Annotated in this window: 104 protein-coding genes and 1 pseudogene (1 of these 105 running past the window's edge); 46 read left to right on the top strand and 59 right to left on the bottom strand. The window is 45.0% G+C overall.

The features are described from left to right. On the bottom strand, positions 1-7,359 hold part of the coding region annotated (locus tag QUB52_RS04775) for a two-partner secretion domain-containing protein (protein ID WP_332974687.1) (this coding region is incomplete at its 3' end). Its footprint begins 674 nt before the window's first position; 7,359 of 8,033 annotated nt are visible. A 1,015-nt stretch (positions 7,360-8,374) separates the two neighbouring features. Between QUB52_RS04775 and QUB52_RS04770 the strand changes: the two genes are divergently transcribed. The 3 genes from QUB52_RS04770 (at position 8,375) to atpC (ending at position 11,361) form a co-directional block, all read left to right on the top strand. Further along, the gene (locus tag QUB52_RS04770) at positions 8,375-9,175 is read left to right on the top strand and encodes a PEP-CTERM sorting domain-containing protein (RefSeq protein ID WP_265239018.1); all 801 of its coding nucleotides are present in this window, start codon (positions 8,375-8,377) and stop codon (positions 9,173-9,175) included. A 126-nt stretch (positions 9,176-9,301) separates the two neighbouring features. Further along, complete coding sequence (atpD, locus tag QUB52_RS04765; protein ID WP_106149425.1) at positions 9,302-10,759, top strand: F0F1 ATP synthase subunit beta; 1,458 nt, start codon at positions 9,302-9,304, stop codon at positions 10,757-10,759. Between the two features lie 194 nt (positions 10,760-10,953). Further along, positions 10,954-11,361: an ATP synthase F1 subunit epsilon gene (atpC, locus tag QUB52_RS04760; protein WP_265239017.1), complete on the top strand. Its 408-nt coding sequence runs from the start codon at positions 10,954-10,956 to the stop codon at positions 11,359-11,361. A 210-nt stretch (positions 11,362-11,571) separates the two neighbouring features. Here atpC and QUB52_RS04755 read toward each other — a convergent pair whose 3' ends face one another. Continuing rightward, positions 11,572-11,871 (bottom strand): DUF7734 family protein, encoded by a 300-nt coding sequence (locus QUB52_RS04755; protein WP_265239016.1) that lies wholly within the window; start codon positions 11,869-11,871, stop codon positions 11,572-11,574. Between the two features lie 291 nt (positions 11,872-12,162). On the opposite strand from QUB52_RS04755, the gene QUB52_RS04750 reads away from it, so the two are divergent. The 3 genes from QUB52_RS04750 to QUB52_RS04740 all read left to right on the top strand — a co-directional run bounded on the left by QUB52_RS04750 (position 12,163) and on the right by QUB52_RS04740 (position 20,447). Continuing rightward, positions 12,163-13,116 (top strand): aliphatic sulfonate ABC transporter substrate-binding protein, encoded by a 954-nt coding sequence (locus QUB52_RS04750; protein WP_442923214.1) that lies wholly within the window; start codon positions 12,163-12,165, stop codon positions 13,114-13,116. Between the two features lie 304 nt (positions 13,117-13,420). Then, positions 13,421-16,696: a response regulator gene (locus QUB52_RS04745; protein ID WP_332974689.1), complete on the top strand. Its 3,276-nt coding sequence runs from the start codon at positions 13,421-13,423 to the stop codon at positions 16,694-16,696. Positions 16,697-17,048: 352 nt separating this feature from the next. Next, on the top strand, positions 17,049-20,447 hold the full coding sequence (locus tag QUB52_RS04740; protein WP_332974691.1) for an ATP-binding protein: 3,399 nt from the start codon (positions 17,049-17,051) through the stop codon (positions 20,445-20,447). 241 nt (positions 20,448-20,688) lie between these two features. On the opposite strand, the gene QUB52_RS04735 is transcribed toward QUB52_RS04740, so the two are convergent. Together QUB52_RS04735 and QUB52_RS04730 are read right to left on the bottom strand one after the other, a co-directional pair. Then, positions 20,689-20,961, bottom strand: coding sequence for a peptidoglycan-binding domain-containing protein (locus QUB52_RS04735; protein ID WP_332974693.1), 273 nt, complete (start codon positions 20,959-20,961; stop codon positions 20,689-20,691). 70 nt (positions 20,962-21,031) lie between these two features. Further along, the gene (locus QUB52_RS04730; protein WP_265238115.1) at positions 21,032-21,310 is read right to left on the bottom strand and encodes a peptidoglycan-binding domain-containing protein; all 279 of its coding nucleotides are present in this window, start codon (positions 21,308-21,310) and stop codon (positions 21,032-21,034) included. A 374-nt stretch (positions 21,311-21,684) separates the two neighbouring features. Between QUB52_RS04730 and QUB52_RS04725 the strand changes: the two genes are divergently transcribed. Next, a complete protein-coding gene (locus QUB52_RS04725) occupies positions 21,685-21,936 on the top strand; it encodes an adenylate/guanylate cyclase domain-containing protein (RefSeq protein WP_332974694.1) in 252 nt (83 codons plus the stop codon). A gap of 40 nt (positions 21,937-21,976) precedes the next feature. On the opposite strand, the gene QUB52_RS04720 is transcribed toward QUB52_RS04725, so the two are convergent. The 3 genes from QUB52_RS04720 to QUB52_RS04710 form a co-directional block, all read right to left on the bottom strand. After that, a complete protein-coding gene (locus QUB52_RS04720; RefSeq protein ID WP_332974697.1) occupies positions 21,977-23,434 on the bottom strand; it encodes a hypothetical protein in 1,458 nt (485 codons plus the stop codon). Between the two features lie 130 nt (positions 23,435-23,564). Further along, positions 23,565-24,185, bottom strand: coding sequence for a DUF3177 family protein (locus QUB52_RS04715; protein WP_265238112.1), 621 nt, complete (start codon positions 24,183-24,185; stop codon positions 23,565-23,567). A 318-nt stretch (positions 24,186-24,503) separates the two neighbouring features. After that, positions 24,504-24,740: a Calvin cycle protein CP12 gene (locus QUB52_RS04710; RefSeq protein ID WP_106148740.1), complete on the bottom strand. Its 237-nt coding sequence runs from the start codon at positions 24,738-24,740 to the stop codon at positions 24,504-24,506. A 480-nt stretch (positions 24,741-25,220) separates the two neighbouring features. Between QUB52_RS04710 and QUB52_RS04705 the strand changes: the two genes are divergently transcribed. After that, complete coding sequence (locus tag QUB52_RS04705) at positions 25,221-26,456, top strand: FIST signal transduction protein (RefSeq protein ID WP_321161636.1); 1,236 nt, start codon at positions 25,221-25,223, stop codon at positions 26,454-26,456. A 259-nt stretch (positions 26,457-26,715) separates the two neighbouring features. Here the strand turns inward: QUB52_RS04705 and QUB52_RS04700 are convergent, their stop codons facing one another. After that, positions 26,716-28,743 carry an iron uptake porin gene (locus QUB52_RS04700; protein WP_265238109.1) on the bottom strand — a complete coding sequence of 676 codons (2,028 nt, stop codon included), beginning with the start codon at positions 28,741-28,743 and terminating at the stop codon, positions 26,716-26,718. A 458-nt stretch (positions 28,744-29,201) separates the two neighbouring features. Here QUB52_RS04700 and QUB52_RS04695 point away from each other — a divergent pair, with 458 nt between their 5' ends. Both QUB52_RS04695 and QUB52_RS04690 read left to right on the top strand, forming a co-directional pair. Continuing rightward, positions 29,202-29,447: a hypothetical protein gene (locus QUB52_RS04695; RefSeq protein ID WP_332969941.1), complete on the top strand. Its 246-nt coding sequence runs from the start codon at positions 29,202-29,204 to the stop codon at positions 29,445-29,447. A 409-nt stretch (positions 29,448-29,856) separates the two neighbouring features. Further along, positions 29,857-30,804 (top strand): hypothetical protein, encoded by a 948-nt coding sequence (locus QUB52_RS04690; protein WP_332974696.1) that lies wholly within the window; start codon positions 29,857-29,859, stop codon positions 30,802-30,804. 174 nt (positions 30,805-30,978) lie between these two features. Here the strand turns inward: QUB52_RS04690 and QUB52_RS04685 are convergent, their stop codons facing one another. The 6 genes from QUB52_RS04685 to QUB52_RS04660 form a co-directional block, all read right to left on the bottom strand. Continuing rightward, positions 30,979-32,472, bottom strand: a complete 1,494-nt coding sequence (locus QUB52_RS04685; protein ID WP_332975678.1) for an IS5 family transposase — start codon at positions 32,470-32,472, stop codon at positions 30,979-30,981. Between the two features lie 186 nt (positions 32,473-32,658). Further along, complete coding sequence (locus QUB52_RS04680) at positions 32,659-32,931, bottom strand: DUF3143 domain-containing protein (RefSeq protein ID WP_265237450.1); 273 nt, start codon at positions 32,929-32,931, stop codon at positions 32,659-32,661. A 202-nt stretch (positions 32,932-33,133) separates the two neighbouring features. After that, entirely contained in the window at positions 33,134-34,270 is a 1,137-nt protein-coding gene (locus tag QUB52_RS04675; RefSeq protein ID WP_332976121.1) for an RNA-guided endonuclease InsQ/TnpB family protein, read from the bottom strand. A 183-nt stretch (positions 34,271-34,453) separates the two neighbouring features. Continuing rightward, complete coding sequence (locus QUB52_RS04670) at positions 34,454-34,933, bottom strand: J domain-containing protein (protein ID WP_332975380.1); 480 nt, start codon at positions 34,931-34,933, stop codon at positions 34,454-34,456. A gap of 80 nt (positions 34,934-35,013) precedes the next feature. Beyond that, the gene (locus QUB52_RS04665; RefSeq protein WP_332975381.1) at positions 35,014-36,597 is read right to left on the bottom strand and encodes a chloride channel protein; all 1,584 of its coding nucleotides are present in this window, start codon (positions 36,595-36,597) and stop codon (positions 35,014-35,016) included. A gap of 466 nt (positions 36,598-37,063) precedes the next feature. Continuing rightward, on the bottom strand, positions 37,064-38,578 hold the full coding sequence (locus tag QUB52_RS04660; RefSeq protein WP_332975382.1) for a hypothetical protein: 1,515 nt from the start codon (positions 38,576-38,578) through the stop codon (positions 37,064-37,066). On the opposite strand from QUB52_RS04660, the gene QUB52_RS04655 reads away from it, so the two are divergent. Both QUB52_RS04655 and QUB52_RS04650 read left to right on the top strand, forming a co-directional pair. Beyond that, on the top strand, positions 38,577-39,179 hold the full coding sequence (locus tag QUB52_RS04655) for a pentapeptide repeat-containing protein (protein ID WP_332975383.1): 603 nt from the start codon (positions 38,577-38,579) through the stop codon (positions 39,177-39,179). The two genes, QUB52_RS04660 and QUB52_RS04655, sit on opposite strands and share 2 nt — an antisense overlap. Continuing rightward, the gene (locus QUB52_RS04650; RefSeq protein WP_332975384.1) at positions 39,176-39,328 is read left to right on the top strand and encodes a hypothetical protein; all 153 of its coding nucleotides are present in this window, start codon (positions 39,176-39,178) and stop codon (positions 39,326-39,328) included. The genes QUB52_RS04655 and QUB52_RS04650 overlap by 4 nt, the downstream gene beginning before the upstream one ends. 27 nt (positions 39,329-39,355) lie before the next feature. Here the strand turns inward: QUB52_RS04650 and QUB52_RS04645 are convergent, their stop codons facing one another. The 4 genes from QUB52_RS04645 to QUB52_RS04630 all read right to left on the bottom strand — a co-directional run bounded on the left by QUB52_RS04645 (position 39,356) and on the right by QUB52_RS04630 (position 42,668). Continuing rightward, positions 39,356-39,823: a hypothetical protein gene (locus QUB52_RS04645; RefSeq protein ID WP_332975385.1), complete on the bottom strand. Its 468-nt coding sequence runs from the start codon at positions 39,821-39,823 to the stop codon at positions 39,356-39,358. A 219-nt stretch (positions 39,824-40,042) separates the two neighbouring features. Beyond that, positions 40,043-40,885 (bottom strand): peptidoglycan recognition protein family protein, encoded by an 843-nt coding sequence (locus QUB52_RS04640; protein WP_332975386.1) that lies wholly within the window; start codon positions 40,883-40,885, stop codon positions 40,043-40,045. Between the two features lie 12 nt (positions 40,886-40,897). After that, positions 40,898-41,776 (bottom strand): peptidoglycan-binding protein, encoded by an 879-nt coding sequence (locus QUB52_RS04635; RefSeq protein ID WP_332975387.1) that lies wholly within the window; start codon positions 41,774-41,776, stop codon positions 40,898-40,900. A 61-nt stretch (positions 41,777-41,837) separates the two neighbouring features. Beyond that, positions 41,838-42,668, bottom strand: coding sequence for a peptidoglycan-binding protein (locus QUB52_RS04630; protein ID WP_332975388.1), 831 nt, complete (start codon positions 42,666-42,668; stop codon positions 41,838-41,840). Positions 42,669-43,033: 365 nt separating this feature from the next. On the opposite strand from QUB52_RS04630, the gene QUB52_RS04625 reads away from it, so the two are divergent. Beyond that, complete coding sequence (locus tag QUB52_RS04625) at positions 43,034-44,326, top strand: NB-ARC domain-containing protein (RefSeq protein WP_332975389.1); 1,293 nt, start codon at positions 43,034-43,036, stop codon at positions 44,324-44,326. A gap of 5 nt (positions 44,327-44,331) precedes the next feature. Here the strand turns inward: QUB52_RS04625 and QUB52_RS04620 are convergent, their stop codons facing one another. After that, positions 44,332-44,850 carry a methyltransferase family protein gene (locus QUB52_RS04620; RefSeq protein ID WP_332975390.1) on the bottom strand — a complete coding sequence of 173 codons (519 nt, stop codon included), beginning with the start codon at positions 44,848-44,850 and terminating at the stop codon, positions 44,332-44,334. On the opposite strand from QUB52_RS04620, the gene QUB52_RS04615 reads away from it, so the two are divergent. Then, on the top strand, positions 44,842-45,006 hold the full coding sequence (locus tag QUB52_RS04615) for a hypothetical protein (RefSeq protein ID WP_332975391.1): 165 nt from the start codon (positions 44,842-44,844) through the stop codon (positions 45,004-45,006). The genes QUB52_RS04620 and QUB52_RS04615 overlap by 9 nt on opposite strands. Positions 45,007-45,090: 84 nt before the next feature. On the opposite strand, the gene QUB52_RS04610 is transcribed toward QUB52_RS04615, so the two are convergent. Continuing rightward, positions 45,091-46,035 carry an aldo/keto reductase gene (locus QUB52_RS04610; protein WP_332975393.1) on the bottom strand — a complete coding sequence of 315 codons (945 nt, stop codon included), beginning with the start codon at positions 46,033-46,035 and terminating at the stop codon, positions 45,091-45,093. Between the two features lie 363 nt (positions 46,036-46,398). Between QUB52_RS04610 and QUB52_RS04605 the strand changes: the two genes are divergently transcribed. Then, positions 46,399-47,832, top strand: a complete 1,434-nt coding sequence (locus QUB52_RS04605) for a BCD family MFS transporter (RefSeq protein WP_332975392.1) — start codon at positions 46,399-46,401, stop codon at positions 47,830-47,832. Between the two features lie 148 nt (positions 47,833-47,980). Beyond that, entirely contained in the window at positions 47,981-48,814 is an 834-nt protein-coding gene (locus QUB52_RS04600) for an inositol monophosphatase family protein (RefSeq protein ID WP_332973855.1), read from the top strand. Positions 48,815-49,031: 217 nt separating this feature from the next. Here QUB52_RS04600 and QUB52_RS04595 read toward each other — a convergent pair whose 3' ends face one another. The 7 genes from QUB52_RS04595 to QUB52_RS04565 all read right to left on the bottom strand — a co-directional run bounded on the left by QUB52_RS04595 (position 49,032) and on the right by QUB52_RS04565 (position 54,125). Then, positions 49,032-49,163, bottom strand: a complete 132-nt coding sequence (locus QUB52_RS04595) for a hypothetical protein (RefSeq protein WP_332973812.1) — start codon at positions 49,161-49,163, stop codon at positions 49,032-49,034. Between the two features lies 1 nt (position 49,164). Further along, on the bottom strand, positions 49,165-49,797 hold the full coding sequence (locus QUB52_RS04590; RefSeq protein WP_332973813.1) for a retron system putative HNH endonuclease: 633 nt from the start codon (positions 49,795-49,797) through the stop codon (positions 49,165-49,167). Further along, positions 49,794-51,047, bottom strand: coding sequence for an AAA family ATPase (locus tag QUB52_RS04585; protein WP_332973815.1), 1,254 nt, complete (start codon positions 51,045-51,047; stop codon positions 49,794-49,796). Before QUB52_RS04585 ends, QUB52_RS04590 begins: the two co-directional genes overlap by 4 nt. 234 nt (positions 51,048-51,281) lie before the next feature. Continuing rightward, positions 51,282-51,860, bottom strand: a complete 579-nt coding sequence (locus QUB52_RS04580; RefSeq protein WP_265234992.1) for an NADPH-dependent FMN reductase — start codon at positions 51,858-51,860, stop codon at positions 51,282-51,284. Between the two features lie 37 nt (positions 51,861-51,897). After that, positions 51,898-52,782, bottom strand: a complete 885-nt coding sequence (locus QUB52_RS04575; RefSeq protein WP_332973818.1) for a ChaN family lipoprotein — start codon at positions 52,780-52,782, stop codon at positions 51,898-51,900. Positions 52,783-53,458: 676 nt separating this feature from the next. Beyond that, positions 53,459-53,755, bottom strand: coding sequence for a cupin domain-containing protein (locus QUB52_RS04570; protein WP_265234990.1), 297 nt, complete (start codon positions 53,753-53,755; stop codon positions 53,459-53,461). Between the two features lie 94 nt (positions 53,756-53,849). Next, a complete protein-coding gene (locus QUB52_RS04565; protein WP_265234989.1) occupies positions 53,850-54,125 on the bottom strand; it encodes a hypothetical protein in 276 nt (91 codons plus the stop codon). 159 nt (positions 54,126-54,284) lie between these two features. Here QUB52_RS04565 and QUB52_RS04560 point away from each other — a divergent pair, with 159 nt between their 5' ends. The 4 genes from QUB52_RS04560 (at position 54,285) to QUB52_RS04545 (ending at position 57,108) form a co-directional block, all read left to right on the top strand. Next, on the top strand, positions 54,285-54,923 hold the full coding sequence (locus QUB52_RS04560; protein WP_332973819.1) for a peroxiredoxin: 639 nt from the start codon (positions 54,285-54,287) through the stop codon (positions 54,921-54,923). 132 nt (positions 54,924-55,055) lie between these two features. Further along, complete coding sequence (locus tag QUB52_RS04555; RefSeq protein ID WP_265234987.1) at positions 55,056-55,637, top strand: Uma2 family endonuclease; 582 nt, start codon at positions 55,056-55,058, stop codon at positions 55,635-55,637. 62 nt (positions 55,638-55,699) lie between these two features. Beyond that, positions 55,700-56,674 carry a cysteine synthase A gene (locus QUB52_RS04550; protein ID WP_265234986.1) on the top strand — a complete coding sequence of 325 codons (975 nt, stop codon included), beginning with the start codon at positions 55,700-55,702 and terminating at the stop codon, positions 56,672-56,674. 134 nt (positions 56,675-56,808) lie between these two features. Then, a complete protein-coding gene (locus QUB52_RS04545) occupies positions 56,809-57,108 on the top strand; it encodes a (2Fe-2S) ferredoxin domain-containing protein (protein ID WP_265234985.1) in 300 nt (99 codons plus the stop codon). A gap of 133 nt (positions 57,109-57,241) precedes the next feature. On the opposite strand, the gene QUB52_RS04540 is transcribed toward QUB52_RS04545, so the two are convergent. Continuing rightward, positions 57,242-57,535, bottom strand: a complete 294-nt coding sequence (locus tag QUB52_RS04540; protein WP_332967415.1) for an HNH endonuclease — start codon at positions 57,533-57,535, stop codon at positions 57,242-57,244. A 190-nt stretch (positions 57,536-57,725) separates the two neighbouring features. Continuing rightward, positions 57,726-58,352, bottom strand: a complete 627-nt coding sequence (locus QUB52_RS04535) for a cytochrome c oxidase subunit 3 (protein ID WP_265234983.1) — start codon at positions 58,350-58,352, stop codon at positions 57,726-57,728. A gap of 6 nt (positions 58,353-58,358) precedes the next feature. Here QUB52_RS04535 and QUB52_RS04530 point away from each other — a divergent pair, with 6 nt between their 5' ends. Then, on the top strand, positions 58,359-58,514 hold the full coding sequence (locus QUB52_RS04530; RefSeq protein WP_265234982.1) for a hypothetical protein: 156 nt from the start codon (positions 58,359-58,361) through the stop codon (positions 58,512-58,514). Positions 58,515-58,545: 31 nt separating this feature from the next. Here the strand turns inward: QUB52_RS04530 and ctaD are convergent, their stop codons facing one another. The 4 genes from ctaD to QUB52_RS04510 form a co-directional block, all read right to left on the bottom strand. After that, positions 58,546-60,357, bottom strand: coding sequence for a cytochrome c oxidase subunit I (gene ctaD, locus QUB52_RS04525; protein WP_265234981.1), 1,812 nt, complete (start codon positions 60,355-60,357; stop codon positions 58,546-58,548). 72 nt (positions 60,358-60,429) lie between these two features. After that, positions 60,430-61,437, bottom strand: a complete 1,008-nt coding sequence (locus QUB52_RS04520; protein WP_265234980.1) for a cytochrome c oxidase subunit II — start codon at positions 61,435-61,437, stop codon at positions 60,430-60,432. 219 nt (positions 61,438-61,656) lie between these two features. Further along, entirely contained in the window at positions 61,657-62,415 is a 759-nt protein-coding gene (locus QUB52_RS04515) for a class I SAM-dependent methyltransferase (protein ID WP_332967412.1), read from the bottom strand. 144 nt (positions 62,416-62,559) lie between these two features. Next, positions 62,560-63,573, bottom strand: coding sequence for a S66 peptidase family protein (locus QUB52_RS04510; RefSeq protein WP_332973821.1), 1,014 nt, complete (start codon positions 63,571-63,573; stop codon positions 62,560-62,562). Positions 63,574-63,645: 72 nt separating this feature from the next. On the opposite strand from QUB52_RS04510, the gene QUB52_RS04505 reads away from it, so the two are divergent. From QUB52_RS04505 to QUB52_RS04495, 3 genes are all read left to right on the top strand, one after another. Continuing rightward, positions 63,646-65,079: a carotenoid oxygenase family protein gene (locus tag QUB52_RS04505; protein WP_332973822.1), complete on the top strand. Its 1,434-nt coding sequence runs from the start codon at positions 63,646-63,648 to the stop codon at positions 65,077-65,079. A 751-nt stretch (positions 65,080-65,830) separates the two neighbouring features. Beyond that, a complete protein-coding gene (locus tag QUB52_RS04500; RefSeq protein ID WP_332973824.1) occupies positions 65,831-66,655 on the top strand; it encodes an SDR family NAD(P)-dependent oxidoreductase in 825 nt (274 codons plus the stop codon). A 225-nt stretch (positions 66,656-66,880) separates the two neighbouring features. Next, positions 66,881-68,635 (top strand): asparagine synthetase B family protein, encoded by a 1,755-nt coding sequence (locus QUB52_RS04495; protein ID WP_332973825.1) that lies wholly within the window; start codon positions 66,881-66,883, stop codon positions 68,633-68,635. Positions 68,636-68,858: 223 nt separating this feature from the next. On the opposite strand, the gene QUB52_RS04490 is transcribed toward QUB52_RS04495, so the two are convergent. The 8 genes from QUB52_RS04490 to QUB52_RS04455 form a co-directional block, all read right to left on the bottom strand. Then, on the bottom strand, positions 68,859-70,151 hold the full coding sequence (locus tag QUB52_RS04490; RefSeq protein ID WP_332973827.1) for a hypothetical protein: 1,293 nt from the start codon (positions 70,149-70,151) through the stop codon (positions 68,859-68,861). A 9-nt stretch (positions 70,152-70,160) separates the two neighbouring features. Further along, complete coding sequence (locus QUB52_RS04485; protein ID WP_332973828.1) at positions 70,161-71,399, bottom strand: diaminopimelate decarboxylase family protein; 1,239 nt, start codon at positions 71,397-71,399, stop codon at positions 70,161-70,163. Between the two features lie 188 nt (positions 71,400-71,587). Next, positions 71,588-73,423 carry an asparagine synthetase B family protein gene (locus QUB52_RS04480; RefSeq protein ID WP_332973829.1) on the bottom strand — a complete coding sequence of 612 codons (1,836 nt, stop codon included), beginning with the start codon at positions 73,421-73,423 and terminating at the stop codon, positions 71,588-71,590. A gap of 33 nt (positions 73,424-73,456) precedes the next feature. Continuing rightward, entirely contained in the window at positions 73,457-74,080 is a 624-nt protein-coding gene (locus QUB52_RS04475; protein ID WP_332973830.1) for a DUF3859 domain-containing protein, read from the bottom strand. A gap of 283 nt (positions 74,081-74,363) precedes the next feature. Next, a complete protein-coding gene (tsaB, locus tag QUB52_RS04470) occupies positions 74,364-75,035 on the bottom strand; it encodes a tRNA (adenosine(37)-N6)-threonylcarbamoyltransferase complex dimerization subunit type 1 TsaB (protein WP_332973831.1) in 672 nt (223 codons plus the stop codon). 2 nt (positions 75,036-75,037) lie between these two features. Further along, entirely contained in the window at positions 75,038-76,747 is a 1,710-nt protein-coding gene (locus QUB52_RS04465) for a serine/threonine-protein kinase (RefSeq protein ID WP_332973832.1), read from the bottom strand. Between the two features lie 14 nt (positions 76,748-76,761). Further along, positions 76,762-76,989, bottom strand: coding sequence for a hypothetical protein (locus tag QUB52_RS04460; RefSeq protein WP_265234967.1), 228 nt, complete (start codon positions 76,987-76,989; stop codon positions 76,762-76,764). Further along, a complete protein-coding gene (locus tag QUB52_RS04455) occupies positions 76,950-77,198 on the bottom strand; it encodes a Ycf34 family protein (protein ID WP_106148769.1) in 249 nt (82 codons plus the stop codon). The genes QUB52_RS04460 and QUB52_RS04455 overlap by 40 nt, the downstream gene beginning before the upstream one ends. Before the next feature lie 108 nt (positions 77,199-77,306). Here QUB52_RS04455 and QUB52_RS04450 point away from each other — a divergent pair, with 108 nt between their 5' ends. After that, complete coding sequence (locus tag QUB52_RS04450) at positions 77,307-78,560, top strand: CCA tRNA nucleotidyltransferase (RefSeq protein ID WP_332973833.1); 1,254 nt, start codon at positions 77,307-77,309, stop codon at positions 78,558-78,560. 191 nt (positions 78,561-78,751) lie between these two features. Here QUB52_RS04450 and QUB52_RS04445 read toward each other — a convergent pair whose 3' ends face one another. The 3 genes from QUB52_RS04445 to QUB52_RS04435 form a co-directional block, all read right to left on the bottom strand. Next, complete coding sequence (locus QUB52_RS04445; RefSeq protein ID WP_332973834.1) at positions 78,752-79,102, bottom strand: DUF952 domain-containing protein; 351 nt, start codon at positions 79,100-79,102, stop codon at positions 78,752-78,754. 159 nt (positions 79,103-79,261) lie between these two features. Then, a complete protein-coding gene (locus QUB52_RS04440) occupies positions 79,262-79,699 on the bottom strand; it encodes a cupin domain-containing protein (RefSeq protein WP_442923196.1) in 438 nt (145 codons plus the stop codon). A 128-nt stretch (positions 79,700-79,827) separates the two neighbouring features. After that, positions 79,828-80,598 carry a cysteine hydrolase family protein gene (locus tag QUB52_RS04435; protein ID WP_332973835.1) on the bottom strand — a complete coding sequence of 257 codons (771 nt, stop codon included), beginning with the start codon at positions 80,596-80,598 and terminating at the stop codon, positions 79,828-79,830. 245 nt (positions 80,599-80,843) lie between these two features. Here QUB52_RS04435 and QUB52_RS04430 point away from each other — a divergent pair, with 245 nt between their 5' ends. From QUB52_RS04430 to QUB52_RS04405, 6 genes are all read left to right on the top strand, one after another. Then, a complete protein-coding gene (locus QUB52_RS04430; protein ID WP_332973837.1) occupies positions 80,844-82,034 on the top strand; it encodes a glycoside hydrolase family 10 protein in 1,191 nt (396 codons plus the stop codon). 101 nt (positions 82,035-82,135) lie between these two features. Continuing rightward, on the top strand, positions 82,136-82,816 hold the full coding sequence (locus tag QUB52_RS04425; protein ID WP_265234960.1) for a TIGR02117 family protein: 681 nt from the start codon (positions 82,136-82,138) through the stop codon (positions 82,814-82,816). A 75-nt stretch (positions 82,817-82,891) separates the two neighbouring features. Next, a complete protein-coding gene (gene hisA, locus QUB52_RS04420; RefSeq protein WP_332973838.1) occupies positions 82,892-83,665 on the top strand; it encodes a 1-(5-phosphoribosyl)-5-[(5-phosphoribosylamino)methylideneamino]imidazole-4-carboxamide isomerase in 774 nt (257 codons plus the stop codon). Between the two features lie 102 nt (positions 83,666-83,767). After that, positions 83,768-85,165 carry a cation:proton antiporter gene (locus tag QUB52_RS04415; protein ID WP_332973839.1) on the top strand — a complete coding sequence of 466 codons (1,398 nt, stop codon included), beginning with the start codon at positions 83,768-83,770 and terminating at the stop codon, positions 85,163-85,165. 145 nt (positions 85,166-85,310) lie between these two features. Then, the gene (locus QUB52_RS04410; protein WP_265234957.1) at positions 85,311-85,592 is read left to right on the top strand and encodes a DUF433 domain-containing protein; all 282 of its coding nucleotides are present in this window, start codon (positions 85,311-85,313) and stop codon (positions 85,590-85,592) included. After that, on the top strand, positions 85,589-85,936 hold the full coding sequence (locus QUB52_RS04405) for a DUF5615 family PIN-like protein (RefSeq protein WP_332973841.1): 348 nt from the start codon (positions 85,589-85,591) through the stop codon (positions 85,934-85,936). Before QUB52_RS04410 ends, QUB52_RS04405 begins: the two co-directional genes overlap by 4 nt. Before the next feature lie 208 nt (positions 85,937-86,144). Here the strand turns inward: QUB52_RS04405 and QUB52_RS04400 are convergent, their stop codons facing one another. The 5 genes from QUB52_RS04400 to QUB52_RS04380 all read right to left on the bottom strand — a co-directional run bounded on the left by QUB52_RS04400 (position 86,145) and on the right by QUB52_RS04380 (position 92,993). Further along, complete coding sequence (locus QUB52_RS04400) at positions 86,145-88,316, bottom strand: glutamine synthetase III family protein (RefSeq protein ID WP_265234953.1); 2,172 nt, start codon at positions 88,314-88,316, stop codon at positions 86,145-86,147. 782 nt (positions 88,317-89,098) lie between these two features. Next, entirely contained in the window at positions 89,099-89,443 is a 345-nt protein-coding gene (locus QUB52_RS04395; protein ID WP_265234952.1) for a type II toxin-antitoxin system RelE/ParE family toxin, read from the bottom strand. Further along, positions 89,443-89,694 (bottom strand): hypothetical protein, encoded by a 252-nt coding sequence (locus QUB52_RS04390; RefSeq protein WP_265234951.1) that lies wholly within the window; start codon positions 89,692-89,694, stop codon positions 89,443-89,445. Before QUB52_RS04390 ends, QUB52_RS04395 begins: the two co-directional genes overlap by 1 nt. Positions 89,695-90,058: 364 nt before the next feature. After that, positions 90,059-90,670, bottom strand: coding sequence for a 2OG-Fe(II) oxygenase (locus QUB52_RS04385; RefSeq protein ID WP_265234950.1), 612 nt, complete (start codon positions 90,668-90,670; stop codon positions 90,059-90,061). A gap of 538 nt (positions 90,671-91,208) precedes the next feature. Next, positions 91,209-92,993 carry a metallophosphoesterase family protein gene (locus QUB52_RS04380; RefSeq protein ID WP_265234949.1) on the bottom strand — a complete coding sequence of 595 codons (1,785 nt, stop codon included), beginning with the start codon at positions 92,991-92,993 and terminating at the stop codon, positions 91,209-91,211. A 299-nt stretch (positions 92,994-93,292) separates the two neighbouring features. Here QUB52_RS04380 and QUB52_RS04375 point away from each other — a divergent pair, with 299 nt between their 5' ends. Continuing rightward, entirely contained in the window at positions 93,293-94,270 is a 978-nt protein-coding gene (locus QUB52_RS04375) for an acetamidase/formamidase family protein (protein ID WP_265234948.1), read from the top strand. A gap of 155 nt (positions 94,271-94,425) precedes the next feature. Then, on the top strand, positions 94,426-94,710 hold the full coding sequence (locus QUB52_RS04370) for a hypothetical protein (RefSeq protein ID WP_265234946.1): 285 nt from the start codon (positions 94,426-94,428) through the stop codon (positions 94,708-94,710). 160 nt (positions 94,711-94,870) lie between these two features. Here QUB52_RS04370 and galT read toward each other — a convergent pair whose 3' ends face one another. Further along, positions 94,871-95,896: a galactose-1-phosphate uridylyltransferase gene (galT, locus tag QUB52_RS04365; RefSeq protein ID WP_265234945.1), complete on the bottom strand. Its 1,026-nt coding sequence runs from the start codon at positions 95,894-95,896 to the stop codon at positions 94,871-94,873. Between the two features lie 210 nt (positions 95,897-96,106). On the opposite strand from galT, the gene QUB52_RS04360 reads away from it, so the two are divergent. The 3 genes from QUB52_RS04360 to QUB52_RS04350 all read left to right on the top strand — a co-directional run bounded on the left by QUB52_RS04360 (position 96,107) and on the right by QUB52_RS04350 (position 98,022). After that, a complete protein-coding gene (locus QUB52_RS04360) occupies positions 96,107-96,889 on the top strand; it encodes a Uma2 family endonuclease (RefSeq protein ID WP_265234943.1) in 783 nt (260 codons plus the stop codon). Between the two features lie 281 nt (positions 96,890-97,170). After that, positions 97,171-97,392: a helix-turn-helix domain-containing protein gene (locus QUB52_RS04355; RefSeq protein WP_265234942.1), complete on the top strand. Its 222-nt coding sequence runs from the start codon at positions 97,171-97,173 to the stop codon at positions 97,390-97,392. After that, positions 97,393-98,022 (top strand): ScaI family restriction endonuclease, encoded by a 630-nt coding sequence (locus QUB52_RS04350; protein ID WP_265234941.1) that lies wholly within the window; start codon positions 97,393-97,395, stop codon positions 98,020-98,022. It begins immediately after the preceding gene. On the opposite strand, the gene QUB52_RS04345 is transcribed toward QUB52_RS04350, so the two are convergent. Both QUB52_RS04345 and QUB52_RS04340 read right to left on the bottom strand, forming a co-directional pair. Then, positions 98,014-98,772, bottom strand: coding sequence for a DNA-methyltransferase (locus QUB52_RS04345; protein ID WP_265234940.1), 759 nt, complete (start codon positions 98,770-98,772; stop codon positions 98,014-98,016). The genes QUB52_RS04350 and QUB52_RS04345 overlap by 9 nt on opposite strands. A gap of 209 nt (positions 98,773-98,981) precedes the next feature. Further along, positions 98,982-99,662 carry a restriction endonuclease subunit R gene (locus QUB52_RS04340; protein WP_265234939.1) on the bottom strand — a complete coding sequence of 227 codons (681 nt, stop codon included), beginning with the start codon at positions 99,660-99,662 and terminating at the stop codon, positions 98,982-98,984. 59 nt (positions 99,663-99,721) lie between these two features. Between QUB52_RS04340 and QUB52_RS04335 the strand changes: the two genes are divergently transcribed. From QUB52_RS04335 to acs, 4 genes are all read left to right on the top strand, one after another. After that, positions 99,722-100,054, top strand: coding sequence for an addiction module protein (locus QUB52_RS04335; RefSeq protein WP_265234938.1), 333 nt, complete (start codon positions 99,722-99,724; stop codon positions 100,052-100,054). Then, positions 100,051-100,347, top strand: coding sequence for a type II toxin-antitoxin system RelE/ParE family toxin (locus tag QUB52_RS04330; RefSeq protein WP_265234937.1), 297 nt, complete (start codon positions 100,051-100,053; stop codon positions 100,345-100,347). The genes QUB52_RS04335 and QUB52_RS04330 overlap by 4 nt, the downstream gene beginning before the upstream one ends. 4 nt (positions 100,348-100,351) lie before the next feature. Further along, on the top strand, positions 100,352-100,477 hold the full coding sequence (locus tag QUB52_RS04325) for a hypothetical protein (RefSeq protein WP_265234936.1): 126 nt from the start codon (positions 100,352-100,354) through the stop codon (positions 100,475-100,477). A 302-nt stretch (positions 100,478-100,779) separates the two neighbouring features. Then, positions 100,780-102,750, top strand: coding sequence for an acetate--CoA ligase (acs, locus tag QUB52_RS04320; protein ID WP_265234935.1), 1,971 nt, complete (start codon positions 100,780-100,782; stop codon positions 102,748-102,750). Positions 102,751-103,290: 540 nt separating this feature from the next. Here the strand turns inward: acs and QUB52_RS04315 are convergent. The 5 genes from QUB52_RS04315 to QUB52_RS04295 form a co-directional block, all read right to left on the bottom strand. Further along, positions 103,291-103,857, bottom strand: a complete 567-nt coding sequence (locus QUB52_RS04315) for a Uma2 family endonuclease (RefSeq protein ID WP_321161589.1) — start codon at positions 103,855-103,857, stop codon at positions 103,291-103,293. An 8-nt stretch (positions 103,858-103,865) separates the two neighbouring features. Then, positions 103,866-104,195 (bottom strand): HesB/IscA family protein, encoded by a 330-nt coding sequence (locus tag QUB52_RS04310; protein ID WP_265234934.1) that lies wholly within the window; start codon positions 104,193-104,195, stop codon positions 103,866-103,868. A 97-nt stretch (positions 104,196-104,292) separates the two neighbouring features. After that, positions 104,293-104,712 (bottom strand): phosphomannose isomerase type II C-terminal cupin domain, encoded by a 420-nt coding sequence (locus tag QUB52_RS04305; protein WP_265234933.1) that lies wholly within the window; start codon positions 104,710-104,712, stop codon positions 104,293-104,295. Positions 104,713-105,095: 383 nt separating this feature from the next. Continuing rightward, positions 105,096-106,091, bottom strand: coding sequence for a Fic family protein (locus QUB52_RS04300; RefSeq protein WP_332973844.1), 996 nt, complete (start codon positions 106,089-106,091; stop codon positions 105,096-105,098). Positions 106,092-106,369: 278 nt separating this feature from the next. Continuing rightward, positions 106,370-106,582 (bottom strand): DUF433 domain-containing protein, encoded by a 213-nt coding sequence (locus tag QUB52_RS04295; protein ID WP_265234931.1) that lies wholly within the window; start codon positions 106,580-106,582, stop codon positions 106,370-106,372. A gap of 202 nt (positions 106,583-106,784) precedes the next feature. Between QUB52_RS04295 and gltB the strand changes: the two genes are divergently transcribed. Further along, complete coding sequence (gene gltB, locus QUB52_RS04290; RefSeq protein ID WP_332973845.1) at positions 106,785-111,371, top strand: glutamate synthase large subunit; 4,587 nt, start codon at positions 106,785-106,787, stop codon at positions 111,369-111,371. Between the two features lie 169 nt (positions 111,372-111,540). Here gltB and QUB52_RS04285 read toward each other — a convergent pair whose 3' ends face one another. Beyond that, positions 111,541-112,788, bottom strand: a complete 1,248-nt coding sequence (locus QUB52_RS04285; RefSeq protein WP_332973846.1) for a hypothetical protein — start codon at positions 112,786-112,788, stop codon at positions 111,541-111,543. Between the two features lie 59 nt (positions 112,789-112,847). Continuing rightward, positions 112,848-112,991 (bottom strand): hypothetical protein, encoded by a 144-nt coding sequence (locus tag QUB52_RS04280; RefSeq protein ID WP_332973847.1) that lies wholly within the window; start codon positions 112,989-112,991, stop codon positions 112,848-112,850. A gap of 85 nt (positions 112,992-113,076) precedes the next feature. On the opposite strand from QUB52_RS04280, the pseudogene QUB52_RS04275 reads away from it, so the two are divergent. The 5 genes and pseudogenes from QUB52_RS04275 to QUB52_RS04255 form a co-directional block, all read left to right on the top strand. After that, positions 113,077-113,235 (top strand): annotated as a pseudogene (locus QUB52_RS04275) (type II toxin-antitoxin system RelN family antitoxin); the annotation flags it as partial. A gap of 233 nt (positions 113,236-113,468) precedes the next feature. Next, complete coding sequence (locus QUB52_RS04270) at positions 113,469-114,107, top strand: Panacea domain-containing protein (protein ID WP_332973849.1); 639 nt, start codon at positions 113,469-113,471, stop codon at positions 114,105-114,107. Then, a complete protein-coding gene (locus QUB52_RS04265) occupies positions 114,100-114,492 on the top strand; it encodes a hypothetical protein (RefSeq protein WP_332973851.1) in 393 nt (130 codons plus the stop codon). Before QUB52_RS04270 ends, QUB52_RS04265 begins: the two co-directional genes overlap by 8 nt. A 126-nt stretch (positions 114,493-114,618) precedes the next feature. Continuing rightward, complete coding sequence (locus QUB52_RS04260; RefSeq protein ID WP_332973852.1) at positions 114,619-114,966, top strand: XisI protein; 348 nt, start codon at positions 114,619-114,621, stop codon at positions 114,964-114,966. Positions 114,967-114,997: 31 nt separating this feature from the next. After that, positions 114,998-115,246, top strand: a complete 249-nt coding sequence (locus QUB52_RS04255) for a DUF4926 domain-containing protein (RefSeq protein WP_332973853.1) — start codon at positions 114,998-115,000, stop codon at positions 115,244-115,246. The last annotated feature ends 97 nt before the right edge of the window (positions 115,247-115,343 follow it).

Raw genomic sequence — 115,343 nt, 5'->3', positions numbered from 1 at the left:
CCCTGTCGATTCAATAAACACATTCCCACCGGTGCCGCCAGTACCGCCTTGGGCATTGATAAATTCTACTTGAATATCGCCGATCGGATCTAAGAACACATTGCCGCCATTTCCCGCTGTACCAAAGGAGGTAAGTCTTCCCGCCGTAATTGAATTTAAAGCTTTAACAGTGATGTTCCCGCCGATATTTCCCGCCGTATTCAAATCTCTAGCATTCACTTGTCCCTGCGGGCTCAAAAGCTCGATCGTCCCTCCATTTCCAGCATTTGAAGCAGTGACATTGCCCAATAAATTGATATTTCCCGCGCTATTTACTTGCAAGCTTTGCGCGTTAATTGTCGAGTTGGCTGTCACGTCGCCAGCATTTTTGATCGCGAAATTTGCTAACTGTCGAGTGGCGCCGACGGCTGCGCTAAATGTGATGTTGCCGCTACCTGAATCCAGATTTAGGCTGCGGGCCGCATCAATACTGTCGATCGCACCTCCAAACGCAATATTTCCGCCACCAGTGCTCAATATCGTGTCTTTCGTCAACCCGATCGCACCGTTAATATTGATATTGCCATTATTAGTAGTAACATTGCCACCCAACTTAGTGCTCGCAGCAGCAATACTAAAACCAGAATTGCTCGCAATATTACCTGTAAATTCCGCTTGCTTTGCGGTAACATTCAAAACAGAAAGTGGTGCTGTTCCGCCGATATTTCCTTGCACCAGCACATTGCCTGTAGCTGCATCTAAGTTTAACAAATGATTGCCGTCGATCGCACCAACTATCTTAATATCTCCGCCGCCGGTACTGAGATTAATATCGTTTCCGAGTTGGATAGTGCCGTTAAGGGCGATCGGATTTTTATTGGTATTGATGCCAGAATTTAAATTAATTGTGGAAGCGTTGAGGGCAATACTGCTGTTGTTATTACCCGTCAGAGTGCCATCAAGTGCGATCGCCCCAGTTCCCCCTTGAATACTTACGGGGTCTAAAAATGTGAGATTATTGGGTATACTAACCTTGGCCGTGCTATCCGATCGCCCGATCGCGATCGAGCTAAACCCATTTTGAATCAAATTAATTTCAGATCCAGTCAAATCTAAAGCGCTAGTATTGTTATCAATTCCGCCAACCGCAATATTTTGTCCTGCTGTTGCTGGTTGCAGCGTTAGCGCCCCCGTACCAGAAACATTACCTGAAAAATCAATTTCACCGGCAGTTAAAGTCAGCGGGTTACTACCTGCGGCTAAAGTCGAACCGAAAGCAATAGTTGCATCTCCCAATGTAAAAGTTACAGGAGTATTTAATGTCACCGGCCCACTAAAACTAATGTTGTCATTAGTTGTGGTAATATTTCCGCTTAGGGCAACGCTTCCCGCGCCATTTTGATTAAATGCACCGTCTAATTTCAGATTATTTAAAATATTGAGATTGCCCGTATTGCTAATTATTAGCGTACCGTTATTCGTGGTAGTCAAAGTTTTTTGCAAATTAATAGTATCAGCCGAAATTCCAATATTGCCAGCTACGTTAACCGCTGAATTCGCATTGATATTTTTTCCGCTAATTTGCAACTTGCTTAAAGCATTAGCATTGCCAACTGCACCATTAAATGTAACATTACCCGTACCTCCATTCACAGTCAATTCGCTACTGCCGTTAACTGTATTATTAAAAGTAATGTCGCCACCTGCGATAATCGGATTATTGGCAACAGTGACAGCATCTCCGTAGGTTTGAGCGCCGGTTGTAGTGACATTGCCATTAAGTTGAGTTGTGCCGCCAGCATCTGTCGTCAAACTTGCGGCATTGACTGTTTGATTAAATGCGGTGGTTACTGTAGAGTTAGCGGTGATATTTCCTAACGCCTTTGAACTCCCAACTGCACCATTGAATGTAATATTGTCACTACTCGCCTTCGCCGTCAAATCGCTGGTACCATCAACAGTATTATTGAAAGTAATGCTGTCACCTGTGAGAATGGGATTATTGGAAACAGTGACAGCATCTCCGTAGGTTTGAGGGCCGGTTGTCTTGACATCGCCATTAAGTGTAGTTGTGCCGCCTGCATCTGTCGTTAAACTCACGGCATTGACTGTTTGATTAAATGCGGTGGTTCCTGTAGAGTTAGCAGTAATATTTCCTAATGTTGCGGTCTTGCCAACTGCACCATTGAATGTAACATTACCGCTCACCGCCTTCGCAGTCAAATCGCTGGTTCCGTCAACAGTATTATTGAATGTAATGCTGTCGCCTGAAAGAATCGGATTATTGGCAATTGTAACTGCATCTCCATAAGTTTGACTGCCAGTTGTAGTGACATTTCCCTTGACTTGAGTTGTGCCGCCAGCATCTGTCGTTAAACTCGTGGCATTGACTGTTTGATTAAATGCGGTAGTTCCTGTAGAGTTAGCAGTAATATTTGCTAATGCTGTGGTATTGCCAACTGCACCGTTGAATGTAACATTACCGCTCAGCGCCTTCGCAGTCAAATCGCTGTTACCGTCCACAGTATTATTGAAATTAACGTCGCTGCCTGCGAGAATGGGATTATTGGCAACAGTGACAGCATCTCCGTAGGTTTGACTGCCGGTGGTAGTGACATTGCCATTAAGTGTAGTTGTGCCGCCAGCATTGGTAGTGAAACTGGTAGCCGTGACAGCATTAAATGTAGCTGTACCAGCACTATTGACGGTGATATTTCCTAATGGTGTAGTATTGCCGATCGCCGATTTAACTGAAAAGTTAACTGTACCTGTTTCTAAAGTGAGATTGCCGCTGCCATCAATGTTATTGTTAAACAGAATATTGCCACTTGCTGAATTGCCATTGCTGACTAAGACATTATTTCCAACTAAGGTATTGCCGTTAATTGTGATATTTTGAGATTGAGTGGTAATATTGCCCTTCAGGTTATTAGTTGTAGCGTTGAGAGTAATCGAAGCATTATCTGTTCCCGAAATCGATTGATTCGGATTGACAAAAATTGTGCCTTGAGTATTGAAAGTCACTGGATCTTTGAAAGATACTGGCAAATTGTCTACAGTGATATTGCCTGTAGTAGTGTTCCCTCCGAACACGATCGCACTAAATCCATCACTCAATGCCGATAAAAACGGTGATCCTAAATCGATCGCCTGCGGATCGTCAGCAAGTCCAGTCTGGAAGCGAATGCCGACATTGGGCGAAAACGGCACAATTGACAAATTACCTTTACCCTGTACGGAATCTGGGCCTCCAGAAAAGCCAATCTCATTGCCACTAATGCTAATATTTCCAGTACCTGGCAATCCCTTAGCATCAATGATATTTATCCCAACTTGATTGGGAGTTGCGATCGCGATATCTCCGGCGGTACCCGAACTAGAACTAGAGTTCCAAACTACTCCGACATCTGCTACAATGTTGCCAGTTTTCCCCGTGAGTGTGATTTTTCCGCCATCGCCAGCAGTCGAACTTGAGTTAAGATTACCAGGAGTAATATTGTTAGCACTGAGTGTAATCGGGCCGCCATTTCCGGTAGTAGAACTTGTATCGATCGCCCCTGGAAGAGGATGAATAATATTACCGTTATTGCTCGTAAGGGCGATCGCACGTCCGGGATTCGTAATATCGCCCGTGGAAATATCGCCAGTTGTGGTGATACTTATAGCGCCTGTGCTGGTAATATTGGCATTTGCATCTACTGCAAGTGCAGCCAAGGGATTAGTGCCACCTACAGGCCCATTAAAATTTACAGTGCCAGTAGTAATGTTTAATTGATTGTTGCCGTTCACAGTGCCGTCAACAGTCCCGCCAAAGGTGATATTTCCACTTTTCGCGGTTCCTGAAGTTGTGATGGTAGTAATGGGTTGAGTGAGGATGGCGTTTGTTGGGAAACTTATATTGCCACCAATTCCAGTTTGAGCAGAGGCATTAATATCACCATTAAGGGTAATATTGCTCGTACCCGGATTAAAAGTAATTGTTCCTGCATTACTGCTACTAGAAGTTGAATTTGTACGGGAATCGATCGCACCTGTAGTAATCCCATCTGGAGCAGTCAAGGAAATTGTTCCTCCATTTCCTGACTGAGAAGAGGAATCCAAAAGTTTGCCAGTGGTGTCAATCGTGCCTGTTCCTCCTGTAACAGAGAGGGCAATATTCCCTCCCGTACCTGCACCTGATGAAGCGGAATTTAGACTAGCACTAATGTTACCACCAGTAGTTGAGAGGGCGATCGCGCCTCCATTTCCTGACTGAGAAGCCGAATTCAGATCGGCAGTAATGTTACCACCAGCAGTTGAGAGGGCGATCGCGCCTCCATTTCCTGACTGAGAATCAGAATTCAGAAAGCCATTAGAGGTGTCAATCGCGCCTGTTCCTCCGGTGACAGAGAGGGTGATATTTCCTCCCGTACCTGCACCAGAGGAACCGGAACCTACAATACCAGTAGTAATGTTACCATCAGCAGTGGAAAGGGCGATCGCACCCCCATCTCCTGATTGGGAAATGGAATAGAGAGTTCCAGCAGTCGTGTCGATCGTGCCTGTTACTCCGGTGACAGAGAGGGTGATATTTCCTCCCAGTTGACCACTGGATTGCATAGAACCAGTAGTAATGTTACCACCAGCAGTGGAAAGTGCGATCGCGCCGGCAGTTCCTAATGGAAATGCAGAGGAATCCACAGATCCAGCAGTCGTGTCGATCGCACCTGTTCCCGCAGTAACAGAAAGGGTGATGTCCCCTGCCGAACCTGCACTCGAACGGGAAAGAATGCCGCCAGTATTAATGTTACCACCAGCCGTTGAAAGGGCGATCGCGCCTCCATTTCCTGACTGAGAAGCAGAATTCAGAAAGCCATTAGAGGTGTCAATCGCGCCTGTTCCTCCGGTAGAGAGGGCGATCTTCCCTCCCGTACCTGCAGTACCTGATGAAGAGGAATTTAGATTACCAGTAGTAATGTTACCACCAGCGGTTGAGAGGGCGATCGTTCCCCCATTTCCTGAATTGTTGGAAAAGGAATTCACAAATCCCTTAGAGGTGTCAATCGCGCCTGTTCCTGCAGTAACAGTGAAGCTGATATTCCCTCCCGTACTACCTGATGAAACACCTGTTGCCAAAGAATTCACTTTGCCAGTGGTAATGCTACCGCCAGTCGTTGAGAGAGCGATCGCTCCCCCACTTGTTCCAGTAGCACCTAGAGTGCCCTGAGATGTGTCAATCTTGCCTGTTCCTCCTGTAGAGAGGGTAATGTTTCCTCCCGTATTGATACCTGCTGAAGTGGAATTCAAATTGCTAGTGGTAATGTCACCCCCAGTCGTTGAAAGGGCGATCGCTCCCCCTTTTCCTGGAGCGGCTGTAGTGGTAAAAGAATCGAGAGGGCCAGCAGAGGTGTTGATGGCACCATTTCCTGCGGTAACTTTAAGGGTGATATTCCCTCCCGCAATCCCTGGGTTGGAGGAAGAAGAATCCATAGAGCCAGTGGTAATGTTACCACCAGCAGTGGAGAGGGCGATCGCTCCCCCACTTGACATGAGAATGCCATTAGAGGTGTCAATCACGCCTGTTCCTCCAGTAGTGAGGGTAATGCTTCCCCCCTTAGTCCCTGCACTTGTGGAATCCATAGAGCCAGTGGTAATGTTACCGGCAGTAGTGGAGAGGGCGATCGCGCCTCCATTTCCTGAAAAGTTAGAGGAATTCAGAGTGCCTGCAGAGGTATTGATATTATTGGTACTGGCGAGGGTAATATTTCCGCCGGTAGTAGTAAGGTTGGCATTGACTGCTATTGCATTACTAGCATTTAATGCGATCGCACCATTTCCATTATTAGTAATAGGTTGATTAACCGTAATATTATTATTCGCTTGCAGCGTCAGAGAATTACTATTATTCCAAGCAACGGGAGCACTTACTGTAATATCGCCTGCACTTGCAGCAACCGACGTAGTAGAAATAGTGACATTGCTTAAACCCAGTTGCGTTTGCAGCGTCCCGTTATTGATTGTAGAAGTAGCCCCAACCGGAGCAAATACACCTACGGCGAATGTACCGCCTGCATCCGCGCCGGTGCTAATCGTAATATCAGTCGGATCTAATAATAATGTGCCAGCAATGCCCAAGGGCGATCGCAAATCCACTAATCCTTGAAAATCCAGCGATTGCTTTCCCGACACCTCCACAAAGCCGCCATTCCCCGAAAATAAGCCACCTCTGGCGGTAATATTGCCATTAAAGCGAGTAGTTTCATCAGCCCAAACAATCACTCGCCCACCATTGCCATTACTAACAGCATCAGCATTAATTGTCGAGTCTGCGCTAACAAAAGTCCGCAAAGCATTCGGCACATTCCCCAAACCCTGATAATCTCCGCCAATCAGTACATTACCGCCACCGTTAACCCCAGAAGCATTGATATTACCTGCAATAACACCTACTTTCTCACCCAATATGTTAACATTACCGCCAGTGTTTCCAGAAACGTTGATGTTGCCGCTGGCGATCGCAGTTCCCGCAGCTACCGGCACAACAACATTCCCCGTCAACACAACTTCTCCATTAGCATTTACCGTCAAACCAGTGGCCTGTGCCGCACCTTTCCCAGTCAGCAACTCCGGCAAAGATAACACAGGCTGCGTCCAATTATTCGGCAGCGAGCTTTGAGTTGTTGTAGGCTGAATATCTAAATTCAATAAATTTCCAACTTGACTAATCCGCACCAAATTTTGACCCGGTACAGCGCCGATCAGAATATTTCCCCCCGGCGCAGTTAGCTGACCGGTATTAACAACCGTACCAGCAAGCAAAGTTAAATTTTGACCTGGTGTCACCGTCAAATTGCCTGCATTAACAATGCTTCCCCCTGGCAAAGTTGTAAACGCAAAACTATTCGGCATCCCGATTAAAGTTGCCCAGTTGTTATTGCCGATCGCACTAAACCACTGATTGTTCCCAAAACCAATCCCTGTAGCCGTAGTAGCATTAAAAGATCCCGGCACGTTGAGGCTGGCATTTAGCCCGAAAATCATGCCGGCAGGATTCATCAAAAATAAATTGGAATTGCCGCCCGTAACTTGAATTAAGCCATTGATTAAAGAAGGATTTCCCCCAGTAATCCGCCCCAGAATATTTTGAATATTGGGATTAGTCAAAAAGTTAGCCGTTTGACCTTCGCTAAGACCAAACTGAGTAAAACTGTGAAAAAGATTAGCCTTATCTCCGCTCAAAGACCCCCCGGAAATGTCGTAGCGGTTGCCGTTGGGAGTCACAACTGTGTTAGTGCCGTCCGGTGCCGGGGCGATGGGTTGCGCGTTTGCCGAACCCGCCGCTGCACTGAGCCAGCCAACTATGAATAACCATCCGAGCAAAGGTAGTCTGTTGGCTGTCATTGTGTTTAAAGATTGTGCTTAAAGTGCGATCGTATTTATCTATCCTATTTTTACTGCTAAAAACTCCTCATGTCAATAGAATAGCAAGATTTTTTATTCTCTAATAGTTGGAAAAGGAAAAAATGTATGTATTTAATTACTAGGATTTACGTAGAAACAGTTTTTTACTAACACTCAGCAAGCGGCAATAAAACTGGGTTTATTGTTTCCACTTTCACTACTTCTCTGATACCCCACAAAAACGGATACCGTGTCACGTACTCCTGTCGTGGAAAAATCAAAATTTTAGACTCAAGTTCAAACTCCCAGATTCATCTGCCCTTGTAAATCTCAAATCTCAAATCGACTCACGCCATTACCTTAAAAAGCCGGATTGATGCGTTCGGGACTGCTGGTAAAAATACGAGGCGGAATCCGAAGGTTAGGAGTAAAAAATCACTCAGTATATTAGTCAAAAATACGCAAATATCGATCGCCTATAGCCGCCACTTGCTGAGAACACCGAAAAACACGCTCAAATCCCTACTCGCAGTCGCCACTTCACTCTTCTGCACACCCGCTAACAGCTTGCAGCCCGCTTCGATCGCTGGTCGAACAGCCGAGTTTTTCTCGTAAACTTTATATTTTTTTGATTAACTTTACCATAACTTTATAAAGCTTGAGTAAAATTTTTATGTATTTTTGATGAAAGCTAATATTTGCAAGTGTTGCAGTCAGGTTGAGACCGTTACCGACACGAACAAATGTAGTAGGTTGGAAGTCTAGGCAGGGTGAAAATCTTGCTGTTACAGATTAAAGTGTGGCACTCTGGTGTCAGTGAAAACTCTTAGAAGAAGCACTCATTTACTCAAAAACACACCTAAGTGATATCAATCTGTCGATTCACTGGTGTGGAGTCTCTTCTGTAGGTTTGAGCATCGTCCTAAATATCGCATAAGAGGCGATCGTCTATTCCCGTCACGGGAAAAGTGCGTTTCCCGCCTTACTACCTAACAACATTGGAGGAATCAGGGTTATGACCACCTTAACGCTAGTCAAAAAAACATCTTTTACCGTTGCCAGCTTGGCAACCACAATCTTGCTCAGCATCTGCACGCCCGTGCAAGCTTTCATGTTTGGCACAAAGGGCATCCAATTCGATGAAGATACAAGCATAAACTTTACCTTCGACGAATCACACGGCAGTTACCAGTCCAGCTTGTGGGTAGCCCAAGCTCTGTCGGGAAGCAATGGCTACAGCAACATCACCCAACTGTTTTACGAGTTCAAACCCTCGGATAACGGGAGCGCTGATCAATCGAAAGGAACCTTCGGCAACTCAGTCAGCTCGAACAACGGCTCCATAACCCAAACCGTCACTTTTTTGAAAGATCAAACTTATGCCCTGCTGCTGTGGAGCGACAGTGGCACCGGCAAACAATTCGAGCAGTACGTCTCCTCAAGCACCTTCATGAACAGCCCCGACTGGTTTGCCGCCAACACCCAGTTTCGGAGAGATGACTGTTTGGTGACGGGCTGTCAGCAAGCGGTATTTGGCGACTTTAAGCTCGACTACAACTCCAGCGACTCATTTACCAACATCAACGGCGGTAAAGGCCCAGAGCAATATTCATTGCTGACAGTGGCCCAACTGGCTCAGGGCACAAAAATCTCCTTCGACGATGCCGCAGGAAAAAAGGACGCTGACTTTGAAAACTTCATCATTTCAGCCGAGTTGGCCCCCGAGCCTGTGACAGTGTTCGGCACTATGCTGGGGATCGGGGCTTTGGCTGCCGCTCGCGGGAAAAAAAAGCGACAGCAGCAACCAGAAAAATGACTCTTAAGCATCCCCATACAAATCTAAATAGTGCGTCTGTTCAGTGGTACTGTGAGAAATAGCATTTCTAAATGTTAAGACTTTTTCCACCACGGGAAAAATAGAATCCTAACAAAGGCACTATTCATGGTATCCACCGCAACAAAAACGAACGTAGGCTACATCACCCAAATTATTGGGCCGGTTGTAGACGTAAAATTCCCAGGTGGCAAACTGCCCCAAATCTATAACGCTATTACGATCGCCGGCAAAAACGAAGCAGGTCAAGACATTTCTGTTACCTGCGAAGTTCAGCAACTGCTCGGAGACAGCCAAGTGCGTGCAGTTTCCATGAGTACAACCGACGGCTTAATGCGCGGTATGGAAGTAGTAGATACCGGGAAAGCGATCCAAGTTCCCGTCGGCATCCCGACTCTCGGCCGTATTTTTAACGTCATCGGCGAACCCGTAGACAACCTCGGCCCGGTCGATACTTCCGAAAGTATGCCCATCCACCGCCAGCCGCCGGCTTTCACCGAACTAGAAACCAAGCCTTCGGTGTTTGAAACAGGGATCAAGGTCATCGACCTCCTGGCTCCCTACCGTCGCGGTGGCAAAATCGGTTTGTTCGGCGGCGCAGGCGTCGGCAAAACCGTGATTATGATGGAACTCGTCAACAACATCGCTAAGGCTCACGGCGGCGTGTCCGTGTTTGGTGGTGTGGGCGAGCGCACCCGTGAAGGTAATGACCTTTACAAGGAAATGATCGAGTCTGGGGTTATTGACGAAAAAGACCGCAGCAAGTCGAAAATTGCCCTAGTATACGGTCAAATGAACGAGCCTCCCGGTGCTCGGATGCGCGTGGGTCTGTCGGCTCTAGCGATGGCCGAATACTTCCGCGATGTCAGCAAGCAAGACGTGCTGTTGTTCATTGACAATATCTTCCGGTTCGTGCAAGCGGGCTCTGAGGTATCGGCTCTGTTGGGTCGGATGCCTTCGGCTGTGGGATATCAGCCGACTCTCGGTACAGACATGGGCGATTTGCAAGAACGGATTACTTCGACTACCGAAGGTTCGATTACTTCGGTTCAAGCTGTGTACGTACCTGCGGATGACTTCACTGATCCAGCGCCGGCTACAACTTTTGCTCACTTGGACGCTACAACTTTGTTGTCTCGCGGTTTGGCTGCGAAGGGTATTTATCCGGCTGTTGATCCCCTGGAGTCTACCTCCACAATGTTGCAAGTTAGCATTGTAGGCGAAGAACACTATGGTGTTGCGCGTCAGGTGCAGTCTATTTTGCAACGCTACAAGGAATTGCAAGATATTATTGCGATTTTGGGTTTGGATGAGCTGTCGGAAGATGACCGCTTGACTGTTTCTCGTGCTCGCAAAATTGAACGTTTCTTGTCTCAACCGTTCTTTGTGGCGGAAGTGTTCACCGGTTCGCCTGGTAAGTATGTCAAGCTGGCTGATACCATTAAGGGCTTCCAAATGATTTTGGGTGGCGAACTTGATGAGTTACCAGAACAAGCTTTCTATTTGGTTGGCGATATCAATGAGGCGATCGCCAAAGCTGAAAAAATGAAGGCTGACGCTAAGTAATTTTAGTCATTAGTCATTGGTCATTAGTCATTAGTCATTGGTCATTAGTCATTAGTCATTAGTTATTAGTTAACAATTAACAGTTAATGAGTGATAACTGCTGACTGCTGACTGCTGACTAATGACTGATGACTGCTGACTGATGACTAATGACTGCTGACTGCTGACTGCTGACTAATGACTAAGGAAAATTTATGACATTAACTGTGCGCGTAGTTGCCCCAGACAAAACTGTTTGGGATTCTAATGCTGAAGAAGTAATTCTGCCGAGCACCACAGGCCAATTGGGTATCTTGAGCGGTCACGCTCCGATGTTGACTGCTTTGGATACCGGAGTAATGCGCGTCCGTCCTGGTAAGGAATGGGTGTCTATTGCTCTGATGGGCGGCTTTGCAGAAATCCAAGAAAACAAAGTTACTATTCTTGTCAACGGCGCTGAAAAAGGCGAAACGATTGATAAAGAAGCTGCTCGTGCTGCTTACACCGAAGCAGAAGCTCGTTTGGACAAGTCTGCTAGCGGCACTTTGCAAGAGCAAATTCAAGCTAAGCAAGCAATTAAACGCGCGAGAGCTCGTTTCCAAGCTGCCGGCGGTACGCTTTAGATAGGACGGTAGGGACAGGGTACTTTTGTATCTCTGGTTTGTATCAAGCGTCTCGATCCCCCCTAGCCCCCTTAAGAAGGGGGGGACAAGAGCATTCTCAAAGTCCCCCTTTTTAAGGGGGATTTAGGGGGATTTGGTCTGGGCGGTAAACGACAGATACAAAAGGTTTTAGTTGACCCTATGAACAATGTTGTGTCCCTACTTTTTTTGCTAAACTCCGGCCTCGGATAATAGAAATTGCATTGTTTCCCAAGATAACCCCTGCTGAAGATAGCGGGGGTTATTTGGATTGTAGGGGCTCTCCAGCCGATCGACACTCACAATCTTTGCTCCCTCCGGCAAAACTGGAACCTCTGGATCAAAAGCAGTCGATCGCACCAGGGAGCTAGAAAACCCTTTAAAAATAGCAATTTCGTCGAATTCGCCGTCAATTTGGGCCTTGACGATTAACACTTCGTGCGATCGGGCGATCGTGTATTGTTCCAAACGGCGAGCAATAGAGTCAGCCATAGCAAATCTCACCTTCCTGAAATCTGCTATAATATAGCTTAATTTTGTGGCTAATTTCAGGGACAGCCAGCAGAAATTTTATATTTAATTCTACCTTTTTTAACAGCCGGAAGTAAGCCAACATAATATAAGTCCTATCAAAAACATCTGGAATATATTACTCCTGCAAAACCTACTTAACGATATTGTATGAGCCACAGAAAGACTAGGTTTCAATTATCGTTTTCCATTCAAAATATTAGACAGCGTTTGGCTTGGAGATATTCGCTGTTATTTATACTATTTCTTTGCTTGAGTTTAACTGTAGCAAGTTGCAACTCCGATCTAATAAATAGCTTTACAGCAAAAGAACAAAACTCATCCTCAAACTTAACAAAAATAGTAAAAATCGGCCATCAGCCTTTCGGAACGTTTTTTTATCTCAAAGCTAAAGGCTCTTTGGAAGCGCGTTTAGCAAAAATGGGGTGGTATGTAGAATGGACGGAATTTGTCGCAGGGCCGCCAATTTTAAAAGCAATAGGGCAAGGAAAAATCGATCTGGGTTACACAGGAGTTGCGCCGCCAATTTTTGCCCAATCTGAGGGCATACCTTTTGTTTATATTGCTAATGATTCAGCTTTACCTGGAAGCATTGGTATCATAGTTCCTCAAAATTCTCCTATTCGGACTCTGGCAGATCTCAAAGGCAAGAAAATAGCAGCAACTCGGAAAACAGCAGGTCACTATTTGTTAATTCGGGCGTTAACTCAAGGTGGCTTGCAGTTAAAAGATGCCGAATTAGTCGATTTGCCTCCGCTCAAAGCTCAGGAAGCATTTATCAGAGGCGAGGTTGATGCTTGGGCGGTTTGGCAGCCATTTTTAGCTAAGTTACAGGAAACTATACCTGGTCATTTCTTGACTGATAGCGAGGGGCTGATCAATGACAGAAACTTCTATTTGGCAAGTCGCTCTTTTGCTAGCGACTTTCCCGATATTGTTAAAACAGTGATGGGAGAAACCAGACAGATGGCTAATTGGATAACTAAGAATCCCGATCGAGCAGTAGAATTCATCACCGCTCGAACCGGAATGAAAAAAACAACAGCTATAGTATTAACTAAAAGCCGCAGTTACGATTTACTACCTATTCAAGACAGGGCAGTTGAAGAACAGCAACGTATTTCTGAAATTTTCTTCAGGTTGGGACTCCTTCCAGATAGAATTTGGATTGAAGATCTGATCTGGAAACAAAAATTAGATTTATAGAAGAAGTCAGTAGTCAGTAGTCAGTAGTCATTAGTCATTAGTCATCAGGAAGAAGGAAGAAGGAAGAAGGAAGAAGGAAGAAGGAAAGCTTTAGCTATCGTCGCGAGAGAAGTCAGGATCAATCGACCGCCTGGGGACTGGGGCTATTAAGAACTTCCTAACTATTTGGCGGTTGCTATATAAAACCAGAAGTTACGAAAAGATAACGATAAATCAACGGTGGCGATTGTGCTAGCCGGAAAAATGCAATTGGGTGTATCCTAGAGACAGAGTTCAAACTGTTAAGTAACAGAATAAAATTAAAATGTCCTCAATTGCCAATCAACTGCGTTACGGTTTTGTCTCGATTGTTGTGGCAAGCGTATTGATAGCAGGGAGTACGTTAGCTTACCTCAGCTTTCGGGGACAAATAGAACAGACAAAACAGCTTCAGTACGAGCGATCGCAAGCTGCTGCCGCCCAAATTAGCGCTTATCTGGATAACTTGCAGCGCCAACTCAATTACTTGTCAGAATTGCGCGGCTTAACAGAATTTAATAGTGAAACTCAGCGCAGCATTCTTGAAGGATTGATCAGCAGCAACAGCGCCTACGAAGTGGTAGGAATTTTTGACAGTAAAGGTCAAATCGTACAGGCGATGTCGCCTTACGAACCCTTCTCTACATCTAGCTTAAATTTAGCAGGTATTTCGGGAGATGCACCTATATTTTGGGAGACGTTTCGACAGGCTCAAAATTATGTGAGTTCAGTAGATGTCGATATGAAGACAACGGTTAATGTTGTCAATTTAGCCGTGCCTATTCGCGACAGTAAAAATCAAATTTCTGGAGTATTATTTGCCAGAGTTAGTCTCAATTTTTTAATTCAAATTGCAGCCAGATCGCAAGTTGGAAAAACTGGATATAGCTATGTTATCGACCACCGATCCGTGATGATTTCGCAAACAGGAAACAAGATTAATCCATATTTACTCCCAGATTTGAAAGGGCGATCGTTTGTAGGAGAGTTATCCAAATTAGCTTTAGCTTCGGGGAGGGAATCTCCGCTGGTTTATCGAGGTTGGCGCGGGGAGGAAGTCATGGGTACGGGTGCGATCGTCCGTCGGGTACAGTGGATGGTGGTTGTAGAGCTACCGACAGCCGAAGCTTACGCTCCCGTGCGATCGCTCATTTATGTCATGGGTGCAGTTACCACCGCCAGCGCCCTCGCCGCCGTGGGCTTGGGAGTCGCTTTTGCGCGATCGATCACAAATCCTTTGAAATCCCTAACATCCGCAGCTACTGAAATGAGTAGCGGAATCTTGGAAACTCGGGTAAATATTGCCACATCTAACGAACTAGGAAAATTAGCTGATGCTTTCAACAGCATGGCCGGTCAATTGGAAGTATCTTTCACAAAATTAGAGGATCAAAATGCCCAATTGCAGCGACTTGACAAACTCAAAGACGAATTTTTAGCCAATACTTCTCACGAACTCCGCACCCCGCTTAATGGCATTATTGGTTTAACAGAATCTTTGATAGACGGTGCTACAGGACAATTGCCAGCACCGACTATTTCTAATTTAAAAATCATTGCATCTAGTGGCAGAAGACTCTCCAATCTCATCAACGACATTCTTGATTTCTCGAAGCTGAGACACAAAAATATTGAACTGCAAATCAAGCCAGTCGGCATCCGAGAAATTGTCGATATCGTGGTAACTCTTTCTCAACCTCTAATTGGTGCCAAAAACTTGCAGTTGATTAATTCAGTCACTCGCGAAATTCCCCTGGTAGATGCCGATGAAAATCGGGTACAACAAATTCTTTATAACTTAATCGGAAATGCGATTAAATTTACCGACACTGGTACTGTAGAAATTTCGGCAAATGCGATCAGCTTGAATTCGCCCCAGTTGCTTGATCAAGAAATTTCAGTAACCAGCCAAATTCAATCTTTAATTGTCAGGTCAAAACTGCAAATTACGGTATCCGATACCGGGATTGGCATTGCTGAAGATAAATTAGAACGAATTTTTGAATCTTTTGAACAAGCAGACGGTTCTACTGCTAGAGAATACGGAGGAACTGGTTTAGGTTTGGCTGTTACAAAGCAGTTAGTCGAGCTGCATGGCGGCGAAATTCAAGTATTTTCAAAACTCGGTGTTGGTTCGGAGTTTACCTTTAGTTTGCCAATTTCTAAAAATCAGTATGTCGATCATAATCATTTAACACCAACGGCTCGACAATCTTTAGTTTCAAAAATAAATGAGCCCAAATCGCTCGCGACTGAAAGTGCTGTACCAACCTTTGACAATCATAGTTCCAGCATCTTTAAAGAACATCAAGAAAATAATCAGATAAAAATCTTGATTGTAGATGACGAACCTGTAAATGTTCAAGTATTAACTAATAATTTAGTTTTGGAAAATTATACGATCGTCGAAGCTAGCAGTGGTAGAGAAGCTTTAGCTCTTCTAGACGGAGACTACAAGCCAGATCTAATTTTGCTAGATATCATGATGCCACGGATGACTGGTTACGAAGTTTGCCAGACAATTAGGGAAAAATTCACAGCCAGCGAATTACCAATCGTGATGCTAACCGCCAAAAATCAAGTATCTGACTTAGTACAAGGTTTCAATGCAGGAGCCAATGATTTTTTAACTAAACCGTTTCTTAAAAATGAATTGTTAGCCAGAATCAAAACTCACATCCGTCTGACAAAAATTAATGCAGCCTATGGTAGATTTGTTCCTCACGACTTTCTGCGATTTTTGGGACACGAAAGTATCATTGATGTCCAATTAGGCGATCAAATTCAGAAAGAAATGACAGTTTTATTTTCGGATATTCGCTCCTTTACGACTATCTCCGAAGCGATGACTCCTCAAGAAAATTTTAATTTTCTTAACAGCTACCTCCGACGAGTGAGTCCGGTAATTCGCGCTCACCAAGGTTTCATTGATAAATATATTGGGGATGCGATTATGGCACTATTTCCTGAGTCGGCAGATGATGCTGTTCGCGCGGCGGTGGAAATGCAAAAACAAGTTATTCTTTACAACCTGCACCGACAACTAAGCAATTATGCACCGATTACGATTGGCATTGGTTTGCACGCGGGCACTTTAATGTTGGGTACGATTGGCGAGCAAGAACGGATGGAGAGTACAGTGATTGCTGATGCGGTGAATCTCGCTTCTCGTTTGGAAGGATTGACTAAGGTTTATGGATCGGGAATTCTGGTAACAGATTCAATTTTAGAGCGTTTGGGCGATCGATCGCAATATCTGTACCGATTTGTCGATAGAGTCACAGTAAAAGGGAAAACATCTGCCGTGTCTGTGTTTGAAATTTATGATGCAGAAACCGAACAAAGCATTCAGCTAAAACAGGAAACTGCTGCTGCATTTCAAAAAGCTCTAGAGCTTTATGTCGAGCAAAATTTTCCTAAAGCGCAAAAAATATTCAAGAATATTTGCGAAACAAATCCTCAAGATAAGTTGGCAGCAATCTACTATCAGCGCTGTCTGAAGCATCAAATGTATGGAGTACCAGAAGGATGGTCGGGGATAGAATGTTTACAGGAAAAGTAGTAAAACTAGCATCAATCTGAAGTCAGAAATTTTCAGGTATTTATCTAATTTTTCGGCTCTGACATCAGTCATAATATATTCAGACCGAAGCCTGAAAGCCGCAAATTGGGGATTTTCTCGAAAATTTAATGTAGAGTTAGCTGATTTTGACTTCACAATCGAATATAATGGGGGAAGCTATCCGAAAAAGAACCTGGTTTTTCTAAGAAATCTCAGGTTGGACAGCGATTCAGGAAGCAACCGAGAATCAGGCTGTTCTTGTGTAAGTTTTGTTCAAGACAAAAGAGTTTACAATACTTAACAGTAGCTTCGCTCTGAGTATCAACTGTGTTTTTTAATCTAAATTAATATTATGTCAACTTTTTCTCTCAAGCGCTTAGCAGCTAAACTTTCAGGAAAAACGACGCTGCAAACTGTACTCATAGTTCCGTTTGTCTTGCAAGTATTTGCCGCGGTGGGAATTGTGGGATATTTATCATTTAAGAACTCTCAAAGAGCAGTCAACGATCTTGCGGATCAGTTGATGGGAGAAGTGAGCAATCGCATTGAGCAAAATTTGAAAACTTATCTGCAAACTCCGCACCAAATCAATCAAACCAAGCTGGATTCAATCAAACTGGGTTTTGTGAATATAAAAGACTTGTCAGCTTGGGAAAAGTATCTGTGGCGGCAAGTGCAATTATATCCTTATATCAATTTTACCTCGTTCGCCAATCGCAATGGAGAATACCGCACCGGCGAAAAGATGTCGGATGGGACTTTGTTGATTAACGCCTCCGGCCCGTCTACCAAATTTAATTTTTATTCCTACAATACTAATGATACGGGCGATCGCACCAAACTAGCAGCCACCATCAAAAACTTCGATATCAGACAGAACCCTTTATACAAAGATGCGTCTCTAGCAGGCAAACCCACTTGGAGTTCAGTTGATATCTCCTTGCTAGAACCCACACTGATCGTCAGCGCGCTGCAACCAGTTTACAACAACCAGAAACAGCTAGACGGAGTATTAATTACTGCTTTGCGTCTGGACGGTATCGGTCAATTTTTAAACAGCCTCAAAATAGGCAAATCCGGTCAAACTTTTATTATCGAAAGAAAGGGAACGCTGCTGGCAACTTCCACGCGCGAAAAACCTTTCCGCAACAAAAACGGTAAAAAAGAACAGTTTCAAGTCAAAGCAAGCAGCGATATCGTAACGCAGAATACAGCTAAATACTTAGAAAGTCACTTTCAAGATTTGCAGCAAATTACCAAATCGCAACTAATCCATTTTGAAATAAACGGCCAGCCGCAATTTTTAAAAATCCTGCCATTTAAAGATGGCAAAGGTTTAGATTGGCTGATTGTCGTCGTCGTTCCCGAAGCCGACTTTATCGAACAAATTAATGCTGGCAATAGAACTACAATCTTGCTATGTCTGGCAGCTTTGGCCATAGCAACTGTGCTAGGAATTCTCACTGCTCGCTGGATTACCAAACCAATTTTACAATTAAAAGATGCAGCAATAGATTTGTCTGAAGGACAATTTGACAGAACTGTCAATCTCGATCGTTCCGACGAGTTGGGCGTACTTGCCGCTGCTTTTAACAGCATGGCAGCACAACTGCAAGCATCTTTTAGTGCCTTAGAAAATAAAAATACCGAATTGCAGCGACTGGACAAACTGAAAGACGAATTCTTAGCCAATACTTCCCACGAACTCCGCACTCCCCTCAACGGTATTATTGGGATTGCAGAATCTTTAATAGACGGTGCTACCGGGAAACTGCCAGAAACAACTAATTTTAACTTAGCTTTGATTTCATCGTCGGGAAAAAGATTGTCTTCTTTAATTAACGATATTCTCGATTTTTCTCAGCTCAAACACAAAACTCTAGAACTGCAAACTAAGTCCGTCAATCTCCGAGAAATAGTCTTTATAATTCTCAAATTATCTCAACCATTGGTAGGTACAAAAAACTTGCAATTGATTAACTCAGTTGCTCCCGAATTGCCGCCAATAGCAGCCGATGAGAATCGCTTGGAGCAAATACTTTACAACTTAATTGGCAACGCGATTAAATTTACTGAAAGTGGCACAGTTGAGATTTCAGCAGCATTGATAACGAGCCATGAAGAATCATCGCCTAATCCCGAATTGGCCATTACGGTATCTGACACGGGAATTGGCATCCCCGAAGATAAATTAGAACGAATTTTTGAATCCTTTGAACAAGCTGACGGTTCCACTGCTAGAGAATATGGTGGCACAGGTTTAGGGTTAGCTGTTGTCAAGCAATTAGTGGAATTACACGGCGGTAAAATCTCGGTATCTTCAGATGTCGCGGTCGGTTCCCAATTCATCTTTACTTTGCCTCTATCTGATAGTCAGCCGGAATTTAGTAGCAAACAGCCGCGTTTGACTGAGGGCGAGGGGATTTTAATTACTCCTGAATTAGATCCCCAATCATCTCTAGTAAATTCTACTCTCTCAGCCCAAAGGAACTTGATAGAAGAAGGTGAAAAAATAAAAGTTTTGGTAGTCGATGATGAACCAATTAATATTCAGGTCATTGCCAACAATCTTGCTGTGGAAAACTATGCGATAACTCAAGCGAGCAACGGCAGAGAAGCTTTAAATTTGATTGAATCGGGATTTAAGCCCGACTTGATTTTACTCGACGTAATGATGCCACAGATGACTGGTTATGAAGTCTGTCGAGAAGTTCGCAAAAAATACTCGCCTTTAGAAATGCCAATTTTAGTGCTGACTGCAAAAAATCAAACTAGCGACTTGGTAGAAGCTTTTAATTCAGAAGCGAATGATTATCTAACTAAACCTTTTATCAAAAAGGAATTGCTGGCGAGAATCAAGACACAAATTACCCTGGCAAAACTGAATGCAGCTTACGGCAAGTTTGTGCCACACGATTTTTTAAATTTGCTTGAAAAACCGAGTATTATTGAAGTCAAATTAGGCGACAATCAGGAAAAGAATATGACTGTACTCTTTGCTGATATTCGTTCTTTTACGGTGCTTTCAGAACAGATGACACCTGCTGAAAATTTTGCATTCATTAATAGTTACTTGGGAAGGGTTAGCCCTGCAATTAGGAAAAATAACGGATTTATTGACAAATATATCGGCGATGCAGTTATGGCTTTGTTTCCTACATCTCCATCAGATGGTGTGCGAGCAGCAATTGATATGCAAAAAGAATTGAATATCTACAATGAGCAGCGAGAACAAAACGGCTTGTTGCCGATCGCGATCGGCATTGGTTTGCACGCGGGAAATTTGATGTTGGGTACAATTGGCGAGCCAGAACGGATGGAAAGTACCGTGATTTCTGATGCGGTGAATCTCGCGTCTCGTTTGGAAGGATTGACTAAGGTTTACGGATCGGGAATTCTCGTTAGCGGTGAAATTATCGATCGCCTAAACGATTCAGAAACATATAACTACAGATTTGTCGATCGAGTAACGGTGAAAGGAAAGACAACTGCTGTGTCGGTATTTGAAATTTACGATACAGAAACAGAGAAGAGCATTCTCCTCAAGCAGCAAACTGCGGAGATTTTTCAAGAAGCTCTCAATTTTTACTACCACAAAAAATTTGTTGCCGCCCAAAAAATATTTGAGAATATTTTAGACATCAATCCTGACGATCTGGTAGCAACGCTGTATTTCAAACGCTCTCGCAAGTATCGAATGTATGGAGTGCCGGAGGGGTGGTCTGGGGTGGAAGATTCGGCGGAAAAATAGGCGTTTTTTTGGCAGGAAAAGGGCTCGCTTCGGCTGCGCTATTCGAGTAAAAAGAGGGAAGAGGGAAGAGGGAAGAAGGCTTTAGTGAGCTAGGAGAGAAGACTTTAGTTCTGGAGGAGAGAAGGAATCGATCGCATTGGTGTCAGCAATTAAAAACGTCCTCAGCATCGGGCCAGGTTGCAATAAAAGATAGGGCGCGCACTGCACGCCCTACTCTGTTTAAGATATGGTAGTACAAACTTTAAAATACAGTTGTACAAACGCCCAATTTATTCCAAGTTTTGGGGCCGACAATGCCATCAGCAGCGATTTGTTTTTGCTGCTGAAAACTGATGAGTGCTTGTTGGGTTTTCGGGCCGAACGATCCATCAGTATTTAGGGAAGATCCACTGACATTTAAAAGTCGTTGGAGGTAGCGGACATCCTCATTTTGAATGGTGGCATCTTTGCGTTGGAGTAGGGGAAAATAACGGCAGGAAGGTAATTCAATGCGAGTTGCGTTTGTGGTTTGCATGGTTGGATTATCTATTTATTGTTTGCAAGTTGCGAACGACAGAGAAGTGCGGGAAAATGTTGGGAGTGATTTAACAAGGAGGTTCGGTAACGCAAGCGCCTAATTTATTCCAAGTTTGCTGGCCAACAATGCCATCAACAGTAATCTTATTTTTCTTTTGAAAGTTGATGACTGCTTGTTCGGTTTTGGCGCCAAAGAATCCATCAGTTGCTACGGGATATCCTTTTTTTAGTAAGGATTGTTGGAGATAGCGCACGTCTTTATTGGAAGCGCTGCTATGATTTCGTTCCAGTGTGGGCAAGGAAGAGCACATAGGTAATTGAGCTTGAATTTCGTTTGTGGTTTGCATGGTTTGATTGGGGATTAGTGGTTTGCGAGTTGTTTGAACTTGCTATTCCCCAGTTGTAGCTGTGGAGGAAAGTGCTTTAACAGTCGCTTTTTTTAGTGACACTTATCTGGGGTAGCTTAAATGAGTGACAGAAGAAAGGAATTTCCACAATGGATTGAACGGATGTAACAGATGGATGTTGAGAGTTGAGGGTTGAGAGTTGACTTAATTAGACATTCTAGGAGGCCGAACTTAATTATGTAAAGTTTCAGGGAATAATTGTGTAGCATAGATTTATAGCATGAGGTATAGCCTTTCTCAGAAAGATCAGGTACGCTTTCGGAATAGGGCATAGGCTTCCGTGGGCATAGGGCATAGGGCATACCTCACCACGCTTGAGTACCGCTATATTAGAGATCGATGTCGATCGCACCGACGAAGTAAGCCAGCTAGCCAAATCCTTTAGCAGCATGGCATCTCAACTACAAACATCCTTCGCCGGATATCAACCGATTCAAGTCGGCGTAGGAGTGCATTTCGGACACATGATGGTGGGCATAGTTGGGGAAGCGGAGAGAATGCAGGGAGATGCTTTTTCGGATAATGTGAATTTAGCTTCTCGTCTGGAAAGTCTCACTAAGTTATAGGTCGTATCTTTGATAATTTCCGAGAAATTTTTAGATAATGTCAACCATTTGATTGAGAAGGGCGTACCGGAAAATTGGTCTGGGGTTTGGACTTTAACTCAGAAGTGATATCGTAGTATCGGTAGATCGTAGATTTGCGGCTTTCAAACAACTTGAGAATTGAGTCAACGACAATTTCTGTAACTCTTGGGTTAAAGTCGGAAATAAAGTTATCGGCTGCCAAATTTTCCCGAAAAAACTCCTTAGCCCGATCGCACTGATAGCGCATTTCGTCAAAACCCACAATTTTGACGATAAATGTTGTGAGGGGCGAGTTTTCCAAATCGGTATTATAACTGCTTTTCGCCCGCCCATTTTCTAATAAATTCAATACTTCCGTTTCTAAAGCAGTTTGAGGTTGGTGAGGTTTATCTGTTTCTGGAAAAAAGCTTTCCAGACGGATGCCTCCAGCGGCTCTATCTGGAAGTTCTCCCATCATCATCACCAGAGAAACATCGAGTCCCAAACCCGAAGAAAGGGCTTCCAGCAGGGCGATAGCAGCCAGTTTGCATCCCAGATAAAGCTGGGCAATTTGGAGATTGTACTTAGCGGTAGTTTCCCAGCGTTGATATGTGCGATCGTCTGGATATCCCTCAAACTGCCGGAAAATCACCTCTGGCTTGAGATAACTCAGAAAACCCTCCATCTTCTGCAAAGCAATTCGGTAGTCGCGAACCGTGTAAAAACCGCAGCAGGTGAGATTGTGATTAGTTTCCGGCAGTAAATTCCAGGTATTTGCCAAAAAAATGGCTGAACTCTGGTAAGCAAAACTGATCACATCCCGGTTAGCAATTCGCACAGCTTTTTTCACAGTTTCCCGCATTTCCTCGTCAGTCAAACTGAGGTTAAACAGGTTAGTTATTGCTTGCAAGCGGTGATAAAGGCGCTGGCTTGCTGTGATTCCCGACTCGGCGGCGGCGCGAAACGGGATTGTGGCTTCAATGCAGCCTGCAATTTGAAGCAATTGCTCGCGTTTGAGAAATGGTTCGAGAGCTTTTGCCGCCACCACAGCGCTGAGAAATTCGTTTTGTCCGGCGAAGGGATTGAGCACTTCTCCGGGTACAAAACCGAATACCAGCATTACCATCTCGAATGTAGCATCAGCAGACAGTTCAGATCGATCGCGAATCTGTAGCTGTTTGTTAACCTCTTTGGTAACAGGAGTGATGTAGTAGCTGACGTTAAAGTTAATGCTGCGATCGACTTGCACGTAGACGATATCGTGAAATAAAGCTGCCAAAACCTCGATCGCATCTTCATTTCCTCCCACCTCAAAAATATGTTCGGGAGTGTGAAAAAACCGCCAGGGCCCGGTCATCGGCTCAACTATCAGTTCGGCAATCCGAGCGAGTTCAGTTGGTTCGACTTTTACGTTTAGGCGATCCGTCGCCCAAATCAGCTTTTCTAAGCATTCTAAGTATGCTTCTTTGCTATCAATCACAGTCTTTTCCAATAACATTACTGTCACGTCAGCTATCCTCTTGTTAGTTGGATCTTTTCGTAGATATGCCCCGATTTTTTTGGTTTCTAAGTTTTTTGTTGAAGACTTTCGCTGAAATTTAGGAGGCAAATACTTACTTAAAATCCACTTAATTTCCGGTAGCTGACCTCCCCTGTTTCCCCAATCTAATTACCACAAAGTATGACAAGTAAACCACATAAATTGCTAAACCTGTCAGACCCAACAATCCCAAAAATTGAGGGTTTGCCCTACCGTGAAACATCTCTTTGTACAGCCAAGGTGGATCTAACCAAATGCGGCAGAAAGGTTCGTCAATTACCTGACTTTGGGATTTAAAGGCACAGGTTAAGAAGGGAATTTGAACTAGAGCGCCCAAACCGCTGTAAACAGTAATCGCCCACCGCCAAGCTGTAAAGGCCAGTTTTAAAGACGACTGGGGGCGATCGGCAATTTCCTCGTTTAAATCCTGCCAAAACCATAGACAAGCAGGAATCAAAGCCCTACCCATCACTGACGACACAAAGCTCAGAGGCATCGCAGCCATCATCAGGTAAAGTGTAATTGCCAGCAAACTCGCCACTCGCCAATAAATCATCAACAAACGGGCGATCGCATCAGCCTTTGCAAAAACAGCCCAAATCAGCACTACCAGCGGGATCGAAATTGTTAATAACACTGACAAGCGGTAATCCATCCAGACAAGCGGTTGAAACCAAGGCCCGGTGGCTGCTAATAAAAGACTCAACATATTGGGGAAAATATACTCACTTATTTGTGACAGATTCTACTACAAAAGCGCTCAAGAAGATAAGACGGCGGTTGAAACCGCTTCTTGTCAAACGTAGGCGTTAGCCTTCGGGAAGGGTAGTCCGCCGACGCGGTGTAAAGAAAACAACTTAATTTCAAACATCGGTTCTTCAACCCGCTTGGAGTGGGTTTTGTCTGTGTAGACGCGGTTTCAACCGCCCGGTCTTCTTGACAAGGTAATTTATAAACCGATGAAAGAATCCCGCGCCAAAAGCTAAATTTCGGCGCGGGAGGGAAGACAAGGAGCTAAATTCCTCGCTTATTCGTCGTAGATGCGACACTCAGCAGCGTCAGGATTGTCGTCGCAATACTTTTCAAAAGAATTTTTAGGTTTGACTTGCTTTTGGTGGGAAGCTTCAGCTTGCAGTTCTTCAACTGCGTCCCACGCCGCAGCGCATTCCCCGGAAGTTGCGCCCTTGATGTCACAGACGGTACGAGCGCTTTCTAGTTCTTCTTCAATTTTTTCTTCGATGTTGCCCGCGGGTGTTGTTGTCATAAACTTATTGACTAAGAAAGGTTTTCTTTTTGGATGTTAGCTTGTGTTTGACTTGCAGTTTCGCTCTGGCGACCTCAACTAATACTAGCTTGAGATGCGCTGCTGTGGCAGCCCAGATAAAAACCATCCATAACTGCGATCGCAGTAGCGGTCTCTACTTCCTGCTTTACTTTAGCCGATCGGCGGATTCTAGTCCACAGGCATCAATGCAGGTCGAGCCGACCTGACTTTTGATAAAAACATTACAGGAAGTTGTGGTGTCAAACTGTATTGAGCTTTATCTTTTAAGATTTCGCTGAAGACAGCATTTAACACTCAACAGATTGATTCGAGACTCATGTTAACTTATGTTAACACAAGAACGGCCAGGGAAGGGAATCGATCGCCCCAGAAAACCGTCCCGCCAGTGGCCAGTTCCGGTTAGCCTAATGTAAGACATAGTTTTATAAAAAAGTTCGCCTTATGGACAAGCAAAACCAAATGCAATGGGTCAGCGCCTTATCAACCCGTCCGTCTTTGGAATCAGCCCTCAAAGAAGTTGTAGAACAAGCCGATCGCGAATTAGAAGGCCCGGCCGATTTAGCGCTGATTTTTATCTCATCTGCCTTTGCCAGCGAGTATTCTCGACTGATGCCTTTACTCGAAGAATTACTGCCAGTGCCTGCGATTCTGGGCTGTGGCGGTGGAGGAGTCATTGGCACGAATCGGGGCGGGCTCACCGAAGAAGTAGAGGGTTCTCCAGCAGTCAGCCTGAGTCTCGCCCGCTTACCGGGAGTAAACGTCAGAACATTTCACATCAGTGCAGAAGAACTACCGGACTTAGACAGTCCGCCGGATACTTGGGTGGATTTGTTGGGCGTGCCAGCCGACGAAGAACCGCAGTTTATCATCTTGGCCGACCCTTTTTCGGCAAAAATTAACGATTTGCTGCAAGGGCTAGATTATGCGTATCCGGGTGCGCCGAAGGTAGGGGGACTCGCCGGCGGGGACGGTGCGGGCAGGGGCGCGGCGCTGTTTTGCGACTATCAGCTTTACCGAGAAGGGACGGTGGGAGTGGCTTTGAGCGGGAATATAGTTTTGGAAACGATCGTTGCACAAGGCTGTAGACCGATCGGGCATCCTTATCGGGTGACGGAAGGAGAGCGCAATATTGTGCTCAAACTCGAAGAACAAACCGACGATATCGGCACCAGGAGTGTCGAGCGATCGCCCTTAGAGGCCCTGCGAGAGTTAGTTCAAACTTTGAGCCAAGCAGACCAAGAATTAGCGCAGCACTCGTTATTTGTCGGCTTAGTCAGCGATGAATTCAAGTTTAAATTAGAGCCGGGAGATTTTTTAATCCGCAATCTGTTGGGAGTAGATCCAAAAGTGGGGGCAATTGCGATCGGCGATCGAGTCCGTCCCGGACAGCGCATCCAATTCCACCTGCGGGACGCGCGCACCTCCGCAGAAGACCTAGAAATGCTGCTCGATCGCCATCAGCGGGCGGCCGAGTACAGCGGTACATCCAGCGCCGGTGCCTTGATGTTCTCTTGTCTGGGGCGCGGCGAAGGGCTTTATGGCCAATCGAATTTTGACTCACGACTGTTCGGCAGATACCTCAAAAACATCCCGTTGAGCGGCTTTTTCTGCAACGGCGAAATCGGCCCCGTCGGCGGCAGCACATTTCTGCACGGCTACACATCCGTATTCGGGATTTGTCGGCAAAATTCATAATCAGTTGACAGTTGTCAGTTGTCAGTTGACAGTTGACAGTTGACAGTTGACAGTTGACAGTTGTCAGCTTGCCCGAAGAGCGCAAGAGAAGGGTTGACAGTTGACAGTTGACAGTTGACCGACTAATGACTAATGACTGATGACTGATGACTAATGACTAATGACTAATGACTAATGACTAATGACTACTGACTAATGACCAAAAACTAAAAGCGGCAGGTGACTGCCGCTTTTAGCTCTAACTAGATGTCTGGAAACCTTAGAAACTAAAGGTTGTCCGCAGGACTCCTACCCAGATATCGTCATTGCGTTTGTTTTGTTCGGGATTCAGAATCACGTAAACGCCCGGTGTCACCGAAATAAAGTCATTCACTTGGAAGCGATAGAAACCCTCTAAGTGATAAGAGGTGTTGCGGTCTCTGGCGACATCGCTCTCAGTAACTTTTGGCGGTACGCCGGCGATCAAACCGAGGAGGTTCCCAGGCTTACCAAAATCTGGCAGCGCCAAGAAAACAGCACCATTCTGAACAGTAGCGTCATTGTGGCCGCCCCGTTCTTGCTGAGCCTTCGTGTAACCGTACCAACCGCCAAGCTGGAAGCGGCGGCTGGGTTTGAAGTTAACTTGCACCCCATAGTTATTGGATGTAGTCGATGCTTGACCGAAGGGGCGGTTAGCCAAGGCACTGCCCGTACCGCCCATGATCCCAACATCGCCTCCCCGATTGTATTTGTGGTTGTAGCTAACACCAATGTCAAATGCTTGGCTCAGATTTAAGTTGAGCTGACCCAAAGCGCTGAAAGAACCGTCGGCAATGCCCCGGCCGTTGGCTGGGTCGGGAGCGTCGCCGTCGGAGGCAAGATAGGCTGCTGTGGCTCTCACGGGACCCAAGTTGTATTTCAGAGCAGCACCTGCTCCTTCGGGACCGCGGAACACTGCTGGGTTGTAACGTCCAAATCTGGAGAGAGCACCGTTGCCACTACTTTCCAAGGGAGCAGTAAGCTCAGCAACGTCATCGAGCCTCAGTCCTTTCGGGCCGAAGTAGACTGTAGCGTTGCCTACCGGAAAGCGATACCACAATTGATCGAGGGAGAATTGGCTGCCGTCTTCGCCGTCGATGGCGACGCGAGCCATGTTCGTACCAGTGGCAGTTGCTGCACCGTAGTTGGCGATGTTTCTAGCTTGCAAGCGGGTTCTGAGCAAGTCTTTACCCGTGAAGCTGGTGTTGAAGTTCAACCGCACTCGGTAGCCGAGGTTGGTCACAGTTTTGTCGTCCCGCAGCCCAACACCATCTCCGAAGGTGTCGCTGGCGAGAAAAACGGCTTCTCCTGCCAGTTTGGTTGTGGTGGAGAACTGGTTGGCTTCGAGTTCTGCGGTGCGAGCTTCTAGGCCATCTACTCGTCCGCGCAGGGTAGCCAGTTCGGCTGCAAATTCTTCTTGCAGGCGTTGCAGGATTGCTAAGTCGTCTTTGGTGACGAAGGTACCTGTTGATGAGCTAATTAGCTTGGTTACTTGGTCTAAGCAAGCGTTGACGCCGGCTGCAAATTCGTACCGAGTCAGGGCGCGGTTGCCGCGGTAGGTTCCGTCGGGATAGCCTGCGATACAACCGTAGCGTTCGACTAGGGATTGCAGGGCTTGGAATGCCCAGTCTGTCGGCCGCACGTCGGAAAGTTGAGAGACCGATGTCACTTGGGACATGGCTCCAGATGGTTCGGCGGGGAGGGCTTGGGGTGCTGCTGGGACGATCGGGCCACCCATGCCTGCGGGTGCTGTCTGAGCAATTTCTACCTTGGCGGCTGGGGTGCTAGCAATTGCTGGCACTTCAGTTTTGGCGGTTGCTGCCGGGGTGCTTTCCACTGCCAAGTCTGAGGCTTGGGGCGATGGTTCGGCTGTGGTGGCAGCAGCTAGGGGCTCGGTCGCGGCCGCTGTGGTGGCAGCAGCTAGGGGCTCGGTCGCGGCCGCTGTGGTGGCGGGGGCGATGGGGGCTGCTGCATTGATATCAATCGCTGCTGTTTGCAGTGCTGTGGCGCTGGTTTCTGGTGCGATTGCTGCCAGTTTTTGGGCGTCTGCCGAGGCCGGAGCGATGCTGTTTAAAGCCAGCTTTTCTGGGGCAGCAGGGGTTGCTGCAACTGGTTCTGCAATTTTTGACTCAGATGACTGAGCTGTGGCTACTTGGTTGGCTTCAGCGGTTGCGGTCGCTTCGGTGGCGATCGCACTGGCACTGACAACTGATGATAGCCCCAGAATAGCCGGGGATACTAGCAATAAATTCCAAAAAATTCTGTTCATTTTCCTCACACCTTCACACTATAAATTCAACTTGATCAGCAATTCTCAACTGCTAATTTTTGTGGTTGCTTGCCTGCTGACAATAACAACTGCCAAAATAGAACATATCCATAGCTGCTGATTCACAGTAGGCGTGTTTAGTTCCCGCTTGAACGTAGGGGCTGGCCCCTTCTACGGCCCAGGCATCTATTCAGGTCAAGCCCACATTACCTTACGGTTGATTATATCATCACCTGGTGACGTACCCACACGCTATGCGAAGCATACAGTCGGGGCTTCCCGTTTCAACCGCCGCTGCCTATACCATTTTTGAATGATGTTGGTCTTATGCAGCGTCCGGAGGTTTGACAAGCCATCTTGTCCTCACTCCCATCGCACGGCGTGCGATCCGGGCAGACTCCCTGCGCCCCAAGGAGTTCATTGTTTGATTCGTAGAACACACCAGGGGATTTACTGCAATGGCATACCAGTTAGGCGTATTCTTTCCCCGAGCTCTGGTCTTTCTGTGGCAAGCGTATCACCGCTACTTTAACCTGTCTGTTCGAGAATTCGGGCGGGTGATGAACCGTTTGTACCATACCAGATTCTTTCGCTTTGTTGTTGAAAATTGGCGATTCCTCATCGATGTCAAAGGCAAAAGTATGGTTCAGGCAAAAGCCGACATCCATTCGTCATCGCCCTGGCTTTCATCCCACACCAGCTAAGAGTAAGGTGTGGGGGTTCGCGCGCCCGCTAGCTAAAAAAGCCAAATTTTAGGCTTGACCAATTTGGACTCTCTGACGATCCCAGCATTCGGGACTTGCCAGGGCGATCGTCCTTTTTGAGACAAGCTGTCGCCCAGTTTAATTCCCTGCTACTTTAACACAATTTTTGGGTTTTATGAGTGTGGCTGCAATGGGTGTTGCTTAATATCCAATCACGCCGGGAATGCTCTGTTGCTTGAGACACCAACTCTACCGAAATTTTCTAGCGATTTGATGGCTGTTTTTGGCGTAAGGCGATCGTAGGAGTTTAATGCTAAGCTGGCAAAAATGCACAACTCAAAAATAGTGCTGTCGGAACAAAAAAACCCAAACGCTGTGGGTGGAAATTTTAGTAAAAGAATGAGGGGTTATGGAAGATTTTGGTATTATTATTGCCTGCTGCGACCAGGATTATTTGTTTGCTAAGGGTTGCTGTGCTAGCATTCGATATTTCCTGGGAGATGTGCCGATTTGTCTGCTGATTGACGGTACTTTTTCTGTGAGTGCTTTGGAAAAGTCTTACGGGGTACGAGTGATCGATCGCACAACGGTATCTGAAGAGGTGCTCAGGAAAAGAAGTTTTGGTTGGGGAAAAACTAAAATGATTGCTTTCTGGGAAAGTCCTTGGTCAAATTTTATGGTTTTGGATGCCGATACCATCGTCTGGGGCGATGTTCTGAAGTTGGCTAATTTTCAAGAATTTGATTTTATTGTAGACAAGCCTTGTTACGATTACTCGGATGCGGATGTTTCAGAATTTTTCTTTGATATTCCGGGCGTTGAGAAGTATTTTCCGAAGTTTCGGTGGTCGGAATCGCGATCGAACTATTTCTGCACGGGTACTTTTTTTGCTAAACGTGGTGTTTTTAGCTTGGAAGAATACGTAGAAATTTTAGATTTTACTGAGGCAAATCCGGGGATATTTAAGTACGGAGAAATGGGGTTTTTGAACTTTATGATTTTTCGGGCGGCGCAAGAAAATCGGCTGCGGGTGGAAAATGTGGATATGCAGTTGTTGGTACCGGATTTTGACCAGGATTTGCTGAAAAAGCGGTTTCCGGTGGCAGAAAGTGGGCCTGCGGCCGATCGCACTTCGCCGACTGTGATTCACTGGTGCGGCCCGAAACCAACTTTATCGACATCTAAAGTTTACTCGGAACCAATGAATTTTTGTCGCCGCAAGTGTCAGGAGGATGTTTGGAACCGCACGGGTTTGGCGGCCCAGATGTCGCTGCAAGTTGAGGATTTACAGCGATCGATCTATGTGTATAAGAATAAGTTTAAGAAGAAGTTTCGGCAGTTAGTGCGATCGACCTAAAAAATTACCTGAATTCAGTTCTTATATCGTTTCCGGTTGCATCGGAATTATATATTTGAATCGTCGAGAGTGCGATCTTAAGAACTCGTGGCCTCTCACTGCCAGCGGGGACAGCACTACATAGGGCTTGCTGAATAATTGATCGCTTTTTGGTGATCGGGAGTGATCGATTATTCAACCAGAGTTAGACATGAGTTTTCCTGCCTCCCGATTGAGGGAAATATAAGCGCAGATTATCTGAAACCCAAAAACAGGCGTTGTTTTCCCCGAACCCCATAAAAACACACAAAAAACCCGGCGCCACCAGGTAGAAAGGTTTATTACTAAAAAAGTGATAGCAATAGCTGTACGAGATGTATTCTCCAGTTTTGTCATTACCAGATTCAGGCTAAACCTTCGTTTTGCTTGCCCAAATTTTCCCTCAATTGCCTGACGAATGTTCTCATCTTCCTTGGCTTGCTGTTTTTTTTCTTTACTCACATTCGCTGGAGGTCTTCCTAGGGGTGGGCCACTAATTCTAATGCCTTTTTCTTTACACCAAGCTCGGTTCTCTCTTGTACGGTAGATGCGATCGGCATGAACTGACTCTGGATAATATCCTGTGAAGCTATAATAAGCTTCTACTTGTGCTTTCAAGTCTCCTGATTCGTTATAATTATCCCAGCTCATCCGGTCTAAAAATACATATCCTTCAAAACAGCTCGCCGATAGTTTAGCTCCAAATTCTACGCTTTTTCCGGCTTTTCCTCTTACTATAGGGCGGATGTGGGGCTGACTTAAACTTACTATTCTATCTTCTATGCTCTGTTTGTTATTTTCAAACAACCACTGTTGTTGGCGATAGACTTCTGTTAGAACTAGCAAAGTTTTATATTGCTTTTTATTCAGACTTTCTAGACCCGCACCTGACTCAATTAGTTGTTCAATATGACCTAAATTTCTTTTGATGTATTGGAGTTGTTTCTTAATTGCCTGTTTTCTTTTCTTGCGAGTTGGTCGTCTTTGCTTGGCTAATGCTAAGTAGTCCTTTCTTGCTAGATTGCGGTAGGTTCTTGGTTTTTGGTTGGTTTGATCTTTGATCTGCTTATACAGGATATCTATAATTTTTTCGGTATGAACTCTGGCTTTGTTTAATAGTCCTAAGTCAGTCGGATAGGTAATGTCGGCTGGCGCGCAGGTTGCGTCTATGATTAGTTTGCCGCGATTGGGTGACTCATTTGTAGCGTCTGAATCCTTTTTTTTTTCAGTTTTAACTGGGGTGATGGAGCGCATTTTTTCAACCATGCGTTCGTTCACTTTGTTAATTAAGTTCGGAGTAATTCGTTGCCTAAAATGTACTAATAATGATGGGTCAAATGGTAGCTCATTACTATAGCTTGATTGACCGATAAAGTATTGCAGATAGGGGTTTTCACGGATCTGTTCGACAGTTTCGCGGTCGCTAATTCCCAGCTTTTCTTTGATAATTAATGCCCCCAATGCCATCCGAAATGATTTGGCTGGTGCCCCCTTTTCTGTGGGGAAGTTTTCCGCATATTCTGATTCAAATTCTGACCACGGGATTAGTTCGCCCATTTTGACCCAACGGTTGTCTGGTGACAACCTTCCACATGAGGGAAGTTCAAAGTCGGAGGGTGAGGGAGGAGCAAGCTCAGCTTTTTTGTACACGATCGCACTGGGTGATGCACGGGTTTTGATCTATTTTACCTGTTTATCTTGCACTTTATTCTCGATCGCAGTATCGAAACTCAGACGAGGCAATATGTGCTCGATTATTCAGCAAGCCCTAATTAGATGTCGATTCTGAACTGTATTCCCCAATCTAAAATCTAAAATCGCCAATCTAAAATCAAATTAGGGGCCTGAGAAAACGGCATCTTCAATGTCGTGACGCGAGAGAGAGTATTTGAAGGCTCGCTGAATGTCTTTACCGTCGCCCCCCCCGTCAATGTAGCGGACGGTGATTTGGTCGATATCGAGTAAGAGTTCTGCTTTCCAGGTAGGTCGATCGATCTGCCAGCAGTGGAGTTCTTGCCGGTCTTGCTCGCAGCCGCGACTGATTAGCCACTGCTCGATTTCCGGGAGTGGATGGCTGTATAAAGGAGTATCAGCGGAAGGAAGAGTCATAAGATTTTATAGAAGAAGGAAGAAGCAAGAAGGAAGAAGGAAGAAGGAAGAAGGAAGAAGGAAGAGAGAAGAAGGAAGAAGAAAGAGGGAAGAGGGAAGTATATTTGACACTCCTCGACCTGAAGGTACGAGGATTCTTAGATCTTAGACCGGACTTAAATCAAGAACATTTTTTTGCACCTGACCCAGAGATCCAATCTCCCTAAGCGTTTACGATCTCAAAGATCGAAGTTCCGACGTGCCCCGTCGTACTTATCCCGCGATTGAGGATATTAATTGCGGCATTATGATCTCTGTCCATCTCACACCCACACTGACAAATATGGGTTCGAGTGGATAGAGATTTCTTAACCACAAAACCACAACTGCTGCATTCTTGGCTTGTGTAAGCTGGATTCACCGCAATGGTAATCCGACCGAACACTTTTCCAAAATATTCTAAGAACATTCTGAACTGATACCAAGAAGCATCGCTAATCGATTTGGCTAAGCAGTGATTTTTAATCATGTTAGACACTCTCAAATCTTCATAAACTACTACATCGTTTGATGTGATTACGCACCTTGCTAACTTAATAGCATGGTCTTTGCGTTGTCTACTTATTTTGAGATGTCGCTTACCTAAAATCACTCTAGCTTTACGGCGATTCAAACCACCTTTTACTTTCCGGCTTACAAGACGCCCGGCGCGTTTTAATCGTGCTTCACCTCTACGCAGAAATCTAGGGTTGGGAACCATTTCGCCGTTTGAATCAGTGTAAAACTCTTTAAGTCCCACATCTAATCCAATCGTTTTGCCTGTCATGGTCGCGAGTTCTACTCGGTCTACTTGGAGACAAAACTGGACGTAATATCCATCGGCTCGTTTAATTAGTCGAATTCGTTTGATTTGGTCTGGCTGATAGAAATTGAGGTCGCGAGTCCCTTTTAGCTTCAGCTTGCCAATGCCGCACTTATCCGTAAATGTAATTGATTTCCGATCTGATGCCAGCTTCCAAGAATTAGTTTTATATTCAACGGATCGACAGTCTTTTTGGAATTTGGGGAAGCCAACTTTCTTTCCTTTGATACCCTTTTTGATATTTTCGTAAAATCGGGAAATACTAGCCCATGCTCTCTCCGCACTTGCCTGTCGAGCCATTGCACCTAACTTGTTCGCAAAGTCAAATTCTTTGGCCCAAATCGCACAATACTTAGAAAGATCGAACCAAGATTTTGCACCACCATCCATCCACAGCCGGATTGATTTATTGCGAATAAATTGACAAATTCTAATCGCTTCATCGATCGACTGAAACTGATTTGGTTTTGCGTAAGCCTTGAATTCGAGAACAAGCATTTTTCTATTCCTCCTGTTCCTACAATAGCAGACTCGTCATAGGAATAATCAACATTCTGCCAGAATCCGGATCAAGTCCCCCTAGAAGGGGGAGGCTCGCGTCCCCATTTCTTTGGTAGGGCGATGCACACCGCACCCAGAGGCTTGTAAGTGCGTCAAACCAATTTTTGCAGCCAGCACTGTTTAATTGCCGCGAATTAAGCCGATCGCGATCGCCAGTACCAAACATCCGACTAAAGTAGATCCCATGATAAACAGGGCGAATATTTCTCCTGGGGAAAGAGGGCGATCCGTGGGGTCTAGGTAAGCCGAGTTAGAAGTTTTTTCACGCGATCGAGAAACCGGAGTGTTGAAGCCTGGGGGCGACTGAATCACGTTCACGCGAGAGTAGCCTATTTTGAGGTCGTAGGCGAGGCGGCGTTCTGGGTTGCTGAGGGTGGCGTAGGCGTTGTTTAGCTGCTGAAATTTGGCCGTGGCGACGGAGGGCGACAAGTTGGTGGTATCGGGATGGTAGAGTTTGCTCAGTTCCCGGTACGATCGCCTAATTTCGATCGCGGAGGCTGAAGGATGCAGCCCTAACAAGCCGTAATGACCGGAACCCAAGGGGGTTTTTCCTGAGATTTTTTGACTTTTGTTTTTCGCAGTTACCTGGTTAGGATTCACCTCAGCGCCTCTAGGCTTTTTATGAATACTTTTCGATCATTTTAGCCTAAATTTGGGGGCAACGCCTGTGTCGATCGCGCTCAAACTGCTGATTTTGTTTCAGGCAAAGACTTGACATATTCGGGTAAATGTGCATTAGCGATCGCCAATTCAGACTCTTCGCTGCTCTGTTCGCCGTCAATGGGGAGCTGGCAAGAAATTAGTTCTGTGACGATGCGATCGCCCAGAACATCTTCCCAATCCTGCAATTGTTCTCTGGCTGCGATCGGGGAATTGACAGCGACATCTACACCCATTTGGTGCAGGTTAAGGCTGTGAGTGGTCGATCGGCGGTTGACAAACTCCACCAACCAAACGCTCAATCCGACTGCTGCCATCAAAGGCAACACAATCCTGTAATCGCGGGTTAATTCAAACATCAACAGAATGGCTGTCAGCGGTGCTTTGGCGCTACCGGCGAGGATGGCGGCCATGCCCACCATTGCGTAGGCAGCAGGGCCTGCAACTCGATCGCTCAATGCCGGGATCATTTCCAAAAAGATGCCGTAAGCCGAACCCAGACAAGCTCCCAAAAACATCGCCGGAGCGAATATCCCCCCCACCAAACCGCTGCCGAGGCTGATTGCTGTCACCGCTAATTTGACCAATAGCAGCAACAACAGCAAAGGTAAGGAAAATTTCACATCTTGCAGCATCGCTTCCACTGTTTCGTAGCCTACGCCCAAAACTTGAGGAAACTGCAAAGCGACTAAACCGACAATCGCGCCGCCGAGGATCGGATGAAACGGGCGGGGCAGTCGTCCGAGCCAACCAAATCCTCGGATTTTTCCTTGAAAACAGCGATCGGTAAATTGAATTGCTTCTGTATAAGCTAGGCACACAAAGCTCGCCAAAAGTCCCAATCCCATGTACAGCGGCAGTTCTAGGGGGCTACGAACATCGTAGACAGGCAAAGCAAAGGCCGGCTGAGCTCCCAAACAAATTTGAGCGATCAGCGCCGAAACGACGGCAGAGAGCAAGACAACGCTGACTGACGAAGTGGCGAAGGTGCTGCCGAGCACGACTTCTAGGGCAAAAAAGACTCCGGCGATGGGAGAGTTAAACCCGGCGGATAAACCTGCTGCTGCTCCCGCGCCGAGGAGCAAGCGCTGCCTGTCTGGGGAGAGCTGCAAGACTTGAGCTAGCAGCATTCCGAAGTTGGCGCCGATTTCGACGCTGGGGGCTTCCGGGCCGAGGGATGCGCCGGTGCCTAGGGATACTGAGGCGGCCACCATTTTGGTGATGGGTTTGAGGGGGGAGAGTTCTTGCAGACCGCGGGTGGCTGCAATTAAGGATGACATATTTGGGCCAAAATCCCGAAACCGCCAGCGCATCAGCCCGATGATGACTCCGCCCAGGGTGGGAATGCAGGCTAGTGTCCAAGGGCCTTTCGAGGCGATCGCGCCCATGAAGTCTTCCAGCATCAGGCTGTGGATGAACTGGATCAGGTAGTGAAAGGTGACGACGCCTGCGCCTGTAACTCCCCCTATGACTAGGGAGAGGATGAGCAGGAGGGTTTCCGGGCTAAGGTGCAGACGATTGAACAGCGGGCTGAGGCGGGAGGCTTCGGGAGTTTCTGCGGTTGGCTGGGGTGGCGGCAGATCCACAGGAGGGGTGGCTCTCATTTAACGGTTAATTCTTCTTTGAGAAGTTAGATAAATATTACATTTTATTTCTTAATTCTCATTTTGAGCGATTTTATGGGAATTGACAAGCTATGCGATTTTATATTTTGGATTTTAGATTTTAGATTGAAGAATTGCGAATGAATGATGAATCTGGTGCTTTAGAGCGCGAGCATATAGTTATGTTTTTTGGGGAATAATGTTAATTAAGATGTACTTTATGGCTGATTGTTTGGAACAGATGAGGGGCTTAAATGAAAAATTCAGAAACTCAGTAGATTCGATATTATTGTATGCTCACTATATTGAAAAATTGAAGACTTTTAGATTTATTCCACGACACGGTTTTTGAATTCACACAGAAAACCGCAGATGTTGGCGGATTAACGGGGATGAACGCAGATGCAATTTCAGATATTTTTGATTTTGGCAAGATGTTTATTGCATTAGAATCTAAAATCTAAAATCACTTGATTGGTTGTTGCGCGGCCGGAATTCTGGGTCTGGGTTTGGCGATCAATATTAGCGGATCGCCGATGGTGGCGACTTTCCAGGGAGGGGATTCTAGCTGACGGGCTGCGATTAAAAAGGGCGCGCCTCGTTTTAGGCGATCGACCATTATTTTAGGTGGAAGAAATGCAGATAACAAAGGTTCGTCAACGCTACCAACATATGCGTAAGCGCCATTGTCCAACCACCTGCTGGCAACGGTATTTGCATCATCTGGAGCGGATGCTGACCAACTATGAATCATGTGAATTGCTGCGGGAAATTGCAGTTTTGGTATGTCTTCAACTACAGCATCGCCGTTACCGACTTGAAATGATTTTGGATAGCCTTTGGAATTCATCAATATTAAGTCAAATGTCCACGGTTTTGATGCTAAACTACGCCACTTTTGCAGGCTAGCTTCTGGTTGCTGCACTAATTCGACATTCAAGCCTATGCTTTTTAGTTCGCTAGCGGCTGACTCCATTTCATATTTTGCCCAATTTCCTTCTTTGGGGTAACTGTCATAAAGCATGGCTGTTTCGCTATCGAGAAATATGGCACACATGGCTTGATAGATCGATCGCACTTCTTCGCCATAAATCCAGCCGGCGGCGGCCCACCGTTCGCCGTTGGGATGCCTTCCCAAACCGTCGGTAACAGCCCATTGTTCGTCTTTGTTTTTGGGGGATTGATATTTTACTGCTAGTTGGCGTACAATGGTGATTGTGTCGATCGGGTCTCCGAGTTGAGAGTAAAAATATCCGGTGGATTCGACGGCTTTTGTAACCGCTGCTTGCAGATTTTTCCACTGTGCATCATTGAGGTTATCGTTGGGTTTTCCGAAGTTACCTTCGAGAAATACTAAAGGTTGACCGCGGGCTGCTGCTAAGGCAACTGCTGCTGTACGTGCGGGGTCGTTTTCTGAAGTAATTACTACTCCTGGGGGTTCCCAGCCAAGCTCAGTCCATTTTGCTTTTAAGGTTTGAGTATCCGTGGCATTCCAGGCTGCTGCTGCGCTGTTGAACATTAATTGTCGGAGTTTTTGATTTTTTGGGAGTTGCTGTTTGATGCTCGGTAAACGGACGATTTCTTCGGGTTGGAAGCGCTCCAAAAACATCGGCGTGTATTTTTTGTCTTCGATGAGAATGGGCCAGTTTCCTTTGAGATTCCATTTTTGGATTGCTGCTAAGAATGTGGCTTCGTCTGGTACTAAAACTATGCGATTAACTGTTGGGATGTTGTCGCGGAGGATGTTGACTCGGAGGCCTGTTTGTACTGGCCAGGGTTCTTGTTTGGCTGAGGCGGGGAGTTGAAAGGATTTTTTGAAAAGGCGATCGCACCCGACACCGATTATTGCTAAGCTTGCAATCAGGGCGATCGTCAGGAATTTAAATTTTAACTGTTTTTTCCTAAGGGAAGGAAAAAAATGATTGCAAATACTAGAAATTATGCAATTTTTTTTAGACGGCGAGCGGATTTTTCTAGACATGACACAAAGAAAGATTGTAAGTGCGATCGGGATGGCGACTTTTTGGGCGATCGGCTTAGCAACTACAGGTTTAATAATTTTCGCAGCCAATGGTTCCTCAGTCAAGCATCAAGTCCGACAATTCGTTGTAGCGAGAGAATGCCGGGGGTGCAATCTTTCTGAGGCTAATTTGAGCGCTGTTTTTCTGGAAGAGGTCAATTTAGAAAATGCCAACCTCAAAGATGCCAATTTGTGGAGTGCGAATTTGCTCAATGCTAACTTGAAACAAGCAAATTTGGCTGGTGTTTACCTGATAAGCAGCAATTTGGCTGGGGCAAATTTGGAGGGAAGCAATTTAGAATATGTGTTTTTAGAGGATGCTTATTTGGGAGGGAGTAACTTAAAAAATGCTAATTTAACAGGTGCTTTTATGAAAGGTATTTTTATGGTTAATGCTGACTTGGAGGGGGCGAATTTGGAGGGGGCTAATCTGTGGATGGCTAATCTGGAAGGTGCTAATTTGCAGGGGGCTAATCTGCGGAATGCCTTGCTGTTGGATACTAATTTAGCTGGGGCGAATTTAAAGGGTGCGGTGATGCCTGATGGTAGGCGGCCGGAATGAATGTCAGTTGTCAGTTGACAGTTGTCAGTGGTCAGTTGTTAGAAGAAAGGGCGATCGCGCCTGCAACCTTCATTTCCCGTTATTGGGTGGGAGATGAAGGGGTGACTAGGTGCGATAAATCTATGGCTCTACTTCTTGTTGAAGATTAACACAAAAAAATGCCATAATTCCATCTATTAGTTTTCAGTTTTTGCTGCATCACTTCTTAATAAATAAAACTGAAATTCAAGAGCCTTCAATTCTTCTGTACCTTCTACATATTTAACATCAGTCAACAAATTATTAGCTTGCGCTTGAAGAATACGATAGGCTCCCGCTCTTTGTTTAACTGGAAATGCGTTCCCAATTGATTGAATAGCAACGATAACTCCGCCTATAATACCAGTAGCTATCTTTTTGTCTTGCTCGTCTATTCGATCCCAGGTAGATAAAAGGGTAATTATTAAAGTAAGAACGATCGTAGTAATTGTCAAACCTCCATCCCAGTTCCGATTGATTCGTCTGAGTCGAGTCATTTCTTGAGTTAATTCCTTAACTTCCTTCTCTAAGTCTTTCCTTTTGTCCTCAAGTGAAGATTGAGTTAATTCTTTAACTTCATCCTTTAAATTTTTTGTTTTTTCTGGAATTATAGATTGAGATTGCATTTTTTATTTTCCTCTAGTTTTTAAAATTGCACCAATTTGAAGGAGATGCACTTTATGCTGATAACAGTCAGTACAACAGATTTTACAAGCACGTCGTCCGGCTGCTTTAATCATCCATCTAACTCAACTTTACTTACTCTTTTCCCTGTTACGAATTTTTTTTTGAGTCTCAAGGCCAGAAGAATGTGGCATTTGATTAACCTCCTAAATAATTAAAGTTTAACTAAGTCCTAACTTAGTTCGAGTGTGGCTACCAACTATTCCATCATCTTCAATTCCAACAGAACGCTGAAAAGCTTTTACAGCCGCTTGTGTATTTTCACCAAATACACCATCAACTGCTCCTGGATTAAATCCCCGATCGCGCAATCGCTGTTGTAGTTTGATAACGGCTGAACCTGTTGAGCCAAACTTTAGATCCACAACTTGCGAATCATTTTCTAGCTCTTCTGGCGTGAATTCCAGACCTAGCTTGTCAGCAACTTGTTTTCTCAAAACAGGAAGTTGACTGTACAGCAAATCACCCGGACAATCAGTATTGCTGAAATCTCTGTGTCCTTTTATATTAAGCGGACTAATATTGCAAGAATCGCATAATGAAACGCAAAGTTCTACAAGGCTCTGCCATTGCTTTTGACCAATTTGGAAGGTCATAAAATTGCCTTCATTTTCAATACCAGGAGATTGATTGCCGTTGGCTAATTTTCCTGGGTCTTGTGCTGCATGGGCTGACTGGATACAAAACCCTTGTTTTACAGCATTTAGGGAACCGTGCCGACCTTCTAAAATTAACCCTCCAGTGGTATTTAAGAAGTTGTGTCCTGAGTCTGACCAACCACGCCCATCCATGTGAGATGTTTGAATGTTTCGCGCTAACCAAAGTGCGCCTTCAATTGTGCCTCTTGAGGCATCATTGGGAGGGTTTGGGTTGTCTGTATGATGGACGATGACATAGCGGGGAATAGTCCTTTGGAAAGGAAATTTTCCAGATTTTGGCGGTCTGGCTCCCCACGCTTCTGCTGTTACAACTTTTGCTGTAAATGGCATAAAAAATGACTCCAACTTGTTGATTTTTTAGGCTATAGCTTTGAAATAATACTCAGCGAACTGCGCGATGATATCAGCATGGTCTAGTCCATTCACTATTCTTCGAGCGTTAAAGAAATCGCGACTACCGCCCGCAATGAAATCACTCAAACCTACACCCGTAAAGCTACCATCGCGCATTCCTCGAACTAAAATGATGGCAGCAATTTCAGGGAGAGCGGCTTGTTCTGGACGATCGATCAAATTAATTCCCAGTTTTTCACTCCAGATTTGATAGTTGCGACGACCTGTAATTTGGACGAAACCTCTTCCTTTGAAGCGAGGACCATCACCGGGTTCAGTGTTCCCTAAATCTTCGCGACCTTCCAGATACCACCCATCAGATAATTCCATCATGAACCGCCCAAAGTGGGATTCATGTTCAGCAGTTGCAAAAACATAGGCAATTTGCCCCCGATCGGTGACGCCATCATTGATACATTGATTGAGGACAATAGGCAAATTTTTCTTAGCAAAGGGGCGAATTTCGGATGGGCATTGAGCAATATCTAAAATATTATCAACGCTAGAGAAGCCACCTGGCATATCCCAAATCTTGGGTGTGCGACTAACTATTGCGATATCTTCTAGCTTCACCTTCAGCAACTCAGCCCAGGTATTGCGATCGACCTTGCCTGTTACCTTTAATCCGCCTGGAACAAATGGGCTGCGATCGGCAGAGCGCATTCGTTGAAATTGCTCGACTGCTGCCTTAGTGACAGACCCAAAAAGACCGTCTATTTTGGCATCTTTTGGTAATAATCCCCAATCTTTCAAGCGTTTTTGTAGGATTTCGACATCATCAATCAGGTGAGGGGTATCAATAATCCCGTCATTGATTTGTAACTCAACTTTTTCGATCGCCATATTCAAATTTCCAAGTAGTAATAATGAATTTCTGTAGATTCGCCCTGAAAGTTTCCGGAATTTATACCGAAATTTTTAATGATTTGTGAGTTTGCGGGCCGACTATTCCATCGATCCCTAAGCCTTCGCGTTTCTGGAATATTTCAACTGCGAGTTTTGTCGCTTCGTTGAAAACCCCATTCACCTGAGAAGCATTGAGTAAACCCTTTGTTAACAGGGCTTGTTGCACTTTTCGCACATCTTCACCATTCATTGGCGGAGTTATCAGCTTGAGAAGTCTTGCTATTGCAAAACCGTTGGCGGGCGATCGATCCAAACGTGCGGCAGTTTCAGGCCCGTAGTCACCATCTTCATCAATGAAATCCTGGGGATTGTGTTTGTTCCAAAGAATCTGAAAAGCTTGGACTCCAATGTCTCCAATGTCATCTCGAACACCTCCACCCATGTAGGTGAAATGCACCGGATCGGAATCACCAAACCACTGCCAGTCTTCTGCTTCCAAAGCATGTATCCATGCTTCAAAATCCGGGGTATCAATAGCAAAACCATCTTCATGGTTACTCTTTCCCGGTGTTGCAGCTATACTTACGCATTGAGAACCTTGCCAACTGAATAAAATATGTTGTTGGACAACAGTCCGATAGGCCGAATTAAGTCTGAGTGTTTTTCCTCTTTTTTTAATCGCACGTCGCAAGGCATCTTTTGCCTTGGGTTGTAAAAAAAAATTAACTGTTGCGTCGTCACCTGACACGTCCAAATCATCAAAGCTAACTAGCACATTGGGAATAAGCAGGTTCATTTCATCAATGACTTGAAGGCTAAGTTTCTTCACCGATTCTGTACTACAAGTACCATTTGCATGAGTTTGAATAATGTTTTTAACTGTTGCCATGAGTGTTATCAAATCAACTAACTCTTAAAGAATAACCAAACCCGATCGCCCTGCCGGTGAGAAAAAGTGACAGGCTTTTGTAAACTTACGTAAATTCCCTTAATCGATTTGAGATTTGAGATACTTCGGCTTCGCTCAGCACAAGTTTTAGATTGTGGAATTAACCTCATCCCAAATCCTGATTAAATACCCCCCTTATTTCTTAGTAGGTGAAGACCGAATTCGTTTGTATAAATGCGGTTTCAACCGCCGAGTATAAAAGGGACTACCTTGCGGTTAATTTAATAAATTTGTTTTCTATCCTGAAAAACAACCCCCATTCAGAATATTCGGTAAATATACTGAATAAATCAACCTGACAATTTATGAAAGGACAAGAGGCGATCGCCCTAATCGACATTTTGTTACAATCCGCAAACAAAAAGCAAAAACTCAATGACGTTCAATCCCTCGTCTTTCTGGAAACTTGGGAAGGACATTCTTATCAAGAGATAGCCGATCGCTTGCTTTACGAACACGATTATATTAAACAAGTCGGTTCGCATTTGTGGCAAAATCTCTCTCAAATCATCGGTGAAAAAGTCTCAAAACAAAATCTTCAAGCAGTCTTGCGCCGCTACCAGCATCGCAGCGTACCAGATAACTGCATCCAAGATTGGGGAGAAGCGATCGATATTTCTTCTTTTTACAACCGCCAACAGGAACTCGAAACATTAGAAACTTGGATTAGCGGCAATTCTACCCGTGCGATCGGTATTTTTGGAATTGGCGGTATCGGCAAAACTTCTCTGTCTGTCAAACTCGCTCAGCAAATTCAATCTCAATTTAAATTTGTGATTTGGCGCAGTTTGCTGCAAGCACCGCGATTAGATGTTATCCTCAGCAATATTTTACCGATTTTAACTAATTCATCGGCGACAAATAACTCTATTTCTGCTCTCATGGAACAGTTGCGGCAAAAACGCTGTTTGTTAATTCTCGACAACTTGGAGTCGATTTTGCAAGGGGGAAATCGCAGCGGACAATACCAACAAGGCTATGAAGATTACGGACTGTTAATTGCCCGCATTGCTGACGAATCGCACCAAAGTTGTTTGATTTTAACCGGGCGAGAACAACCGGGCGGGTTCGCTGTGCGATCGGGCGAAAATTTGCCCGTGCGATCGCTCAAACTCTTCGGCCTTTCACCGCCTGTATGCCAGCAAATCTTCGCCGATAAAGGATTAAACGCAACGCTACTACAAAGTAGAGATATTGTCAACTACTTTGGTGGCAATCCCCTGGCTATAAAACTTGCAGCCACGACTATTCAAACACTTTTTGGCGGTGATATTCAGGCATTTTTATTGCAAGGAAATACTGTTTTTAGCGATTTGTGGGATTTGCTCGATCGCCAGTTCGATCGCCTGTCCCCCCTGCAACAACAAATCATGTACTGGTTGGCCATTAACCAAGAAGCGGCGACTCCTGCGAAGCTAAAAGCTGAAATTTGGCCCAAAGTTTCGGGACGGCAACTAATGGAAGCATTGGAGGCGCTGGCGGGGCGATCGCTCATCGAAGATCGGCGATCGCTCAATGATAGCGCACCAACAACTTTAATGCTACAGCCTGCGATCGTCGAATATATCATAGAACGCTTGATTCAAACCGCAATCTAAAACTTTTAATAAATTCCGGGAATTAGTTTTTTTACTCGCTGGCGGTAATCTGAATAGTCGGGATATTTTTCACTCAACCAGGTTTCTTCACGATTGGCTTTGATATCAAAAAATATCAATAAAATTGCAGTGGCGATTAAGTGCGATATGCTCATTTGAAAAATTGTCCAACCGCAAGCTGCTAAAATTAAGCCGCTGTATAATGGATGCCGCACTATTCCGTAAATGCCTGTTTGGATTAATTCTCCGTTTTCTATGGGATAGGGTAAAGGTGTGAGGTTTTTTCCTAAGTCTATCAATCCTTTGACGATTAAAATTAATGCACCCAAACCGAGCATAACTGCCAGAAACCAGGTAACATAAATTAATTGAGTTGATTGTATTTTGAATCCAGGTATTTGATAAACTGGTAAAATGGCAAATCCTGCTAGTAATGCTCCTTGCAGCAATACTAAATATTCGCCGCGGCTGTTCTGGCGCAAGCCTTCGCGGGTAAAACCCCAGTCAGTTAATAGTTGTTTCATAGTAAAAAGAAGGAAGAAGGAAGAAGGAAGTTCGGCAACGGATTCTGTAACGGATGTAACGGATGTAACGGATGTCAGGAAGAAGGAAGGAGGGAAGAGGGGAGAGGGAAGAAGGAAGGAGGGAGAAGGAAGAGGGGAGAAGAATGTGAACTGTAGGTTGGGTAGAGTGAAGTAAAACCCAACCTACGGCGAACAGTCAACAGCGAACAGTCAACAGTCAACAGTCAACAGTCAACAAATCTATTCTAGCCAGGGACGTGTCATTAGTTCTAGTTGGTTGACTTCATCTTGGCTTAAAGTCCAGCCTAATGCGCCTGCGTTTTCTTCGGCTTGTTTTGCAGTTTTGGCGCCGGGAATGGGGATGACTCCGTTTTGGGCTATTAACCAGTTTAGGGCAACTTGGGCGGGCGTGCGATCGCGCTTTCTACCCATTTTCCGCAAGGTGGACATGACTAATTCGATTTTCTCAATCCCGGCTTTGCTGAAGCGGGAGTCCATTTTGCGGGCTCCTGTCGGTTGTTCTTGGGCGGTGTATTTGCCTGTCAGCAATCCTTGGGCTAAGGGGCTGTAAGCTAAAATTGTTACTCCCAATTCCGAGGCTGCAGTGACAATTTTTTGTTTTTCTACTTGCCTAGATAGCAATGAGTAACGGACTTGATTTGTTGCTAGGGGAACGCCTCTGGCTGCTAATATTTTGTGGGCTTCGCGCATCTGTTCTTCTGAATAGTTGCTGACTCCTACTGCTTGGATTCTGCCTTTTTTTACTTCATCTGCTAAGGCGTTCATCAGGGTTTCTTGACTCAGCAAAAAACTGAAGGGCCAGTGCACTTGATAGAGGGCTATTTGTTCTACTTGCAAGCGTTTTAAGCTGGCACTCAAGGCGTCGGAAACTGATTTTCCGGTAATCCGCCAAGGTACGGGGCCGAATTTGGTGGCTATTTGCACGGGTTGGCTGGTTTTTTTGATAAATTGTCCCAGCAATTCTTCTGACAAGCCGTTACCGTAGACTTCGGCTGTGTCGAAAAAGTTTACTCCGCTGTCTAGGGATGTTTTGAATGCTGTTTCTACTTCGGCGGCACCGTAGTTGCTGCCGTAGTTCCAAAATAGTTTGTCGCCCCACGCCCAAGTTCCGACGCACAGGGGAATGACGGCTGGGCCGTTTTGTCCTAGGGTAATGGTTGTCACGGTTGGTAAATCCACAATTCTTTATTGTCTATTATTTTTATATAAATAATCGCTTTTGAGCTTCTAGCTGGAGGAGGAAAAGCGGCTGGTGGCGATATAAGCTGTTGTGCATCCCAATTCTGTATGGTGATTGAGGGGGAGACGGGGAGAGGGGGAGAGGGGGAGACGATTTTTAATCGATCGTCGAAATATACAATTTAAATGCAACACAGCTTATCATACCATTTGAGATTTGAGATTTTAAATTTTAGATTGGGAATAAATAATTGTGTCTGGGTTGGCAGCACGGGCGTACAGTTGCATTATTTTTTTAACTGGTATCAGTTACGATGAATGCTGATGCTGTGTTTATTTTGAATAGTTATGTCGATCGACCGTTTGCCAGATTCTAGATTAACAGATTCCGCGACTGCGGCCCAAAAGCGGGTTAATTTGCTGACTATGTTCCGGCTGGGTTTGTTTCAGATGGGGCTGGGCATGATGTCGATTTTGACCCTGGGGGTGCTCAATCGCGTCATGATTAAGGAGTTGGCGATTCCGGCTACTGTGGTGGCGGGTACTCTGGCGATGCACCAGTTTGTGGCGCCGGCTAGGGTGTGGTTCGGGCAAATGTCGGATGCTAAGCCTTTGTTTGGGCATCACCGCACGGGTTACGTGTGGGTAGGAAGTGTTTTGTTTGTAATTTCGGCTTTTTTGGCGGTGCAGGTGATGTGGCGCTTGGGAGCTAGTTTGGATGCTGTGGGATGGACGACTCCGACTTACGGTTGGGTGGGTTTGTTGGGTTTGATTTTTGCAGTTTACGGTATCGCGATTTGTTCGAGCTCGACTCCTTTTGCTGCTTTGTTGGTGGATGTTTCCGATGAGGAGGATCGATCGAAGTTGGTGGGTGTGGTGTGGTCGATGCTGATGGTTGGTATTATTATCGGGGCGATTGTCAGCAGCGGTTTGCTGAAGCAGATTGATGGGGATGTACCGCGAGAAGTTTTGCAGGCTTCGATTAATGGTTTGTTTGTGAAAGTACCGGCGGTGGTTTTGCTGTTGGTGGGGATTGCGACTTTTGGGGTTGAGAAAAAGTATTCGCGTTACGGGGCGCGATCGCTCGCAGTGAATCGAGAAGATAAAATTACTTTGGGAAGTGCGCTGCGAATTTTGACTGCTAGCCGTCAAACCGGTTTATTTTTTACTTTCCTGCTGGTGATGACGATTTGTTTGTTCATGCAGGATGCGGTTTTGGAACCCTACGGCGGGGAAATTTTTAAGATGCCGATTTCGGAAACTACGCGGTTGAATGCTATTTACGGTACTGGTGTGCTTTTAGGTTTGGGAACCACTGGTTTTTTTATTGTGCCGCGCATCGGCAAGCAAAATACAATTAGGTTGGGTTGTTTGTCGGTGGCTGCTTGTTTTGGTTTGATTATTTTATCGGGATTTACTGGTAATCCAATTGTGTTTAAGTCGGCTTTGATGTGTTTCGGATTAGCTTCAGGAATTACGACGACGGGCGCGCTGAGTTTGATGTTGGATTTGACTGCTGCGGAAACGGCTGGGACTTTCATTGGCGCTTGGGGTTTGTCGCAAGCGATGGCGCGGGGTGTGGCGACGGTTAGCGGCGGTGCTATTTTGGATTTTGGCAGGAGTTTGTTTGGAGTGCCGATGTTGGCTTACGGGTTAGTTTTTGCTGTGCCGGCGGTGGGTATGATTCTGGCTGTTTGGCTATTGAGTAGGGTGGATGTTGCCGAGTTTCAGGATAATGCTAAAAGTGCGATCGCCACTATTCTTGAAAATGAATTAGACTAAGGTTTAGTCATTAGTCATTAGTCAGTAGTCATTAGTCAGTAGTCATTGGGAATGGGAATTGGTAATTCGATAATTCTCTCCCCCTCTCCCCCTCTCCCCCTCTCCCCCTCTCCCCCTCTCCCCAACCTCTCCCTTAATTGTTAGTGAAATGAAAGATTTTTGGAACTCTATTTTAACTTTTTCTCAAACTACTGTCAAGACAATCGGACAGCAGTTTTTGAAAGATTTCGGTTCTGCACAAGCGGATGAAAAGGATGATGGCACTTTGGTTACGCAATCTGACAATTGGGCGGATGCGGAAATTAGAAGTGCGATCGCAATTGCGTTTCCCAATCACGGAATATTGAGCGAGGAAGGAGAACACGTTTTCCCTGATACTGAATGGTGTTGGGTTGTCGATCCTTTGGATGCTACCACTAATTTTGCTCGCGGAATTCCGATTTGGGGGATTTCTTTGGGTTTATTGTATCGCGGAACTCCGGTTTTTGGCTGTGTGCATTTGCCGCTGCTGAATCAAACTTTTCACGGTTTTTATGCAGAGGATTTGGCGGGCGATAATGTATTGACAAATATGCCTCAAGGTGCATTTTTAAATGGTAAGCAGATTCGCCCAAGTGCTGATAAAATGAGCGGAAATCATATTTTTAATTTGTGTTCGCGGAGTGTGGGAATTGGGCCTCATCTTCCGAGTAAAATTCGGATGTTGGGTATGGCTAGTTACAATTTTTTGATGGTGGCTTCTGGTGCGGCTATGGGAGGGGTGGAAGCAACTCCGAAAATTTGGGATATTGCCGGGAGTTGGGTAATTGTGAAGGCTGCTGGTGCGGTTTGGCTACCGCTGGAGTCCCAGGCAATTTTTCCGCTGGAAGTGGGGAAGAATTACGGGAGGGTTTCTTTTCCCACTTTGGTGATGAATCGGCAGGAGTTGGTGTCGGTGTTTTTGCCGTTTGTGGAAGCTTGGAAGAAGAAAAAAATGGGCTGATATTAATCTCGCCTCGAATTGAATTGGTTTGTAGTGAGGACTTTAGTTCGCAAGAAAGAAGGACTAAAGTTCTCACTACGAACCTGTTTTATCCTAGTGTAGGGATGCACAATCGGACAATTTTAAATAAAACTGCATGGCAGGTGTGACGGAGGAGTCTCCCACGCCTGCCGTGCGGTTTGTAACAAGTATAACCGACCGATGACCGATGGTTAAATTATGCTTGTTCTGGTGTATTTCTGCCAATGTGCGATCGGGTGGTTTTCTTTAGGTCGATCGGGTGATGCGGTACTGGTAAAATTTGTGGTAAGTCTGATTCTCCATTTCGCAATCTTTGGGTAACATTCAACTTAAGAAACACCAAAATAATCTTTGAGAAAACACAAAACAGCATTACAAAAAGGCTGGTATCGCCCTTGTGCATTCATTTGTTGACAAACTTGAGCTAATAATTCTGCCTCTTCCTGTGTTATTCCTTCCAGTGCTTCAAATGCTTGCTTTCGTCCCTCTGTTAAGTCATAATGATTGAGTCCCAAAACTTTAATGGTTGTTTGAGCATCTTTTTGATGAGCTAAATTATTTGCAGTTGGCAGTATCTCACCAGTGCTAGAGTAATTAAAAAATTCTTCACAGTTGGCTTGTAGTGGCGAAACCCCGATCGCAATATTCTGCTTCTTATTCCCACAATACTCAGGCCAATCTCGATCTCTGCCACAAGAAGCTAGCATATTTGTGTAATCAACAGATAATTCTGAATCAGTCTTGCTCTGAGGGGCTAAATGTTCAATATGGCTATTGCTTTGCTCAACTTTCTTACAGCAGTAGCAGCAAATATAGCCTTGTTCACTTAGCAAAGAAATGTGTACCGATCCTTTCTCAGGATTGGAAAAAGTTTTGTAACCATAATTGACACCAAGAGACTTTTGTGTAGCCTTCCAGTCCGAAAAATCTTGAGGTTCTTTTCCCTTTTTAATATATTTCATTTATTGAGAATTTCCTTGCGTTGAATTAGCCAATCTGCTCTCACAAATTCAGGATCTTCTTCTCCCATTCTGTGTGCTAATTCTTGGCGCAATCGCCGTGCGTTGTCAAGTTCACCCTTGTCTATGAAGCGAAACAGTTCACGTAAAGATTCCTGAATTTCCTGCGGACGTTCAGGGGTACCCATGAGCGTTTCTAAAATCCGATTGCTATCTTTCCCATAGGATGGTATTCGCTCAATCGCAATTCCTTCAGATGTTGACCTCAAAAGATGAACCCATTTGAGATCGCTGATTACCTGTGGCGAATGAGTGGTAATGATAAACTGGCAATTTGGGAAGGTTTTTGCCAGATTCGGAATAATCGCCCGTTGCCATTTTGGGTGCAAGTGGAGCTCAATCTCGTCAATCAAAACAACGCCGAAACCCTGAAGTGGATTGCAATCTGGATGCGGATTTGCGATCGCCAAACGCCTTGCTAAATCTCCTGCCAGTGCTAACAAGCATTTTTCACCATCGGATAGTTGATTGATGATAAGTTCATCGCCTTGTTTGTCCACAGTCATTCGCAAAGGCGATCGCCGAATCCGTAAATTTGAGAAGCCGTTTAGTAAGTTAGCTATAGCATCTCTGACTGCTTCTAATTGGCGATCGCGATACTCATTAAAACTATTTAGTCGTAATTCGTTTTCTAAATCTTCCCGATCCCTAAACCATTCAAAAAAGCGCCTAAAGTCGATCTGCCCTCCCGTGAGTACCTCGTCATAAGCAGTTATTTGCTGAAACGAATGTTTCGTCCTAATCTTCAAAGGAATATCAAGTACAGCGCGGTTAGTTGGGTAGTAAACAGCTAGAGGTAATGCTACGTTGGAAGTAGTATCTAACTCATTGTGTATGTTGTCAACAACATTTTTTAACTCCGCAAGGTTGCTGCTAGTATCTTTGCTTCGCCCTTTAGTGACATGAGTTAAAGACCATGCTAATTCCTGCCCATCGTTGATTGAAATTGTAATTTCGTTGTGAGTTTCTTTCCCTCCTTTTTTGATGTCATCGTCGTTGAAAAATCGTCCAGAACTATTGGGGTTTTGAATTCGCTTTGTCAGCCAGGACAGCAGAATAGCTAGACAATCAAGTATGCTCGATTTTCCCACACCGTTGATACCGATGAACACAGTCGGCTCATCTCTATCAAACTCCAGGATCAAATCGCTGAAGCCTCGGAATGAGTTCATTTTTAGACGCTTGACTTTCACTATTGGTTCTTGTTCTGGCTGAGTAGGTTATATTTTTGAGATTATATCAAATCAATACTGCCAAATATAGTCAACAATAGACAATATTGTCAAATTAGTAAACTATCTTAAAATTATCTGCGTTGCATCTGTGTTAATCTTCCTTGAAGGATCGGTTGATCGGCTCAACCAAAGATTTATGCAACCGGTTCTGCGTTACCAGGCGCTTTGTGCCTGGTAACGAGTAAAATCGCCTTATGCGATTAATTTAGACAGGATATTAGACAACTTAGCACCGAGATTCTCAACAGAGTCCTGCTGTTTGGGATCTTTCATCGTACCGTCAGCATTAAATGCTTCAAAAGCTTGAGAAATTGCTTTCTGATCCGGGAGGACAAACACGTTAATATTCCCCAGGATCGATCGCAAATGCACCAATCCCCGCAAACCACCAAGTCCGCCTGGGGAAGCGCTCATAATTACCGCTACTTTGCCCGTAAATGCCACCAATCCCGGTTCACCCGGTGCTGGGCGCGATACCCAGTCGATCGCATTTTTCAACACAGCCGTAATCGAACTGTTATATTCAGGGGAAGCTATCAAAAACCCGTCATGAGCTACCATCAACTCCTTTAACTTCCGGGCATTTTCTGGGATTCCCTTGGCTTCCAAATCTTCGTCAAATATTGGCAATGGCAAATCGCGCAAATCTACATAAGTAACTTCCGCGCCCGCCGCCCTAGCCCCAGCCGCCGCAACTTTTACCAGCAGTTTGTTGTAGGATGCTTCGCGGGTACTTCCGGCAAATGCAAGTATTTTTGGTCTGTTTATCATTGACTTTTCCCGATTATTGCTTGCGAGTAAAATTGTACTATTCCGAGTGCTTCCAAACAAAGTCAGCAATGGGTTTGTCTGCGGACAAAGGAGTATCTGTGGGCGAACTGAATACAACGGATCGCATTTTCACCTTCCCGACTCCCAAACGTCTCTCGACACGGCTGGGAATTCCGTAACCGAACATAATATGTCCTGTCCCCGCCAACACCACAACTTGATAATCGGGGTTAGCTTTGACAAATTTAGCTATACTTTCCGCCATAGTTTCGTCCCACAAAACTTGAGCTTGCAAAAATCTTTCAAAGGCTGTACTATTTCCCTGTGCTGCCTTTTGGTGCTGCTGGTAAACTTCGAGCAGCATTTGTCGATATTCGGCGTTGTCGGTGCGAATTTCGGAAATTGGCGGAATGTGCTGTTTGTCCTCTGCTGTGAGGCTTTCTAGACCTTGAGTGGCAACTTTTCTCGTGACTTCTGACGGGGTATTTAAGGCGAGGACTGGCAGTTGTTTTAATGCGGCAAACTGCAACAATGGGGCGTAATATTCCCAGGGAAAGCGCCATCTGCGATCGTACTCTGTTTGCTCGATTAATTGCTGTTCTGTCAGTTTACCTGCTAAGTAGTTGTCGATCGCACTTTGGAACGGACGCTGAAACATCTCCATTGCGATCGCAATTTTACGATTTTGCCGCTGCATTTCTCGAATAATTTGCAGTTGAGCTTGGTGGTCTGCCGCGCTATCGTGAGTTTCTCCCAGATACACAATTTTCGCCTTCACCAACTGTTGCAGAATCTCTTGGTTAGTGTAAGTTTGCTGCGATTGAGGCTTCACAGTCGGTTCTGCTGTCGCTATCACATTGCTACACAGCAGGAAAATGCTCAGCGATAAAACACACAGTTTGATGAGTTTGGTTGTTTTCATAAAAATATTATGCCTGTTTCTCGCAGCAGCAGCCACAGCCGAACTTTAGGATTTTAGCTGGGCATCCACAAAGCTCGATGCTTCATTTAACTTTACAATTATCCGCAATTATCTACGCCCCTAGAGGGTTGTCTTCCCTCTTCCTTTTTCCTTCTTCCCTCTTCCTTCTTCCCTCTTCCTTCTTCATTCTTTTGTAAAGTTTAGTTGCAGGTGCTTGCGCTTCTAGAAAAAGGTGCTAAATTAATAATATGAAGCAAACAAAAAGCTTCTCCGACAGATACAATATCTAGATATCACAGCGAAGTTCAAAATAGAATCAAAGGAGTAAAACGCTGTATAATCTCACATCTGTCCCATTAAAAACCAATAGCAGCACCCACCAACAAAGCTGATACTTCCTCAACTAATTAGAGGGGAGCAATGCAACTGAATCCGAGGATTATTGCAACTCCGCATCGAAGTTTAAAAAAGAGGAAATCACTCGGTACATATGGCTGGGTGCTGTTGTTGTTAACAGTAATTTAGGGCGGTTGAAGGTGTTTTGAGAGGTGGAGGCAGAGCCTCTAGATAGCCATTACCAGGCAGAGCCTGGTAGCTAGAAACAGCAAAATTACTGAAAAATCGTCTCGTCTTCCTTTCGCCACGCAGGATCTACGATACAAATAAATATTAGCGGTTATGTGCCACAGTTGTAAATAAACTGCTTGGCGTTGGGCGGAATGTAAACCGCATCTCCGACTTGCACCAATTGAGTCTCATCATCGATGTGCATTTCCCCAACGCCGCTGAGGATATAGTAAACTTCAGAAGTTGTCAGGGTGTGCAGCGCAGAAGTTTGTCCCGGTGGCAAAGTGGCGTGGGCCAAACTGTAACGCAAATCCACAGCTTGTTTGTCTGGATGCAGCAATTCTCGCAGTTGAGTACCGTCGCCAGCAATAAACTCGTCACAGTCATTTAGCTTTTGAATGAGCATTCTTTCCACACTCCTGAAAATCTCTTGAGCACAACTTAATTTTAATTGAAATAGCGAGAGATGTTAAGAAATGTTTAAAGCGGCGATCGATTTTTTAACCGTAAGTTCCCGATTGCGATCGATAATCAGGACAGTCGATCGCACTTTCAGATAAAGCTATGGTAGGCTGAACGGGACACTTGAGATGGTAATCGCCGGTAAAAAACACGCAGTTAGCACAAGGGATTTGGTGCATCCGCTGAGCTCGACGCACGGAATCGCCTATAGCACGCCCGATACTCAAACACACCATAAAAACTAAACCCCAGGCACAGACAAAACACAGCGGGACTAAAACAGGCTGTATTGTCTTAAGCAAAAAGTACAGCATAGCAACAAAATTTAGGGTAGAAGTCGCATATACATTAGAGTAATGGCATGGGCGGGCGATCGACCAAAAAGTTTAAAATCATTTACAGTGCGATCGAGAAACCCAGCAATTATGGGATGATAGGGAACTGTCGTTAAATAAAATTAGAGGAAATCAGTTATGTCACTGCGATTAGGCGATACAGTTCCCAACTTTACCCAAGCCTCGTCTAAAGGCGAAATCAACTTCTACGACTGGGCCGGCGATAGTTGGGTGGTGTTGTTTTCACACCCGAAAGACTATACCCCAGTGTGCACCACCGAACTCGGTGCAGTCGCCCGTCTCAAGTCGGAATTTGACAAGCGTGGCGTGAAAACCATTGCCCTCAGCGTCGATGATGTGGATTCTCACATGGGCTGGATTAAAGATATTGAGGAAACTCAAAAAGTTACTCTCAATTATCCAATTTTAGCAGATGGCGATCGTAAAGTCTCCGACATTTACGACATGATCCATCCCAACTCGCTAAACAACTTAACAATTCGCACAGTTTTTGTAATTGACCCCGACAAGAAATTGCGTTTGAGCATTACTTATCCAGCGAGCACTGGTCGGAATTTCAATGAAATTCTGCGAGTAATTGATTCCCTGCAACTTACTGACAAATACAGCGTTGCGACTCCAGTTGATTGGAAAGATGGCGACGATTGCGTCATTGTACCTTCGATTACCGACCCCGCAGAGTTGGCAGAGAAATTTCCTAAAGGTTACACGCCGATTAAGCCTTATTTGCGGATGACTCCTCAGCCGAATAAATAGGTTTAATTTACAAACAGGTTCGTAGTCATGACTTTAGTCCTTAAGCCCCATGTTTTAGGACTAAAGTCATCACTAAAAACAGGCAAATTATGCAATTGTGTCGCAACTATTTAGATTTGAGAGAAATCAATTATGTTGACATCAAAAATCGTGTTGCAAATACCGCCAAAATTGCAAATGACAGACGACGAGTTTTTCGAGTTATGTCAAATCAATAGTGAATTACGCATTGAACGCAACAAATCTGGAGAACTGCTAATTATGTCCCCTACTGGCGGAACAACAGGAAATCGCAGTGGTAGCGTCTTTGGAGAGTTGTATATTTGGTCTCGACAAGATGGAACCGGTCTTTGTTTTGACTCCAGTACGGGATTTAAGCTTTCAATGGGTGACAAGTCTCCAGATGCCTCGTGGATTAAACTGGAACGGTGGAATACTTTATCTCAAGAACAGCAAGATAAATTTGCTCCGATTTGCCCAGATTTTGTAGTAGAACTCAGGTCTGCTTCTGACAATCTCAAGCCATTGCAAGAAAAGATGCAAGAATATATGAGAGAACCGGGAGTACAGTTAGGCTGGTTAATTGACCGCAAAAATCGCAGAGTTTATATTTACCGTCCGGGTTTACCAGAGGAATGTTTAGAGAATCCCGCGACAGTTAGCGGTGACCCAGTTTTGCCGGGATTTGTGCTAAATATGAGTAAAATTTGGTAGAAATGCTAGCAATAAATATCAACTTATGCTCAGAATTAATAGAATACAAACATTCAAAAAATATGGATATCAAAAACGGCTTTATCGGCACAATCGGCAACACGCCGCTAATTCGGTTAAATAGCTTCAGCGATGAAACAGGCTGCGAAATTCTCGGCAAAGCAGAGTTTCTCAATCCCGGCGGTTCCGTTAAAGATAGGGCCGCACTTTACATCATCCAAGATGCCGAAGAAAAAGGCTTGTTAAAACCTGGTGGCACCGTTGTAGAAGGCACTGCCGGCAATACAGGCATCGGTTTAGCCCACATTTGCAACGCCAAAGGTTACAAATGCTTGATTGTGATTCCCGATACTCAATCCCAAGAAAAAATCGATGCTTTAAAAACCTTGGGCGCGGAAGTTCGGACAGTTCCCGCTGTTCCTTATAAAGACCCGAATAATTATGTTAAATTGTCGGGAAAATTAGCAGCCGAAATGGACAATGCAGTTTGGGCAAATCAGTTTGACAATTTAGCCAATCGCCAAGCTCATTTCGAGACAACCGGCCCGGAAATTTGGGAACAAACCGAGGGAAAAATTGATGCTTGGGTAGCTGCGACTGGTACGGGCGGGACTTTTGCGGGTGTAGCAATGTTTTTGAAATCAAAAAATCTCGCAATTAAAGCTGTTTTGGCAGACCCGATGGGTAGCGGGCTTTACAGTTATTTCAAAACTGGGGAAATTAAGACAGAAGGTAGTTCGATTACTGAGGGAATTGGTACCAGCCGCATCACTGGGAATATGGAGAATGCCCCGGTAGATGATGCTATTCAAATTGATGATGCTGAAGCTGTCCGCGTGGTTTACCAATTGTTGAGGAAAGAAGGGCTGTTTATGGGCGGTTCTGTGGGAATTAATGTGGGGGCGGCGGTGGCTTTAGCGAAGCAAATTGGGCCGGGACATACGATTGTTACGGTACTCTGCGACGGCGGGGCTAGGTATCAGTCGCGTTTGTTCGATCGCCAATGGCTGGCCTCAAAAGGTTTATCATCTGATTAATCATGATTTGTGGGATGGGCTTCTAGCCCGTCCAAAATCCGCAACACTTTTTCTACAATTTTGGCATATATGGCCGCACCTATTCCCATGATAAAAAAATAGCATATATGTAGCAGAATGTCAAGTAAAAAAACATGAAAATCACAGAATCTTCTAGGCGAGTTCTTGTTTGCCAAAACCGCACTTGTCGCAAGCAAGGTGCTGCAAAGGTATTAGCAGCGTTTGAGAAATTGTCCCCCTCAGAAGTTGAAGTTGTTGCTAGCAGTTGTTTGGGACAGTGCGGCAACGGGCCGATGGTGTTGGTGCTGCCAGAAGAGGTTTGGTACAGTGGAGTTTGTGCTGAGGAAGTTGCGGCAATTACCGAGCAACATTTGCGGGGAGAAAAGCGGGTAGAGGCGATGCTTTATCGCAAGTTTCACGGGCTTTCTCGGTAGCCATAACCCGGTGTTTAAGCAATTGGTATTTATTAATTAAAAATAATAAAATTGGTTTGTAGTGAGGACTGTAGTCCTTCATGAATGCGGATTAAAGTCCTCACTACGAACCTTGGGACTAGATATCTGAGTGCTAGTTTTGCAGTCGCGCTTTTTTGCCGTGTACTTGAATGCGTTTGTCGGTTTTTTGTTTCTTCACCCAAGAGAGAAATTTCTGGAGTTGGGGGTCATTTTTGAGCTTTTCTAGGGTGTTGAGCTCTTGGGCGAGGTGTTTGTTGTCGAAGAGAGTGTGAATTTGGCGGTGACAAGCTGAGCAAATGTCGATCGTCGGGCTGGGATCTTCGTTTTTCCGCTTGGTGTTTTGTTTGGGGATGAGGTGGTGGGCGGTTAATGCTTCCATTTGTCGATCGCACAATTCGCACTGCATAATTTTCTCAATGCTGTTTGATAGGCAATTGCTTCTTTTAATTTAGCGTAGTTTAGGGCGATCGGCTTTCAGAAAGTGAGTAAAGGTCGATCGCACTTCGCAAACAATAAAAAACCCCCAACGGGGGGCGTCTTAATTTCTGGTGGGGCAGGCCGAAAAGCCTGCCCGCTAAGTAGAAAAACCTACAGGTTCAAATCACGTACAGCAGTACAAACAAAACAATCCAAATCACATCGACAAAGTGCCAGTAAATCTCAGTCGCTTCGATGCCGAAGTGGTGTTCGCTAGAATAGTGACCTTCCACGCGCGATCGCCAAACTACCCCCGACATCAGCAGCACTCCAAATGTAACGTGCAAGCCGTGAAAAGCAGTCAAAACGTAAAAGCAACTGGCGTACAAATTAGTTGTCAGGCCAAACTCTAAATGAGTGTATTCGTAAACCTGACCGCACAAGAAAACGACGCCCATTAGGATAGTTGCGATCAACCAATTCCTCATACCCGCCACATCGTTCTTTTTGATTGCAGTATCAGCATTGTGAATCACAAAACTGCTAGCAATCAGAATTACCGTGTTAATTCCTGGCAGCAATAACTCTCGCGCGGGTGTTCCTTCGGGTGGCCACATGGGGGCCATCGCCCGATAAATCAAATACGCGGCAAACATACCCATAAATATCATGCCTTCAGATCCCAAGAATACAAGTACGCCTAGGATTCGGTGGTCGGGATGTTCTTCGCCGTGGGCTTCTATTTCGGCGCTGTGGTGGTAATTAAGAGCTGTTTTTGCTGGATCGATCGCTGGAATTTGTTGCATAATAAATTGCTAGTTGGTAATGGAAAGAAGGAAGAAGGAAGAGGGAAGAAGGAAGAAGGAAGAGGGAAGAGGGAAGAGATACAAAAAATTATCCGTATATCGCTGCTGTGCTGTCATCAGTCATTAGTCCAAAGTTGTGATATTGCAATGAGCAATAACTAATGACTAATGACTAATGACTAATGACTAATGACTACTCGTCATCTTGACTTTCATCTGCTGGAGAATCAACGTTGATTTCTGATTCAGGATCGACCAAAGTTGCAGTACCGCCGAAGAAAGTGGAAGCTTGAGCTTCTGCGATCGGAATACCGCGTTTCTGGCCGCTGGCGCTGGCGATCGCATTTTCCCTCAACTTCAGCCTGAGACGTTCCCCAGTGTTCTGAATTTTTTCCATGCCGTAATCGTAAGGCCCGGTTGCCAATACTGGCACTCCTTCAAAATTTTCGATTGGTGGTGGCGAAGTCGTCATCCATTCCAAACTCAAAGCTTCCCAAGGATTATCACCTGCTTTCGGGCCGTACCTCCAACTCCAAATCACGTTAACGATAAACGGGATTGTAGAGACTGCCAGCATATAAGCGCCGATCGTACAAATGACATTAATCGTGGTAAATTTCGGGTCGTACATTGCCACCCGCCGGGGCATTCCTTGCATCCCCAAAGCGTGCATCGGCAAGAAAGTTACAGTAAAGCCCACATAGGTTAAAACAAAGTGAACTCTACCCCAAAATTCGTTAAGCATCCGCCCAGTCATTTTGGGGAACCAGTGGTAAAAAGCAGCGTAAATTCCAAACACTGAGCCGCCAAACAGCACGTAGTGTAAGTGAGCGACGATAAAATAAGTATCGTGAACGTGAATGTCGAAAGGTACCGAAGCTACCATGATCCCGGTGATGCCACCGAGGACGAATGTTGAGATAAAACCCATCCCAAATAGCATGGCGCTAACTAGGCGGAGTTTGCCTCCCCAAATAGTGGCCAACCAGCTAAATATTTTAATCCCAGTGGGCACGGCGATGATCATAGTTGTGATCATGAAAAACATCCGCAGCCAGCCAGGAGTGCCGCTGGTGAACATATGGTGCGCCCACACGATTAAGCCCAAAAAGCTGATCGCGAGACTGGAATAGGCGATCGCCAAATAACCAAAAATTGGCTTGCGCGAATGCACTGGCAAAACTTCTGAAATCACCCCAAAAAAGGGCATGATCATAATGTAAACTGCCGGGTGCGAATAAAACCAGAATAAATGCTGGTAGACGATGGGATCGCCGTTACCTGTGGGATTAAAAAATGCCGTTCCAGCTAACAAGTCAAACGACAGCAAAATCAAAGCTGCGGCTAACACTGGAGTAGCAATTAAAGTCAGCGCTGCCGTCGCAATCATTGCCCAGCAAAACAAAGGCATTTCATTGAGACTCATGCTCGGAACCCGCATCGTGAAGATGGTAACGGCAAAATTCACCGCCCCCAAAATCGAAGAAGTTCCGAGGATCAAAACGCTGAGAATCCAGATTTCTTCTCCGGCTTGAGCAGTAACTAAGCTCAAAGGCGGATAGGAAGTCCAACCCGCCTGCGGAGCTCCCACTAAAAAACTGCTCAACAGCAATATGCCGCCTACGGGAATCAACCAAAAGGCAACGGCATTCAGCCTGGGAAATGCCATGTCTTTTGCCCCAATCATTAAGGGGATCAAAAAGTTAGCAAATCCGGCGCCTGCGGGTACGATCCACAGGAAGATCATCACCGTGGCGTGAACAGTAAATAAACTGTTGTAGAGTTCGGGGGTGACAAAATCGGATTCGGGTGTGGCGAGTTCTGTTCGCACTATTGTCGCCATCACGCCGCCGATTAGATAAAAACAAAATGTTGTTACCAGGTATTGAATACCGATTACTTTGTGATCGGTACTAAAACCGAAGTAATCTCGCCAATGTCTGTCGGCGGGTGCTGTTCCGCGAGCATCTATGTTGGCAGTTTCTTGGAACTGTGCTTGTGTCATAGTTATTAGTCATTAGTTATTAGTCATTAGTTATTAGCTCAGGATGAAATATCCATTGCCAAGAACTAATGACTATTTTTTGTGATGAGTTGGATGAAGTTGTTCTAGACTTTCGGAATTAATTTTTATTTCCCTGACGTAGGGAGCTAAGAATTCCCCGTCTGACATTTTTTCTGTATTGATGGCAACTGCTTGCTCTAAGTTGAGAGTGCTAGCAACTTGCTGTTCTTTCAGCCAACTGTCAAAGTCTTCGGGTGTGTGAACGAATGCTACAGCTTTCATTGCTCCGTGATATGCGCCGCACAATTCAGCACAAACAACTCGGTATTCGCCGACTTTGTTTGGTATAAATCTTAGTTCGCTTGTTCGTCCAGGAATTACATCTTGTTTGAGCCGAAATTCGGGGATCCAAAATGCGTGCAGCACGTCTTGAGCTGCAAGATTTAGCTGTACGTCGCGGTTGGCTGGCATATGCAGTTCACCGGAACTAACGCCACTTTCTGGATAGCTAAAAATCCAGGCATACTGCAAACCCATGACATTTACTACTAAGTCTGCTGGTTTGTTTTCGTTTTCTGGGGCAGCGCCTACGCCTAGGGCAATTTGTTTTTGTGGCTGAATTTGAGGGGCGTTTTGTGGTGTATCTGAGAGTGTAGCTGCGATCGCACTTCCGCGCATATTAGAGTGCGATTGCATGGTGCCGTGATCGTGATTGCCCATCGGATCTAGGCCACCCATTGAGTTGTAAATCTCAAAACTGTAGACTCCGATACCTAAAATAATCACCGCTGGTAGGGCTGTCCAAAGAATTTCTAAGGGAAAGTTATCATGCCAAGGCGGCCCATCTGTGTTGTCTCCTTCACGACGGCGATATTTAATTGCAGCAACGATCAGCACTCCGTGGACTAGGATAAATAATCCTATGGAGATGGTCATCATTGTGTTGAATAGTCCGTCTATCTGGGATGCTTGAGCCGAGGCGGCGATCGGCATTAAGCCATGATTCTGCCCGTACCAGAGACTGATCAGAGTCACTCCGATGCCGGCGAGCATGGTGAGGATGGAACTTGGAATGTTCACGCTGGTACCTTATAGTAGCGACACTTCTTCGCTTGAACAATTAGGGAAGCGCCTCTGGGTTGTCAATTTTTAATTGTAGGTTGACATTTTGAGGGCAATCCCTATCTTAACGCTTACTTAAGGCTTCGTATGTTTGGGCGATCGCTTGTTCGCATTGATACGGTTTAGGTCACTTGACAAAAATCAGTAAAAATGGTAATAAATTGGTTTTTTTGGCTACTAAATTTGAGATTGTTTCTCAAACACCATTAAATGCTGCTGTGGCAACATCTCTTTTGTCTCTTTCCATACTAAACCAACGGCGGCCATTTCTTTTTTAACCTGCTTCTGTGTCATTTTGTGCAAGCCTTTAATGGGAATCAGCGGATTTTCGCCCCGATACTCGATCGATACCGTGCGGCCTCCGGGTTTGAGGGCTTTGACAATTCCTTGCATCATTTCTCTGGGATATGCAAATTCGTGATAAGCATCGACCATTACAACTAAATCGACGCTATTTTCCGGCAAATTCGGATTGTCAATACTTCCCAACACAGGCTCAACGTTAGCAATATTTTTTTCTTGTTTATTCAACTCAATAAAATTAATCATCTCCGGCTGCACGTCAACTGCTAAAACCTTGCCGTCTGGAACTAAGGGAGCGATGCGAAAGCTAAAATATCCGGTTCCGGCTCCAATGTCTGCTACAATATCTGTGGGTTTTAAATCAAGATTGTTCACTAATCGAGCTGATTTTTCTTCCATGCCGCGAGAGGGTCTTTCTAGCCAACCAGCGCCTTGATAGCCCATGACTTGGGCAATTTCTCTACCCATGTAAAATTTACCAATTCCGTCGGGATTGTGGATTGTTCGCTGCTGATAAATGGTGTCGTTGTTGCCACTCAATGCTTGTGCAGCGCAGGCATTGAGCGGCAACAGGCAAAGAATTGTCAGGATGATTACTGTTAATGGTTTAATTGATTGTGCAGTCTTTTTCACAATATTTCTGATTTTGTATTTGGTATTTGAATGTTTGCTTGCGATCGGGTGCAAAATCTTTAATTATCATCAAACTCTGCGATTGCTTCGTTCTTCGCAATGACATGATGGGGTTTATTGATCTCCATCTAATTCTGACCAACTTTAATTGACGGCGGATGATAATAATTTGATTGTACCAGCATTTGCATCGATTTCGACTTCTTTGCCGATCGGCAAAGTGAACTTATCCCGAATGTGTCCCACCATCGAACCGTACCAAGCGGGAATATTTAAGGGGCGAATGTGATCCGTCAAGACTTGAGTTAAGGTTAGGGACTCTTGCGGTTTTTCAGCCTCGCACTTAGTACACTGTCCGAAAATAAAACCAGATATTTTATCGAGAATGCCAGCTAATTTAAGCTGCGTCAACATTCTATCGATGCGATAAACCTCTTCGCTAACTTCCTCAATAAACAAAATACTCTTTTCCCACTCCGGCAAATAAGCCGAACCCACCAATGCTGCTATTACTGATAAATTGCCGCCGATTAGTTTCCCCCTAGCTGTGCCGCGCCGGATTGTTTCAATGGGCATAGTTTTGGAGTTTTGCATGGTCAAAGAACCTCCGTCAAACAAAACTTTCTTGACGTAATCTATTGTAAAAGGACTCCAACTTGATACACCTAAAGGGCCGTGAAAAGTAACTATATTAGTTTTAGCATGAATTGCCAATAATAGCGCAGTAATATCGCTGAATCCCATAATAATTTTGGGATTGTTGCGGATCATATTGTAATCCAAAAGCGGCAAGATCCGACCGCAGCCCCAGCCGCCCATCCCGGTAAAAATAGCTTGCACTGAGTCGTCGGCAAAGGCTGCGTTGACATCGGCGGCGCGATCGGCATCTTTGCCTGCCAAATAGCCGTAGCGGTCGTAAAAATGCTCTCCCAGCTTAATTTTTAAGCCCAGGTTATCCAGAACTTTAAAAAATGGCTGCACTTCTTTTTCGTAGTTGAAGGCGGCGGGATTGATTAAGGCTACGGTATCGCCAACTTGTAGGCGGCGCGGCTCGATCGCACTTTTGGTAAATAGGTTAGTTTGGGCGATGGGCAAAAGCTGAGTACCAATAGCAGTCAGGCCAAAAGTTTTCAACAGATAGCGGCGGGGGAGAGGCATAAATGTTAGGTAATTTGTGCTATAATTTTATAACAAAACTTCCGCCAGATCAGTTAAATTTGCCAGTTTCCAATGAAAACAGCCAGTAAAATCTCAGCTAAAAAATCCTGGGTTCAAGCTTTTGCCCTTCCTGCTGCCGAGTTTCCGCTAACTCAGCTATCAGTTAAAACTGGTAAAATTCCAGACGGATTGCGTGGCACTCTTTACCGCAATGGGCCGGCACGTTTTGAACGCGGTGGCATTCCTGTGGGACACTGGTTTGATGGAGATGGTGCAATTTTGGCGGTCAATTTTACGGATGTTGGTGCTACTGCTGTTTATCGCTACGTACAGACGGCGGGATATCAAGCTGAAGAAAAAGCTGATAAATTTCTCTATACTAATTACGGCATGACTGCACCGGGGCCTGCGTTGTTACGGTGGACTAAACCTGTTAAAAATGCTGCGAATACTTCTGTGTTAGCTTTGCCCGATCGCCTTTTGGCATTATGGGAAGGCGGCGCGCCTCACAGCCTCGATTTGGCAACTCTGGAAACTCACGGAATCGACAATTTAGGCAATTTAGATAGTAAATTTGCTTATTCCGCTCATTGTAAGCGCGATCCGATTACTGGGAATATTTTTAACTTTGGAATTACCCCAGGTTTGAAAGCTAAGTTGAATGTTTATAAGAGTGATTATACAGGAAAAATTGTTAAAAAATCAACAGTTACTTTAGATGGAATACCGCTGTTGCACGATTTTGTACTTGCTGGCAAGTATCTGATATTTTTTGTGCCACCAGTGCGACTAAATTTAGGGCCAGTGTTAGCAGGAATTGGCAGTTATGGCGACTCCTTTGAGTGGAAGCCGGAGTTAGGGACTCAGATCTTAGTTTTTGACTCAGAAACTCTTTCTTTAGTTAGTCGTGGCGAAACCGATGCTTGGTTTCAGTGGCATTTTGCTAATGGTTTTGTCACCGAAAATGGTGAAGTTGCAGTTGATTTTGTCCGCTATGCTGACTTGCAAACTAATCAGCGACTTAAGGAGGTGGCGACAGGTGAAACTCACACCGATGCGGAGGGTACTATGAGCCGAGTGCATCTCAATCCTTTGACTGGGAAAGTGACACAAATAGCAGAATTGTTGGATCAACCTTGCGAATTTCCGATCGTACCTGCTGCCGAAATAGGGCAAGCTTCACGATATATTTATCTGGCAATGTATCGGGCTGATGTTGATATTGTAGCGGAACGTTATGGTGCGATCGCCCGTTTGGACACACAAAATGGCAATCTCACAATTGCCGACTGCGGCGAAAATCGCTATCCCGCAGAGCCCATCTACGTTCCAGATATTTCATCGGAGAAAGGTTGGATTTTGACAGTTGTTTACGACGGCAATTCTGATAGCAGCGAAGTCTGCATATTTGACAGCGACGGACTTTCTCGCCCCCCTATTTGTCAGCTAGAATTGCCCGGTGTCATACCTTTGAGCTTTCACGGCACTTGGAAATCTGCCGTCTGAGAAGATTGTAAAGAAGTGTTGCGCAAGATTTATTAAAAATTGTTGCCACTTTAGCTTCTAGTTGTTAAGGTGTGTGTAGACAGAAAGTTCTCATATCTAGGAGGTGTGGAATTGACAATCTGTATTGCTCAATTATCCTGTGCCAATTCAGGCGAATCCCCGGCGAATATTCTCGGCGAATGAATTCGCGGCTACACAAGCAAAGTCTGCCTCCGCAGACTCAAGAAACAACAATCCCGACGAATGAATTCGCGGCTACACAAGCAAAGCCTGCCTCCGCAGATTCAAGAAACAACAATCCCGGCGAATGAATTCGCGGCTACACAAGCAAAGCCTGCCTCCGCAGACTCAAGAAACAACAATCCCGGCGAATGAATTCGCGGCTACACAAGCAAAGCCTGCCTCCGCAGACTCAAGAAAAAGCGGTAAAAAAGTCCGCTTTAATATTATTCATGACTACGTTTTCTCATCTCAGGTTTGTCTGCTTGAATGAGTTTGATTGACCAGATTTAGATCGATTTATGGTCAATCAAAAGTTTAGTTCAGCTCACGCACACGTCCACGATTCAAAAGGTTTGAGTTTTGAGTTAACTCCACAAATCAATTAGGTCTATCGAAACAAGATAGCCTTTGCCAAAATTGTCAATTCTGAGTTGTTACCGCGAAAATATTCAACTCATAACTGATAATTCATAACTCACAACTCATAACTCCGTGCCGCGGTGAGCATCAAAACCAGAGGGTTTAATCTATGCAACTTCAAGGAAAAACAGCTCTAGTTACAGGGGCTTCGCGTGGTATTGGGCGATCGATCGCCCTGGAATTAGCCAGACAAGGAGTCAAACGCTTGGTGATTGTAGCGCGCAACCGCAAGCAATTAATCGAATTGGCTGAGGAAATCGATGTTTTTGGTACAGAAGTAGTGCCGTTAGCCTTGGATTTAACTCAGTCAGTAGCGGTGAATATTGCGATCGCCCAAGCTTGGCGAGATTGCGGCCCAATTCACCTGCTAGTCAACTGTGCGGGCGTTGCACACCAAGCGTCTTTCTTGCGTTCCCCGCTACCGTTAATCGAGGAAGAAATCGCCTTGAATTTGCTGGGAACCTACACAATTACCCGCTTGATAGCTCGCAGAATGGCGACGCAAGAAGACGGAACAATCGTCAATGTTTCGAGCTTGATGGGCAAAATTGCCGCTCCGACAATGGCAACTTATTCTGCTACCAAATTTGCCATTTTGGGATTCACTCAAGCTTTACGCAGCGAGTTAACTCAGTACAATGTTCGAGTCACTGCTTTGCTACCATCTCTAACAGATACGGACATGGTGCGAGACTTGGAGCAATTTCGCTGGGTAGTGCCCACAACTCCCGAAAAAGTTGCCCTAGCGCTTGTCGCCGGTTTGCACAAAGATGCGCCGGAAATTTTGGTAGGATACCAAAGTCATTTAGCGGTTTGGTGTCACCGAATTGCTCCTTGGTTGCTGGATTTTGTGTTGCGGATGGCGACTCCACAACTTTCACAAAAGTCGCGGGGCGATCGCAAATTGCGGGAGGCTTTAGCTAGCGGCCGATAAATCTTTTTTCGCCGCCGATTAACTCGGCGGCGAGTTAGTCGGCGAATGGAATTCGCGCCTACACAAACGATGTCCGCCTCCGCGGACTAAGAAAGAAAGTTAGTCGGCGAATGGAATTCGCGCCTACACAAACGATGTCCGCCTCCGCGGACTAAGAAAGAAAGCTAATAATTGCACATTTCTGTTAAACTTAATATTATTTGGAATAATATTAAGTTGGCAAAAATGCACAATATAAAATCTTTTCTTAATTACAAAGGTAGCCAGAAACAAAAATCTTCATTTCCTCCAAGTCCTCTGGTTGAATTTGCCTCAAGTTGGCGGATAGCTTGGGGGAAAATAGACGCGATCGCAGATGATGCAGCGTGGCGAGAAGGTCAAATTGCGATTATTTGCTCTAACCCAAGTGTTCAGCTTATTCTCAGCCCCTCTGAAAAATTTGTGATTGTTGGCGATATTTGGCTGAGTAATCGATCGCAATTGCTGGAAAAATTGGGGATTTCTGCTAGTAGTTGGCAGGGGTGCGATCGCCAATTGGTAGCTCAACTGTGGGAAGGCTGGGGCGCTGAATGCTTGCCGCTGCTGGCGGGTATGTTTGCGTTTGCAGTTTGGGATAGGGAATCGCGGGTTTTGCGGCTGGCGCGCGATCGCACGGGCGCACGAACTCTCTACTATACTAATGTTGGCGCGACTCGCTGGATTGCGCCTCAACTGCGGGCGATCGCACAATACCACTCAAGGGCGATCGACCTCACAGCCCTGCGAGATTACCTGTGTTGTTCGTTCGTTCCGGGCGATCGTACCCTCTGGGAAAAAGTCCGAGAACTGCGTCCAGGATGCGTTTTAAGCTTCCCTGATGAGACAATTTCGGCTTACTGGGAACTGCGAGAACAAGTTGTCGAGGCCGCACAATCTTTAGAATGGCACGGCGCGAGATTGCGAACTCTTTTAGATGAAATTGTCCAAGAATATTTGCCAGCAAATCAACCTGTAGGCGTGTTTCTTTCCGGCGGGTTAGATTCTAGCTGTATCGCGGCCTTAGCTGCTCAATTTTGCGATCGGCCAATTCACACTTACTCAATTCATTTTGGAGAAGAATGCGCCAACGAATTAGAATTTTCCAGTTTAGTCGCCGAACATTGCCAAACTGAACACCACATTTTAGAAATTAGCTTTCGGGATATGTGGGAAAAGTTACCAGAGACGATCGCATATTTAGACGATCCGATCGGCGATCCGCTGACAGTGCCAAACTTGCTATTAGGAAGAATGGCGCGGGAATCTGTCGAAGTTATTCTGAACGGCGAAGGTGGCGATCCCTGTTTTGGCGGCCCCAAAAATCAACCGATGCTAATGAATAGCTTGTACAATTCTGTCAGTAATCTGGATGCGCTACCAGCATATTTGCTGTCATTTCAAAAGTGCGCGGCGGATTTACCTCAATTGTTAAAACCGGAAATTTGGGCAGCGATGCAAACAGAACCTTCGGTATTTAGTGCGGATTTGAATGCTAGCGGCAATTATCTAAATCGATTAATGGCGTTAAATATCAAGTTTAAGGGGGCAGACCAGATTTTGACCAAAGTGAACAATTTGACTCAAGCTGCGGGCTTGCACGGGCGATCGCCTTTGTTTGACCAGCGAATCGTGGATTTGAGTATGACAATTCCGCCTGAGTACAAATTGTCCGGGGTTGTGGAGAAAGCTGTGCTCAAACAAGCGGTGGCAAATTTGCTGCCGGCTCAAATTTTGGACAGGCCCAAAAGCGGGATGCTGGTTCCCGTACAGTTGGGATTTAAGAAGTTTTGGCATCGAGAGGCTAGGGGTTTGCTGCTGTCAAAAAGGGCTGCTATTGCTCCTTATTTTAATCAATCTTTAATTGCTCAATGGTTAGATTATGAGGGAGATACTTGGGGGCGTTATGGTGTTAAGTTGTGGCTGTTGACGAGTTTAGAACTTTGGCTGCAAGGTAATAAGTAATATCTTTCCGGTAGGGAAACGGTAGAAAACCGGGCGGTTGAAACCGCGTCTATACAAACGAAACCCGCCTCCGCGGGTTGAAGAATGCGCGGTGAAAATTATATTATGCTCTTGAGTCCGCGGAGGCGGACATTGTTTGTGTAGACGCGGTTTCAACCGCCGTCTTGTCTGCCGTCTTGTCTTCTTCGTTTTTGTAGACGCGGTTTCAACCGCCGTCTCATCTTCAACCAAAACTATCAACAACATAGATAGAACTATCCGTACCACCTAGCAGAATTAAACTACTATCATCGCTGCCTAAATCTCGACTGCCGGCAATTCCTCGATTCAGAATTTGAATCAATCTTTGAGGAGTAAACGATTCCAATTCCACATAATTCCCTAATTCCAACCACTCCAATTCCTCAGCGGATAAATCTTGGCGAATCTCTGCTGATAATTGTGCAGCATTTTGTGCATTTTCCTGAGAACTCATAACCAACATACTGCCGCCACCCGCCATAATTTGCTTCGGTAACAATCCGATATCAATAATTATCGCCCTGTTATTTGGGAACCAATTAGAACTCGTGCGTAGATGGTTAACTAAACCAATTCCTTTGGGACTGCAATCGTGCAAAGCGTACACTTTTAAGTCGGGATTGCGGCGCAGCATTTCCATCGTTGTATCAAAGATACTTTGAGGATATCCGGTAATGCTGAGGACTGCACAGTTGTTTTCAAAGTGAAAATTGTTGGCGATTAAAAATTGGGCAATTTCCGGGCGATCGCACACAACTAATCTGTCAAAACTGTAAGCGCTGACATCGGGACTGACGGCAGCGTTTTTATTTGTATCGCGGGGAGAAGGCAGCATTTTTGCGATCGAGGAGTTGATTTCTTTCCACTTATTAATCCAGTCTTGAAACAGCCTGTCTGTAATAATAACTTCTTGAGTTACTTTAGGAATTTTTAGGCTTCCAAAATAGATAGATAGGATTCCGATAGCAGAACTAGCGACAAGCACTACAGAGGAATTTAACAACTGACTAAAGCCAATTCCGCACACCAGAACTATTCCTCCCCAAATTTGCAAAACTTTTGCAAAAGTCTGGCGTTGTTTATATGAATATTTGCTAGAACGACTTTTAACAAAAAATACCGCTAACAATAAACTATTTAATGCGAACATGGCGCAAATAAATTCATTTGTCATTCCATGAAATAATAAAAACATAACACCAAAAAAACCGCACCAAAAATTATAAAACATACACTGATAAACCAAGCCCAACAGATTCTCATTTTGTACTCTAGATCGCTGATCTAAAAAATAAAATAACTGTCGGGGAGTAAAAAATAGCGTATCGTTCACAGAAACATCGGCGATCGCCTTTGCAAACATAGGGTCAGTTACCTTTATACCAGTCATCGCAGTTGGTTCAAAAGCAAACTTATGATTGCATTTTTTACAGCGGCCGCCATTTGCTGTGCGCTCTTTTAACTTATTGTCGGTTTGGCATTTAATGCACTTCATAAAAATCTCCTATTGATTGTTCAAAAAAACTTGATTTGCTAACAAAACGCTGTAATCTTCTCTGTGGCGAATTAGCCGATGACCGCCATTTTCTAACAGCACTTCCGCAGGTTTGGGGCGGTGCAAAAAGTGCGACGACATGGCATATCCGTAAGCTCCCACATCCAAAATACCAAGAATTTCCCCAATTGCCAAAGCCGGAAGGTGACAGTTTTTCCCCAGATAATCCCGCGAATAAGTCGTATTGCCACAAACATCAGTAAAATGTAGAGCATCCCGACAATTCCAGGTACAAATCTCTCGATAACCGCCATGAACCGATGGCACTGAAAGATTAGCAACAGTCGTATCTACACCGACAATTTGTTTAGCTTCCTGCCATTTTGTGGAAACAACTTGAGCGAGCAAAGTAGCACATCCTGCTATGGCGGCTCTTCCTGGTTCAATTATTAACTCAATTTCGCGGTCTAATTGACTAATTCTGCTGCTTAATTCTGCCCCAAACAGTTCCCAATCAAACGCTATACCGCCTTGGTAAGGATAGCCAAAGCCGCCGCCGAAATCGAGATACTCCCAATCGGGTAATTGCTGCGCGGTGGCAATTATCGTATCGATTACTTGAGTAAAGGCTGCGGTGGAATTAGTGCCAGTACCGCGATAAAAATGCAAGCCACTGAGCTTTAATCCGGCTGTTTTCGCGATCGCAATTGCTGCGGGAAATTCGGCCGATCGCACTCCAATGCGACTTTCCCCGGTTAATTCGGGCAAATTCAGCCTCAAACCCAGACTGGGCGGTTCTAAAGCCTGTTGGTTTTCCCTGAGAGATTGGTACACTTCGCAGCACAACTGCAATTGAGCGAGACTGTCGAAATTCAGAGTTTTTACTCCCCATTTTAGAACTTGTTCCATCTCGCCTCGGTGCAGATTGCTGCCGCTGTAAACGATGTTTTTGGGCGAAAAACCTGCTTGAATTCCTAAATAAATATCTCCTGGTGTATTGGCGTGTAATCCCCATCCGCAATCCCGAAATATTTGCAGCAGGGCGATGCTACCGTTGGTGACGCTGGCAAAACAAAATTTAGTTCGCGTATAGTCAATTGCGTTAGTAATTCTGGCAATTGTCCGGCGCAAAATATCGCTTTGATAAACGTACAGCGGCGAACCGTAGGTGGCTAATAACTCTTGGGCTAGCGAAAGAGTGAAAGGTGGTTGTTTGATGATTGATTTGCGATGGGTAATTGTTTGCATTATGGTAAATCAGGTGTTTGTTTAATCGAAAATGTTTATTTTATTTCAATACGGTTTAGTTAATGATCTTTATTCCCCGGAGATCCCCCTAAATCCCCCTTAAGAAGGGGGACTTTGAGTAATTTCTTGTCCCCCCCTTTTTCAAGGGGGGCTAGGGGGGATCAGGCTTAATTAAACTGTATTGAATTTTATTCTGCCCACCGTTGGCGGTAATTCCAAACCTGGCGAGGCAACCAAAAGGGATGATTCCAAGATTTGTGTTTCACCTTTTCACCTAGAATTTGCGATCGCCAATTTTGCCACATCACCAACAGCCAAATCATCTCGCCAATGCGCCGGCCTTGAATTCCGGCTGCGAATTTGCCGGAGATAATTTGAGCGGCTAAATCGGGTTGCCAGTGTTTCTCTGATTGGAACACGGCAGGATTCAACCAATCGCCGATATCATGCCAAAATTCATTAAAACACCAGGAGGTTAAGGGAACGCCCATACCGCGCTTTTCCCGCCAAACTATGTCCGCAGGTAGCCAATTTTCTACCGCCCGTTTGAGGATGTATTTCTCGCAAGCGCCTCGCAAACACAGTTCTCCCGACAGTTTAAACGTCCAGTCTGTGAGGGCAAAATCGCAAAAGGGCGATCGCACTTTCAGACCAAAAGCCAAAGCCAAATTAGTAGCGCGCGGATGGATGTTCTGCGCCCCTTTCAGCATCAAACTCGCGCGGCGGAGGCGGTGCAGCAAAGACCCGCCCACCGCAGGATTAAGAGCCTCTAGCAGCCAATCTTGAGGTTGCAAATCCTGAATGTGAGTCTTAAATTGTGGCTGATAAACTTTAGATTCATATCCCCAAAGTCGGTGAAAAGTTCGCAGGTATTGCAGGGCAAAAGTTTGGTCGCCGGTGGGATTTGCTGCTTGATAAACAGCCGCTGCAATCAGGGGTTTGTTCGTCCATCCAGCAAATAACTGATCGCCACCTTCACCGTTAAAAACGATCGCACATTCTTGACTCGCCGCCTCATTTAACAGGTAAAATGGGACTGTAACTCCGTCACCAAAGGGCAAATCTAAAGCTTTCACCGCAGAATGCAAAACTTGTTTAATCCGGCGTGGCGTAGCATCTACTTTTACTAAGGGAATTTTCAGCGAATCGGCCACTTGTTGAGCCCAAGGATATTCGGGAATTCCGGCTTCGCCGAAGTCGAGAGTATAAGCGCGGACTTTGACTCCGGCTTTGACTAATAAAGCTGCGACTATTGAGGAATCTAAACCGCCTGAGAGAAATACTCCGACAGTTTCATTGCTATTTATATCGGAAATTTGACGTTCAACAGCATTTTTAAGTAAGTCTTGTAATTCTGTTAGGGCTGCTGCTTCGTCTTGTATTTCTTCTGAAATTTCTCGCCATTCTAACAAGGGTTTTGATGGGGGTTTAAAAATAACACCGCTATCTCGATCGCACTCCCAAGTTAATTCGGTTCCGGCGGGAACTGCGAATACCTTTTCTACGGGAGTTAAGGGAGTTGGGACATAGGAAAAACAGCTATAAGCGTACAAACCTGGAATGCTGATATCTGGTTTTTTGCAAATATTTAACAGCAGTTGTAAACTCGATGCAAACCAAATACTCTGCTCGATTTGCGTCCAGTAAAGTGTTACTCGCCCAAAGGGTTCTCGTCCTAAAATTAGGAAATTTTCGCGGACGTTTACCCAGGCATCAGGTAACAGCAAACCGTTGGTTGATGGATACGTCGATAGTCCAGAGGCTGAGAGGGCAGCGATTTGCCAAGTTTTATCACTTTTTTGGGTTGGCAAGTGCTGCGGGCGATCGCACTCGGTGCTCGCTACATTCCAAATTGGGTGATTTTCGTTTCCTGCGGCGGACAAATTAGACGAATTCTCGATTTTTTGCACTGGGATTTCTCCGCCAGATTTGCTGATAAGTTTCGCCAGCCGCGCTTCCAATTTATCGCGAGAATCGCAGCCCCAGTATCCTACAAATTGACGCGGTTTGTTAGTAATTTTCATGTTAAAATTTATCCATAGGCGAGTTTTTAAGGATTATTTAACTTCAAAGGATGTACTGCCGATCGCCCGATTTTCAACAAACATTTTAACTTGCCACTTTCCGGGAGTAGCCGCAGTACCAATTTTGTAACGACATTGAGTATTCCAGATAGATTTGTCGATTTCGCGAGTTTGATAGCTGTTTTGTTTGACAACTTGACCGCTGGGATCGATCCAATCGCAGGATAGCGAGAGTTTTTTTCCTAAAGGTGCATCCTTTAAGGTGACGCGGTAAAAGATTTCGGGATTGTTTTGGCGGGAAACAACTGTCAAGTTGCCGCCATCATCTTGCACGGAAGTTATGCGGTTTTGTTGCACTGAAATGCGATCGATCGCCTGTCGGCTTTGTTGAATGAAAAATCCGGTAATGGCGATCGCCCCCACAGCCACCGCAGCCAATCCTCCAGCAATCCACCGATTCCTGCGTTGCTGCTGTGCCAGTGCTTCCCGACGCTGCAACTGGATTAAAGCCTCATCTAGCAACTCGGTCGGCAAGCCCAATTCCTGCAAAATTTGTGTAACTTCTGCGGAATTAAGTTCAGCTTCCCGGACGTTAGAAAGGCGTTGTACTTCAGCTACTATTTGCGTTAGTTGAGTTTGAGTCAGTCGATTTTCCATATATTAAGACGGGGTAGTCTTTATGCGACTTACTAACACCAATTAATTAAAATCCTAAAACAGACTGAGCTTAAAGTCAATTCATAAATGTCATAAGTTTTAGTTCATAAAAGTCATAATTGATTTTTCACCATCCTAAATGTATGTTGAGTTGCAATATATAGCCTTTCTCAGAAAGATGAGGTACGCGAACGGCATAGCGCATAGGGCATAGGGCATGAGGCTCTCCTCACTTTTTTGAGAACCGCTATAGACTAATTGCGAAATTCCCAATTCCCAATATTCATTTTCCCTGCACAGGATGTTGCCCGTAATAAGGCAAAGCATCCGACCAATTAGGGCGACTTCCTTGTTTCCACTCCAAATAAGCCAAATCCAACACACCAGAAACCGACGCACCCAACTCGCTGCCAACTTCAATCAACTGATAGGAATTTTCCCAACTTGCCAACTTTTCCTGCCAAGATTCCGCCGTCATTACCGTATCTGGAAACAACTCAGTTAAACCAGAATTACTGTTAACTGAATAAACCGCCCCAAATAATTGCCCCCGCTGTGCAGGCATTTGCAGCGCGATATCCAAAAGCCCCCCCTTATCAAGGGGGGGTTGGGGGGGTTCCAACCAAGCAACAGCCGCCAAAGTTGAAACCGCAAAAACCGGAATATTCAATTGTTGAGCCAAAGTCCGCGCTGTCACCATACCCATGCGAGTGCCCGTGAAACCTCCGGGCCCCTTCGCCACTGCAATAAAAGCCAAATTTGCCCAAGTTTGCGGCGCGATAAACTCTACTAAATGCTGATGCAAATCTGTGGCTAAACTGCGGCCCAAATTCCAAGTTTGGTAGCGAGAATCGCCGTCAAAATTGCTGATTGCTAAACCTAATTCGGGAGTTGCCGTGTGCAGGGCTAAACCGTATTTTTTAACTGATGTTCCGTCTGGGGGATTGCTATTCACGATTACTGATAATTTTCCTTAACAAAAAACAGCGGCAGAACTACAACTAAGCAACCTAAAAGAATACCAAATATTCCAGTGTTTAAAATCCTTGAGTTCCCCATCCCACCTGTTATCAAAAATAAGACTACTAAACTGGCAAATAAATTTTTATTCGCAAATTCTTTATTTTGGGAAACTTGATGTTTGACCACCATAAAACCTGAAGCAACTATCAGCGCGAACCAAGAATTAAAAATGACTATCTGAGAGCCAAAGATAAACCAAACCAAAGCAAACATTAGCGAATCGATCCAGAAATCCGTATTTTTTAACTTCGGTAGCCAAAATTCTTGGGTGGCAACTGGGGCGATTTTCTTGGCTAATTGATTGTGTTGCAGCCGCAGGAGTTTGTTTCTCAATTGAATCTTGGGATCGATTTGCAATACTTCCTTCCACTCGGGGACGCGAGAATTGTTGACTCTACCCAAAAGCTTAATGGTTGCGACTTTTTTTAACTGCAAATCGGTGAGTCTGGTGGCAATTATTTGCGACAAGTGCGGATAGTGAACGGGATTGTCTTCGGTTCTGTTGATGACTATATTGAGCTTTTGCTTGGCTTGACTGACTTGGATTTTAACATTGTACGGGGCGATCGCATCTTGTAAAGCTTGCTGAATTTCGGCTTGCTGTTGGCGAGTGAAAAGCGACACACCGGGCGCAGGTGTAACTATCCGTTCTGCGGGCGTTTCCGGTGCATTCAGCACAGGCTGCCCCTCTAAATACACCGGCTTGGGGTTCAACTGCCGGATGACTGCGGATGCTGAATTGTAGCGTCGATTGGTGCCACTTTGGAGCATCGTATCGAGAATGCGGCCGAAATCGTCGCTAACAGCACTCTTCAAATAATTGCGCCAAGCCCAAGAATCCTCGGCGCTGTCGAATAAGTCGAAGGGAGGAATGTGAGTCAGCAAGTGAATGCAAGTAACACCCAAACTGTAGATATCGCTGGCAAAAACTGCTTTTCCCATCAATTGTTCTGGGGCTGTATAAGCAGCACTGCCGATAATTGTACCAGTTTGTGGCAATCCGGTTGCTGTTACTTTTTTGGCTGCACCAAAGTCTACTAAAACGATATCTTTCTGGAAAGGAGAGCGTTGATAGGAATTTTCTAAGGCGGGTAAAGGGGCTGGAGATAGTCGGCGGCGAATGATATTGTCGGGTTTGATATCGCGGTGAATAACTTTGGATTTGTGGACGAAGTGGAGCACTGGTAATAAATCGTTGAGGATTTGCCGAATTTGAGTTTCGGTGAATGCTCCTTTTTGTTCTAATTCTTGGGCTAGGTTTTTGCCGTCTATAAATTCTTGTACTAAGTATTGTCTCCCGTCTTGTTCAAAATGCGCGATTAATTCTGGAATCTGGGGATGTTTCCCCAAGGTTTCTAGCTGGGCGGCTTCTTGGTGAAATAGTTGGGCGGCTTTTTCGGCTGCGGTGTTTTGTGGTAAAAATTGCTTGATTACGCACTGGGAAAAAATCAGGGGTTTGGTTTCATCAACTGCTAGGAAAGTTCTGCCAAAACCTCCTTGTCCGATCGCCTTTATGGTACGGTAGCGAGATGCTGATGGCGATTGTTCGTTAGTTAGCAACAATTTCGATCCGCAATTTTTGCACAATTCTGCATCCCCTGAATTTTGCGGATTCTGACAAGTTGGGTTTAAGCAATAGGACATTTTGATTGTAGATTTTAGATTTTAGATTTTAGATTGGGGGAATTGAGGATTTTAGAATTTGTAATTTGTAATTGGTAATTTGTAAGTGAGGAAAAAGAAGAAACAAGAAAGCAGCAGGTTTTATTTTCTTCCTTCTTCCTTCTTCCCTCTTCCTTCTTCCCCCTTCCTTCTTCCTTCTTCCTTCTTCCTTCTTCCTTCTTCGTTAAGTCGGTACGAGTTCGCCGGGCCGCATTTTTGCCCATTTACCGGTCTCTTGCTTGAAACTTTCACAGCCAACTACATCCCATTCCATTTCAATTTCGTCTTGACGGGGGCGGATGTTGACGTTGATAGTGGGTTCTACGGGGTCGAAATCGGGTGTTTCGGTGAGGTGGATTTGTTCGTGCTGTCCTTCTACGGCGTGGTAGGTGAAGCAGCGGTCTACATAGTGGCAGTTAATACAAATACACATTCTTGATATCCTCTGTGCATTTCAAAAAGATTGGTTAATTCTGAGCTTTCTGTTAATCTAGCTTAGCAAGAGTTTAATGGTTTGTAAGGAAAGTAGATTTTTGTTGCGATGCCGATTAATTTGCCAACTGCGTTATCTCCTGAGACTTGGCCGTTCGATTTGGAACTGTTGACACCGCCTGCTTATTTGGTGGGCGGCGCGGTGCGGGATGCGCTGCTGGGGCGCCGATCGCACTATTTTGATTTGGATTTCGTTATGCTAACACGGGCGGTGAAGACTGCTCGAAAAATTGCCGATCGCACAAAAGCCGGATTTGTGTTGTTGGATGCGGAACGACAGATTGCGCGGGTGGTGTTTGCGGGCGGTACGGCGGATTTTGCGGAGGCTTTCGGGGGGAGTCTGGAGGGGGATTTGTGGCGCCGGGATTTTCGGATAAATGCGATCGCCTGCAATCCTTTTACTGGAGAAATCATCGATCCTGTGGACGGTCAAACTGATTTGCGGTTGGGTTTGCTGCGGATGATTTCGCGATCGAATTTGGAAGATGATCCGCTGAGGCTATTAAGAGCTTACCGTCAAGCGGCGCAGTTGGGTTTTGCGATCGAGCCGGAAACACAATCGGCGATTCGAGAATTAGCGCCGTTGTTGAGTCGGGTGGCGGTGGAACGGGTGCGGACGGAATTGGGTTATTTGTTGAGCAATAATCACGGTGTTCCTTGGATTTGTAAGGGTTGCGAAGATGGTTTGTTTTCGATTTGGTTTGAAAGTGCGATCGACCGTTTTGATATCTTGACAAAAATTGACTCCTGTGCTGCTGATTTGGCGGCAATTTATCCAGAGTTGGGTAGAGAATTTGGGCGATCGATTCGAGATACAATTAAAACGCCGTTGTTGGCAGTTGGGAAGTTGGCTATTTTAGCAAATTCCGACCCGATAATCGCTGAAACAGAGTTGCTGCGGTTGAAGTATAGCAATGCAGAGATCAAAAGTGCGATCGGGCTTTTGAAATATTTACCCAAATTGCAAGCAGAACCAATTGCGGAAATGTCTTTACGAGAACAGTATTTTTTGTTTCGCGATGTAGGAATAGTATTTCCAGTTTTAGCAGTTTTAGCCCTAGCGGCGGGAGTTGCGGTTGATGAAATTTCACCCTTAATTAATCGCTACCTCGATGCTGATGACATTATCGCTCATCCCACCCAATTAGTTAGCGGCAATGAGTTAATGGAATCGTTGAATATTCCCAGAAGTCCGCGCATCGGTCAATTATTAATGGAGATTCAATTAGCGCGGGTAGAAGGGAGAATTGCCACTCGCGAAGATGCGCTGAAACTGGCAGCCGAGTTGATTGAAATTGATTGATATTTGGGAAATATCGCAACAACAATATTGCTAGGGGCAGGTTCACAAACCATCTGTAATTCACATCCCAAATATCTAGAAACCAGCCCCAGCGACCACCTGTAAATGCGCCTACATTTATCTGCGTTTATCTGTGCTTATCTGCTTGACATCTGCGGTTGAATTATCAATCCCAAAATAATGCAATAAGTTTATTTAGGACTGACTGTTAATTCTGCAGGCAATTGAAACTTACCATCTGCACCCGCTTCAAACTCAAAAACTTGCAACACAGCATCAATATTCAGCGGCCCGTAAATGTGCGGGTAATCTTCACCTGCTGCAAATTCATACTTAAGTTCAGATTCTACTTTTGCTGAGTCAATCCACAGCAGCAGCAATCCTGTTTGTCCCACAAAGAATTTATTGGCAGATTTCAGAACTTGCGGCAAAGTTGAACAGTGGATAAATCCTTCAGTATCTAGCGTATCTCCGCGATAGGATTGCACTTGTTTTGCTTCTTCCCACTGTTGGCTGCGGGTAATGTGAAAAATAACGCTCATAGTTTAGATGGGTTTTAGATTTAATCGAAAATGGGTAATAAAATTGAGAGGGATAATTTCCGCCACAACTTAACTGTAAATATCATAATTGTATCATCGATTGGTTCGCCATCAAGACTTTAATCATTCTAAAAAAAGACTAAAGTCTTGACTACCAACTTAGCAGGATACAAGTACATCCGATCGCCCTAAAACTCTCAAATCTTCCTCATCAAGTTCGACTGGTGTACCGCTGCGAATTAGTTCCACAAAATCCTCATTCGGCACCATAATGCACAAAGTGTACAAACGTTCGCTGCCCGTATTTTCAATTAGATGAGTGCCGGTTGGAGGCACTAACAAACTATCACCCGGTTGAATACTAACTGTTTTGCCGTCACAGGTTGCTTGACCTCTGCCTTTGAGTACAAAAAACATTTCTACTGCCAATTGATGGCGGTTGGGAGGAGTTTTACCGCCCGCATCGAAAATTTCGACGCAAACAGTTAATGAAACATTCGCGGTTGCCGGATCGAAGACAATCGCCAATCTATTAGTATCGCCAGGACTGATGCGAAATGCTTGGTAGTCTTTCGGAGACTTCATAACAGGAATCATGCACTGATTTGTCATTGTTTTTTGTTTTTAATTGTTAATTATCGTAGGTGCCCCCTGTGCCCGCCCACTCAGTGTCTTAATCGAGAGGGCGAACCGCAGGGGATTGCCCCTATGCTAATTCGTGATTGCTATTTAATCGCTTCTAACATAGCCTGAGAATCCGATAAAAAACCAAAACATTGTTTAACGTTATAAAGAGTAGCCTGCCAGCAATACTCTGGAGATGTTGTAGCTGTACAATCTTTGACTAAAATACAGTCGTAACCGAGGAAATTAGCATCTTGTAGTGTAGCCATGACGCACTGATCGGCGTTTACTCCTCCGAAGAAAAGTGTAGTTTTGCCGAGGTTCCGCAAAATACTATCTAAAGGAGTATCCCAAAAGGCGCTCATCCGATATTTGTCAATGCAAATATCCTCTGGTTTCTGTTCCAATTCATCGACAACCCGCGCCGCCCAACTCCCCGCCATCAATACAGATGCGCCGTTTTTGGGTAGCGGATCTCCTAAACCTACGCCCTCGCCCGTGGGATTGTAAACGTGGCGGGAAGCTGCACTAATATTCAGCAAATCGGGGCGGTTTCCCCAGTTGATCCAAATAATTGGTATGGCGTGCGATCGCAATTTTGGCAGCAAATTCTTTAAAGGATTGATTGGAGTTCTTGCGGGCGTTACATCTACACCAATATGTGCTAGCCAACCGTCGGGGTGACAAAAATCATTTTGCATATCTATCACCAACATGGCTGCTTTTGCTAAATCCAAACGCAGGGTTTTAGTTTCTGTTTCTAGGGTAACAGGTTGAGGCGCGATCGGCGATCGGGTAATGTCGGCAATTTTGGCATCAACTTTCCAAGCATTCGGCGGTACGCCCAAGGTACGGAGAGAATCAGGATTCATATGGATGGTGACTCAAAAACAATTTTAATGTTATAACTATTTGATTTATCCTAACTTGTCATGTAGCGTTTCTCACACAAATGAGGTATACCAAAACCTGTATTGCTAAGGTTTTTAAGCCCCTCGGCGGTTGAAAGCGCGACTAGACAAACTTTCGTCCGCCGACGCGGACTGAAGAATAATCGTAAGGTTTGCAATGTGCACGCTACAGTATGATGTTAAACTGTGGTGTTTGCGGAAAATTGATGATTAAACTGCACAAATGGCAGCGGATACTGGCTTTAATAGTTGTTTTTGCGATCGCCCTTACCTCCTCCGCGATTTTCTCTCCCAGCCTCTCGGCTCAAACTCCGCCCAAAACCCCAAAAACCGAATTGCGCGGCATTTGGCTGACTAATATTGATAGCGATGTGATCTTTTCGCCCAAAAACATCACAGACGCTGTAAATAGGCTAGACAAACTGAACTTTAATACCATTTATCCTACGGTTTGGCAAGGGGGTTATACCATTCATCCGAGTGCTGTAGCAAAACGAGTATTCGGATATTTAAACGACCCCACACCCACATTAAAAGGGCGAGATGTCCTCAAAGAAATCATTACAGCAGCACATAAAAAAGGTATAGCAGTAATCCCTTGGTTTGAGTTTGGTTTCATGGCCCCCGCCGACTCAGAATTAGCCAGACTGCACCCTGATTGGTTGGCGAAACGGCGTGACGGTTCAACGATTTGGAAAGAAGGCACAAACGAGCGCGTTTGGCTGAGTCCTTTTCATCCTGAAGTACAGAAATTTATCCAAGAGTTAGTTGTCGAACTTGTGGCTAATTACGATCTAGATGGCATTCAATTTGACGACCATTTCGGCTTACCATCAGAATTTGGATACGAACCGTTGACAGTATTAATGTATCAGAAAGATATCAAAGCCCGTCCCTCCAACGACTTCCGCGAAACCTTCTGGGTACGCTGGCGCGCCGATAGAATCAACGACTTTATGGCGCGACTTTTTAGAGCCATCAAAGCCCGCAAACAAAAATGTATTGTCGCCTTGTCTCCCAATCCCCTACATTTTGCTTTACCAGCCCACTTGCAGGACTGGTTTAGCTGGGAAAGACGCGGTTACATCGAAGAACTTATAGTCCAGGTTTATCGCAGCGATATCAAGCGTTTTAATGCCGAATTGGATCGCGAAGAAGTTAAATTAGCTAAAGGGCACATTCCAACTGCGATCGGCATTTTAACAGGCTTAAAAAATAGTCCAGTTCCCCTTAAACAAATTCAAGATCAAGTGCAAGAAGTCCGAAAAAGAAACTTTGGAGGTGTTTCATTCTTTTTCTACGAAAGCTTGTCGAGTTGGGCGAATGAAACCCCCGAAGAACGAAATTCAGCATTTCGAGCATTCTTTCCCACGAAAATGAAGCGACCTTCGGTTTAAAATTTGGTACGATATTTGTAGTAAGGACTAAAGTCCTTATCTTGGGAATTATTAAGGATTAAAGTCTTTATAAAAAGCCGAATTCCACACCCACCGTTAAAATGAAAAAAAACATACAGTGCTTAGGAATTTTCATCTTATCTTTTACCGCTTTCCTAATTATTGGCTTTCTCACTCCCACAAAATGGGGATATTACTCACAAGCAGATTGCACGGTTTCCATACAAATTTATAACGGAGGCATCCACACCGAAATCATTGTTCCAGTTAAGAATAAATATTTTGACTGGAATCAATATTTACCGCTAACAAAAATAGGGCGCGAGGCCGCTTCCGATTATAAATATTTATCTTTTGGCTGGGGAGATCGAGCTTTTATGCTGGAAACTCCCACATCAGGAAGTATCAACCCAATTACTGGTTTAAAGGCGCTTATTTTCCCTAATCCATCTACCCTACAAGTCGAAGGTTATCAGATTTTTTTTCCAAATCCAGAAACCAAATGTGTTAAAATTAGTGGAGAAAATTATCTGAGGATGGTAAATTTTATTAAAAATACATTCCAATTAGACGCCGGAGGTAATAAAATAAAAATTAGCTACGGCTACGACAAAAACGACAGTTTTTATGAAGCAAAAGACAGTTACTGGATTTTTAGAACTTGCAACGACTGGACGGCAGAAGCTTTGCGAAAAGCTGAGGTTAATACTCCTTTGTGGTCAACTCTATCATCATCGATTATGTTTCATTTAAATAGCCGTTGCACAGGTAAGGAAAAATGAGAAGGGGGAAGGGGAAAAGCCAAAATTTGTAGATAAAAAGTTCGTTATTAAGTGCAAATTACCAATTACAAAATCATGAATGTAATTCCAGCGATCGACCTATTGGACGGAAAATGCGTCAGACTGTATCAAGGAGACTACGCCAAGTCTCAAACTTTTAACGACAATCCCGTCGAAGTCGCCAGACAGTGGGTAAATCAAGGCGCGACAATGCTGCATTTGGTAGACCTCGATGGGGCAAAAGCCGGTCATCCTGTAAACTTAGCAGCCATTGAGGCGATCGTCCGCGCAGTAGATGTTCCCTGTCAATTAGGAGGCGGAATGCGCGATCGCCCTTCTGTCGCAGCAATTCTCAAATTAGGCGTTCAGCGCGCCATTCTCGGCACTGTCGCCGTCGAACAACCGCAATTAGTCGGCGAATTGTGCGCCGAATTTCCCGGTCAAATTCTCGTCGGAATCGACGCCAGAAATGGTAAAGTTGCTACCAGAGGCTGGTTAGAAACTTCAGAAGTTTTAGCAACAGAATTGGCGCAGAAAATGGCAGAATTAGGTGCTGCTGAAATTATTTACACCGACATTCACCGTGATGGTACTATGGAAGGGCCGAACTTGGAATCTTTGCGCGAAATTGCTAACGCTATTTCGATTCCGGTGATTGCTTCCGGCGGCGTTAGTTCGATCGCAGATTTGTTAAGTTTGTTGGCTTTGGAACCAATTGGTGTCAAAAGTGCGATCGTTGGTAGAGCAATTTATACCGGTGATATATTGCTAAAAGAAGCAATTCAAGCCGTCGGACAAGGGCGGTGGCAAGATGTACCCCCAGATTTGGGTTCTTCTAGTTTTGCTTGACCATCTAAATCCGCACAACCAGCCTTTAAAAAACCGGAGTCCTTTAGTTTGTCTGCATCCAGAATTATCTGATTAGAATGTCTTTCTTATCATCATTGTACCATGTTTTTTAACCCAACAATTACAGCTTTAAGTTCTGGGATGGCATCCTTAATTGCTCCCATACCTTTGCTAGCAACACTCGATCCCGAAAATTCGCCGATCATTCTGAGCGGAGTTCTGCTCAGTTTGGTAGTGATTTATCTTGCCAGCAAATTAGGCGCGGAAGCGGCTCTGAAGTTTAATCTTCCACCAGTTTTGGGTGAACTTGTAGCAGGGGTGATTGTTGGCGTATCCGCTTTACACCTGATCGTTTTTCCCGAAGGCGGACTGTCAGCTTCCAACTCAGGAATTATGACTGTTTTGCAGTCAATAAATCCTATGTCCCCGGCCGCCGTCAGCAGCGTGTTTGAATCGCAGAGCGAAATCATTTCTGTGCTGGCTGAATTGGGGGTGATTATTCTATTGTTTGAAATTGGTTTGGAGTCGGATCTCAGACAACTCAAAGAAGTGGGAATTCAAGCTACCTTTGTCGCTGTTGTCGGCGTAGCAGTTCCCTTTGCTGCGGGTACTGCGGGCTTGATGATAATTTTTCATACGGCGGCGATTCCGGCAATTTTTGCAGGGGCTGCTTTGACGGCAACCAGCATCGGAATTACTTCAAAAGTTTTGTCTGAATTAGGACGGCTGAAATCTAAAGAAGGTCAAATCATTGTCGGGGCGGCAGTAATTGACGACGTGCTGGGAATTATTGTCTTGGCGGTAGTTGCTAGTTTAGCGAAAACAGGTGAAATTGATGTTCTTAATGTCATCTATTTAATCATTGGTGCAACTGCATTTTTGCTAGGTTCAATTCTGCTGGGCGGCATCTTTAATAAAACCTTTGCCGCTGTAGTTGAGAAACTCAAAACTCGCGGTAATATCGTCATGCCGGCATTTATCTTTGCCTTTTTCATGGCTTTTATCGGCAACGCAATTCATCTCGAAGCGATTTTGGGTGCCTTTGCGGCTGGTTTAGTGTTAGATGAAAGCGATGCCCGCAACGAGTTGGATGAGTTGATTAAACCCGTCGCAGATTTGTTTGTACCCATCTTTTTTGTGACGGTGGGAGCGCGCGCCGATTTGGGAGTTTTGAACCCAACAGTGCCGGATAATCGGGCGGGACTTTTGATTGCCGTGTTTTTGATTGTAGTGGCGATTTTGGGCAAGTTGATTACTGGTTGGGCGGTGTTTGGTCAGCCTGGAATCAATCGATTGGCGATCGGAGTTGGGATGATTCCTCGGGGCGAAGTCGGGTTAGTTTTTGCCGGTATCGGTTCGGCTAGCGGGGCTTTGGATAAGCCGCTGGAGGTTTCGATTATTATCATGGTAATTCTGACGACTTTTTTGGCTCCGCCTTTTCTGCGGATTGCCTTTGGCGATACGGTAGAGCCTCCAGCTATCGAGAAAGCATCCAGTTAGAAATTAGGTTTGTAGTGAGGACTTTAGTCCTCTGGTTCCCAGGCGACGGCCTGGGAACCGATATCTAGAGGCTCTGCCTCGCTTTAACTGGTAACAAGTAAAAGCACTATAATTATGGGAAATACTCGATCTGGTATTTGCAGCTATGGTTCAAACAACGGAACATCTTTACATTGTCAGAGATGAGCAAATTCTCAGCGGTGAGCCGATTGTCAAGGGCACGCGGACATCTGTTAGGGCGATCGTTGAAACTTGGCGTATGGGTATTTCACCAGAAGAAATTCCTAACGGTCTTCCTCACCTAACGCTGGCACAGGTCTTCGATGCGTTGAGCTATTACAGTGACCATCAAGATGAGATTAATACTTATATTGAACGCAACCGAATTCCTGATGATTTAATTGACCCGTTGGTGCGAGATTTATGAGTAATTTATTCATTTGTTTGTACCTGGATGAGGATGTCAATGTATTAGTCGCAGATTTTTTGAAAGCGAGAGGATTTGATGCTCTAACCGTAAGAGACGCAGGACAGCTTCAGGCAAGTGATGAAGAACAACTCGCTTACGCTGTTAACCAAAGAAGGACGCTGGTTACGCACAACCGAAGCGACTTTGAAAAACTTATACAAGCTTATTTTGATACCTCACGAACGCACTACGGCGTAATTTTGGCTTTTCGTCGTCCACCCCAAGAAATAGCGCAACGATTATTAGTAATTTTGAATCAAGTAACGGCGGATGAGATGGAAAATCAGGTTCGGTATATCTGATTGGCGAAATATTTAGGAAGAAACCGGATTTCTGGCAATTATGCAAAGTCTCAGAAACCCGGTTTCTGGAAAAATCTCGGTTGGGTGGCGAAATATTTAGGAAGAAACCGGGTTTCTGGAAATTATGCAACAAATCTAACCTGCAATTAACCCAAAAAATAAGGACACAGCACTGCCATGTCCCTACCGAAACTAACCAGGTTTGCTATTACTTAACAAACAGCATTTCTTGATAAGTAGGCAGCGGCCACAAATCATCAGCAACTTCACCTTCCAAAGCATCCGCATACTGGCGAACCTCATCCATCAAAGGACGAATTGTTTGCGAAGCATACTGCATATGATCTTCTGTCGTAGCAAAATCATGCTTGCTCAAAGCATCACTCAACTTGCTCGCAGTATTCATCATCGACTTAACCAGCACCGCGACTTTTTCCGCAGTTTCCTTTTCCAGTTCAATCCCAATCTCTTTCAAGCCAGCAATCGTGCTGGAAAGATCAGACAAATATCTCACCGCAGTCGGATAAATGATGGTTTTGGCAATGCTTCCGACCAGTTTTGCTTCGACTTCAATTGCCAGCAAATACTGCTCTGCATAGACATCATAACGGCTTTCCAATTCAACGGGAGTCAGAACACCTGTCTTTTCAAACAAGTCTTCAATGTATCCTTCCTTCAAGACGGGCAAAGCATCGGCGGTAGTCCGCAAGTTGGCTAAACCCCGTTCCTCGGCCATTTTGTGCCATTCTTCAGAATAGCCGTTGCCGCCAAATACCACAGCGCCGTGGTCGTCCATCACTTCTTTCAGAACTGTTTGGATGGCAGCATTCAGGTCAGTTCCTTTAGCCAAATCGCTTTCTAATTTGTTAGCAACCCAGTCCAAAGAATCTGCAAGAATTGTATTCATCGCCACCAACGGGCCGGAAACAGACTGACCTGAACCTACTGCACGGAATTCAAAGCGGTTTCCAGTAAAGGCAAAGGGCGAAGTCCGGTTTCTGTCGCCGGCATCTTTGATGAAAGTAGGCAGTGTTTCTACGCCTAGATTCATGATGCCCCGACCTTGAGAACCCTTAGCTCCTCCCTTGCTAATTTGCTCGAAGATATCTTCTAATTGCGAGCCCAAATAGACGGAGATAATCGCTGGTGGAGCTTCATTGGCACCTAATCGGTGGTCGTTGCTGGCAGTTGCAACTACCGCACGCAACAATGACCCGTATTTGTGAACGCCGCGAATCACAGCGCCGCAGAAAACTAGGAACTGTATGTTGGAGTGCGGTGTATCGCCGGGGTCTAATAAGTTGCCTTGGGTGGCGTTACCGACTGACCAGTTAACGTGTTTGCCGGAACCGTTGATTCCCGCGAAGGGCTTCTCGTGCAGCAAGCACATAAAACCATGTTTCTTCGCTGTGTTGCGGAGAATTGTCATGGTTAATTGTTGGTGGTCACTGGCGACGTTTGCTGCTTCAAAAAATGGTGCAATTTCAAATTGACCGGGTGCTACTTCGTTGTGGCGGGTTTTGGCAGGAATTCCCAGGCGGTACATTCTTTCTTCTACTTCCTGCATGAAGACTTGAACGCGCTCTGGAATTGCTCCAAAATAGTGGTCGTCAAATTGCTGACCTTTGGCGGGAGGTTTGCCAAAGAGGGTGCGACCTGCTAGCAGTAAGTCGGGGCGGCTGTGGGCGAAATTAGAATCTACCAGGAAGTATTCTTGTTCGCAACCGCAACTGGAATTTACGGGAGCAATTTCGGTATTTCCTAACAGTTTTAATACTCTGGTTGCTGCTTTGTTCATGGCGCCAATGGAGCGCAAAAGCGGGGTTTTCTTGTCTAGGGCTTCACCTGTCCAGGAGATGAAAACAGTGGGAATGCACAATGTCATGCCGTTGTCTGTTTCCATGACATAGGCGGGGCTGGTGACATCCCAGGCTGTGTATCCGCGAGCGGCGGCGGTGGAGCGAATGCCACCGTTGGGGAAGGAGGAACCGTCGGGTTCGCCTTGTACTAGAAGTTTACCTGCAAATTCTGAGATGACGGAGCCGTCGCTTTGGACTGAGATGAAACCGTCGTGTTTTTCGGCGGTGCTGTTGGTTAGCGGGTAGAATACGTGGGCGTAGTACAGGGCTCCTTTGGAAATGGCCCAATCTTTCATTGCTACTGCAATTACATCAGCTACGGAAGGATCGAGTGTTTGCCCGGTTTGAATGGTGTTTTTTACTGATTTGAAAATGCTCTTGGGCAGGCTTTCTTGCATCTTGCTCAGACTAAAAACGTCTGTTGCCCAAATTTCTTCTAACCGCTTGGGAGGCTTGGCAGGAGTCAGTTGGCGGTTGACGATTTGAGAAATTGCTTGTACGCGGGATTCGTTTCCACTCATGGTTGTTTTTATGGGGATTATGGGACGAGTAATTGTGAAAAAATATAGGTTAGCAGAAGTCTAACCATTGATGAATATGTTGGGTTTACCTTACATCTTGCACCATTACAAATAAGCCTTTTAAGGGCGGGATGCCCACCCCATAAGAAATTTGATATCTTGTGTAACAGGCATCTTGCCTGTTCTTGAGAATGGTGCAACATCTGAGATTTACCCAACATTTTTAGTCTGAACTCACTTTTTGGAGAATGCCTTTTTTGGCAGGCTCTCAAAGATTGGAGGAGCGAGGCGGAATTTCTTGGCCGTCCGTGTTGATGAGAATCCAGTGTTAGATAGATGCGGTTGAATTTCAGTTATTAGCAATAAAATAGATGACAGGAGCCTGTACTAACTTGAGTCAACATGATAGATGTCGGCGCTGCACAGATTTAGTAGCTAATCTTCGCCCTGGTAAGCTCAAAAATTTTGTGCGAGTCAATTCCGATGAATTCTGGTCAAAACTACTTATGGTTTTTCACTGTTGGGCGATCGATAAATCGCAGTCCAGCAAACAACGCACTTGTTTAGATTTTGGAGAATTATGGAGAGTACACTCTCTACACTTGGAAAGTGTAAACAATGATTAAGAAAATAAATGTATCGTAGGCTACGGAATTTGAGTTTTTTGGTCGGAGGGTCGATCGCCCGGAGCGCACGTAACCGCAGGATTTGAGTTGTAAGGTTTGTCAGCAGGGCGTTATTTGATAATTGAGAGTTGAAAGCTGACGCACGATACTAGCTGATTATCCTTTATCAGACTCCAGGTTCTCACCAAGAGTTTGTTGTGCAGCGTGTCGAATACGCAGGATGCGAACTGTGGACACCTCTTCACTTTTTACAATTGCGAAAAGAATACGGTATGAATTGCGTCCTTTACCGTAGATTAGCTGCCGAATTTCCTTACTGAAGTATCGATTTTCCCTTGCCAAAGGACAGCGTTTTGGCATTGACGATAGAGATGCGATCTCATTCAACAATCCATCATACCACTCCCTAGCTTTCTCTAGTGACATCACCTGAGAAATCCGCAGAAATATACTGTCAACTTCTGCTTGTGCAACGCTGGAAATTTCTATGCGATATGTCATCAATTGGCTGGTAAATTGTACTTGCGCCGCTGTGATTCAGCAAATTCGTCAAAAGAACTAAATCGTCCGCAATCAAAATCATCCAAACCCTGCTGGATAGCCTGAATATCTTCTTGGGAGTCTGGTGTTTCCGATTCCAAAATTAGAGTTAGCAATTGGGCAGCCACAATGCTAATATCTTGTCCCTGTCGATCGGCTTTTTCGCGAAGCAGTGCCTCTATTTCTGGACTGAGGGAAATCGCAATAGTCATAGACTTGGTTCCTTAGCATCAAAACCCGTGTAAGTAATTATAGCAAACTGCGAAACTGAAACACTCGTGGCGATCGCACAGCAGAAAGTTCGGCAACGGATTATGTAGCGGATGTAGCGGATGTATGGGATGAAATTTGTAGGGTGCCACGGCGGCGGGTTATGCGATCGATAATTGATGATTTAAAGCTGACGCACCATACTAGCTCATCTCATGTCCGTTGAATTGCGCGCGATCGATTTTTGTGGCGTGGTGGGGGCGGGTTTATAGATATTGTTAGTTTGAGTCAGAGATTTTTGGTGAACCCGCACCTACAAGCATTGTGATTCATTGAACGGATATGATATCAAGGATCGAATAAACATCACTTACTCTTTGCTTTCGCGGCCCTAGATTCCACCGTAAATCCGGGAATATCTTGTAATTCTGTGGCGCTCAAACTGTACTGTTCGCAAACCAAACTCAAGCGAGTCCCGGTACTTTTAACAGCGTTGACAGAGTGTGTCAAATCTCCTTGAAAATAGATTAGTGAGTTGGCTTGCGGCTTAATCTGTCCGACTTGCTGTTTGTTGCGTCGCAGTATTAACTCTCCTCCTTGCAAATTTGGGGGCACTTGTACGTACAATACGCTGACGGCTGCGGGAGGTTCGACGGTTTTGCAGTACGATCGCAAGGATCGATCGATATGGGCATCTACGCGGGAACCTTCGCCCAGCAACAGGGGGTTGAGGTAAAAAGCGTTGCATTCAGGCTGTAATGCTTGGTCTAGATAGGGTTTGAAGAAGGGGAAGCGACGCTCTACTTCGGCGATTTGGGCGCGCCCAAATACTACGGAGAAGCCTTTTGTGCCGATGAAATCGCGGTTGAGGTTGTTGATTGCAAAGTAAGGTGAGGCTAGTATTGCTCCTCGTAAATCGTTGAGATAGTCGATCGAGAAAGCGTTAGGATGTTGGCTGTAGTATTTCAAGGCGCTCAAAAATCATCAATGTTCAAAAGGCAGGTAGCCACGGGCGATCGGTCAGACTTGGGATTGCTGCGTTGCTCGTAGTGATATGATATCGTAAATTGCGATCGCATGAAATACAGAAGACCGGGCGAATAAAATTCGCGTCGATACCGGGCGAATAGAATTCGCGTCGATACAGACAAAACCCGCCTCCGCCGGTTGAAGAATGAGTGGTTAAAATTACGTTATTTTCCTCAGTCCCTCTGAGTTCGGACATCGTTTATGTAGACGCGAATTCTGTTCGCCGTCTTCGGGCTGATTTACGGTATGAACGGCTAAATATGCAAATCATAAAAACCATTGTCCACAAAGCTTCTTGATTTTTGCCTGATTCTTTTTCATACCCTGATTAAGCAACACCCAAAAATAAAACGATCTTCATCAAGATTCGGGCACTGGTTTTCTGACTTGTGATAGATAGAATTAGGACAATGATTTAAGTTTTAGAGATGCAATGTCCGTTCTGTCAAAGCCTGGGCTAAAAATGGGAAATACTCTTCGTCCAGACTCACAATTTTTTGAACTTAAACTCATCAAACTTCACCACTTCCGATTCCGGTTTCCGCGTATCAAAATAATAGCTGCTAACCGTACCGTTCCCTGTATCAAAAACACTAAAAGCCGTAATATCATTGCTCTCAATGTACGGCAATGGCAGCCCATCTTGGCCCAACAAAGGCGCCACAGTTGGCACCACAGGTTCCAATCCGTTCGGGTCTCCAATAGCGCTGTAATCCTCCCGATATCCCGGCGGCACAAATCGGCGCTTTCTCCCCGCAAACGCACCGTAACTGTTGCCCACATTAGAAGTCTCCAAAAAGTGCATTCCGCTGGAACTTACAAACCGATTCCACAAGTGCGAATGTCCGTACAAAACTAACTGCACCCCCGCCGTTTCTAGCAGTGGCGCCACATCCCGAATCAGATAATCTTGCTGTTTCGGATACTCGTAACGCACCATCTTAATCTCACCATCCGAAGTGCGATCAACTATTTGTACAGGGTCAGTATAAGCAGGTACAATATTGTCACCCAGAGAATGCGGCGGATGGTGAAACATCACAATTTTATATTTAGCCCGCTGAAATTCCGCACTATATAACTCTTGTTCGAGCCAAGAATATTGAGCACTACCTTTCATAATTGGCTCAAAAATATGCTGTCCGTATCCCCATTTTTCGGGACGATCAAAATCTTCGTCTCGTTCCCGATACCTGCCTCTAGCCCCCGGATCTAAATTCGGAGTCCGCCAGATATTCGCAGCATACAAAGTCACTAATCGTATGTCCCCAAAAGTCACGGCATAATAATTTTCGTCACTGGGTAAACTAAAAATTTCGTTGTAAGTATCGCTATTAAAACTATTGTTTTTCAACAAAACATCTTTGTCTTTCACCCCATATTTTTGAGTTAGGTATGGATATATTTTTTCCACAGCAGCGCGGGGGAAAGAGTCATTAAACTGGTCGTTGAGGGTGCTGCTAGTTGAAAACCTACCCATAATTTCATGGTCTCCAATCGCGGGAAATATAGGCGCGTTTTGGATCAGTTCGCCGCCTTTGTACAGGGTTTTGATGCCGTTTTTGTCGAGTTCGGAGAAGGCGCGGCCTTGCAAACCGGGGAAAAACGCGCGGCCTCGGTTGTCGTCGAACCATTCGGAAGCGCGATCAGGTATATTAATTAAATCACCTGCCATGAAAACCGCATCAACTTTGTCAATTGTTTCTGCAACTTTCTGGAGATTAGCGGCTGTCATCGGCATCAATTGATGGTCGGAAGTGAACAGAATTTTTAGACCAATTCCTGCTGCTGGTGTCGGAGAAAGGCTGAAAATTTTGCTACTAACAGATGCGCCGCCTTTAGTTTCGCTAGTCACTAGATAGGGAATGCGAACACCGGGTATTAAATTGGTAACTTCTGCTTCGTGTCGCCAGATGGGGCGAATAATAGGATTTGTGCCAGTTATGCCCTGTTTCATTTTATCGGAGATGTGCGAGTCTTTGTCTTCGCGAGTGCGGCTTAGCTTGGTAGTATTTGCAGTCGCAATTTTACTCAAATTTTCGCCGTAAGCAACAATATTGCGAGTTCCGTAAAATTCGGTGAACCAAACAACTCGCACTGAGTTAGTTGTTGGGAGTTGCAGAAACGGATCGGTTAAAAGTTGGGGTTGGTTGAGGAAAGATTGCAGAATCAAACCTAATAAGAGGATAATCAAAATCAAAACGGAAAAAAACCACAGGTTACGAGAAGAACCTTGGGAATTTTCTAATTGATCGGGCAATGGTGTTAACATAAGTTATTGCTCATTATTCTGTAGTCAGTAGTCAGTAGTCAGCAGTCATTAGTAAGTAGTCATGTGAAGCAAGAATAGCGATTACAAATTCTATATTTGGCAATCTCCCTGACAGGTTTGGACGTTTATTTATGTCAAACGTCAACCATTTTTTTACATTTTCTTATATCTCCATTTCTCTCCATTTTCTTTGTCAGTGCCCTCCGCGGTTCATCAAAACAGAATCTTTTTCAAAAATGATTGAGACTTGCGATATAACAGTCTTAATACCATTAAAGCATCCTCAATTTCAAATAGACATGACTCACCACCTTCTCAAGGCTAACTGCAAAACCGTACACTTAGGCGGTTTCTCTCCCAAGCTGGAACCTGCTTTAACTGTCGATTCGGGCGATCGCATCGATATCGAAACCTATTCAGGATATTATGTTGCTGACAAGGCCCCGCCGGAATTTCTTACCCCGGAATTTTTAGATATTTGTCAGAATTTACCTGACAACCGCAAAGTCGGCCCAGGCCCGCACTTGCTAACAGGCCCGATTTATGTTAATAAGGCAGAACCCGGAGACGTTTTAGAGATTCATATCGAGGAAGTTTACCCAAGTTTATCAGTAGGATTCAATGCAATTCGCGCCGGATGGGGAGTTTTACCTAAATATTTTCCTGATCCTAAATTGCGATTTATTCCGCTAGATTTAGAAGAAAAGATTGCGGAATTTCCCGCAGATAGTGGCGTTAAGATTCCCCTAAATCCATTCTTCGGAATTATCGGCGTTGCGGATTTTGAAATCAACCGTTCTTCTATTCCTCCACAACGCTACGGAGGTAATATGGATAATCAGGAATTGCAACCAGGAACGCGGTTATTTTTACCTATTGCGGTGCGTGGTGGTTTGCTGTCTATCGGTGATGGACATTCGGCACAAGGAGATGGTGAAGTTAATGGTACGGCGATTGAAACTTCGATGAATGGGACTATTAAAATCATCTTACGCAAGGATTTATTTTATATATTTCCGTTTGCTGAAACTCCTACTCATATTGTGACTATGGGTTTTGGTCAAACATTAGATGATGCCTTTGATATGGCGGTAAAACAGACGGTTAATTGGCTACAAAAGTATGCAGGTTTTCAAGAAGAAGATGCCTATGTTTTCTGTTCCCTCGCCGTCAATTTTCGGATTACTCAGGCTGTGAATAATCCCCGCAAAGGAGTTCACGGAATGATACCTAAGTCGATTTTGCCGAATGTGCAAATTATGGATCGCTGGCGGTGATGTGCTATGATAACACTCGATCGCCAAAACAACCTCGATCGCGATCGCACAAATTCCACAATTTTGTCACAGCGGTGGGCCGATCGCGATCGCACCAGCGTTCAAAATTAAGCTTAAGATTGGGATAAGTTGCAAATTCTATCTAAATGGGCTCCATGAAAAACCAGACTGATGATACTGCAAAACAAGATTTAGTCGATCGGGCTTTTGGGAGTCCAAACATCCCAGATCCGACAGCGTGGGTGGATGAACATTATTTTCTGGCTAATTTCGCCAATACTCTGGCCCACCTCCAAGAACATTTATCTGATGACAGTTGCGAAATCGGCGAGAGTGCTGAGTCTGGCGAGGCGAGATTATCGATCGATGGTAAAATTAGAGATATATTGAGAGCTAATTTTAGCGATGACCGCTGGCATTATGTCGAAAGTTTATTCTGAGTTTGGTAAAATCCATCAGTATTTGTACGTTGATAAATTTTGAGCGTAAATTAAGCTGTTGCAGATTTAAATTCTCTATTTCAACCGATGATTGAAAATCATTAAATTGTCTGCCGTCTTCGTCTGGGACATTCCTTGACACATTGTATTTTTTTATACTTCAGGTTGGTCGGAAATTACGATCGCCAGGAATTGCGATCGATCGCAAAAACTCGGCACTTTCCTCCGGCAAAGCAGTATTGATAAACATCCCGCTACCCAACTCAAACCCAGCCTGCTTCGTGACTCTGGGAATAATTGCGATATACCAGTGAAAGTATTTGGTTCCTTGTTCGGCAGTTGGAACCGATCGAATACTATAATTATAATCTGGATCGTTCAATCCGTAATAAAGCTGAGCGAGTACAGTTTTCAAAGTATCAGCAAGACCAATAATTTCCGCATCAGTAATATCATCAAACGAAGACGAATGTCGGCGCGGAAAAATCCAAATATGAAAGGGCGAAAGTGCAGCAAAAGGGATACAAGCGACAAAATCTTTGCTTTCAAAAATTACTCTTTCACCCGTCGCTAACTCATCTTCCAAAGTCCGGCAAAACAAACATTCTCCCGTGTCGTCAAAATATCTAATAGCTTCGTCGATCCGCCTGCGAAATTGGTTAGGCACAACGGGCGTAGCTGCTATTTGCGAGTGAGGATGTTCGATAGAAGTTCCGGCACTTGGGCCGTGATTTTTGAAGATCACAATTGTTTCAATGTAAGGATATTTTCTAATTTCTAAATAGCGCTGGCGGTATACTAAAAGTATGTTGGCAACTTCTTCAACGGTCAACAAAGCAGTCGTCAAATCATGTCGCGGGTGTTCGACAATTACTTCGTGAACGCCGATTCCCGACATTGTGCGGTAAATTCCTGATGATATTCTGAGCCGTTCTGCTGTCGGGGAGAGGGCGGGATATTTGTTAGTCATTGCCCTGACTTTCCAGCCAGTCCCTTCATCACTCAAACGGTAAGTTTCTAAGGTTCCGTCTTCTTCATTTCCCACGCAAAACGGGCAATCGGCACGGTATGGCGGTACTGCTACCATCAACTTTTTTTTGTTGGCAAATTCGTCCGGTCTTTTCGCCCGTTCGGTGGCGATGATTACCCAATCTCTGGTAATTAGATTTTGTCTAAGTTCAGACATTTTATTACTTTGATTTTCACGGCTTAATTATTTTTAATTCTAGATAAAACTTGGCGTTCTGTCAGTGCCTGCTTGCGAATATTTAATAAATCTTGACATTGACGTGCGAAGGTATTAAATAGATGGTGATGAATAAAGTTAACTAGAACAATAGTGAATTGCCAACAATTCTGATAAAATAGATTCATCGCAACAGCTAGGAACTAATCTATGGTTCTCCAAATTAATCCCGCGAAACAAGAGCCAGTTGTTACCTGGGAAAAACTGCCATCAGACTTTATCTTACCGGAATATTCGGCGGAAAATATTCAACAGCCACCGCTGGCGGCCGCGCTGACGGATGCCCTCGGTACGTCCGATCGCATCCAACCCGAAATGTTGATTGCGTCGAATTTTGCGATCGCTACTACGGTCAATCAAAAGACGGTAGTGAAAGCGCCAGACTGGATGTACGTGCCGCGAGTATTGCCGTTAGCCGAAGGAGTGATTCGCCGCAGTTACACACCGTCTTTGGAGGGCGATCGAGTTGCCATAGCGATGGAATTTATCTCAGAAACCGACGCTGGGGAATACTCGGTGCGCGCCAAATATCCTTACGGAAAACTGTATTGTTACGAGCAAATTTGGCAGATTTCTACCTACGTTATTTTTGACCCTTACGAACCAGATTTGGAAGTGCGCTGTCTGCAAGAAAATCAATATGTTTTGCAGTCACCGACAGCGGAGGGACGTTACTGGATACCAGAAATTAATTTGTTTTTGGGTATTTGGTACGGAACCCGATTGGGTACAACTATGCACTGGTTGCGGTGGTGGGATTCAGCGGGAAATTTGCTGCTTTGGAGTTCGGAAAAATCGGAATTGGAACGACAAAGGGCTGAACAAGAAAGGCAAAGGGCCCAAAGTGCGATCGCCCAATTAGAAACTGAACGCCAGCGCAGCGAATCACTCGCGCGTCAACTTCGGGAATTGGGCATCGATCCGAATGCTTGAAATGCCTATTCCTGCGGGGATAGCGGCGCTTGATGCCCTTTTCTCGATTCATCAAAATTGCGGGAAGGGCGATCGGGCTATCTGGTATATCAATAACTTGAAGCATTAGACATCAATCTATTTCCTACGCCCTAGAACCCGGAGTACCGATGAAAGCAATTAAAGTGATGGCATCAAGTTGATTCTGCTTGGTGTGACTATGGGCGTGCTGGCTTCATTTAATCCTAAATCACACTCATAGTGTGTAGATTTTGGAGTGCAGTCACCGATATCTTGCTGATGTGGCAGAAAATCCAGAGCTAAAAAAATTTGGAGAGCAAGTTCGCAGGCTAAGAACATCAAAAGGCTTTTCCCAAGAAAAGTTAGCAGAACTAGCCGGACTGCACCGCAACTACATTGGTGGTATTGAGCGGGGTGAGAGGAACATAGCCCTGTTAAACATTTTGCGGTTAGCAAAAGCTTTAGGAGTATCGCCCAGCGAACTATTGCAGGAAATAGAGTAAATGCAATCACCCTATACGGGGCTTCCTGTCCAAGATTGGCAAGAGAAGACACGGGAACTCATAGATCAACACCCACTAGATCCACAAGAAATTTATGACGTGGTTATTCAAGTTTGGAGTGAAATTTTTCAATCAAGCATAACCAGCAGAGGCTACAAAATAGGAGTAAATTTATTCCCAACTCCCCAAATTATGGGCTTTTTTTTACATGAACTAATCCCATTAGAACTCGCCAGTAAATACCCCGGAATTTGGCGGCGCGATCGCAGCGCCATCGAAAAAGATATTGTTTACATCCCGAGCAATGACTTCTCAATTGAAATTAAAACTTCTTCAAGTAGTCGTAACACTTACGGCAATCGTAGTTATTCCCAACAAAGTGCCACAGGAGCAAAACCGAAGAAAGACAAGTCCGGCTATTATCTTGTAGTTAATTTCCAGAAATTCGATCCAAAAATTCAAAGTGTACAAACTCTACAGATTAATTTAGTTAGATTTGGATGGATAGATCGAGAAGATTGGCAAGGGCAAACAGCGGCCACTGGTCAGCAAGCTAAATTAAGCCCTGATGTAGAGCGATATAAGCTACTGCAATTGCCTATTAAGCAAGATTTACCCTCTTTAAAATAAAGATAATTGAGCTTCACTAATCTGCTTTTCTCTTAGAAAATTATCAATTCGGTTTGCTGCTAAATCGCAGTATTCCTGACAAATCTCAAATCCGATAATAGTGCGCTGCAAATCTAAAGCAACAACAGCCGTAGTTCCTGAACCCAGAAAAGGGTCTAAAATGATTTCATTTGGGTTGGATGAAGCTTTGATTATTCGCTGTATGACAGCACTAGGAAATTGAGCGGGGTGAGATGTTCGCTCTTTTGAGGCTCTATTTTTACCAGAAGTTACCTTGGGGAATTCCCAAACATCAGTCGGATTTTTGCCTTGGGAGTTGACTTTAATTTTGCCATTCTTTTTTTGATTAGGATATTTTACATTTGGATCGCGCACATCATCTAGGTTGAAGGTATAATCTTTATGGTTTTTCACATACCAAAGGAACTTTTCATTGCGCGGTGAAAAGAACTTACTACCAGCAACCCCAGCGCCATAGTGCCAGATAACTTCTTGGATGAGGTAAAAAGGAATTTTGTCCCAAAGTAGATAGGGAATGGGGATAGCTTTAGCTTGATTGGGAATTGATAGATACCCCAAGTTGAGCCAGAAAGCGCCGTTAGGAAGGATTAGCCGATAATTTTCACTGATCCAGCTTTCACACCAGTTCAAATATTTATCAAGTGGTAGTGTTTTTTCGTATTCTTTGCCAATGTTATAGGGGGGACTGGTGACAGTAAGATTCACGCATTCATCAGGGAGCTTTGACATTGCTTCTAAGCAGTCCATTTGATAAATGAGGCAGTTGGAGGCTTGGAAGTAGGGTTTACCTAAAAGATTTACTATGTCAGTTAAAAGCATGATTAAGTTGATGATGGTATAAATCTATATTGGCACAATTGTGCATTTTTTATTGATCAACTTACGAGGCAATTAAATTATGTATATTTCCTCTACTCGTCTTCCTAACTTCCCAACCATTACGCCAATTGCAACTGCACATTCTGCAACTTGCAAATAGCTTTCAAAACTTGCGCCAATTCGATCGATCGCCCTTTGTCAATCAAATTCAATTCCGGTAAAATCTGATAAGTGCAAGGATTTCCCCGCGTCAACCGCACAAACCGATAACTTTCGCCATTCGTCGTCAATCCCCAAACAGACGATTGCACCTGCAAACTCTTAAACGCATAAGTCAGCAATTGCGGTAAACCGGTCAAAGGGGCGATCCTCTTCGAGGGCTTCGCTAACGCACTATTTTTCGCCTCCACCACCAAAATCCAGAACTGCGCCGCCCCAATCTCCGCATCCGGCCCATTTACTGCGAGAATATCCAACCGCCCTTTAATTAAAGTATCTTCATCTTCAACCTCGATCGGAATGCTATCCTCCATAGTCAGCACCACAGGAATCTTAAAAAATCCCGTCAATCGCATTAACGGCGAAAGCGTTAAAAACTTCACCAATTCTTCAGAAACTTTCCCGGTTTCTAGGTAGCGCCAAAAATCATTGCTGATTTCCAAGAGTTGCTGCTGTTCAGAGTCTGTTAGAGGTTCCAGAGATAAAGACTCAGCAAAAGAACCTTCTGTTTGTCTTTCCAGTTTGAGAAGGCGGCGAACGTCATTTAACGAAAGTTGGCTGGCTTCTAAATTTTGGGTCATAGCTTTTGTGCGATCGGCTTTTCCTGTAAAATATATTATAGAGGCATTACAAGCTAATTTTGCCTGATACAATATTAATTGTCCCTCAACTCCACCGTCAACTCTACCTTAAATCTGCTATATTTTATGTGTACCAATTTCCCAGTCTTTCATCAAGGTTAATTAGTATGGATATCACTGTCACATTGAATCAAATTACATCTCTCAGTGTTGAAGACCGAATTAGGCTTGTACAAGCAATTTGGGATAGCATCGCAGCAGAGCAAGCTTACCCTAATCTTACAGAAGTACAAAAACAGGAACTAGATCGTCGGATTAGTGATAGCGAAGCTAATCCAGATGATGTAATGACCTGGGAAGAAATTAAAGCTTCGGTAAAAAGACGCTCATGAATTATGTGCTAGTGTTTCGGCCAGAAGTTCGTGAAGAACTCGATGGGGCCTACAGTTGGTACGAAAGTCAGCAACTAGAACTTGGCGACGATTTTTTGGACTGTGTGGACGAAATTTTAAATCGAATTTGCCAGATGCCAGAATCATATCCCGTTGTCTATCGTGATGTTAGACGGTGTGTGGTGCGACGCTTTCCCTATGCTGTTTACTATCGGATTGTGTCGAGTAGGGTGATTGTGACAGCAATTTTTCACAGTCGGAGAGATCCAAAAACGTGGCAAGTGCGAACATAAACAAATGTTTGCAATAGTATGTGCAGTCTTTGACTTGTATCATTCAATTAGATATGAGGTCGCCACAATGACTGAAATTACTCTCAACCCAACGGAACTAAAAGAAAGATTGAAAAGTGCGATCGTATAACGACTGCTCTATGCCTGTTCATTTAACAGAGCATTTAGAGCAAAATCACCATATCCCAGGAATATTTATCCTGAATTTCAAGCTGAATATCGGTCAAAACATTGAACTAATATTTCTGATTTATGAAGCATCATTTGATAATGAGTACCAAGATAGAATTTACAATTTACCAGTGCTATAGTTTTTAACACATCCCCAATACTTACAAAATTTCCCAACGTCTTAAGGAAAATAAACATACTTTTGCCCCAATTTATGCACACAATAGCTAAAAAGAGTAACTGAACTAAAAACTAACAGCGATGTCACAAGATACCATCGAATCAATTCTGCATGAAAAACGCCTATTCCCGCCCACGGCTGAATTCTCCCAAAAAGCACACGTCAAAAGCTTAGAAGAATACCGCGCCCTCTACGAAAAAGCGAAAGCCGACCCCCAAGCATTCTGGGCTGAACTCGCTACCCAAGAATTGCACTGGTTTCAAAAGTGGGATACCGTGCTCGACTGGCAGCCACCTGTTGCTAAATGGTTTGTCAATGGCAAAATTAACATTTCTTACAATTGTCTCGATCGCCATTTAACCACCTGGCGCAAAAACAAAGCCGCCCTGATCTGGGAAGGCGAACCCGGTGACTCCCGTACCCTGACTTACGCGCAACTCCACCGCGAAGTCTGTCAAATGGCGAATGTCATCAAAGATTTGGGTGTCCAAAAGGGCGATCGCGTCGGCATTTATATGCCCATGATTCCCGAAGCTGCGATCGCCATGCTAGCCTGTGCGAGAATCGGTGCAGTACACAGCGTAGTATTCGGCGGATTTAGCGCAGAAGCTTTGCGCGATCGCCTCAACGACGGCGAAGCAAAACTCGTCATCACCGCCGACGGTGGCTTCCGCAAAGATACCGCCGTCGGCCTCAAAGCACAAGTAGACAAAGCATTAGGAAATAATGCCGTACCAAGCGTTACCAACGTTCTCGTCGTCCAGCGTACCAAACAAGAAGTGCACATGGAACCAGGGCGCGATCATTGGTGGCACGATTTGCAAAAAGGTGCATCGGCAAATTGTCCCGCCGAACCGATGGATAGCGAAGATATGCTATTCGTACTCTACACCAGCGGCAGCACCGGCAAACCGAAAGGAGTCGTCCACACAATCGGTGGCTACAACCTTTATACCCACATAACAACCAAGTGGATATTCGACTTACAAGATACCGATGTTTATTGGTGTACTGCCGATGTCGGCTGGATTACAGGCCACAGTTACATCCTCTACGGGCCACTTTCCAACGGTGCAACAACTTTAATGTATGAAGGTGCGCCCCGCACGTCCAATCCCGGCTGTTTTTGGGACGTAATTGAAAAATACGGTGTCACCGTTTTCTACACCGCACCAACAGCAATTCGCACCTTTATGAAAATGGGCGAACACTTGCCCAACGCGCGCAATTTGTCATCTTTACGATTGTTAGGAACCGTCGGCGAACCAATCAATCCCGAAGCTTGGATGTGGTATCAGCGCGTAATTGGTAACTCAAATTGTCCGATTGTTGATACTTGGTGGCAAACAGAAACAGGCGGAATTATGATTACCGCTTTGCCCGGTGCAATTCCCACAAAACCCGGTTCTGCAACCCTTCCATTCCCCGGAATTGTCGCCGATGTCGTTGACCAAGATGGCGAACCAGTAACTAATCAAAGCGGCGGTTATTTAGTTGTAAAACATCCTTGGCCGGGAATGATGCGTACACTTTACAACGATCCAGAGCGTTTCCGCCGCACTTATTGGGAATATTTGCACCCCAAAAATGGCGAATTTGTGTACTTTGCTGGAGACGGCGCGCACAAGGATAAAGATGGTTATTTCTGGGTAATGGGCCGCGTTGATGATGTGATTAATGTCGCCGGACACCGACTCGGCACGATGGAAGTTGAATCGGCTTTGGTATCGCATCCAGCGGTGGCGGAAGCTGCGGTTGTTGGCAAACCGGATGAGATTAAAGGTGAGGAAATTGTCGCTTTTGTGACGCTGGATAACTCGCAGCAGCCTAGCGACGCATTGGCTAAGGAGTTGAAGCAGCACGTTGTGAAGGAGATTGGGGCGATCGCCCGTCCCGGCGAAATTCGATTTACCGATGCTTTGCCGAAAACTCGCAGCGGTAAGATTATGCGCCGTTTGCTGCGTTCTTTAGCTGCCGGAGAAGAGGTTTCTGGGGATACTTCGACTTTGGAAGATCGGACTGTTTTGGATAAGTTGCGCGGCGGTTCCTAGGGGTATTTTTGCAACCGCAGATTTGAGCAGATGAACGCAGATTAACGCAGATGTGTTTTGATCTGCGTTCATCTGCGGTTTCATTATTAATTTACTTATTTACTGCGCGATAGATCAATACGGTTAACTTAACGTTTTTTGTCAGCAGCGATCGCGCGTGAGAGAAATCGCAGAAATTATGACACTTATCGGTTAAGTCGCGCTGAGCAATTATCTTCTTAAGTGAACCGAAATATAACTGCTCTGAATTATCGGCGCTTGATTCCTTTAGTAAGTGTCGTATAACCCAGGATTAATTGTGATTTTAGTGGCTCAAAAAAGCTGTGTTACTTATTGAGTTTATGATGAATAATACATGAAAATACGTGGAGTTTTTGCAGGAATTAAGATATTTGTAGAATTTAAAATGAATTCAAAAACGCTTACAAATTACTACCTACCGCAACTTATTGAGCATCCAAAAATTTGGCATAATCAATATTTTTCTCATGAACCGCATCTTCGCGATTCGTTGTAAACTAATTGTATTAAAATGCAAGATTATGCTTGAGTTTCTGCTTCTGTAAAAATTGGCGGCCACAGTTCAGAAATTGGCAATTGCCAACCAGGGAAAAGTTCGGTAACAGTCAAATTATCTCCATTTACTAGCACAATTGGTTCACCTTCCTGACGATAAACTGTTACAGTTTCTTCGTCTGGATCGATCAGAATTCCTACTTGTGCTCCGAGTGCGATAAAATTCAGAATCTTTTTTTCGAGAGGTTTTATGTGATCGCTTTGTGATTTAATTTCTACTACCAAGTCGGGGACTAATTCTCCGAAATAACGCGGACTTTGCCTGAGACGCGCGGCCCGCACAAAAGAAACATCGGGTGCTGTGAGGTTAGCATCAGGTAAAATAAAGCCACCTGCGGAGTCAAATATTCGGCCCAGACGGCGGGGATAAACCCAATTGGCGAGCAACCAAATGAAAATTACACCAATTTCGCTAGATACAATATCTGATGGGCCCACAATGATAATCTTCCCGCTTTCTAGTTCTAGTTGGTAATCTTGACCGGCTTCTTGGAAGGTTTTTTGGACTTTTTCTAAGTCTTTGATGGTCATCATATTGATTATTCCCTGGCCGAAAATGAGTTGCCGCAGCTACAGCTTTTGGCGGCATTGGGATTGTGATATCGGAAACCTCCGCCCATCAAGTCTTCTGAATAATCTAAGGTGAGTTCATTCAGATATTTTAAGTGCTGGGGGTCGATCGCAACTTGAACTCCCTCGGACTCGCATACAGCATCGCCTGGGGCTGGCGCATCGTCAAATGCCATTGTATAAGACAAACCGGAGCAGCCGCTCGATTCCACGCCCAGACGAAACAAAGCATTGGGGCTGCGATACTTTGACTTGAGGCGTTTTACTTCTGTGGCTGCTGTTTTGCTCAGATTAATCATGATTGGTAATTTGTAATTTGTAATTGAAATGTAGGGTGCGCAATGCGCACCTTACCAGGAGATTTTCTGGTAAGGTGCGCACCTTACCGAGAGTAAATTACTTCGCTTTTTCTGTGCGGGCATAATCGTCTTGAAACCGGATAATATCATCTTCTCCGAGATATTCGCCATTCTGCACTTCAATTAAAACCAGGGGGATAACTCCCGGATTTTCCAGACGGTGAGAAGTGCACTGCGGAACGTAGGTAGACTGATTTGTAAACAAAACTTGTTCACTTTCGCCACAAGTAACTTTTGCAGTACCAGAAACTACGATCCAATGTTCGCTGCGGTGGTGGTGCATTTGCAGGCTGAGGCGGTGTCCGGGATTAACTTCGATGCGCTTAATTTTATATCCTGGGCCTTCTTCTAGAGTCGTAAATGAGCCCCAAGGCCGCGATTCTGTGGCGGTTATTTCGTTGAGTGCTCCAGGTGCGTGCAGACTAGATAGTTTAGAAATTGCTTGAACTTGAACCATGTTTTGACTCCTTGAGGATTGCTTACTGAATCCTGTGGTAAACGACTTTGGGTTTGATATTAGCTAATTTATCCTGAAAACCGAACTCCGATCGCGCGAACCGGTTAGCGGACTGTAGATTTTTGCAGTTTTGCCTGTGAAAGCTCGATCGACGCACCTTGACCACCATAGCAAAATCATCACAGTAGTTGTCACCTGTTATGTGATCGATCGCCCAAATCTACATCAAATCTTCATCTACGGCGACTGGTTCTTTATTTAAGGGGGCATCTTGTAGGATTTACGGTTGTTTTGGAATGATTTAACCACAGAGGGCGCAGAGGGCGCAGAGTCGGAGAGGAGACAGATGAATAATTGCGATACCAGCGGATTTGAGATGAATCCTAATCCAGCTCTTGAGACTGCTGTTGCAAAACTGTTAGCATCTCTTGATAGAAAGGCAGCCCTTGACTCTGACTATCGCTGGCGGTGGCTACGATTTGCAGGGTTTCGATCAGGGAGTACCGGGCTGCATCTACAATCAAATCGAGGAGGGGATGAATCCCGGAATCATTTTGCTGTGCTTGGGCGATCGCCTCGATATACGCAGCACGCACCTGGTTAGATACAATCACAATGGGATATCCGGCCCGCAACAGCAGGAGATTCATCAATAACCGCCCGGTTCGCCCGTTACCATCCCGAAACGGATGAATCGAAACAAAGCGAAGATGTGCTTCGGCTGCAAACTCTAGTGGATGCAACGATTTGATTTGATCGCTGTTAAGCCATTGGATAAATTCCGGCATTAAATCCGAAAGCAAATAATGAGGCGGATAGAGGTATTCGGTACCAGCGGCTTTGACATCTAACTGCCGATAACGTCCAGCTTCATCCGGCGCGATTGCTCTTATAATTAAGTTGTGAATTTGTTTAATTTCCCATTCACCGATCGCAGTGTCCGATCGCATTAAAGCTTCAATATAGTCGATCGCATCTCGATGTCCGATGACTTCTAGGTGTTCGCGCAAAGTTTTGCCACCGACAGTGATGCCAGTTTTTAGGACTAACTCAGTTTCGCGCTGCGTCAAGGTATTGCCCTCGATCGCGTTAGAATGATAAGTGAACCGCACATCGTAGAGTTTTTTCAATTCTGAAACCAGAGTCGGAGAAAGCGGGCGAAAGCTATCTAACCAGACTTTGAGGCGATCGACTTTTTGCAGTTTTTCAGAAAGATTCATCGCGGATGAGAAGGGAAAATGCTGGTGGAGGATGTCACCCAGACGCTGAGGATATAGTCGTACTAAGACTGCGATAAATTTATTTCTACAAAACAGGCAAGATGCCTGTTCCACAGAGACTAATGGAAGGCTAATTAACAATGTATCCGAATTGCTCATCTCTCTTCTCTTCCTCTGCGATCTCTGCGGACTCTGCGGTTAAAAAAAACCAAATATCAATTTATCATCAACAAGCCATTTTTTACTTATTTATGAACAGGCAATATACAATCCAATAGTGCGATAAACTCATTTCTCAAAAATAGACAAGATGCCTGTTCCACAAAGACTAATGAAAAACCGATTAACAACATATCCGAATTGCTCATCTCTCCTCTCTTCCTCTGCGCTCTCTGCGGCCTCTGCGGTTAAAAAAAATCCAAATATCAACTTATCATCTAATTACCAACAAGCTGTTTTTCTGCCTCTTCCAGCAACCCAATAACTTGCTCTTTAGTCACAGTTGGAAATCCATCCAAAAAATCATCAATGGATTCTCCTGCTTTCAGATAGTCCAGAAGTGTTTGTACTGGAACTCTAGTACAAGCAAAGACTGGAGTGCCGCCCATAATCTCAGGAGATACGCTAATAATTAGAGGATTTTTCAGCATAAATATTTAGACCTTCGGGTTTCATAGTTAACTCATCAGCTTCAACTATTTTTACACGCTCCATCGAGCGCATCAGCTTTGATTTTTTCGTGCATCTACCCAATTGAGTAAATCTATATATAATACATGATACTAGATCGATCGCCATCCCACGCTTGACTCTAGATCAAAATCTTTTCATCACTTTGAGAGACACATCAAAATGAACAACAACGGACTGCCAGTAAAACAAGGCCTGTACGATCCGCAGTTCGAGCACGATGCTTGCGGAGTCGGGTTCATCGTACACATGAAAGGTAACAAATCCCACGAAATCGTCGAACAGGGACTAACAATCCTGCTGAATCTCGACCACCGGGGGGCCTGCGGCTGCGAACCCAACACCGGAGACGGGGCGGGAATTTTGATGCAAGTGCCGCACAAATTCATGAAAAAAGTAACGGCGGCCCTCAACATCCAACTTCCAGAAGCCGGCGAGTACGGTGTCGGCGCGATTTACTCCTCGCCAAATCCAACGGAACGGGAAAACGGGAAACGCATATTTGCCCAAATCGCCGCCGAAGAAGGCCAAGAAGTGCTCGGCTGGCGCGAAGTTCCCACGGACAACTCATCCTTGGGCGACACCGCCAAATCTAGCGAACCCTTCATGCAGCAAGTATTCCTCCGGCGCGCCGCAGGTATCGATGAGGCGGCCTTCGAGCGTAAATTGTACGTGATCCGCAAACGCGCTCACAACGCCATCCGCAGGACAGAAAAAGACCCATACTGGTATAATTCCACTCTGTCGTGCCGGACGATCGTCTACAAAGGAATGTTAATGCCGGTGCAAGTGGGAGATTACTATCCCGACCTCCACGACCCCGACATGGAAAGCGCTTTAGCCCTAGTTCACTCGCGCTTCAGCACCAATACTTTTCCGAGTTGGGAACGATCGCACCCTTACCGCTACATCGCCCACAACGGCGAAATCAACACCATGCGCGGCAACATCAACTGGATGCACGCGCGGCAATCCTTGTTCGAGTCGGAGTTGTTCGGAGATGATTTAAAGAAAATCCCGAATTTAATCAACATCGAAGGTAGCGACTCAACTATCTTTGACAACGCTTTGGAATTGCTATATTTGGCCGGGCGTTCTTTACCCCACGCCGTCATGATGATGATTCCCGAACCTTGGACAGCCCACGAGTCCATGAGTGACGAGAAAAAAGCTTTCTACGAATACCATTCCTGCTTGATGGAACCTTGGGATGGCCCGGCTTCGATCGCATTTACCGACGGAACATCGATCGGCGCAGTGCTCGATCGCAACGGTTTGCGCCCTTCCCGCTACTGCGTCACCAAAGACGACTTAGTAATTATGGCATCGGAAGCCGGAGTTTTGCCGATCGCCCCAGAAAGAATCCTCTCAAAAGGCCGCCTGCAACCGGGGCGGCTGTTCCTAGTAAATACCGAGGAAGGCCGCATCGTTTCCGATGAGGAAATTAAGACCAAAATCGCCACAGAACACCCGTACCGCGAGTGGATTGACCAGCACATGGTCGAAATCGCCAAACTCCCAGATGCGCCAGCAGTCGCAGAATCCGACCCCGAAACATTGATCCAGCGCCAAATGGCCTTTGGCTACACCTTTGAAGAACTGCGGTTGCTGTTAGCCCCAATGGCAAAAAATGGTGTAGAAGCTATCGGTGCAATGGGTGCGGATACGCCGCTGGCTGTACTTTCCAACCGCCCAAAACTGCTTTACGAATACTTCCAGCAACTGTTTGCTCAAGTTACCAATCCGCCGATAGATTCGATCCGCGAAGAAATTGTAACTTCTGCTGAAACTACGATCGGCGCTGAACGCAATTTGCTGAAGCCAGAACCAGAAAGCTGCCATTTAATCGAACTGAAAACCCCAATTCTCAGCAATGAAGAATTAGCAAAACTCAAACAGGTAAATCTAGGCAATTTCCGCTCTATCACACTGCCGATTTTGTTCAACCCCAAAAGCGGGGTAAAAGGTCTCGAACAGGCGTTAGAAGATGTGTTTGCAGCGGCAGATAGCGCGATCGCCTCTGGGGTGAATATCATCATTTTGAGCGATCGGGGCATCAACGCCGAAAACGCTCCGATTCCGGCGCTGCTGGCGGTTGCGGGCCTGCACCACCACTTGATCAGTAAAGGTACGCGCACGCAGGCGGGACTTGTTCTCGAATCCGGTGAACCGCGCGAAGTGCATCACTTTGCGACTTTAATCGGCTACGGTTGCGGTGCGATTAATCCGTATTTGGCCTTTGAGACGATCGCCGATTCGATCCGCGAAAAATTGCTGCTAGATGTTGATTACAAAACAGCTTGCAAAAACTACGTGAAAGCCGCAACTAAGGGTGTGACAAAAGTTGCCTCAAAAATTGGGATTTCCACCATTCAAAGTTATCGCGGTGCACAGATATTTGAGGCGATCGGATTGAACAAATCCGTAGTCGATAAATACTTCACTTGGACAGCATCGCGGATTGCAGGTGTAGACTTGGAAATCATCGCCCAAGAAGCAATTTTGCGCCACACTCACGCATTCCCAGAACGCCCCAGCAGCGGACATACTCTCGATGTCGGCGGCGAATATCAGTGGCGGAAAGAAGGCGAGGCGCATTTGTTCAGCCCGCAGACAATTCACGCGCTGCAAAAGTCGGTACGCGAGGGCAGTTATCCGCTTTTCAAACAGTATTCTGGGCTGGTAAACGAACAAAATCAGCAGCATTTTACCTTGCGCGGTTTGTTGCAATTCAAGCAGCGGGAATCAATCCCAATTGAAGAAGTAGAACCCGTGGAAGCGATTGTTAAACGCTTCAAAACTGGGGCGATGAGTTACGGTTCGATTTCCCAAGAAGCGCATGAGTCTTTGGCGATCGCCATGAACCGCATTGGTGGCAAATCGAACACCGGTGAAGGCGGCGAAGATTCCGATCGCTACACTTGGACGAACGATCGGGGTGACTCGAAAAACAGCGCGATCAAACAAGTAGCTTCCGGGCGTTTCGGCGTTACCAGCTTGTACCTTTCCCAAGCGCGGGAACTGCAAATCAAGATGGCACAAGGGGCAAAACCCGGAGAAGGCGGACAGTTACCGGGTAAAAAAGTATACCCTTGGATTGCCAAGGTACGGAACTCGACTCCTGGTGTGGGTTTGATTTCGCCTCCTCCTCACCACGACATTTATTCGATCGAGGATTTGGCCGAATTGATTCATGACTTGAAAAATGCCAACCGGGAAGCGCGGGTTAGCGTCAAACTGGTGTCGGAAGTGGGAGTCGGGACGATCGCGGCTGGTGTAGCGAAGGCCCACGCCGATGTGGTGCTAATTTCCGGCTACGACGGCGGTACAGGCGCATCCCCGCAAACTTCGATCAAACACGCGGGTTTACCTTGGGAGTTGGGATTGGCGGAAACTCACCAGACTTTGGTACTCAACAATCTCCGCAGTCGCATTGCTGTGGAAACCGACGGTCAAATGAAAACCGGGCGCGATGTAGCAATTGCTGCACTGCTTGGTGCTGAGGAATTCGGTTTTGCCACCGCGCCGCTGGTAACTTTGGGCTGTATCATGATGCGCGTCTGCCATCAAAACACTTGCCCTGTGGGTGTTGCGACTCAAGATCCCTTGTTGCGGAAAAACTTTACCGGCGATCCGCAGCACACGGTAAACTTTATGACATTCATCGCGCAGGAAGTACGTGAAATCATGGCGCAGTTGGGTTTCCGCACGCTGAATGAAATGGTTGGCCGCACTGATGTGTTGGAAGCGCAGCAAGCGGTGGAACACTGGAAGGCTAAGGGTTTGGATTTCTCGAACATTCTGTTCCAGCCGGAGGTTGGGGCGGATGTCGGGCGCTATTGTCAAATGGCGCAGGATCACGGGTTGGAAAAGTCGATGGATATGACTGTGTTGTTGGATTTGTGCAAAGGTGCGATCGCAAATGGCGAAAAAGTGCACGCAAAACTCCCAATTACCAACATTAACCGCGTTGTCGGCACAATTCTCGGTAACGAAATCACCAAACGCCACTGGGAAGGTTTACCCGATGACACGGTGCACCTGCACTTCCAAGGTAGCGCGGGACAAAGCTTTGGCGCATTCGTGCCCAAGGGAGTCACGCTGGAGCTCGAAGGCGAGGCCAACGACTATCTCGGCAAGGGCCTGAGCGGCGGCAAAATCATCTTGTATCCGTCGCCGGCTTCTACCTTTGTCGCAGAAGAAAATGTGATTGTCGGCAACGTGGTGCTTTACGGAGCCACCGCTGGTGACGTTTTCATCCGGGGGATGGCGGGGGAACGTTTCGCTGTCCGCAATTCCGGGGTAAACGCCGTAGTTGAGGGTGTGGGCGATCACGGTTGCGAGTACATGACTGGCGGCAAAGTTGTAGTTTTGGGTGAAACCGGGCGCAATTTTGCAGCGGGTATGAGTGGCGGTGTTGCTTACATTTTGGATGAGGCGGGGGATTTTGCTACTCGCTGCAATATGTCGATGGTGGATTTGGAAAAATTGGAGGATGTTGAGGAGATTAGCGATTTGCGGCTGATGCTTCAAACTCATGTTGATTTGACTGGAAGTGCAAAAGCATCAAAGGTTCTTGCTGCGTGGGATGAGATGGTGCCGGTGTTTGTGAAGGTGATGCCGCGGGATTATAAGCGGGTGTTGCAGGCCATTGAAAGGGCGATCGCATCGGGTTTGAGCGGTGATGATGCGCTGACGGCTGCGTTTGAAGAAAATGCTCGCGATGTCGCTCGGATTGGCGGCAGTTAGGGTTTAAAATGAGGAATGGGTAATGAGTGTTACTAACAACCAATTACCTATTCCTCACGAGCGATCGATTACTAATTATTAATTACTTTAATGGCTATTGTTTGAGCCGGAGTTATAGCTGTATTGACTGGCGGTGCAAGAGTAAATTATGAGCGCAGCGAGTAATTTATCAGAGTCCAGCGCTTTGTGATATTGCATCACCCGAATATTTAATTTTTTTGAGAATAGTATATAATTCTTCTACAGAATCAACGCTATTAAGCTTGTCTGATGTGAGTATCTTTTTTATTACAGAACGTGCTATTTCAAGCAGCTCTTTATAATCTGCTTGACTAATATCTTTGTTGCCCAAGTGTACAATTTGCGATCTCAATTCATACAATTCTTTTACTCTTTTTTCGCTTTTTAATCTTTCCTCGACTGAGCTGCCTAATATAAGAGCTATACTTTCAGAAATTTGACTTACAATTGACGGAGTAATGATTGCCTTTTTGCTAGGTGTAAAGATAATTTCTAGAGCGATGGCCGCCTTGATAAAAGCACTTGGTGGTGAGGGATCAGCCATTGATTGCCCGATCCATTCAACTGCCAACATAATTCTTTTTTGAAACTCATTAAGATTTTTGTTTGTAGTAAAACCCCAAACAGTGTGATATCCAGTATCCTCCTTTACAAAATATGGATCGTCAAGTTGTATCGGCTCTCTTGGGCCATGCCTAGTCCATGAGTTTGACACTTCCCCCATATCAGACAATATGTAAGCTTTACGATGACGCCAGCCTTGGTAGTTTAAAACGCCAACTTCAAAGCGATTTGTGGCGGAACCTAGGACATATCTTAGGATAAGCTCGAATCGCTCAAAATGTTCGTCAGCAATTTCAACTGCTTTTTCAAAGTGTCTTGCTTCAGCCTTCCATTCAATTAAATATTCTGGATTGTCATTGCCCCATATTTCCAGAAATGAATCTGTTTTTGAGTCAATTTTTGACTCAATAAACTCTTTTTGTGAAGCAAACTCGTATATTGTATAACCGCCCAATAACAAGGGACTTGTGGGGCTGTTTAAAACTATTCCATGTATGTCTCGGAATACAGAAAATGTTTTTATACTTTCCGCCTTAAGCTTTTTAATAAACGATGATATATCCTCCTTTTTTACTAAAATCTTATTAAAAAAATGCTCTCTAAAATGTTTTATTAGTAGCGATTCATATTTCTTTAACGTATAGGTTGTTTCAATTTCCTTGTCGAAATTAAATGCCCTTGATATTGCGTCAATATATTTGAGCTTATTTTCGTTGACAAAGTTGATAGCATTGTCACCCATCCCAAAACTTTGAAAAGAGACATCTCTCCCCCAATAATTACCAGTTTCTGCCAATCCTATAATTTCATGTACAATTTCAAGAAGATTCATGGCTTTCTTTTGCAAAATAACCTTTATGTTCAGCGGTTACCAATATCCTTAGCAAGGCTTTAGGGAAATAAGGTATTACCACCATGCAAATCAATTATGACACAGAGAGACGATGAAAGCAATTGAAACCACAGGAAAAATTGACGATCGAGGGCGACTTTTGCTCGATCGCCCCCTTGCGCTTGCCAACTAAGCTGTTCCACATTTAAACTGCATTATTTGTAGTCTATACCCCATACGGTAAGGGGTTCAGGCAAGAAATTTAAATGACTAACAGCTTACAGCCACGTTCGGATTATTGTCTTAGTGTCGGAAGACACTGATATCGAGCCAGATGATGACCCCATCGAAACCGTCCTCCAAGGGTTTCAGCAAGGCTTCCATGAAGCAATTACCGGACAAACTCTCCCTTTGTCTCAAATGTGGGACGGCATCGATGATAATTGATCCACAACCGATCGCAATTGAAGTCACGGCTGAATTGCTGCTGGGGAAACCGTGTTGAGATATCTAGAAAACATCAGATCGATCGCTAAATGCACGTTATCAGTCGGAAACAATTAAGAGAATACTGTCGTCACACAGATTTCTATTATGCTTTGTCAAAGCACTAATAACTGACAAATCATTATGGTTTACAATGAAGTTGTACTACTGTGAAGCACTCTTCCAAAATGCTTATGCCAATCCAATTTCGGTTTCATCCAGAGAAAGCTATTGAAGCAGCAGCAGTGTTCTTAAAGCTGCACGGTAAGCCTATGAAATATTTAGGCTTATTGAAGATGCTTTACATAGCTGACCGTATTTCATTGCAACGCATAGAGCAACCGATTACTGGCGATCGTTATGTATCTATGAATTACGGCCCCGTCCTCAGTGGTGTTTATGACCTGATTAAAGGGAATCCCATTGATAATGCCTTACCTCTCTGGTCTAAGTTCATTACCAGACCTGAACAAAATGAACATCTTGTTTCCCTGTTGAACGATCCAGGGAATGCAGATCTTTGCGAAGAAGAGGAGGAAATCATTCAAGAGGTTTATCAAGCTTTTGGGGATCTCGATCCTTTTCTGGTTGCTGAGTGGACTCATGACCTTCCAGAATGGCAAGATCCGCATGGTTCAGCCATTCCGATTGCTGTAGAGGATATTCTAAAAAATGTGGGTAAGAGTGACGAAGAAATAGGTGAAATTCAGCAATTAGCCATCCGAGAGGCATATCTAGATGGGGTTTTGATGGGTAACAGTGACGAGAAAATAGCCGAAGTTCAGCAGTCAGCCATCCGGGAGGCATATCTAGATGAGGTTTTGAATGGCTAGCATCATCATTAATTTGGGAGATGCTTTTTTGCTGGATACACCTCCTAACAGTGAACATCTATATATTGCCATTGCACAAACTTCTGAAAGCAGCTATCTCTTCGTTAACGTCACTAGCCGCAGACCTAATTCTGAAGATGCCTGTATTCTCCTACCAGGTTCTGGTGTGCCAAGCTTTATAATCCGTGAGTCTGTGATAGATTACCAATATGCTCGTGAGATGAATGCTACTGAACTAGCTCGATTAATTACGGCTGGTAGTCCTATTCCAAAAGGATCTTGTTCAGTGGCTGTTCTGGCACAAATCCAGCAGGGTGGTTTGGTTTCCAAGCGGTTGAAGAATAGGTATAAAGTCGCCCTCAAAAGTTGCTTGGGAATATCGTGAGATTTTGTTGAGCGTTTAATTCTGGAAACCTGAAATCTTACACTCCGATCGCGAATTTATGAGTTGTGAATCTGAGGAGGACTAATGTTAGATATTGCATAAAACAGAAGTAGAGGAAATTGTGCAATGGATAAACTAATCGAGTATCCCAAACTAATCAAGCGTATTTTGACCGAGTATATAGAATTGTGCAATAATCGCCATGCCCAACAAGACACCGAAACATTCTTGATTGCAGACGAGCAAAACGGTCATTACATCTGGATGAACCTGGGCTGGCCAAAGGGCGATCGCCTTACGGGGATGACTGTCTACGTTCGGATTCGCGATCGCAAATTTTGGATCGAGGAAGACTGGACAGAATATGGGATTGCAACGGATTTAGTAGAAGCAGGAGTTCCCAAAGAAGATATTGTGCTGGCATTTCACGAGCCTGAAATGCGGCAATACACAGATTTTGCAGTCGCTTCCTAGCGCCTTTATGGGGAAATTAACAGAAGATATTATGAATTACGAACTTTATTCAGATGTTATCTTACTAGACGATCGCCCTGACGAAGGACTCTATGCCGGTGATATCGGTACAGTGGTAGAACAACATGACGTTGAAGGACTAGAAACAGGTTACAGCGTTGAGTTCTTTGATATGCTGGGAAACACTGTAGCAGTTGTCACCGTGCCTGGAAGTTTTTTGCGATCGCCCACGGGTGCAGACAGACCTACAGTGAGACTTGTTAATAGTTTAGCTGCGTAAGCACAGGAAGCAGTTCGTGCGTATCCGCTCAATAAGTTGCGGTAAATCTTAATTTTTCGACAGTGTATAACTTATTTGATTCTACAAATATCTTAAT

Origin of the sequence: Microcoleus sp. A6-C6 (assembly GCF_036705955.1) — a bacterium.
Taxonomy (GTDB): Bacteria; Cyanobacteriota; Cyanobacteriia; order Cyanobacteriales; family Microcoleaceae; genus Microcoleus.
Note: the sequence above shows the minus strand (reverse complement) of the source record. Positions and strands in the feature narration are given on the sequence as shown.

What these genes read in the sequence shown, in the direction of transcription:
- QUB52_RS04285 (WP_332973846.1), bottom strand. Translation starts at nt 112,788, where the DNA reads ATGAATCTTCTTGAAATTGTACATGAAATTATAGGATTGGCAGAAACT.
- QUB52_RS04425 (WP_265234960.1), top strand. Translation starts at nt 82,136, where the DNA reads ATGAAAAAAAACATACAGTGCTTAGGAATTTTCATCTTATCTTTTACC.
- QUB52_RS04375 (WP_265234948.1), top strand. Translation starts at nt 93,293, where the DNA reads ATGACTCACCACCTTCTCAAGGCTAACTGCAAAACCGTACACTTAGGC.
- QUB52_RS04345 (WP_265234940.1), bottom strand. Translation starts at nt 98,772, where the DNA reads ATGTCAAAGCTCCCTGATGAATGCGTGAATCTTACTGTCACCAGTCCC.
- QUB52_RS04730 (WP_265238115.1), bottom strand. Translation starts at nt 21,310, where the DNA reads ATGCAAACCACAAACGAAATTCAAGCTCAATTACCTATGTGCTCTTCC.
- QUB52_RS04575 (WP_332973818.1), bottom strand. Translation starts at nt 52,782, where the DNA reads ATGAAAACAACCAAACTCATCAAACTGTGTGTTTTATCGCTGAGCATT.
- QUB52_RS04310 (WP_265234934.1), bottom strand. Translation starts at nt 104,195, where the DNA reads ATGATTAATCTGAGCAAAACAGCAGCCACAGAAGTAAAACGCCTCAAG.
- QUB52_RS04505 (WP_332973822.1), top strand. Translation starts at nt 63,646, where the DNA reads ATGAAAACAGCCAGTAAAATCTCAGCTAAAAAATCCTGGGTTCAAGCT.
- QUB52_RS04445 (WP_332973834.1), bottom strand. Translation starts at nt 79,102, where the DNA reads ATGAGCGTTATTTTTCACATTACCCGCAGCCAACAGTGGGAAGAAGCA.
- QUB52_RS04660 (WP_332975382.1), bottom strand. Translation starts at nt 38,578, where the DNA reads ATGTCTAGAAAAATCCGCTCGCCGTCTAAAAAAAATTGCATAATTTCT.
- QUB52_RS04455 (WP_106148769.1), bottom strand. Translation starts at nt 77,198, where the DNA reads ATGTGTATTTGTATTAACTGCCACTATGTAGACCGCTGCTTCACCTAC.
- QUB52_RS04650 (WP_332975384.1), top strand. Translation starts at nt 39,176, where the DNA reads ATGAATGTCAGTTGTCAGTTGACAGTTGTCAGTGGTCAGTTGTTAGAA.
- QUB52_RS04745 (WP_332974689.1), top strand. Translation starts at nt 13,421, where the DNA reads ATGTCCTCAATTGCCAATCAACTGCGTTACGGTTTTGTCTCGATTGTT.
- QUB52_RS04315 (WP_321161589.1), bottom strand. Translation starts at nt 103,857, where the DNA reads ATGACCATCAAAGACTTAGAAAAAGTCCAAAAAACCTTCCAAGAAGCC.
- QUB52_RS04325 (WP_265234936.1), top strand. Translation starts at nt 100,352, where the DNA reads ATGTTTGCAATAGTATGTGCAGTCTTTGACTTGTATCATTCAATTAGA.
- QUB52_RS04400 (WP_265234953.1), bottom strand. Translation starts at nt 88,316, where the DNA reads ATGAGTGGAAACGAATCCCGCGTACAAGCAATTTCTCAAATCGTCAAC.
- QUB52_RS04695 (WP_332969941.1), top strand. Translation starts at nt 29,202, where the DNA reads ATGGCATACCAGTTAGGCGTATTCTTTCCCCGAGCTCTGGTCTTTCTG.
- QUB52_RS04330 (WP_265234937.1), top strand. Translation starts at nt 100,051, where the DNA reads ATGAATTATGTGCTAGTGTTTCGGCCAGAAGTTCGTGAAGAACTCGAT.
- QUB52_RS04570 (WP_265234990.1), bottom strand. Translation starts at nt 53,755, where the DNA reads ATGCTCATTCAAAAGCTAAATGACTGTGACGAGTTTATTGCTGGCGAC.
- QUB52_RS04410 (WP_265234957.1), top strand. Translation starts at nt 85,311, where the DNA reads ATGGTTCAAACAACGGAACATCTTTACATTGTCAGAGATGAGCAAATT.
- QUB52_RS04450 (WP_332973833.1), top strand. Translation starts at nt 77,307, where the DNA reads ATGCCGATTAATTTGCCAACTGCGTTATCTCCTGAGACTTGGCCGTTC.
- QUB52_RS04710 (WP_106148740.1), bottom strand. Translation starts at nt 24,740, where the DNA reads ATGACAACAACACCCGCGGGCAACATCGAAGAAAAAATTGAAGAAGAA.
- QUB52_RS04720 (WP_332974697.1), bottom strand. Translation starts at nt 23,434, where the DNA reads ATGTTATTGGAAAAGACTGTGATTGATAGCAAAGAAGCATACTTAGAA.
- QUB52_RS04565 (WP_265234989.1), bottom strand. Translation starts at nt 54,125, where the DNA reads ATGCTGTACTTTTTGCTTAAGACAATACAGCCTGTTTTAGTCCCGCTG.
- QUB52_RS04430 (WP_332973837.1), top strand. Translation starts at nt 80,844, where the DNA reads ATGATTAAACTGCACAAATGGCAGCGGATACTGGCTTTAATAGTTGTT.
- QUB52_RS04755 (WP_265239016.1), bottom strand. Translation starts at nt 11,871, where the DNA reads ATGGCTGACTCTATTGCTCGCCGTTTGGAACAATACACGATCGCCCGA.
- atpD (WP_106149425.1), top strand. Translation starts at nt 9,302, where the DNA reads ATGGTATCCACCGCAACAAAAACGAACGTAGGCTACATCACCCAAATT.
- ctaD (WP_265234981.1), bottom strand. Translation starts at nt 60,357, where the DNA reads ATGACACAAGCACAGTTCCAAGAAACTGCCAACATAGATGCTCGCGGA.
- QUB52_RS04460 (WP_265234967.1), bottom strand. Translation starts at nt 76,989, where the DNA reads ATGGGCAAAAATGCGGCCCGGCGAACTCGTACCGACTTAACGAAGAAG.
- QUB52_RS04415 (WP_332973839.1), top strand. Translation starts at nt 83,768, where the DNA reads ATGTTTTTTAACCCAACAATTACAGCTTTAAGTTCTGGGATGGCATCC.
- QUB52_RS04305 (WP_265234933.1), bottom strand. Translation starts at nt 104,712, where the DNA reads ATGGTTCAAGTTCAAGCAATTTCTAAACTATCTAGTCTGCACGCACCT.
- QUB52_RS04690 (WP_332974696.1), top strand. Translation starts at nt 29,857, where the DNA reads ATGGAAGATTTTGGTATTATTATTGCCTGCTGCGACCAGGATTATTTG.
- QUB52_RS04630 (WP_332975388.1), bottom strand. Translation starts at nt 42,668, where the DNA reads ATGGCAACAGTTAAAAACATTATTCAAACTCATGCAAATGGTACTTGT.
- QUB52_RS04540 (WP_332967415.1), bottom strand. Translation starts at nt 57,535, where the DNA reads ATGCAGTGCGAATTGTGCGATCGACAAATGGAAGCATTAACCGCCCAC.
- QUB52_RS04360 (WP_265234943.1), top strand. Translation starts at nt 96,107, where the DNA reads ATGGTTCTCCAAATTAATCCCGCGAAACAAGAGCCAGTTGTTACCTGG.
- QUB52_RS04495 (WP_332973825.1), top strand. Translation starts at nt 66,881, where the DNA reads ATGCACAATATAAAATCTTTTCTTAATTACAAAGGTAGCCAGAAACAA.
- QUB52_RS04740 (WP_332974691.1), top strand. Translation starts at nt 17,049, where the DNA reads ATGTCAACTTTTTCTCTCAAGCGCTTAGCAGCTAAACTTTCAGGAAAA.
- QUB52_RS04555 (WP_265234987.1), top strand. Translation starts at nt 55,056, where the DNA reads ATGTTGACATCAAAAATCGTGTTGCAAATACCGCCAAAATTGCAAATG.
- QUB52_RS04715 (WP_265238112.1), bottom strand. Translation starts at nt 24,185, where the DNA reads ATGTTGAGTCTTTTATTAGCAGCCACCGGGCCTTGGTTTCAACCGCTT.
- hisA (WP_332973838.1), top strand. Translation starts at nt 82,892, where the DNA reads ATGAATGTAATTCCAGCGATCGACCTATTGGACGGAAAATGCGTCAGA.
- gltB (WP_332973845.1), top strand. Translation starts at nt 106,785, where the DNA reads ATGAACAACAACGGACTGCCAGTAAAACAAGGCCTGTACGATCCGCAG.
- QUB52_RS04260 (WP_332973852.1), top strand. Translation starts at nt 114,619, where the DNA reads ATGGATAAACTAATCGAGTATCCCAAACTAATCAAGCGTATTTTGACC.
- QUB52_RS04485 (WP_332973828.1), bottom strand. Translation starts at nt 71,399, where the DNA reads ATGCAAACAATTACCCATCGCAAATCAATCATCAAACAACCACCTTTC.
- QUB52_RS04560 (WP_332973819.1), top strand. Translation starts at nt 54,285, where the DNA reads ATGTCACTGCGATTAGGCGATACAGTTCCCAACTTTACCCAAGCCTCG.
- QUB52_RS04265 (WP_332973851.1), top strand. Translation starts at nt 114,100, where the DNA reads ATGGCTAGCATCATCATTAATTTGGGAGATGCTTTTTTGCTGGATACA.
- QUB52_RS04465 (WP_332973832.1), bottom strand. Translation starts at nt 76,747, where the DNA reads ATGTCCTATTGCTTAAACCCAACTTGTCAGAATCCGCAAAATTCAGGG.
- QUB52_RS04620 (WP_332975390.1), bottom strand. Translation starts at nt 44,850, where the DNA reads ATGAAACAACTATTAACTGACTGGGGTTTTACCCGCGAAGGCTTGCGC.
- QUB52_RS04770 (WP_265239018.1), top strand. Translation starts at nt 8,375, where the DNA reads ATGACCACCTTAACGCTAGTCAAAAAAACATCTTTTACCGTTGCCAGC.
- QUB52_RS04500 (WP_332973824.1), top strand. Translation starts at nt 65,831, where the DNA reads ATGCAACTTCAAGGAAAAACAGCTCTAGTTACAGGGGCTTCGCGTGGT.
- QUB52_RS04395 (WP_265234952.1), bottom strand. Translation starts at nt 89,443, where the DNA reads ATGACATATCGCATAGAAATTTCCAGCGTTGCACAAGCAGAAGTTGAC.
- QUB52_RS04510 (WP_332973821.1), bottom strand. Translation starts at nt 63,573, where the DNA reads ATGCCTCTCCCCCGCCGCTATCTGTTGAAAACTTTTGGCCTGACTGCT.
- QUB52_RS04295 (WP_265234931.1), bottom strand. Translation starts at nt 106,582, where the DNA reads ATGCTGAAAAATCCTCTAATTATTAGCGTATCTCCTGAGATTATGGGC.
- QUB52_RS04655 (WP_332975383.1), top strand. Translation starts at nt 38,577, where the DNA reads ATGACACAAAGAAAGATTGTAAGTGCGATCGGGATGGCGACTTTTTGG.
- QUB52_RS04680 (WP_265237450.1), bottom strand. Translation starts at nt 32,931, where the DNA reads ATGACTCTTCCTTCCGCTGATACTCCTTTATACAGCCATCCACTCCCG.
- QUB52_RS04380 (WP_265234949.1), bottom strand. Translation starts at nt 92,993, where the DNA reads ATGTTAACACCATTGCCCGATCAATTAGAAAATTCCCAAGGTTCTTCT.
- QUB52_RS04475 (WP_332973830.1), bottom strand. Translation starts at nt 74,080, where the DNA reads ATGGAAAATCGACTGACTCAAACTCAACTAACGCAAATAGTAGCTGAA.
- galT (WP_265234945.1), bottom strand. Translation starts at nt 95,896, where the DNA reads ATGTCTGAACTTAGACAAAATCTAATTACCAGAGATTGGGTAATCATC.
- QUB52_RS04370 (WP_265234946.1), top strand. Translation starts at nt 94,426, where the DNA reads ATGAAAAACCAGACTGATGATACTGCAAAACAAGATTTAGTCGATCGG.
- QUB52_RS04645 (WP_332975385.1), bottom strand. Translation starts at nt 39,823, where the DNA reads ATGCAATCTCAATCTATAATTCCAGAAAAAACAAAAAATTTAAAGGAT.
- QUB52_RS04580 (WP_265234992.1), bottom strand. Translation starts at nt 51,860, where the DNA reads ATGATAAACAGACCAAAAATACTTGCATTTGCCGGAAGTACCCGCGAA.
- QUB52_RS04255 (WP_332973853.1), top strand. Translation starts at nt 114,998, where the DNA reads ATGAATTACGAACTTTATTCAGATGTTATCTTACTAGACGATCGCCCT.
- QUB52_RS04390 (WP_265234951.1), bottom strand. Translation starts at nt 89,694, where the DNA reads ATGACTATTGCGATTTCCCTCAGTCCAGAAATAGAGGCACTGCTTCGC.
- QUB52_RS04435 (WP_332973835.1), bottom strand. Translation starts at nt 80,598, where the DNA reads ATGAATCCTGATTCTCTCCGTACCTTGGGCGTACCGCCGAATGCTTGG.
- QUB52_RS04350 (WP_265234941.1), top strand. Translation starts at nt 97,393, where the DNA reads ATGCAATCACCCTATACGGGGCTTCCTGTCCAAGATTGGCAAGAGAAG.
- QUB52_RS04550 (WP_265234986.1), top strand. Translation starts at nt 55,700, where the DNA reads ATGGATATCAAAAACGGCTTTATCGGCACAATCGGCAACACGCCGCTA.
- QUB52_RS04340 (WP_265234939.1), bottom strand. Translation starts at nt 99,662, where the DNA reads ATGACCCAAAATTTAGAAGCCAGCCAACTTTCGTTAAATGACGTTCGC.
- QUB52_RS04270 (WP_332973849.1), top strand. Translation starts at nt 113,469, where the DNA reads ATGCCAATCCAATTTCGGTTTCATCCAGAGAAAGCTATTGAAGCAGCA.
- QUB52_RS04735 (WP_332974693.1), bottom strand. Translation starts at nt 20,961, where the DNA reads ATGCAAACCACAAACGCAACTCGCATTGAATTACCTTCCTGCCGTTAT.
- QUB52_RS04405 (WP_332973841.1), top strand. Translation starts at nt 85,589, where the DNA reads ATGAGTAATTTATTCATTTGTTTGTACCTGGATGAGGATGTCAATGTA.
- QUB52_RS04480 (WP_332973829.1), bottom strand. Translation starts at nt 73,423, where the DNA reads ATGAAAATTACTAACAAACCGCGTCAATTTGTAGGATACTGGGGCTGC.
- QUB52_RS04700 (WP_265238109.1), bottom strand. Translation starts at nt 28,743, where the DNA reads ATGAACAGAATTTTTTGGAATTTATTGCTAGTATCCCCGGCTATTCTG.
- QUB52_RS04625 (WP_332975389.1), top strand. Translation starts at nt 43,034, where the DNA reads ATGAAAGGACAAGAGGCGATCGCCCTAATCGACATTTTGTTACAATCC.
- QUB52_RS04440 (WP_442923196.1), bottom strand. Translation starts at nt 79,699, where the DNA reads ATGATTCCTGTTATGAAGTCTCCGAAAGACTACCAAGCATTTCGCATC.
- QUB52_RS04605 (WP_332975392.1), top strand. Translation starts at nt 46,399, where the DNA reads ATGTCGATCGACCGTTTGCCAGATTCTAGATTAACAGATTCCGCGACT.
- QUB52_RS04635 (WP_332975387.1), bottom strand. Translation starts at nt 41,776, where the DNA reads ATGGCGATCGAAAAAGTTGAGTTACAAATCAATGACGGGATTATTGAT.
- QUB52_RS04675 (WP_332976121.1), bottom strand. Translation starts at nt 34,270, where the DNA reads ATGCTTGTTCTCGAATTCAAGGCTTACGCAAAACCAAATCAGTTTCAG.
- QUB52_RS04490 (WP_332973827.1), bottom strand. Translation starts at nt 70,151, where the DNA reads ATGAAGTGCATTAAATGCCAAACCGACAATAAGTTAAAAGAGCGCACA.
- QUB52_RS04300 (WP_332973844.1), bottom strand. Translation starts at nt 106,091, where the DNA reads ATGAGCAATTCGGATACATTGTTAATTAGCCTTCCATTAGTCTCTGTG.
- QUB52_RS04600 (WP_332973855.1), top strand. Translation starts at nt 47,981, where the DNA reads ATGAAAGATTTTTGGAACTCTATTTTAACTTTTTCTCAAACTACTGTC.
- QUB52_RS04535 (WP_265234983.1), bottom strand. Translation starts at nt 58,352, where the DNA reads ATGCAACAAATTCCAGCGATCGATCCAGCAAAAACAGCTCTTAATTAC.
- QUB52_RS04665 (WP_332975381.1), bottom strand. Translation starts at nt 36,597, where the DNA reads ATGAGAGCCACCCCTCCTGTGGATCTGCCGCCACCCCAGCCAACCGCA.
- QUB52_RS04545 (WP_265234985.1), top strand. Translation starts at nt 56,809, where the DNA reads ATGAAAATCACAGAATCTTCTAGGCGAGTTCTTGTTTGCCAAAACCGC.
- atpC (WP_265239017.1), top strand. Translation starts at nt 10,954, where the DNA reads ATGACATTAACTGTGCGCGTAGTTGCCCCAGACAAAACTGTTTGGGAT.
- QUB52_RS04705 (WP_321161636.1), top strand. Translation starts at nt 25,221, where the DNA reads ATGCAATGGGTCAGCGCCTTATCAACCCGTCCGTCTTTGGAATCAGCC.
- QUB52_RS04590 (WP_332973813.1), bottom strand. Translation starts at nt 49,797, where the DNA reads ATGAAATATATTAAAAAGGGAAAAGAACCTCAAGATTTTTCGGACTGG.
- acs (WP_265234935.1), top strand. Translation starts at nt 100,780, where the DNA reads ATGTCACAAGATACCATCGAATCAATTCTGCATGAAAAACGCCTATTC.